This window comes from Hyphobacterium sp. CCMP332 (assembly GCA_014323545.1).
In the GTDB taxonomy this organism is placed as follows: Bacteria; Bacteroidota; Bacteroidia; order Cytophagales; family CCMP332; genus CCMP332.
This window is the reverse complement of record CP058647.1, coordinates 1,453,015-1,568,357: the sequence shown is the minus strand read 5'-3', so window position 1 is coordinate 1,568,357 and position 115,343 is coordinate 1,453,015. Positions and strand designations below refer to the sequence as shown.

The window sequence follows — 115,343 nt, the reverse complement described above, 5'->3', positions numbered from 1 at the left end:
TTTCCATAAAAGGTAATTCCTTCATCGTTGTTTTGAACTACATTTTGGTTCAAACGGCCATTTGACGCTCCAACAACACCTAATATTCCGGATTCATGCATTACATTTACTTCTAAGAATGGTTCAGTTGTGAAAGCATCCATAATATAATTTCCAACAAATGGATTGAAGATTGTTCTTGCATTATCAGATCTTCTGAAATGCACATCACCGTAGTTGATTTCATCCATACCAACTTTAATGAAAGCCATATCCATAAATCCTGATAAGAAATCTTCTTTGATGAAGTCCAGTTTATCAATTCTTATATATCCGCCCTTTACCCATGCTTCTTCATGGTGTCTTGAAGAAAGATAGGTACGTAAATGTAAGCGCACACCATCATACAGCTGAGCATCAATGTTCAAATTGGCGGTAGGTAGATTGAAATTACTTCCCAGCTCTAATAGCGTATCACCTGCAAAATTTGAAGATTGGCTTATACCTTGATATTGCAATGCAAAATCTCCTCCTATTCTCAATCCAAATCCTCTATATGGCGTATCGTCCTTTGGTGCTTCAAATACGTTCAGACCTCTTTGGTCATTGTATCTGAAGTTTTGTAACTCTGCTCTGGAGTCCTCATTTTCATACATGTCAGCCGACTCTTCCTGAGCCAGCGCGTTCAGCCCTAAAAAAAGGGTGAAAATAAACGTTAATTGAAATACAAATAGCTTTTTCATATCGATAAAATTTAGATACATATTAAGTTTTAGTTTAGAATTAAATCGTATTCAATGCTTACTACTTCCCCAACCACGATTGTTCCAAACATGGCTGTTGGAGGTTCGATATTGAATTCAGTCATATTAATGTCCTTTTTACCGGAGATTTTTAATTTGTTACCCGATAAGCTGTAATTGCCTTTGACACTAATATTTTTTGTTACACCGGCGATGGTAAGCTTGCCTGAAGCAATTATGTCACCGGATTGAATGCTTTTAATATCATTTAACTGAAAAGAAATAAAGGGATGCTCTTCTGATTTGAGTGCTTCGTATGTAAGATCATTCATTTTACCCTTACCACTTTCTATTGATTCTACTTTAATTTTCGTAGTTAGTGACTTGATATCTTTCAACTCACCATCCATATCTACTTCTGCAGTTGCCGTCATTTCTTCAACTATACTTGTCCAGTCGTGAAGTGTAGAAGTTCCGTGGACGTACATTACGGAGGATTCATTCAAACGGAGTGTTTTTTGTGCAAAACCAATCTGAATTGCTGCCAGAAAAAAGATGAGTAGGAAAAGTCTTCGTTTCGAAATCATAATTGGAATAGTCTTTAAATCTACGATTCGAAAGTAGAAAGCTTTTTAGGCTGAAAACTTAGCGATAATCAATTTTCAAAATGATTTAAATCATCTAAATTTACTTAGTTAAAGAAAATCAAGGTATTTACTTAATAAAAGCTGATTCTGGAAAATACGGGTTTAATCTTCTGAATGGATAAGTTTTGAAGATTGTTGCGTTCCGATCATGATTATGGCGAAACCTGTTCCGAACATAATCAGACTGTAAATGGCTGCCGGAATGGCTAATACGGAACTTCCCAGTGCGATAGTGGCCACTCCAATGGCCATGGTGCCATTCTGAATGCCGGTCTCAATCGATATAGTAATCGTTTGGGGCAAACTAAGACGCAATATTTTGGCAGTTATAAAACCAATTAACATGGTTGTAAGATTTAAGGCTAGTGCTAGAATTCCTGCCTGTTCAAAATAATCTATGATATTGTTTTTCTCTTTTACGATAATGCCAAGAATAACAAGGGCCAATACAATCGCGGAAGCAATTTTTACTGATTTTTCCATTTTATCAGCAAAATCCGGCTTTTTAGCCCGGATCCACATTCCCAATGATACGGGAATGACCGTAATAATGAGAAGCTGGGCAAAAACTTTCGGAATATTTATTTCCACCGTTCTATCCATGCCCATAAAGTAATTCAGCGAAAATGAAACGATGAGTGGAATTGAAATTATCGTAATCAGCGAACTGATGGCGGTTAGTGTTACGCTCAATGCCGTATCACCCTTTGAAAGATGCGTAATCAAATTGGATGTGGCACCCCCTGGACAAGCTGCAAGGATCATAATGCCCACCGCCAATTCCGGAGTTACATTCAGTAAAATAGCGATCGAGAATGCAATGAGAGGTAATATAATTAGCTGATTTATCAGTCCGGTAAGAACAGCTTTTGGGAATTTTAAAACTCTTTTAAAATCTGCCATGGTCAGGGTAAGCCCCATACCAAACATAATAATGAATAGAGCAGCGATCAGAATGATTGTTCCGGTTTGGTTCATTTCATTTTATTTAAAAAGAGAATACAATGATAACAGTATAGCTTGAATTTTGAGGTCTTAAGATTCCTTATAGTAATTATTCAGTATCGAATCCATCTCCCTTTCTCCGTTGATTACCTGATTCACCAATTCCCAAAGATCTTTATTGATAAGTGAAGAGAGGGGTTGGTTGAGTTCGTTTATTTTTGGAAAAACCTTTAAAATCTTCTTATCCCAATGCTTATAGTATTTCAATAAATCATCGGGATAAACACTTTTTCTTTTGGTTTTTTCATCAGCAGCCCGGAAAGGCCGGGGAATATTTAAATAGCCGTAATCATCTGTCAATTGCTCTCCTATTTGAATATCCCGAATTGCGATTTCAAAATCATAAGCTGTTGTAAGACAATTTGAATTGAAACTGTGGTTAACAAATCTTCCATTATCCCAACATAGCACAAAATTTCCTTTATTATTTCTAAAGGTATAAGTATCCAGAATATCCTGATAGATTGCATCCATTTGCTGAAACTCTATTGGACTAAATTCTCTATCGAGTTTATCCAATACCCAGGTAATCGTACCGGCAGGAATTAATTCTGTGGCAACTACACCATAGCCAATCTCACGGTTGATGAATTTCAATTCAGTATTAGGGTGGATCATTTAAAATTTTTATTTAGTTACCCGAATTAATCAGATAATACGTATAAGCCAGAAAAACAATTAGAAGAATGGCAGCTTCCCAGCGATCCAGTTTTTTCTTACCTCCTGTAAACATGGCGATAAACAGAAATGCAGTTCCTCCTGCAATCAAATATAGATCGCGGTTAAATATTGTATCATATTGAATGGGCCTTATGATCGCACTTATGGCGAAGATTAAAAGGAAATTGAAAATGTTGGAACCTATTATATTCCCTACAGCAATGTCGGTTTTCTTTTTAATGGCGGCAACAACTGAAGTAGCCAATTCGGGCAGTGAAGTTCCCGCAGCTACTACCGTTAAACCAATGATTCTTTCACTGACACCAAATACATGAGCGATGGAAACCGCATTTACCAAAACTACTTTGCCTCCTATGACCAAACCTGCCAATCCCGCAAAGATGAATACGGTAACCATAAGGGAGCTCATATTTTTCTCCTCTAGCTGTATTTCTGCAGGATCAGATTTTAACTGAGAATAGACATAATAAAGAAAAATAAAAAACAGCCCCAGAAGTATAAAACCATCAGCTCTTGAAATAATGCTGTGCTGATCTACGAAGAAATTATTGCCAAATGCCAATACAAGAACAATAGCCAAAAGCGAAAATGGGATTTCCTTCCATACCGTACTCGATTGTACAGTAAGAGGAATAATAATTCCGGCAACTCCCAGGATTAAGAATAAATTGAAAAAATTACTCCCGATTACATTGCCCAATACCATTTGATGATGACCTTCTGCGGCGGCAAAAGAATTTACTACCAGTTCGGGTGCAGAAGTACCAAAGGCCACAATGGTTAAACCAATTGCAAGGTCAGAGACTTTATATTTCTTTGCCAGAGCAGCGGCTCCATCCACCAGCCAATCTGCTCCCTTTATAAGGAGAACCATTCCTAATGCAAGAAATAATAGATTTAAGACCATTTAATTCGGTATGAACCAAATTTATGAAATACTTGAATCAATTTACAAATTTTGATTTTGAACTCAATTTCTCTAAAGAAATCTTTAAGTTGTCAAGCGTATCGTATAAATATGACATGGATTCAACGGAATAATAAAGATTCTGAATTTCACTTGTAACTATTTCTTTTTCAAGGATTTCATCCAGGTCAAATTGTTTTACCGTCACATTTTTATTCTCATAAATATGTTTTGATTCACCAAAGGAGGATATAATACCTGCTCCGTAAATCTGTGGATTTTCCCGGCTTCCCATGAGTCCAAATTCAATGGTAAACCAATACAAACTTCTAAGGCCTTTTATTACTTCAGGATGATCCTTGTAATTAACACCTAGCTGGCCCAATGCCTGCATATAATTGGCATATTCGGAATCCATGAGCAAGGGGATATGCCCGAAAATGTCATGAAACATATCCGGTTCCTCAAGATAATCCAATTGAATTTTTTCTCTGATCCATGTGGAAGAACAAAATTTCCTTTTGGAAAGCAGTTCAAAAAACCGCTCCACCGGAATCAAACCCGGCACCACCTCAATGGACCAATTGGTCTTTTCCATAAGCGCATTATTTAATTCCGGGAATCTCGGTATGAAATCGGCGTTTAAGCTTTTGTTCAATTCATTTAAATAATGATTATACTCCTTACTCGCTTTAAGGCTTAATTCTTTTTTTTGTCTTTCGAATAGTATTTTCCATACCTCAAAGTCCTCATTTGAGTATTCTTCGTAATGCTGTTTCATAAATTGATATAAGGTCTCCGCGTATCCTGCCTTTGATGTTTAATTTTCCTTTGGAGAGAGATTAATATTATTTCTCAAACCACTTTTTGCGCAGGGCATAGATTAGTTCATCTTGGTATTCCTGATTTTTGTACAAGGTATTTTCCAAATGGGCTTCTAATTTATATCCGGCTTTTTCAAGCGCTTTTTGTGATGCAATATTAGTTCCAAATGGACGTGCAAATATACGTTCGATATCAAAGTTTTCGAAGCCGTAATCCGACATTTGTTTAATGGCCTTTGTAATTATTCCCTTACCCCAATATTGTTCGGCCAACCAATAGCCGAGCTCGCCGTTTTTTCGCATAATATCGTTTTTGGGGTGGAGTCCTATACTTCCCACTGCTTCTCCATCAATTTCTATAGCCAAAATGGTTGGGGGGACTTTTTCCGTTACAAAATCAAGAAATTTTTCCCCTTCCTTTTTTGTATAGGGATGCGGGAAATTATCCATCATGTTTTTAGCAATTTCAAAATTATTGGCATGCTTGACCAGGGAGGGCAAATCTTCTTTTTTCCAGGGCCTTAATTGAAATTTCATAATAATTGTCTCAATTCGGCTACTAATTTAATAATTCCTTGCTTGAGGTGCCGAATTTAAAAATTCATTGATAGAGGAACGGCGATTTGATATTTGCAAAAGATCAAAATCCGGATCAAATACATATAAAGGTTCGGAGCCGTTAAATGTGACTTTTATTTTTGACTTGACCATGCAATTTCTGATCCGTAGCTTTTTTAATGCCAATTGTTTTAAATATTCAGCAAACTGAACAGCCATGCGAGGATGAAGTGACATCTGCTGATACTGCGACAGATTTATTAAATTTTTAGGGTCGATTTCATGAATTTCTCTTTTGTCCAGATCAAAAAGGGCAAATTTCATCTCCACTATCTCGCGATGTTGAATTTTCATTCTCCAGGCAAAATGCTGCCCTTCACCCGTCCAATCGACATATCCTGGGTAGAGAAAATGTCGAAAGGGTAAAATGAAATGGATTATGAAATATAGGGACAGTACGATTAAAAGGGATTTTGTAAGTTTCCTTACTTGGATTTTTTGTTTTGAAATTGGCAAATTGAATCGCTTCAGATACGATTCAACTTTATCCTGATCGAGAAATAGAATCAGGGCTCCCATCATGAAAAAGGGGAAAATATTAATGTCTCGAAATATCCAGGCATTGGATAAATTAAAAAAGAGAGCGAGTATTATGGCTGGCATTCGCGTTCGTTTATACCATAATAGAAATGGAATACTCATGTCGAAAATCAAACCTCCGTACATAATGAAATTCTCGACCAGAGGAGTGCTGATAAACTCAAATCCCGAATTTTTTGCCCTGATAGCCAGAATTTCTTTTACCGGGTGCATATTCAACCAGTAGGGGTTTATTTTAGCAATACCACCAAAAAAATATACCATGGCAATGTGAATTTGAAAAATCAAATATTGCCATCGTGGTATTTGAGGAGAGGTCCTGCTTTTTTTTAAAGTCAATGAAGCATCTGCATTGCTTATGCTGAACATTAGACAAACAAGACATATAAGATATATATGATTATTGTAAAGACCTTTATCCAGCAAATGAATATAGGATAAGGACAAAAACAAGTAAAAGGAGGCCATACGAAAGTAATATCCAATTGTGATCAATACAGCACTCAGCAACATTCCTGCAAGGATTATTTGCATGGCAGGTTCACTCATAGGACTGAGCGGAAGAAAATCATAATTGAAAAGCGTGGCGGGAAGAAAAATAAATTTTTCGATGAGGCCGATGCGGTAAAAATAAATAACTTCCCAGAGCATGATTAGGCCAAATAAGATGCGAAATAGGCCCAGGCCAATTGAAGGTGAACTTTTGTTTAGATGATTTAAAATCGACTTCATTTTTTTAATCCGGCTATTTTAAAACTTCAATCCAGCCTTTGTAATTTTTAATTCCCAAGTCTTTTTCAAAACTAAGTCTATAGAAATAGGTGCCATTTTCAATATTTCTATCAGGCCAGGTATTATCGTAATTGATTTTACTATAAATTAATTTTCCCCAACGGTTGTATACGCTTAAGGTAATAGATGGGAACATTTGCAATTCGGGGATGCTAAATCGCTCATTTATACCATCGCCGTTGGGAGTAATTACATCAGGTAAAACAAGCCTAAGGGATTCATCAATGCACTGCATATTTGAGAAACTTACATATTCAGTTTCCAAATTTTTTGCCCTAATTCTAAAGCAGGACTCGAATTCCTCAAATGATTTTAAAGCATAGTTGTTAGAATTTAATTCTTCTGCCATAATACCGTTCCGAATTAAATTGTATTTGGTATTCGTTTTTGACCAGCCCAAATAATCGGTCCATTTCAAAGTTTGATTTTCAACATCCAGATAAATGGCTCTATGCGTTTTTGATCTGAGTGTATGGCTGCAATTGTTCTCGGTTTCAATATAATAGCCGGCACCGGGAGTATAATCAGGGTCTATCCATTTTGATTCGTTTTCAAGCAAAATAGTTTGATATTGTGAAATATCCTGCATGACTTTATAAAGCCGAAATGATTGATTTTGAATTTCGGGAATAGATTGTAAACTAAAATCTAGCCTTGTTAATTCCACCAGGCTATCTTCCGTCAGCCCATAGATGACAGGGTTAAGAATAATTCCGGAATCGAGCTTAATTTCCAATGATTTTTTTGCAAGCCTACAATTGCTACTGTCCTTTAAATAAACCAGAACTTGGCTAACGCTATTTTTCCAATCAATCAGAAGAGAATCACCGGATTTTTGTATCAATTCTCCATTTATAATTTGAAAATCTAATTCCAGTGATTTATCATAAATGATACGATACCAGACTTCAGAATTGTTGAGGCATAGTTTGCTTTCCCCCTCTATTTCAAGCGCATATTTTTTTGGATGAATAATGATTTCATCAAATCCAAAACATCCAAGATCATCCCATACTTCCGCAGTAAGGTGAATTGATTCTCCATCATAGATCAATGATACACTGGAATTATTTGAGATTATTTGGTCATTGAGTTTCCATGATATGTTCTGAAACGCATTCTTAAGGTTGAAATTGATTGTATCACCGATACATAAATTTTGTTTTTGCCCTTGGATTTCCAGCGGTATTTTGCAATAGCCCTCTTTACAAATACTTTGTATACCCAAATTGAGATTACTAAGCTGAATCGCTATTGGCAAGACAGATAGATTTACATTATCAATCGATAATAAGGAAGTGCTCATGCCCGGTGAAAAAGTACCCGTATCCAAAATGGCGTTTTGAAACTCACAAAACGATAAGGAATCTGAATCTATCAGACCGTAAGCAATCCCATTATTCGCCGTATTGTCATTTCTTATGCCGAAAAAGCCCAATCGTTTCCTATTTGGCTTGACAATAGCATGCAATTCAGAACTAAAATTATTCTGAAGGACAGTGGAATTTAATAGGTTGAGATTTGAATCCAATTGTAATAAAATACCATTGTAAATGCCATTTCCGTAATATTCTGCTTTACCAACGTTTGTGATGATTGAATTTGAATCAATTACAGAATTGTAAATCTCAAAATCATTTGCGACACCTATATGCATGAATCTTGCATTCTGAGATTGATCTGTAGTCCATTTGCAAATTATCGCATCGCCCGCGATGCTGCTGTGAGCATCGCTGTATCCTGAAATATAAAATGTATTTAAGTCTCGCCGAACAATTTGCCTCAGAGAGTTTATATTGCCTGAAGAATTAAAAAGATAGGTTTTAATGCTGTCGCTTTTGAAAGAATAATGAAATACAGAAGCTTCTTTTTCAACTGATCCAACAATAATAAAGCCATTGCTGTAAATGGATATGTCATTAAAAGTACTGGAGTTTGAGCTGTTTAATTTGAGAGAGGAAATAAGACTTCCGGTTTCTGAAACATTTATAAGTAAGCCGTTATTTTCTGTAAGATTTGTACCACAGATTAGCAGGGAATTTTCATATTTGACTGCAGAATGGATGGAAATCTCCCCTGTAGAAAAATAGGAATTGGCCCATTGAATCCGGCCTTTAGAATCAAATTTTAAAATGGCCACAGAGCTATTACTGACTGAATCAATCAGGCTTCCAAGTAGAAAAACCGAATTGCTGTCTGAAACAATCAATTCTTTTATTTGAAGAATGGAATGATTTGGTAATTCAATTTTATTTGAGCTTAAAAGATTTCCTATGCTGTCTTGAATAAGAAGCCCACTAAATTCATTCGCAGATGAATCCGTATAATTAATTTCGGAATATATTAAATTCTTATTGGGGCAGGCTTTTGAAATAATTGATTTTAAATCACCATTGAGAATTAACTTTTTGCTAAATTTCAAGTTTGGAATTGGATTCTGACCGGGCAGTCCGGTGGAGATCAGGCAGAAAACCAGGATGATATAGACACTTAATTGTTTTATATGCTTAAAAATTTACTCTTAAATGTAAGTAATAGCCATTACTTGAAAATATTTTTATCTCTGATATTTATCTATTCAATTGGGAATGTCACTAATGCGCAGACAATAAGTACATTTCCATATATCGAAGATTTTGAGAGTGGAAACGGCGGATGGACTACCGGTGGATCGGGAACCTGGTCCCTGGGCACACCAACAAAACAGGTGATTAACAGCGCAGCTTCCGGGGCCAATTGTTTCGTAACCGGTACTCTAGGTGGACAATACGGCCCAAATGAAAACTCATTCGTTGAATCCCCTGAATTTAATTTCTCAACCTTACAACAGCCCGTGATTCAAATGAATGTTTGGTGGAACAGTGAATTTTCATGGGATGGAGCGGTACTTCAGTCCAGTATAAATAACGGTTCCAGCTGGCAAAATGTTGGAAACTTCAATGATCCCAACAATTGGTATAATGACAATACCATTAACGGAAACCCGGGTGGACAACAAATTGGTTGGACCGGCCGAAATTCGACCGGAAATGGTTCGGGAGGCTGGGTATTAGCTAAAAACGGAATGAACAGCCTTATCGGTCAAAGCAGTGTTAAATTAAGAGTGGCCTTTGGTTCTGACGGGAGTGTACAAGATGAAGGATTTGCCTTTGATGATATTTTAATTTTTGATCTTAAAGCCCTTGATATTGGACTATTGAATGTATCCTCTCCAACGCAAGATTGCGGATTGGGTCTGGAAGATGTAACAGTCAGAATAAGAAATTTTGGTTTTCAAACACAAAGCAATTTCAACATTTCATATCAGTTGAATAATCAGGCCATTGTAACAGAAACCTATACCGGAAGCCTTAATCAGGATCAGGAAGCCACATTTACTTTTGCTCAACAAGTGAATTTAAGCAGCAGCGATAATTATGTCATAAGCGTTTGGACCGATCTTACCGGGGATGAAAACCGGACCAACGACTCTACATTGAATATAGGTTTGAAAACTGTTTTGCCGATAATACCGGTAACTTTTCCAGGCTACACCGGCGATAATTTAGATGAAGCAGTTCCCGGCTGGTCTGAGGCGAGAGGACAAAATCCTTCGGGAGCCAATTCAAACTGGACCAGTGCGGATTCAATTCAAATGCAGTTTTTTGGTGTCAATACAGCTCGCGTAAATTTATCGGGAATAAATCAGAGAGAATGGCTGATAGGGCCTATATTCAGAGTTCCTCAGGCATCTATCATGTATTTTAATGCCGCCACCACTATTAAGGATGGCACCGCTAATTCTGCCATGGGCTCCGATGATAAATTGGAGGTAATGCTTTCCAACGATTGTGGATCTTCCTGGACCAGTATGTTGACTCTTGATGCATCTACCGGGTTGGATAACAGTCTCCGGCAATACGCCCTTCGCCTCGATAATTATATTGGTCAGGAAATAATTTTGGCATTTAAAGCCAGCGATGGGCCTACCAACGATCCCGAAGATTACGACTTGCATTTGAGCAATTTTGAGGCGCGATTTATATATCCCAATGATGCGGGAATCGTGAGTTTCAGAACCGACAACGGAACACAAACGATCAATGCAAATACAGGTACAAATGTCTATATCAGATTGAAAAATTTTGGTGCCAACACAATTAATACCATCCCAATAATTGCTAAAATGGGAAGTGTTAATTATCAATTTGTGCGCTACAATAACCTGGGGCCAAATCAGGAAGTAGAAATAAACCTGGGTGGCTATTATGCCTCGGTTCAGGGGCCTCCTCAAGTCCCGTTTTTGGCTTATACCATGTATCCTAATGACACAATCAATCAAAATGATACGCTCCGCACATTTTTGAATGTTACCGGTGCAATTGGTGTTGGATTGGACGATCAGCAAGATAAACCTGTGAAAATATATCCAAACCCATCTGCCGATGGCGTTTTTCTGCTCCATTCCGACACCAAGCTTGAAGGCATAATTACGGTTTATGATTCAAAAGGTCAAAAAGTTCATGAACTGGAATCATATGATAATAAGCTGAAAATCAACTTATCTTTATTGGACAAGGGAGTATATATCCTTAATTACAAGGCAAAAGGGAATAATTCAAGTTATAAGCTTATTTATCGTTAAAGAAATTGTCCTATAAATGAAAAGCCTTATTTTTGATTGAAATAATTTCAATCAATGAGGATATTATTATTTTTTCTAGCGCTCTCCATCAGTTCAATTTCTTTTTCCCAAATCAACACTTTTCCTTACACACAGGATTTTGAAAGTTTTAGTAATTGCAGCGGAACCTGTAGTGGTCCGTGCAATTTATCAGCGGGCTGGTCCAATGCCACAAACGATGGCGCCGAATGGTTTGTCGATTTTGGGGGGACAAGTTCTTTAAATACAGGCCCTTCTCAGGATCACAATCCGGGAACTTCCTCCGGAAATTATTTATATACGGAAACTTCCGGATGCAATAATCAAACGGCACTATTAAACAGTCCTACATTCGATTTTTCTTTGTTGAGCAATCCTACTATTGATTTTTGGTGGCACATGTTTGGTACGGCGATGGGAACCATGCACTTCGACCTGGATACTGGAACCGGCGTTTGGATTCAGGATGTAATTCCTTCCTGGACTGCTAACACAAATCAATGGCAAAACACTCAGATTAATCTTACAAATCTTGCTGCATTTAATCCAAATGTAAAATTCAGGATTCGCGGAATGACAGGGACTTCTTTTACCAGTGATATGGCAATAGATGATTTCAGAATATTTAATGACATTCCCGATGATTTAGCAATTACCGAAGTTGTAAGTCCAAAACAGGATTGTGGTGTAACCGGTGTTTTGCCGATAGAAATTGAGATCACGAATCTTGGTGCCAGCGATCAAAACAATTTTTCACTGGCCTACCAGATCAATGATAATCCCCCGGTCATCCAGCAATACATTGGATTGCTCGCCTCTGATCAAAAAGACAATTTTGTCTTTCAAAGTAGTTTTGATTTCACCCCTTTGCAGGATTTTAAAATTAAAACCTGGGTTATATTTCCACAGGATCTGAACAAAGCAAATGATACCCTTAGCGAAGGCGTAAAAGAAGCATTTCCGCTTGAAGTCGTTGATTTTAGCAATTATAATGGCGACAATCTGGTCAATGCCTTTCCGGGCTGGAGGGAAGCAAGAGGCAATAATGCGCCCGGAGCAAGTTTGAATGCCAACTGGAAAAGTTCGGATTCTCTTCAGCAATTGTTCTTTGGAACTCCCACAGCCAAAATAAATTTGTCAGGAACACAAAATTCTGAATGGATTGTAAGTCCGCCGGTGTTAATTTCAAATTCTGCACGCTTGTTTTTCAGTGTTGCACTTACTAGTAAAGACGGTACTCAAAGCGCGAATATGGGAAGCGATGATAAATTGGAAGTTTATATTTCTACCGATTGTGGAAATTCATTTAATATTCTAACAACCATAGATGCCTTCACTACCTTATCCAATTCATTAAGACAATTTGCCATCAATCTTATCAGTTATGTTGGTCAGGATGTAGTATTTGCATTTAAAGCCAAGGATGGTCCGGTCAATGACCCCGAAGACTACGATTTACATATAACGCAAATTGAAGCGCGAAGAGTATTTCCGAACGATGTGGGCATAATTGATTTCAGAACTCAAAATGGCGATAAAATCATCGCAGCCAACACAGGTGAAAACATATTTATACGCCTAAAGAATTTTGGTTCCAACACCGTTTCTAATATTCCCATTGTTTCGAAAGTGGGAGTGGTGAATTATCAAAATGTATTTACAGGTAATCTCGCTTCAAATGCGGAAACAGAAATCAATATCGGGGCCTATTTCGGTGACCCAAATGGTTCGCCATTCATTAGTGTAAAGTCCTATACCCTATTTTCAAATGATACTATAAACTCCAATGATACCTTAAAAGCCGTTCTTAATGTGGATGGAGCTACAGAATTGCATGATTTATTAGAAAAGGAAATAAGCATAAGACCCAATCCATTCAATGATCATTTCACGCTTGATTTAGGTGCTTTTTCCGAAACGGTTAAATCGATCAAGGTATTTGATTTAAATGGTAAGGAGATACGTAGCGTCCATTGGAATGGAGAAAAGTTATTTAATTTCGAAGGCAATTCACTCTCTAAGGGATTGTATATTATAAATATGGAAGGAGAGAATTTCGTACATCGATTGAAGTGTATCAAAGAATAATTTATTTAATTCCAATAAATCTAAACTTTAGCGTTTAATACAATTATAATCCTGTATTTTTGCAGCCTTTTATAAGAAAATGCTAATGAGGTTTACCCTTTTCTTTTGTATTGCCCTATTTTCAAGCAGTCTCTTTGCTCAAATTCAAACTACATTTCCATTTATCGATAATTTTGATTTAGCCACCACCAATTGGCAAACCAGTGGAAATCTCAATACCTGGAAAAGAGGGGCCCCTTCGATGACTCAGATCAATTCAGCTTATTCAGGAAATAATGCCTGGATGACGGATACTCTATTTAATTATGCCAACAACAGACTCGATGCATTAGAATCTCCCCTTTTTAACTTTTCCTCGCTTTCTCAGGCGCCCTATCTAAGATTTAAATACAACATGAAAACAGAGTCCTGTTGTGATTATGTAAAATTTCAGTACACTCTGGACGAAGTCAATTGGAATAGTATCGGAAAATACAATACAGGGCAAAACTGGCATAATGACAGTACCGTAGATTACTGGAGTGGGAATTCCAATGGCTGGAAAATTGCCTCTCATATCTTAGACACCATTCCTTTGACGCAAAATGTGCGATTTAGATTTTTGTTTTTCTCAGACTACAGTCAGAACAACGAAGGTTTTGCTATTGATGATTTTGAGATTTTACAAAATTATACAGATGTCGGCCTGCGGCAATTGATTCAGCCGATTAGTGATGCCTGTGACTATCCGAGCGCTTCCCCGGTTACTGTTGAAGTTGAAAATTTGGGACAGACCGCTTTAAATAATATCAGTATTTCTTACCAGCTTGACTCAAACGCTATTGTAACTGAAACGATTGTTCAAATTGCTGCGGATACCAGCATACAATATGTGTTCAGTCAGGGTGTTGATTTATCCGCCAATGCAGAATACGAATTAAAAATTTGGATTGATTCAGCGAGCGACAATTACAGCATCAATAATACATTGACCAGCACAATAATAAACCTGAATGAGATCAACCAATTTCCATATTTTACAGACTTTGAATCGGGTCAGGAAGAATGGATTGAGGGAGGAGAAAACAGCACCTGGTCTTTTGGAGAACCCATGAAATCTAAAATCAGAGGGGCAAATTCAGGTCAGAATGCGTGGGTTACGGGAAATACCGGATTCGGGCTTTATAACAATAATGAAAACTCTTATGTATTGAGCCCTTGTTTTAATAGCACTTCATTAAATAATGCGGAATTGAGGATGGCTGTTTGGTGGGAATCAGAAAGCGATTACGATGGCGCTAATATTCAGTATACTTTAAATGATGGAATTAGTTGGCAGAATATCGACAATAGTAATTCTATAAACTGGTATAACAATTCACAGATTGATGGCTTGCAGTTTTCAGGTGGTACCGCCGGTTGGAGTGGAAATGAAAGCTTTAATGAGGGAAGTGGTGGATTTCTTTCTTCGAAGATCAATGAAAATTTGCTGGCCGGAAAATCAACATTGCGATTCAGAGTTAATTTTGGTTCTGATATAAATACCCGGGATGAGGGCTTTGCCTTTGACGATTTTTATTTTGGTGAATCTATTAATAATGATTTGGCGCTCCTCGCTTCGAACAAAACGAGATTTGATTTTTGCCAGGGAGAATCAGATTCACTCATAGTTGATATTCTAAATTTAGGGACAGCGGCACAAAGCAATTTTTACATTATCTATAATTACGCTAACATAAGCGACTCAAGCTTGTATTCCGGTACTTTAAGTTCTGGTATGCAGGATCAGGTTTTTCTTGGATTGGTTCAAGCCATTGATACCGGGAATTTTGAACTCAAAGTATATTCCAATTTACCATCCGATGGTTTTAATCAAAATGATAGCTTAAGTATTCCTTTAAGCATATATGCCGACAAAGCGCAGGCAAGTTCGAGCAATGTTCAAATCTGTGATAGTGCAAGGGCTCTTTTAACAGCCAGTGGTGACAATTTGATAAAATGGTATTCAGATATGAGCAGAAACGATCTTGTGTTTGTTGGCGATACATTTCTCACCGGTTCCATTACCACCGATACTACTTTTTATATTAGCAATACAATTGGCTTAATCGATACCTTAGGACCTGAGGATAATTCTATAGGCAATGGATCCTATACTAATATCGATTCCCGAACAAGAATTCAGGTCAGCAATTATACCTCAATCCTTTCTGCCGCAATTTATGCCAACCTTTCCGGATCATTTGATATAAGTATTGAGGATGAACAGGGAAATACCCTTCAGAGTAAAACCTTTACAACGAATTCAGGAAAAAATAGAATTTACCCGGGTTTTGATCTTGTTCCCGGCGATTACATCATTCGGGTGCACAATTTTAGCGGCACAAGCTTATATAGAAATACTTCGGGCGCAGAATACGGTACCTATTCAAATGCATATCTTGCCATTCTTGGAAATAATTTTGATCCGGAATTTTATTATTACCTCTATGATCTGAGAGTTTCAAATTCACAACCTTGCGAAGGAGAATCCAGTGTAAATGTAACAAGGGGGAATGTCAGTCCAATGGCGAATTATAGCTTTGACCGTGAAAAAAACAGGTTCATTCTTAATAACCGGTCTCAATCGGCTCAAACATTTACCTGGTTATTTGAAAACCTTAGCACAGGTACTTTGGACTCTAGTAATACTATCCATCCGATTGTATTTCTCGATACGGGGACTTACAAAATTACCTTAATCGCGAGAAGCAATTGTGGAAGTGATACGCTAAGTCGCAATTTTGTAATCGATGAAATTAGCGCGATAGAAATATTTAAGCCTAGAGAAAAATATGAATTGCAATTGTATCCCAACCCTGTCCGGGATCAGTTTTCATGGGCTACAGAAGCCACTTCAAATACATTTGAAGTTATAATTCACGATATCTTTGGCCGGGAAATGTACCGGGAAAATTCCAATGAAAACAGAGGGACAATATTTACAAATAATTGGAAGCCGGGATATTATATCATTCAGATTTCTGCAGAAGACCTTTTATTAAGAAGCAAATTTATTAAGATTGGTCATCGCTAAGGTAGCTTCGGAAAGCCCGAAATAATTCGGAAAAATTTTCAGACACAAGCCCTTTTTTGCGATTGTAAACTGCAATCCTGTGCATGTATTTCCAGTGTTGAAACAAAGTTTTATAGGCTTTCAATATGGAAGAATTGGGATTATAAATATGGGCCGGTTCAGAGTTGGCTCCGTTTATTTCAAGAACTTTGAAATTTCTTCCCGCTTTTAATTCCTCCCAGGATTTAGTACGTATATCAAGTCTGCCATAATTAAAGCCAGTAACAGGAATTAATAATTGATTCATAACATCCACTAAATGGACATCAATTTTATCCATAGCATTTAAAAATATTGTTCCGCGGCTGTGATTTCCGATGGGCTCAATTAAAAATTGCTCTCCATTTTTTGGAATATAATCCGATTTCTGAGGATACCGTTCTTTTATTTTCTTAATGTAAGGTCGATATCTGTTATTTTTATGAAGCAGTTTTTCCACACTGTCCAGGCCATTTCCTGTTATGGTTAATAGTGACCTCTCCATGAGGGATGAAATAAAGCCTATATTGTGCGACATGTCTCTGATCCAGAGCACACCAATCTCCAGAGGCCAGTTTATAAATTCTTGCACAATGACTTCAACCTTTCCCCATAAACTGTATTCATAGAAAGCACTTTCATTTTCTATGAAAGCCACCTGTTTTCCTCTTTCACCCTTGTCGGGTTTCAAAATCAGGGGAAATGCAATTCCTTTTTTATGAAGCATTGCCAATGCCTCAGCCGGACTCGTTGTTGGAGAAATCAACAATTGCAAAGGAATACGATGCTCAGGCAAAGCATCCAGAATTTTAAATTTGGAATAGGCGAAGAGTCCTCCCCATTTCATGACTGGGTTGGATAGTGAAAAAAATGTAGTATTTCGCGCTTTAAGGACAAGCCATGAAGCATAAATATAAACAGGGATGTAGAATAGCCATGCCGGCCAGAATTCCCATTTTGGTATTATACTTTTAACCGCCATTATTAAAAAGAATACCGATATAGGCGGAAACCACCTGATGATAACGGTCGATGGAATTGTTGATTGTGGAGATGCTTCGTTGATATCTCAAACCACCCTGCAGACCTTCCTGCTTAAAAAAATTCAATTCCACGGCATAACCCAATTCTAATCTTCTCAAATCGTTTTCCTGAAACTGAATTGGAACCGTAGTTCCGCCAAATTGGGATTCAAGCTGTGAATCGATGAGATAAGCCCCATATAGTCCACCCCCAATTCCAACCCCCTTGGTAAATTCAAAACATCCTAAAACCGGTATTTCAAGAGTATGATAGGTTTGTAAAATGGCCGTTTGCTGACCAATTCCTGCTGAAATGCGAGCGCCTTTTTGGTTGTAAAGCAATTCACTTCGAAAATAAAACTGATTAACTGCAGTTGATTCCAATGAAAAACCTGCTCTCAGGCCAAATTTAGGTTCATTTCCGATTTGCACGCTTCTTCCTACGATATCAGAAAAATTACCACCTACTACAATACCCCAGCCATCGCGGGTACTAAAAGCCTGTGAAAAAGATGGACTCTTTAATAAGAAAAGCAAAAGGCTTAATAGAATTATTTTTGATGTTTTCATAGACATTGCTTACCAAAGAATTTTTGTATATTCGAAAGCTCTCGGACCAATTTCAATACGATTTACAATTATATAACAGTCCATTAATTAAAAATTGTTGGCCTTAAATTAATTTCGCCAATTTAACATTTATGATAGAGATAATACCAGCCATAGCCGTAATGAACAATAAAGTAGTAAAAGTAGCACAAGGCAACTTTGAAAACGTGGTTGTTTATGAGGATGCGCCAATCGATGTGGCCCAAAAATTTCAAGATGCGGGAATCAAGCGAATTTTATTAATTGATCTTGACGGGGCAAAAAAGGGTGTTATCGTTAATTATACCACGCTTGAAATGATTTCGCGTTATACCAAGCTGACAATCGATTTCACCGGAGGTGTGACCAATGACGGGGATATCAGACTGGCCTTTGAGTCCGGGGCTCAAAGAATTGCCGCTTCCCGAATAGCCGCAAATTATCGTGAGCTTTTTAATCAATGGATCATCACATACGGAAGGGAAAAAATAATTCTCGCTGCCGATTCAAGAGGCGGGAAAATCACTACAGGTGACTGGACATCAACAACCGAACTCGATGTAATTGATATGATCGGCTATTATCATGAAAGAGGAATACTACATGTTAAATCCACTGATTTATCAAAAGATGGCCAGCTCAAAGGGCCCGCTGTAAAGTTTTACAAGGAAATACTGGAAAAGCATCCCGATGTAAAACTGATCGCCAGTGGTGGAGTTAGGTCTGCCGAGGATATCCGCACGTTAGAAAAAATAGGAGTCAGCTCTGTTGTGATAGGCAAAGCCATGCATGAAAATCTGATTGACCTCAGCGAACTTTCTGAGATCATGGCATAAAAAAACGGAGCTCGAAAGAATCAGGCTCCGTTTTTCTATAATCCTAAATTTCGGATTTATTTAATATCCAATAATTCAACTTCAAAAATCAAAACTGAATTTGCCGGAATAGCCGGACTAGGACTTTGTGCTCCATAAGCCAAGTAAGAGGGAATATACAATACTCCTGATCCTCCTTTACTTAGCAAAGGAATACCTTCCTGCCATCCTCTTACAACGCCTGATAAAGGAAAAGTAACGGGCTCGCCACTCATACCTTGTCTTTCAGGCATGTTTTCAGGAATGGATGAGTCAAAAACGTTTCCATTTAATAATTTACCGGTGTAATGAACAGTGACCTGATTTTGAATGGTAGGATGTGTTCCGTCTCCTTCATCGGTAATCGTATAATAAATTCCCGACTCGGTTTTTTCAGCCTCAATTCCATTTGCACTTAAATAGTCCTGAATCAGGTTATCATCGGTTTGTTTTTGCTCCGCTTGTGCTGCTTCTTTTTCAGCCTGAACTTCTTCCTGTGTTTGGATATTTTCCATTTTAATGGTGTAGCTCAAATATTTTGCACCTTGTAAGAAAGGGGGCATATTGTTCATTCTTCCTTTGAAAAGAGAATCAATCGGCACTTTGAAAAAAGCGCTGTCACCAACACTCATAAGGGCAAAACCCTCTGAAACATCGCCGTTGAAACCGGGCTCTTGTAATGGAGTTTTAATCGGATTGCCGGTTTCCCAAGTGCTGGTAATAACGGAATCTTCGTTTTTGTAAAGCACCATATTGAAGGTCAGCATGTCTCCAATATTTGCTACAGGCCCTTCGGCGTCGTTTAATAATTTGTATTCAAGGCCTTTTTCCGTGACCGTGAATTTATCTTTTCCTCCACCATTTGCGAGGTTATCACATCCGAAGCCGCTCAAAACGATTAGGACAAATAAAATTTTACTTGTGATTTTTAACATAATGTATTTTCTAATTCTGATTGTTTAACTAATTCTTCTTTGTATTCCTTGAGGCTATTTTCAAATTTGCTTAGCGCATTTTCCAGGCTGCCTTCAATTCTTCCTCCTGCTGCGTTTTTATGGCCGCCGCCATTAAAATGTTTGCTGGCATATTCATTCACATTGAATTCTCCCACAGATCTGAAACTGAATTTTACTCCATCATCTTTTTCTGTGATTAATGCAGCAAAAACAACGCCTTTCAGTGATAAAGCATAATTCACAAGCCCCTCACTGTCACCGGTTTGGTAATTAAATTCTTCAAGATCCTTTTCAGATAAACTAATGTAGGCCGTATTGTATTCGGGTAAAAATTTAAGTTTTTGACTCAAGGCATAACCCAATAATTGAAGTTTTTTCAATCGGTTATTATCGTAAACCAAACGGTGAATCTTGGCATGATCGATATCGTATTCCATAAGGTCTGCAATAATTAAATGCACCTTTCTGGAAGTAGCCGGGAATCGAAATGAGCCTGTATCTGTCATGATCCCTGCGTAGATTGCTTCTGCTTCGTGTTTGCCCATTTTATCGGACAAATCCATAAGATGGATAAAATCATAAATCAATTCCGCAGTGGAAGAAGCCTTGGAAGACCAGAGTTCATAATCGGCGAAATCTTCTTTTCCGATATGATGATCAATCAATACCTTTTCCGCCTTGCTTTCTCTAACCATTGCTTCGAGTTTGTCCACTCTTTTCAAGGCACAAAAATCCAGGGCAAAAATGATATCCGATTCGGAGATCAGGGTTTTGATTTCGTCAGATTTTGCTTCTGAATATTGAATTACCTCATCCTGACCGTGTATCCAGTTTAAAAAAGCAGGATAATCGGTAGGGGAAATAATATTTACCTTATGACCCATTTTCTTCAATATCGACATGAGCGCAAGACTCGAACCCAGTGCATCAGCATCGGGTTTTGTGTGCGGTAGAACTACAATGGACTTAGGATTTTGAAGTTTATGTTTTAACTCTTCTAAAGATCTCATATTTCAGAATCCGCTTAGGATTCTTTTTTAAAGCCTGCAAATTTGGAATTTTTTTAACTGATAACCAATCTTATTAGTTCAGAGTGTAATAAATTAAATAAAAGTTTAGTTTTGCGCTCAAATTCAAAACAACAATAAAAATGGCTGGGAATATCACATTTTCAATGATTAAGCCGGATGCAGTGGAAGCCGGTAATGCAGGAGCAATATTTAAAATAATCGAAGAAGCGGGCTTTAGAATCGTGGCTTTGAAAAAAACAAAATTAAGTGCAGAAAGAGCAGGAGCTTTTTACGAAGTACATAAGGAAAGACCATTCTATAAAGATCTTTGTGCATACATGTCCGGAGGGCCTATTTATGCTTTTGTCGTGGAAAAAGACAATGCAGTTGCAGATTTCCGAAAAATTATTGGAGCCACAAATCCTGCTGAAGCAGCTGAGGGAACGATCAGAAAACTATTTGCAACATCTATTGAAGCCAATGCGATCCACGGATCTGATTCTGATGAAAATGCCCAGATTGAGGCAAGTTTCTTTTTCTCTAAAATGGAAATGTTTTAAAAAAGACTGAAGACGAAGGGACGGAAGACGACAATAGATAAATTTCGTCCTCCGTCCTCCTTCATCGTACTATTTAAGAAGCGCCATGTCTCTTACAAGAATTCTTCTTCTGTCAAAATTGATGACATTCTTTTCTTTCAACTCGTTCAGAACTGTGGTCACAGTTTGACGGGAAGTTCCAGTAAGATTCGCCATATCCTGATGCGTGAGCGGATTGCGGATTAGGGTTTCAAAACCTACTTTTTGTCCACGCTCTTCACCCATTTCCTTTATAAAATCGACTATTCTGGTTCTGGCATCTTTGAATACCAGTGATTCAAGACGTCTTTCAATTTTTCTTAGCCTCAATCCAATAATTTTTGTCAGTTTTATGCTCAGCTCCTTGTTATCGAGAAGAATGGATTCCATTTCTGCCAGCGAAAGCGGGCAAAGTTGAGTTTCGTTTTCTATGGCTTGTGCAAAGTCATTGCGTTTTTCCTCACCGATAAGCGCCATTTCGCCAAAGAGTTCTCCCGGTGTGAGCACAGCTTTTAGGATCTCCTTTCCGTCTTCGGAATAAGAGCCGATTTTTACTTTTCCCTGATGGATAAAATAAATGGTATCCGAAGCATCATTGGGGAAATAGATGAATTCGTTTTTTTTATAGGATTTTGGTTTATACGCTTCAGACTCACCCGATTTTTTAGGACAAAAAACGTTGAAGAGGTTGACATTCTCTAGAAACCAAAGTGAAGACTGATCCTGCATAATATTAGATTAGTTCAAATTTATGTAAAAATTCTGCTAAAATTATTATTTGAAAAAAGAATGCTTTAATGATTCAGCTATTGAATTTAATGAACTCTAATGAATTGAAAATAATTCAAAAGAATCAGGTCTGCTTAAAGTCAGACAATTGAATAAATTGGTTTATCGAGTTTTAATCTTTGATAATATAATTCACATAAGCATTAATAGGACGGGTTTCAGAACCACCATTCGTATTGAGAATGTTTCCACTAAAAGAAAAACCATCAACTGTTGAAAATGGATTGGTGTTGTTCGTGTTTGTATGGATTGAACCAACACCGCCATTTGAACTTCCTGAGACACCCCTTATAGTATGTGTATGATTTCCACCACCATGGTTATGATTTAGAAATTCATCATTTTGATAACTCCCTACATTATCCCCCGTAGATCCTAATGGAAATAAGCTTGTCCTGGTAGATGCGTCCGGATCATTTCCAGAGCCAAAATCTTTTCCTCTTAAAAACCTTCCTCTTAAATCAGGTACATTGAAAGTTGTAGTTCCATTTCCTCCGCCCCAGATAACTCCAAGCGTGTTAAACAAATCAGGATAAGTGCTACGATCTATTGCCTGACCATGGCAAACCAGCCAACCATTTGGAATTTGTGATGTGTCTCCGGCAAATGGCATTATCATACCGGTTGGAAATATTTCTGAAAGATTAATGGATATTTCATTACTACCCGAGACATTAATGCCATTCCCACCGGTATATACATTTACATCATCATTAAAACTACCTCCTCCATTGCTTAATGTCACTGTACTTCCGGTCTTCGAAAGTGATTGCAACTCATTCGTTATGGATCCATCAACTTCACTATCCAGTTTGGAATTCCATGACGCTGTATCTGAAGAAGAAATTCCTGATGCCACGGAAGAAGAGAATATTGGGTCATTTTCTGAACCCCAGTTTGTGGTGTCAGAGGCACTAATGCCTGCGGCAATGGAAGAACTAAATAGAGGATCGCTTTCATTGGCTGAACTTGCTCGGATGGCATAAGGAACACTTAAGAGTTGAGATGTGCCACTAATTGTATAGGTGCTTCCGCCGGTTGGGTCTACTTCTGATTGTATGAAATAGGGGCCCTGTGTCCAATCGATTGTTGAGATATTTCCACTAACAACGTTTCCTCCACCTATAGCAATTGAAATAAGTCCATTATCATTGGTAGAGACACTATGCGTTTCGACATATTCAGCAGTACCAGTCGATGAACCTTGGAGAATGCTCATACGAAGTGAAACAGCTGAGTTGGTTACCAAATCATTATTGGCATCTCTTATGACAGCCTGATAGCTAAAATTTTCCGGTGCTTGTGCAAACAATGAACTATAAGTCAAAAGAATGCTGAGTATTATGACAAGATTTTTCATGACTTAATAATTTTTAAGGTTTTAATACTTTCTTCAGATTCAAACACCTCGAGGAAGTAAATCCCGCTAGAGATATTTGAAATATTAATCTGTTCAATGAAAGCTGTAAAATTTCCAGATGCAATGATTGTAGACTTTGCATTACGCAACTCATAACTCAAGTTATTATATGAGATCTTCGAAATGCTAATATTTAAATAATCACCTGCCGGATTTGGAAATACTTCAATTGAATTTTCTGGCAAAATCGTCCGAATTGAAAGAACGTAAAATTCAAATGGATGCTGGACTCCTTCATTTAATTCACCACTGGCACTTGAGTATGAATTATATGAATTTTGACCAATCGAATAGCTTATACTTCCATTTGAAACCGTAATTGTATTTCCAGAGCTTAAAATGGATTCCTGGGCTTTTATGTAGCTGGATAGGAGCAAACAAATGCTAAGGAGAGTTAATCGTAGGTTTCTCATAGCCAAACTGTTATGGGGATTACGAATATAATAAATTTATATATTATAATATATATGTTGGTATAGAAAGTCTATTGTCAATGTGGAAGTGAAAAAAAATCAAAATTGGTTAGGAAGTTGTGCGATTGCACAAATATGGGAGCCAATTCTGAATCGAAGAATTAAAAAATTTAGGCCTTTATTCTTTAATTATTTTAATTTCTTTCCGTTCTGCAATTTCTTTGTGACACTTGCTAATATTATCTTGCCTGACTCATCCTCAAACCCAGTCACCAATACCTCCGACATGAAATCCGCTATTTGTTTTGGCCTAAAGTTGCAAACACAGATGACCTGTTTTCCCCGAAGCTCATCCAAGGTATAATTTTCAGTTATCTGTGCGCTTGATTTTTTAATGCCCAGCTCACCCAAATCAACCCATAATTTGTAGGCAGGCTTGCGCGCTTTTTCAAATGGCTCGGCTTTGGTAATCGTCCCGACCCTTATATCGACTTTTTCAAAATCCTTCCATTCTATGTAATTCATGCGCTTTATTTATTGTTATATTTCCGATATAAATTTAACAGAAATGAGATTTCATCGCGACAATACTTTGGCAGTTTTAATAGATGTTCAGGAACGCTTATTTCCGCATATTTTCAAACATGAGGAAATGGCAAAAAGGACGGGCATTTTAATTCAGGGCCTGAAGGCTTTAAATGTTCCGATTATGGTGACAGAACAATATGTGAAAGGCCTTGGAAGCACTATTCCTGAACTGAGCCCTTACATTACTGACTTAAAGCGCCATGAAAAAATGAGCTTTTCATGTTGTGGAAGCGAATCATTTTTGGACGAGCTCATTCATTCCAAAAAGAAAGAGATTATTTTATTCGGAATTGAAGCGCATGTCTGTGTTCTGCAAACTTTTCTCGATATGCAAAACCGGGGATTGAATGTTGTTATAATTGAAGATTGTGTCTCTTCGAGAAAACAATCGGACAAGGAAATTGCTATACATAGGATGAGACAGGAAGGGGCCAGAATTAGCAGTTCCGAATCAATTCTGTTTGAACTTTGTAAAGAAGCTGGCAGCGATACCTTTAAAGAAATATCAAGATTGGTTAAATAGAATAATTTGAAAGGATTTCAGTTTTCTAAATTTATTCCTCCACAAAAAGCGGCTAATGCGAGCTTTGAAAGTCTGAATAATATCTTTCAGCAATTGGTGGTCATGACAGGTGGCGATGTAAGTGAAGCCCTGAACTGGCTGACTCAGCTCGACAAACAATACAATCTGACAGATGATAATTATGGCATCGGAGATTTCATTGAAGATCTTAGAAAGAAAGGTTATATAGAAGACAATGAAGAGGCTGGCGGTTTGAGAATAACTGCGAAAACAGAATTGGAAATTCGGCGTTCTGCCCTGGAAGAAATCTTTGGAAAACTTAAAAAATCGGGAAAAGGCGATCACCGCACCAATGATACGGGACCAACGGGTGAGATCACTCCGGATTTGAGAGATTATAAATTTGGCGATTCAATGGATCAGATCTCCATGACCGATTCCATAAGAAATGCTCAGATCAATCACGGTATTGGGGATTTCATGATCACAGAAAATGATCTTCAGGTGGCCGAAAAAGAATATAAGACCATCACTTCAACGGTCCTGATGATAGATATTTCGCATTCCATGGTGCTTTACGGTGAAGACAGGATCACACCGGCAAAAAAAGTGGCCATGGCCCTGGCTGAATTGATGAAACAGAAATACCCTAAGGATACCCTTGATATCATCGTTTTTGGCAATGATGCCTGGCAAATCCAGGTCAGGGATTTACCCTATTTACAGGTAGGGCCCTATCATACCAATACGGTGGCAGGTTTGGAATTGGCCATGGATATTTTACGAAGACGAAAAACCAGCAATAAACAAATATTTATGATTACCGATGGTAAACCAACTTGTATAAAAGAAGGTCTGAGGTATTATAAAAACAGTTTTGGGCTTGATCAAAAAATCCTGAATAAAACTTTTAACCTTGCAAGGCAATGCCGAAAATTGAAAATTCCGATCACTACATTTATGATTGCTTCAGACCCGTATTTGAAACAATTTGTCGAAGAATTTTCAACGGTTAATGGAGGCAAGGCCTATTATTCAAGTCTGAAAGGTTTGGGTCATATGATCTTTCAGGACTATCAAAAAAACAGAAGAAAGAAATTTTAATCAAAAATTATAATGCAGATTGATAATATTCCGGTAAAGGAATTGACCGCAATACATACGCTCGGAGACTTAAAAGCCATTGGCTACGAAAGTGTATCTATAAAAAACGAACTGAGAAATAACCTGATCAAGAAACTTCAAAAAAAGGAGACGGTTTTCGAAGGCATTTACGGTTATGATGACACAGTTATACCCGATCTGCAAAGGGCAATTCTGGCAAGACATAATATCAATTTACTGGGATTGCGAGGGCAGGCCAAAACAAAAATGGCAAGATTAATGATTGCTTTGCTCGATGAATATATCCCTGCAATAAAGGGGACTGAAATTCACGATGACCCTTTACATCCTATTTCAAGACAGGGAAGAGATATGGTGTCGGAGCATGGAGATCATACGCCGATCGTATGGATTCACAGAAATGAGAGATATACGGAAAAGCTCGCCACCCCGGATGTAACAGTTGCCGACCTGATTGGAGATGTAGACCCTATAAAAGCGGCTACATTAAAATTGCCCTATTCAGATGAGCGCGTTATTCATTACGGATTAATCCCGAGATCGCACAGAGGTATTTTTGTAATCAATGAGCTGCCGGATTTACAGGCGAGAATTCAGGTGGCCCTATTCAATATCTTGCAGGAAGGAGATATTCAGATTCGAGGATTTAAATTGCGTCTGCCGCTCGATATCCAGTTTGTATTTACAGCCAATCCCGAAGATTATACGAATCGCGGAAGTATTGTAACGCCTTTGAAGGATAGAATTGACTCTCAGATCATCACACATTATCCCGAAGACATAGAAGTCGGAAAAAAGATAACAAGCCAGGAGGCCAGGATTCCTGAAATGATTAGTGAAAACATAAGAATACCCGAACTTGCCAAGGACATGATAGAGCAATTGGCCTTTGAAGCACGTCAAAGCGAGTATATTGATGAAAAATCCGGAGTTTCCGCCCGACTTACCATTTCTGCCTATGAAAATCTAATGGCAACAGCCGAAAGAAGAATGTTGATTAACGGTGAAAAAAATTCTCAGATAAGAGTGGGCGATTTCATTGGAGTGATCCCGGCGATTACAGGGAAAGTTGAATTGGTTTACGAAGGTGAGCAGGAAGGTGCCGGAGATGTAGCCTACAATATCATAGGCAAAACTATAAGAAAGTTATTTGTTCAGATTTTTCCCGACCCCGAACAATTTAGAAAAAGGAAAAGCGACCGGCCAAATCCATATGCCAAAGTGGTGGCCTGGTTTGGGGAAGGAAATACGCTTGAAATGCTTACCGATACTTCGGACAAAGACTATGAAAAAGCACTTCATGCCGTTCCTGAATTAAAAAAATTAGTGGCGCAATACGCCAAAAAAACGGATAAATCAGAATTGAATTTTTATATGGAGTTCGCCTTACATGGATTGGCTGAATTCTCTCTGGTGAGTAAAAAGCAATTGGGTAAAGGCCTACAGTTTAAGGATCTCTTAAGCTCTATGCTCGGAGGACAGCAGTTCGGTGAATTGGATGAGGATTTAGAATAATGGCTTCTTATTGCTTAATAAATTTACCCGTTATTTTTTCAGAACCTCTTTCAAAAATATAATAATAGATACCAGATTCCATTTGACTTAAATCCAATTCAATGTTTGATTGGCTTGTATTTTTTCGGAGAATTTCCTTCCCATCCGCTGATACGATGCGAATATTTTTGGATCCCGACTCTGCAGATTTATCATAAAAAAATAAAGTATTTTTAACGGGATTGGGATATACATCCAGTAATTCATTGTCAGGTTTTGATTTATTCCCAAGAAAATCAATAAAGGAGGGAAAAAAACTTATATCGTCAATTGCCCAGCCCAACTGTTCTGCTGCCCCGGTATCGCTCCAAAATACAAAGCGAAAATCGATGACTTCACTTTTAGCAAATAGACTCGCCGTATCGCTCATACTCCAGCATATACCTTCATAAGACCATTGATTATTTTGTGTTGTAGGCGATATAAAACCATCACTTTTTCCCCAAAAAAATGTTTTTTCTCCATTTTTCAGAGTATCCAGAATGTGGCTGCCCATGTATTCAGCATGCGAATTCGTATCTGAAATAACATTGTACCAGGAAGAACCGGAATCGTAAGAGATTTCAATCCAGCCGCCGGCATTTAATGAGTCAAACTGAAATAAATTGACCCAATTCATGATCACAAATGGCCAGTTGTAAAAATTTGAAATCGAATCAATTCTAAAAGTGGCATAGGATGTATCGCCCTTTGGATAATTATTCACTGAGTCCGTAACAAGTGAATAATTTCCGCATGATACGAAATCATGAAATTTTGCCGCATCGGCTATCTGCCAAATATTTATAGAGTCGCTATAATCTATAACAACCTGAAAATCCTGTGAATTATCGAAATTGTTATAAAGTTGCGCCTGGCTTTTAGGACTTAAAAAGAGAAATGTTATAGAAAACAGAAAATACTTAATTGCAGTCTTCATGTCAAAAAATTAAATCTTAAGTCTCACTAATTTAATTAATTTTATACTCATTGCATTTTTTCGAAAAACAAAATTTCTGATTGTGACAATAATTTTGATTGCATTGAAATCAAACAAATAATTGAAAGTACAAAGTAAACATACCTTTAAATATCATTCGGACGGCGTTGACGAGAAGCCCGATCTGCTCGCTATTGAAGAGCCTTTGGAAATCAGGATAAGCTTTTTGCAAGGTGCCAAACGGGTGGAAAAATCTTTGTCTGTAACCATGCGAACACCCGGCAATGATGAGGAGCTAACCATGGGATTCCTTTTAACCGAAAACATTATTAACAATCCCGGAGAAGTCATATCCATAAAACATTGCTTGCAAGTCGCTCTTGAAGAAGAGGGCAATGTAATAAGGGCCATACTTAAAGATGAGGTCAATATTGAATGGGAGAAATTACAAAGGCATTTTTACAGTTCATCAAGTTGTGGTGTTTGCGGGAAAAGTGCTTTGGAAAATATTGCCTGTCAAATTCCCAAACGCAGTTTAAACAAAGTCGCTATAGAGAAATCCTTCATCGATGCCTTAAGTGACAAAGTAAAAAATGCTCAGGAAGTATTTAATTATACCGGCGGATTGCATGCCGCAGCCATATTTTCAAAAAATGGTGAATTGCTGGCATTACGCGAAGACATCGGAAGACATAATGCCGTCGATAAAATCATAGGAATTGCGGCTGCGCAAAATTTCAATTCAGAACAAAAGCATTTGTTATGGGTGAGCGGAAGGGCGGGCTTTGAACTTGTTCAGAAAGCCCTGATGGCCGGTTTTAGATTGATGGTGGCTGTTGGAGCACCTTCGAGCCTGGCTGTGGATTTGGCAAAAGAAAATAAATTAATCCTGATTGGATTTTCCAGAAATGATCGATTCAATGTATATTCAGGAACGGAATACCTGGAAATCTTATGAAACTGCGATTATTGGGTAATAAAATACGATTGCGATTAAGCGAACCTGAGGTTTACGCATTAGCTGAAGTTCATCAAGTGCAATCTGTTTTGCCTTTAAACCCCTTTGAAAAAGACAATTTTCATTATTCAATTCATAGTGACGCCAATACCTTAATTCCCAAGGCCAGTTTTGTAAAAAATGAACTGCGTATTGATCTTCCCCTGACCGATGTCAAACAATGGGCTGGATCAGATCGGGTGGGAATAGAAAATACCATTGTCTGTAATTCGGGTGAAGAAATAATTATACTGGTTGAAAAAGACTTCAAGTGTTTGACGGATCGCAATGAGGATGAATCTCAACTTTTTGACAATCCGGATAAAAATGAGAATTGCTAAAACTTAGATTCCCTATTGATTTACCAAGCGCAATTCATGGGGTGAGGTTTTTGGAATTCGCTCTATCAGTTTTCTGGCTTCAAGATCCAATTTGACGGTGACCATGTACCACAGTATTTTACCGTCAAAATCAGGTGCAATTTCTTGTTCGGCCTTATCGCAAAGCGCCTCAAAACTTATTACCTTTTCATTTCTAATGGTTTTGAGAATGTATTCGGCTATAAAATCATATCTTCTTTTCAAGATATTGACCCCTTTTTTTCCTTTTGGGTGAAGGCAAAGAATGGTTTCTTCTTTTCTCATATTTTGAAATATTTAAATAAAACTATCCGCGTTTCGATTTCTTTTGCACAAATAATAGTGCCACAAATAAAAACTGGCCAGGCTTCTATAGGGTTTCCATTTTTCGGTGTATTCCAGGATTTCTTCCTGACTTTCCAATCCCTTCAATTCCTTTATAGTATTGACTATGGCCACATCACCAATTGGCATTATGTCCTTAAACTGAAGACAAAACATCAGATAAACCTCTGAGGTCCAATTTCCGATTCCTTTAATTGCCGTGAGCTTCTCTCTGATCTCTTTTTCGGAATTAAATTTCAATTCACCGAGGTCCAGAGTTTTTTCCAGAATGGCATTCGAAAGATTTTTAAGATAGGAGGCTTTTTGTCGACTGATCTGTGCATTTCTCATTTCTTTATCACTCAGGGAAATAATATGTTCAGGGGAGAATTCAGATACTATGGATTCCAATTTATTAAAATGAGCTCTTGCGGATTCCAGACTGACCTGTTGTTCGAGGATAATTTGACATAATGTTTTAAAACCGGTTGTTCTTTGCCAATTCGGTGGGGAAGCGTATCTCATTTGAATGCTTATAAACAGGGGATCAATTTTTTGCAAAGCGGCTTGGTCAATATCATTTACAATGCTTTTTGGCATATAGACTTATAAACAGAATGGCCTTTTAAAACCATAAATAAAACATTTCATCTCTTTAAATAAAGTAATAATTATAGAATTGAATTGGAATGATAATTCTAAATGAATTAACTTTATAAACGCTTCGAAAATAAAAATGCCAAGATCTAAAGCTTTTGATAAGAATAAAGTCCTGAAAAAGGCCGAATTACTTTTTTGGAAAAAAGGATATCACGCAACATCCATGCAGGATTTGGTTGATCATTTGGGCATAAACCGCGCGAGCATATACGATACTTTTGGCAATAAATGGGGCTTGTTCAAAATGGCTTTTGAGCTTTATATTTTTGAATACACCGAAAAATTAAACGATAGCCTGGATACTGAACTGGACCCGAAAGATTCCTTGGGCCGATTTTTTGAGAATGCCATCGATGAGTCAGTAAAGGATAAGGATAAAAAAGGCTGTTTTATTGTAAATACTATTGCTGAGTTGATACCGGGAGAAAAAGAACTTGAGCAATTATTGGATGATACAAGAGCATTGATACAAAATCACTTTCAGGAATTTATCAAAAGAGGACAGGAGCATGGCAAAATCCCAAAAGAAAAGGACCCCAAAGCCATTGCATTTATTTTATATTCCTATTACAATGGCCTTAAAGTCCTGGTTAAAACTAATCCTGCAAATGCGCTTTTAAAAAAATCTTTAAAAGAGTTTCTGAATATTCTGGATTAGCAACAGCCCGATCCGGGTTCACAACAGGCCTCTTGGGCAATTTCTTCGCTTTTTATATTTGATTTGGATTTTTCACCCGGTTTTTCTGCATATACACTAATGCTAAAAATACCGCTACCGCCACGATTGAATTCGGCCATTTCAGTTTCACTCAAATACTTGCTTAGAATATCATTGGGAATTTCAATCGAACTTTCCTTTTGGATAATGATATTTTTGAATCCGGCCTGTTCAATGAATTGTATATAATCATCTTTCTGAATGGCACCTGCCACGCAACCCGCATACATTTCCGCATCTTCTTTTAATGCTTCAGGCAATTCACCGACCAATACAATATCCGAAATGCTAAAATGCCCTCCCGGTTTTAGGGTTCTAAAAATTTCTGCGATCACCTTTTTCTTATTGGGAACGAGGTTCAAAACACAATTGCTTACGATAACATCGGCGACATTATCATTTACCGGCATATTGTCGATATCACCTTCTCTGAATTCAACATTGTTAAAATTCAGTTTTTCGGCATTTTGCCTGGCTCGGTCTATCATTTCTCTTGTAAAGTCGATACCAATGACTTTGCCTTCCGATCCGCATTCATGACGCGCCACAAAACAGTCGTTTCCCGCACCTGAACCCAGATCGATCACGGTATCACCTTTATTTATTTTTGCAAATTGGGTGGGTAATCCACATCCGAGACCCAAATCGGCTTCAGAAGCATAGCCCTCCAATTGATTATAGTCTTCGGACATTATGTTATAAACCTCTTTTGAAGTTACCGTTGCACCACAACAGGAAGCTTTATTGACTTCAATCTCCTGTGTCGCAATTTTGGAGTATTTGTCTTTTACGATTTGCTTAAGTTCCTCTGAGTTTTTCATATTATTTGATTTATTGCAATATAGCGATGATTAATAGTAAATTTTTTTAGCAACAATTGGGTATATCACATTCAAATCGTTCAAAAATTTGATTGAACTGATTTTTGATCTCCTTCCATCTTGCGTGATTGATACAATAATTCATTTTCACTCCTTCAACTGTGCCCTGAATAATTCCAATGTCTTTAAGTTCTCTCAGGTGTTGAGAGATGGTGGCTTGCGCCAGACCTAGTTCATTGACCAGATCTCCATTGATACAGGCATTGGTCTTTAAAAGATATTCGATAATCGCCACTCTTGCAGGATGGGAAAATGCCTTGGCCGCCAGTGCTATATCATTCTGAGATTCGGTAAATAATTGTGCTTTTGTAATTCCCATTGTTAAAAGTTACATCGCAATATTACGATTAAATATTTAGAAATAAAAATTCGACTTATTTCAATGCCGCGAAAAGTTCGGGGACATACGGAATCTTGGAATGTCGGTTATTTTTTAGCATTTAACCCCATTTTGCCGTCACTCCAAGACGGAAGCGTAGCGAGAGTTCTTGGAGTCTATTCAACATTAGAGTAGATCTCAATAATTATGAGACCGAACTCCAATAATTATCGGAATCTTGGAATGACGATTATATTTTAGCATTAAACCCTATTATACCATCACTCCAGGACGGAAGCGCAGCGAGAGTTCCTGGAGTCTATTTAACAATAAGGGAGATCTCAATAATTTTGAGACCGAACTCCAATATTTATCGGAATCTTGGAATGACGGTTATTTTTTAGCATTAAACTCTATTATACCGTCACTCCAAGACTGAAGCGCAGCGAGAGTTCCTGGAGTCTATTTAACAATAAGGGAGATCTCAATAACTTTGAGACCGAACTCCAATATTTATCGGAATCTTGGAAAGACGGAAATTTTTTAGCATTTAACCCCATTAGACCGTCACTCCAAGAGGGAAGCGCAGCGAGAGATCTTGGAGTCTATTTAACAACAAAGTAGATCTCAATGAATTATAATCCTGTTTTTTCTATAATAGCCCATGCCTTATCAATTTGTTTGTCAAAGAGGACTTGATATATTTCCGGAGATGATTGAATGTCGTTTAACCACTTTTTCTGCATGGGACTCAAATATATTTCAGCATTAACCTTTCTTCCCAAAGCCGAATTGATTTTGGTCTTTTGCAAATCGCTCAGTGGCAAATATTTATAATTCGAATGTTGCAAATAATAGTGCAAATCACCGGTAGCTAATTTAAAGCCATCGTTTTCTCCGACTTCTTCCATGGCATTTTTATTTGCAAATGCCTGCAATGTCTGTTCATCTACTTTTTGCGGATTGTATGTCACTTTTACTATTTCTGCAGAACCAATAAAACCGGATTCTGTATTGAGTACGCCCGTAACGGATCCCAATTGCTTTTCTCCCGACCAAAAGCAATACATTTTATAATAGGCTTCCTTTTTATTGCTTAGTAAATCAGCGCTGAGTTCTTCATCTAAGAGGTTCAGATAGGCGGGTATGGATTTCCCTGATTTTTTTAATGCTGTGATCATGCCGGAACACAAACCTTTAGCTGAATAATCACTGGCGATTCGATTTATAATGGATTCGCCCTTCTCATTTACGATTCTCACCACGGGATTATTCCAGCTGGGTTCATTGTATTTTTTTAAGACCTCTGCATCTTTTCCGGCTTTATTATTATAAATAGCCAATGGAATAAATTCATTTTCGATGGCCTCTACCATTAGCGGATGACTGAGAACATTATGGCCATAATTTCTGCATGTCGCACAACCGGGTACTTCCTGAAATAGTATTAATACCGGTTTATTGACCGCTTTTGATTTGGAAATAGCAAGATCATAATTTCGCAACCATTCGACCTTACCCAGTTCTTCAGGATTTCCGGCAAAAACCATCAATGAATTATAAAGAAAGATGCTCAGTAAGATTATTGAATTTCGCATAAAAGAAAATTATGGAAATGAACTGTGTAAGATTGTCATCTTAACGCCATTTTAAAATTTCAAATGCTTTACCGTCTCAGCGCGATGAATCAATTTATTTAGCGACTCAATGCCTATTTCCAAATGAGTTCTGACATATTGCTCGCTCACTTTTTTATCACTTTCATCGGTTTTAACACCCTCGGGGATCATTGGGATATCCGATACTAAAAGCAGTGCACCAACCGGAATTTCATTGGAAAATGCAACGGTAAATATGGTGGCTGTTTCCATGTCGATGGCCATAGCACGCAGTTTTTTGAGGTATTTTTTAAAGACCTTATCGTGTTCCCAAATGCGTCGATTGGTGGTATATACCGTTCCGGTCCAGTAATCGTGGCCATATTCTCTAATGGCTGTTGAAATTACTTTTTGCAAGGCAAAAGCGGGGAGAGCCGGCACCTCACTAGGCATATAATCATTACTCGTTCCCTCGCCTCTTATGGCTGCAATTGGCAAAATGAGATCACCGACCTGGTTTTTCTTTTTCAGGCCTCCGCATTTTCCCAGAAATAAAACGGCTTTAGGATTGATGGCTTTTAAAAGGTCAATGACCGTGGCCGCATTGGCACTTCCCATTCCAAAATTGATAATGCTTATTTCTCCTGCCGTGGCACATTGCATGCTATTGCTGCTGCCTTTGAGTTCAACCTTGTGTATTTCACAAAAGAGTTCTACATAATTTAAAAAGTTGGTCAGCAATATATAATGGCCAAAAAATTCAAGCGGCTGGCCGGTGTATCTGGGCAACCAATTGGTAATTATTTCATTTTTTGTTTTCATACACGATTATATTCTTTATCACAATTATCAAAAATAGTATTTCAGAAACTAAGATGTATAAATTGTACATCATTGATGTATTTATTACAGTCAGGCCCACAAATAATACATTTAATATACATCAACTCCTCGTATTGCAATTCAAGAGATAAATTTTGGTCTACCTTACATCTTCTAAAAATTTAACCAACAATTATGAGAAAAATTTACATTACAATTTTAAGTCTATTTCCTGCTCTGCTTTTAAATGCACAAAACATTCCAATTGATTTTGAAACAGGCGGTCATGGCGCCAACTGGAATTGGGCCGTTTTTGAAAACACCGATAATCCACCTTTGGAGATAGTAGCCAATCCGGATCCATCAGGAATAAATACCTCGGCAACAGTAGCCAAATTTACCGCAAGACAAACGGGAAACCCATGGGCGGGATGTGAATCTTTGCACGGTGCGGGAATAGGGTCCTGGACCATTAATCCGAGCAATTCAACAATACGAATTATGGTATGGAAAGATGTGATTAGCGATGTCGGTATTAAACTGGTAAGAGTGGATAGCTGGTCATTAGGTGAGATCAAAATTGCCAATACATTAACGAATCAGTGGGAACAACTCACTTTTGATTTTTCTTCTCACATGGACACGACCTACGATCAGATCGTAATTTTCCCCGATTTTGATTTGGGAGGCAGAAGTTCTGATAACATTATTTATTTTGATAATGTATACGGTGCTGCGGCAAGCCCCGTTGCTTTGGAAGCAATTACAGAAAATGCCTTTTCCATATACCCCAATCCTGTAAAAGATCAGTTGAGTATTTCTTCGGCAATTGAAATTGATCAGGTATCTATTTTTAATACCAACGGACAATTGCTAATGGATGTAGAAATCAAGGCTACAAATGCCAATTTGAATACAAGTGATTTTCAACAAGGTGTTTACATATTGAAAACACTCAGTTCCGGACAGGTCCATGTTCAGAAGTTTATAAAAGACTAAAAAAACCCCCTGCCAAGCACTGCAGGGGTTTAACCCTAAAATTTATTTAGGGGTACACACCAAATGAAAAATCAACTACCACAAGCTTCGCATTCATCAGGGTTGTCTAGTGAACAAGACATGTCCGCCTGATTTTGCGCGATCACTTCCTCTTTTGTAGCCATGGGCTTGGCAAGAGATTTTTTGTCTACCGTAAATTTGATGGCATCCGTTGCGGCTTTGGTTCTCAGATAATACATACCTGTTTTCAAACCTTTCTGCCATGCATAGAAATGCATTGAGGTCAGCTTTCCGAAATTCGGGTTCTGCATATGGATGTTCAAACTCTGGCTTTGGCAGATATAAGCACCTCTATCTGCGGCCATGTCGATGATGGTTTTCTGACTGATTTCCCAAACGGTTTTGTACAGATCTTTTATTTCCTGAGGAATACTGGAGATCTTTTGAACAGAACCATTCTCTGAAATGAGTTCATTTTTCATTTCTTCATTCCACAAACCCGCTTTTATAAGGTCTCTCATCAAATGTTTGTTGACCACAACAAATTCACCCGAAAGTACTCTTCTTAAATACAGGTTGCTGGTATAGGGCTCAAAGGCCTCACAATTGCCCAATATTTGTGCTGTACTGGCCGTTGGCATAGGAGCTAAAAGAAGGGAATTTCTAACACCGTGTTTTTTCACTTCTCTTTTCAGACTTTCCCAATTCCATCTTCCGGAATCAGGTGTAACTCCCCACATATCAAATTGGAAAATTCCTTTTGAAACAGGAGAGCCTTTAAAGGTTTCATATGGGCCTTCCTTGATAGCCAAATCTTTGGAAGAAGTCATGGCAGCGAAATAAATGGTTTCAAATATTTCCCTATTTAGTTTTTTCGCTTCTTCACTTTCAAATGGATAATTCATCAAAATGAAAGTATCAGCTAAACCCTGAACACCCAATCCTATTGGACGGTGACGCATATTGGAATTGCGCGCCTCTTCCACAGGATAATAATTGACATCGATGACTTTATTGAGATTTTTTGTCACGGTATAAACGACCTCATAAAGTTTTTCATGATCAAAATTGCCATCTTCTTTGATGTATTTCGGAAGGGCAATGGAAGCCAAATTACAAACAGCCACCTCATCCGGGGCGGTATATTCAATAATTTCTGTACATAGGTTGGAAGAGCGAATGGTACCCAAGTTCTTTTGATTTGACTTGTTATTCGCAGCATCTTTAAAAAGCATATAAGGCGTACCGGTTTCCGTTTGCGATTCGAGGATGGCAAACCACAATTCCTGCGCTCTTATTTGCTTTCTGTATTTTCCTTCGCGTTCGTATTTTTCAAAAAGCTTCTCAAATTCTTCCCCATAGGTATCGGCAAGTCCTGGAGCCTCATTAGGATCAAACAAAGACCATACATCATCGTCCTGAACACGCTTCATAAACAAATCAGGAACCCAAAGTGCGTAGAAGAGATCTCTTGCTCTCATTTCTTCTTTCCCGTGATTCTTTTTTAGCTCGAGAAATTCGAAAACATCAGAATGCCATGGCTCGAGATAAATGGCAAAACTGCCTTTTCTCTTTCCTCCGCCCTGATCCACATAACGCGCTGTCATATCAAAATTTCTGAGCATCGGCACAATGCCGTTTGAGGTTCCGTTTGTTCCTCTGATATAACTTCCTTTTCCTCTTACATGGTGAATGCTCAGACCTATACCACCGGCCGATTGTGATATTTTTGCACATTGCTTTAATGTGTCATAAATACCATCAATGCTGTCATCCTTCATGGTTAGAAGAAAACAGCTCGACAATTGTGGTTTAGGTGTACCAGCATTAAACAAAGTCGGAGTAGCGTGTGTAAACCACTTCTCCGATAACAAATTATAGGTTTCGATAGCAGCATCCAGATCATCGCCGTGGATACCAATAGAAACTCTCATGAGCATGTGTTGTGGTCTTTCCACAATGGCTCCGTCGAGTTTCATAAGGTAGGATCTTTCCAGTGTTTTAAAGCCGAAAAAATCGTAAGTAAAATCTCTCTCGTAATCAATGGCTGCGTCGAGTTTTGCAGCATTGTCTTTGATTACTTTATAAGTTTCTTTTGAAAGAAGAGGTGCATTGTCCCCGGTTTTCGGGTCAACATAAGAATACATTCTCTTCATGGTATTGGAAAAGGAAGAAGAAGTTCTTTTATGCAAATTAGACACTTCAATTCTCGCAGCAAGTTTGGCATAATCGGGATGCCTAACGGTCATTGAAGCGGCTGTTTCTGCAGCCAATCGGTCCAATTGTTCGGTCGTTACGCCATCGTATAATCCGTCGATTACTTTTTTGGCGATTTCAATGGGTTTGATATAATCCATATCAAGACCATTGCAAAGTTTTTCAATTCGGGTGGTGATTTTGTCGAATCGGACAGACTCTCGTCTCCCGTCTCTTTTGATTACTAACATGTTATACTTTTAATAATTTTCTCAAAAATTCTTTAAAAATCTTCATCCATGGTGAAGTTGAAGCCTTTCTTGTCATTGTCCATGACCCCGGCCTTCTGATATTCTGCAACCCTTTTCTCGAAGAAATTGGTTTTACCCTGAAGCGAAATCATTTCCATAAAATCAAATGGATTTTTTGAATTAAATTCTTTTTCGCAATTCAGTTCCAATAGCAACCTATCGGCAACAAACTCTATGTATTGTTTCATCAATTTGGAGTTCATACCTATCAAATCCACCGGCAGTGAATCTGTAATAAATTCTTTTTCAATTTCCACTGCGTCGAGAATGATTTGCCTCAATTTCTCTTCGGGCATTTTATTTTCGATGTAGTTGTTGTAAAGCAGACAAGCAAAATCGCAGTGCAGGCCTTCATCTCTTGAGATGAGTTCATTAGAAAAACTCAAACCTGGCATTAAGCCTCTTTTTTTCATCCAGAAAATCGAGCAAAAGCTTCCGGAAAAGAATATTCCCTCAACGGCGGCAAATGCGATTAGTCTTTCTTTAAAATCACCATTATCGATCCATCGCAAAGCCCAGTCTGCTTTTTTCTTAACGGCCGGCACAGTTTCGATTGCGTTTAAAAGGTGGTCCTTTTCTTTGGGGTCCTTTATATAGGTATCAATTAATAAAGAATAGGTCTCAGAGTGAATATTTTCCATCATGATCTGAAAACCATAAAAGCATTTAGCTTCTGGAAACTGAACTTCGTGGAGAAAGTGCTCCGCAAGATTTTCATTGACAATGCCATCGCTGGCGGCGAAGAAAGCAAGAACATGAGAAAGGAAGTGTCTTTCGCCATCGTTGAGGTTGTTCCAGTCAACAAGATCCTGGTTTAAATCAATTTCTTCAGCCGTCCAGAAACTCGCCTCCTCTTTTTTATACATTTCCCAAATGTCGTGGTACTTGATGGGAAATAATACAAATCGTTTTTTGTCTTCTTTTAGTAGGAGTTCTTCGTGCTTTTCCATTTTGGCGTTAGGGTTCTAGTTAAAAAATTTTTAAAAAAAAGGTCTCCTTCAGCCGGTTTCCTGCTTTAAGTCCCCTGCTTAATGATTCCTTAATAAAATGTGCTTGATTTTTTAATCAGGTGCCTACAAATATTGTAAAAGCCCGACATAAGTCAAAGATAATAAAGCAAAAAAACTTTTAACAACTTTTCCACATACATAAATGTGGATAACTAACTTAAAGCATTGTATATCAGTAAAATAAAAATGTTAATTAAATTTAAACTTCTTATAATACAATGTGTATAAGCTAGGTAATATTTATCCACATATCCACATCACTTATAAATCATGGCGGGTGCTTGTCTATTTATAAGTATAGGATTATCTTTGCACTCCATTTTTGAAAAAGATACCTAATGTACGCAATTGTTGATATCTCCGGTAAGCAATTCAAGGTTGAAAAAGACCAAAAGATTTACGCCCCTCTTCTGAAAGGAAAAGAAGGCGATAAAGTTGAATTCGATAAAGTAATGCTTATCGACGATAAAGGAAAAATTAAAGTCGGTGCACCCACAGTAAAGGGCGCCAAAGTTTCAGGTAAAATTCTGGAACATGTAAAAGGAGATAAAGTGATCGTCTTTAAGAAAAAGAGAAGAAAAGGATACAAAAAGAAAAACGGTCACAGACAGGATTTCACTCAGATATTAATAGAAAACATTAAATAAGATAAACCATGGCACATAAAAAAGGAGCCGGAAGTACCAGAAACGGAAGAGATTCGGAAAGTAAACGACTCGGTGTAAAAATCTACGGTGGTCAGGAAGCAATCGCTGGAAACATCATTGTACGCCAGAGAGGAACGAAACATCATCCGGGTAATAATGTCGGTTTAGGAAGAGATCATACTTTATTTGCCTTGATCGATGGAACTGTTGAGTTCAAAGTATCAGGCATTAAGAAAAAATCAGTTGTTTCTGTTCTTCCAAATGGTGCAGAAGCCAAGTAATTAGAAATTATTTATCCACAAATTGAGGGGCCCGATTGTTGAAAAACGATTGGGCTTTTTTTAATTAAGAATTAAGGTCTATTAGAAGTTTCATTCTTTGAATTGGCACTGGGTCGCAAGTCTTTGCTTTTTTTATAAATAATAAAAAGTACGGAAGACGAAAGACGGATGACGAATGATGGGATTTTAATTTCTGATCCACTCAAAGCGATCGCCTTTCTCCAATCCATAGAGATCGCAAAACCCTGCGACTACTTCTATGACGTATAATGCGGGATCGTAAGACAAAACGGGATCTTCAGAATAAGGGCGGGTATTTTTTTGAATCGTAACAATATTTCCTTCCTCATCTGCAAAAATGATATCCAGAGATATATAGGTGTTTTTCATCCAGAAACTTCTGGGTTCTTCTTTTTCAAATAAGAATAACATGGCTTGCGCATCGCTCATCCTTGCTCTGTACATGAGCCCCTGTGCTCTTTTTTCTTCTGTATCGGCAATTTCCAATTCCATTTTGCGAATGGTATCTCCTTCACGGGATATAAATATTAATTCCCCTTGTTTTTTAAAAGGCACTTCATATCGCTCACCGGACGATTCGATCCTCGATTTCTTTTCTGAACAAGCAATTATCATTTGAAAAACAACAAGTATTAAAACAAGCTTTATAAAATAAGATTTCATGCTTTTTAAATTGATTTTGTAAAAATAGAAACCATTCATTAATAGATGGGTTTATTTTGCTTGATTTGATTTTATATTTTTGCGCCTTCAAAAAAACAATAATGAAATTATTCAATCTAATTCTTGCCCTATTTATAATCGCAGCCTGTTCGAATGAAAAACCCAAAAAAGAGATAGAGGACCCAGGAAAAATAGATGACAGCACGGTCATTGTGGATTTGTCTTATCCTCAGGAAAAGCATTTAAAAAATTTAAGACAACTCACTTTTGGCGGTGACAATGCAGAGGCTTATTTCAGCTTTGACAATGAAAAATTGGTCTTTCAAAGCAATTATGGTCTATGGGGCGTCTCATGTGATCAGATATTTATGATGAATGTTTCTGAAGGGGCGGAAAACAAAGCACCTATGCTGAGTACTGGACTGGGCAGAACAACATGCTCCTATTTTTATCCGGACGGGCAACACATTCTTTACGGTTCTACACATCTCGGCGGAGACTCTTGCCCGGAAGCGCCACCGTTTATGGAAGGTAAATACGTTTGGCCCATTTACGATTCCTACGATATATTTAAATCAGACCTCAATGGCAATATAGTTGAGCAATTGACCGATGAGCCCGGCTATGATGCCGAAGCCACCATTTCACCGGATGGCACAAAAATCGTTTTTACGTCTACAAGATCGGGCGATCTTGAACTTTGGACCATGAATACGGATGGAACGGATCTCATGCAGGTCACCGATGAACTCGGTTATGACGGAGGCGCATTTTTTTCTCCTGATAGTCAGAAATTGGTATTTAGAGCTTCAAGACCCAAAGAAGGCGAAGAAGCAGAAACCTATAAATCCCTATTGAGAAAAGGTTTTGTACAACCTACAAACCTGGAAATATTCACCTGCAATACCGACGGCTCAGAAATGAAGCAAATCACCAATTTGGGCAAGGCCAATTGGGCACCATTTTTTCACCCGGGAGGCGAAAAAATCATCTTTGCATCCAATCACAAATCTGAGTCGGGCAGACAATTCAATTTATTTATGACAGACCTCAGTGGCGAGAATGTAGAACAAATAACTTTTGATCCTGTATTTGATGCTTTCCCCATGTTTTCATTCGATGGGAAACATCTTGTATTTTCGTCCAATAGAAATAATGGTGGCGGCCGTGATACCAATGTATTTTTGGCAGAATGGATAGATTAATAATTATGAAAAAATATCTCGCAATAGTGCTTATTGCCAGCGCATGCAGCACCTCAGAAAATCCTAAACGAGTTATAGCCAATTTTCAAAGGCATATAGAATATCTCGCTTCCGATGAATTAAAAGGTAGGGAAACCGGCACGGAAGGCGAAGAAATGGCGGCTGAATATATAGCAAATGAATTTAAAATCGCCGGAATTGAGGCCAAAGGCAGCGAGGGTTATTATCAGGAATTCGAATTTTTGAGTGGCAAAACATTTGCTGAAAATCACTTTATGTTGAATGGCGAGGAAATTCAAAAAGATGAAGACTACTTCGTAATGAATTTTTCTGGTAATGGTGAAGTAATATCCGAACTGATAATTGCGGGTTTTGGAATCCAGGCTGAAGAATTAGGGCTTGATGAATACAAACGACTCAGAAAAGCGGAAGGAAAAGTCTTTCTAATTGATGTTTCATCACCCGATGGCATACATCCTCATTCTAAATACAAGGCTTATCACGATCTGAGAAACAGAGTGCGAACAGCAAAAGAAAATGGAGCAAAGGCCGTCATTTTCTACAACCCCGGTGAGCTGGCCAATGATCCGAGGAAAAACTACGCCAGAAAAATGGAAAGACTGGATATACCGGTTGTTTTTTATTCGGGTGAAAAAGAATTTAAAAACGGCGATTCTGTAAGTATAAAGGTGGAAATGGAAGACAAGTACAGAAGCGGCAAAAATGTCATAGCCTATATTGATAATAATGCTTCAGGTACCGTTGTCATCGGAGCGCATTACGATCATTTGGGAATGGGCGATGAGGGTTCTTTGTATCGTGGTGAAAGCGAGGCCATTCACAATGGCGCAGATGACAATGCGAGTGGAACAGCAGTGCTTCTTGAATTGGCCAGAACTATTCAGAAAACCAGAAAACTCAATCAGAATTTTCTTTTTATTGCATTTTCCGGTGAAGAAAAAGGCCTATTAGGGTCCGGGCATTTTACCGATGAGCCGACCATTGACCTGGAAGATGTTAATTATATGATCAATATGGACATGGTTGGACGTCTGGATTCAACGGGAACTCTCACTGTTTTTGGGATTGGCACTTCTACGATCTGGGATTCACTCGTCGATTCAGAGTCAATAGCCGGATCTCTCAATATTGTGGAAAAACCCGATGGTGTTGGCCCCTCAGATCATACATCTTTTTATCTTGAAGATATTCCTGTTTTACACCTTTTCACCGGAGCGCATTCCGATTATCACAAACCAAGCGATGATTTTGATAAAATCAATTACGATGGGATGTACAAAGTTTATTCTTATGTAATGAATGTGGTATCTGCTGTAAAAGATCATAAACTTGAGTTTACAAAAACCAAGGAAGGCGACAATCAACAGGCGCCCAGGTTTTCGGTTACGCTAGGCGTTGTGCCCGATTATACATTTAGCGGAAAAGGCATGCGTATTGATGGCATCACGGATGGCCGCCCTGCGGATAATGCGGGACTTCTTAAAGGAGATGTAGTTATTCGAATGGGTGAAAATGAAGTCACCGATATGATGGCTTACATGAATGCCCTGTCTATGTTTAAAAAGGGAGACACGACAAGGGTATCGGTAAAAAGAGGTTCCGAGGAAGTTAGTGTTGAAGTAGTTTTTTAGTCTGATTGGCAATTGCCAAGCGATTCCAAAACTTCCTCTTTTTCAAACAGACCGGCCTCATTAGACCAGGCATTTAAAATATAGGTACTTATCTGTGCGATATCATCTTCCAGAAGATCCGGATTAGCAGGCATTACCTGATTGTACACTACACCATTGACTTCGATTTTCCCTACCTGTCCGTTGCGGATAATACAGGCCAATAAATCTCTGTTTTCGACAAGATAATCAGAGGAATCTAGCGGAGGATAAAGTTTACCCAATCCTTGTCCCTTTTCGCCATGACAATGCTGACATCGCTGAATGTATATCTGCTTGCCGATCGACATGTATTTTCTGAATTTAATCTCTTTTTGATCCTGACAGGAAGGAATGGAAATAGCGATAATTAATACAGTTGCCGATAGTAATACGAACAAGTAAAATCGTCTAAGCACCATCGTATTCGGATAAAAGAATATCCATGTCTTTCATTAGTTGATCCACATCTTTCTCAATAGTTCCATCGTAATAACCTCGAATTCTTTTTTCCTTGTCAACGAGTATAAAAGCTCCACTGTGCAATAATCCGCCGGGAGCCAATGAATCAGGTTTGGCAGAAACCAAATACCCTTTTTGTGCCACATTAAATATAGAATCCATATCACCGGTAAGGAATGTCCAGTAATTGGTATTTATCTCCAGCCTGTCAGCATAGTCTCTGAGCACTTCCACGGTATCATGTGTTGGGTCTATACTGTGAGAAACAATATGTATTTCATCATTCCCCTTGTATTTCTCATGAATCCTAAGCATTTGTGTTTTCATGATAGGACAAATGCTCGGGCAGGTGGTAAAAAAAAAGTCGGCTACATAAATTTTACCCTTGAGGTCTTCCGGAGTAAATGAATTCCCATCCTGATTGATAAATTCAAAATCGGGAATGGTAGTATAAATTGTATCTGTATGCTCTTCACCGTTTATGATTTTTACATCATATTGCCGGGGCCCCATGATAGGGAGCCTTTTTTCCTGATGACATGCCATTGCGATGAATAGCAATGAAAGCGATAAAAACCTATTCATACTGTAATAACTTTATTGTCTGAATTGTTTAAATACTGTCTAATTCTGAAAGTTTGTCTTCGGCTTCAGGCATTATTGTGAAGGTTTGATTTTTAACCTTTTCCATGATGTCTATCTGTAATTCGTAATATTCAATAATATTTTTAAGACTTACACTGTCAGCCGGTTTTTCAAAATTGTACATCCAATCGCGCATACCGATAATGGCTGTGTCCATAGAGTTTACGGTATTTTGAATGCCAAGAACCATGCCTGAATCGAGTTCCAGTGAATCCATTTTTAAATTTAATTTCTTTTTGAGTTTTTCAAGGACCAGCGTTTGAGGCATGACTTCATCGTGTATTCTCATGACCTCTTTTAGCAGTGAATCTGCTTTTGGTTTGAGGTCTTTCTCGGAACCGGATTGTCCTGTGTTTTCACAAGAAAAAATTACAATACTTAGAACTAGTAATAAAATCGTGTTTTTCATGGTAATAATTAAAGATTATTAATAATATAATTGCGCATGAGCGTGTGAATATGGACATTGGCTCCTCCGGTATTAATGCTGTGATTGCTGCCCGGATAATAAAATGAATCAAATTGTTTTCCCAATTTGATGAGCCTTTCCTGGAGTTCAACAGCATTTTGAAAATGGACATTATCATCGGCGGTACCGTGTATCAGAAGATATTTTCCTTTGAGGCTGTCGGCAAAATTTATGGGAGAATTATCATCGTATCCCGAGGCATTGTCTTTTGGCCTTTGCATGTACCTCTCTGTATAAATATTGTCATAAAATCGCCAATTAGTTACCGGAGCTACAGCAATGGCCAATTTGAACACATCATTGCCTTTAAACAAACAGGAAGTTGACATAAATCCACCGTAACTCCAGCCCCAGATACCGATTCTTTTTTCATCGATATAGGATTTTTCACCCAATTTTCTGGCAATCTCAACCTGATCTATTGTTTCGTATTTTCCTAATTCCTTATAGGTTACTTTTTTAAATTTTGTTCCTCTGCCTCCGGTTCCGCGGTTGTCAAAACAAGCAACTACATATCCATTTTGAACGAGCATTTTATTATAGAGTTCCCTTGAGCTTCCATCCCAGGTCTTGGTCACTTTCTGATCACCCGGACCACCGTACAGAAACATCATCAGCGGATATTTTTTAGAAGAATCAAAATTGCTCGGTTTCATTAGGTATCCGTACAATTCAACCGAATCGAAGATGTTCATGCTGATAAATTCTTTATCAATCCAATCAAATGAATCCATCGTTTTTTTGACCTCTGAATTGTCTTCCAATACCTTGACTATTTTACCTGCGGAATTGTATAAACTGATTTTTGGGGGCATTCCCGGTTTTGAATATTTGTCAATATAAAATGCACAATCATCGCTCATATCTATACTGTGCCAGCCCTCTCCATTGCTAAGTTTTGTTTTACCTTTTCCATTAAAGCCAATAACATAGAATTGTCTCTCAAGGTGGCTGTCTTCGGTAGAAGTGAAGTACAATTTTTTCGATTTTTCATCAATTCCTATGAGCTCATCCACTTCCCATTTGCCTTTGGTGATGGCATCCAAAGATTTATTTTCGGTATTGTAAATCCAAAAATGTTTGTAGCCGCTTTGTTCTGAAGAATAGATAAACTCCTTACCGTTTTCCAGATAATAAAGATCATCACAGAAATTAATGTCAAAATACTGCTTATGTCTTTCCAGCAGTTCTATTTGCGACATGCCGCTGTTGGCACCGATATGAACAATTTCAAAGATTTGTTGTAATCTATCAAGCCGAATCAGTGATAGAATATCGTTATTCGCTGTCCATTGCATTCTGGGGATATAAAAATCCACACGACCATCCATACTGGCTTTTACTTTCGACTTATTTTTTAAATGATAGATATAAATGGAAATATCGGAATTCTTCTCTCCGGCCTTTGGATATTTATAAACATAATCACTCGGGTAAAGGCTGTCCCATAATTGCATATTGTATCTGGGGACATTGGTTTCATCAAACTCATAATATGCAATTTTATCCCCCTTTGGCGACCATTCAAATGCCTTTACAAAGGCAAATTCCTCCTCATAAACCCAATCGGTGGTACCATTTATAATTTTATTTATTACACCATTGGTAGTAATTTGTATTTCCTCATTTGCTGCCAGGTCTTTGTAAAAAAGATTGTTGTTTCTGGCAAATGCTACCTTGCTTCCATCAGGTGAAAATGTGGCATATTGCTGTGGCCCCTGATCCGAGAGTTTGGTGAGGTTTTTCTGTTCTAAATCGTAGATGTAGTATTCAGCCGTATACGATCTGCGATAGATTTTCTTCTTATTTGTTTCAAGAAGTATTTGACTTTCATCGGCACTCAAGGAATAATCATTGATTCTGATTTTGTGCTCGTCTCCGTCGAAAAGCGTTACTACTTCTTCACCTGAGCTGGTATTGTATTGAATGACTTTGTTATTGGACTTTGAAGTGTAATTCTTTCCGTCTTTCATCCAATTGATAGATGTGACTGTTTTTACTCTTATGGCAGGGTTGACAAAAATATTCCCGGGATCAAATTTCTTTTTTTGAGCTTCGGAAGGTAGGGTGAAGCATGTGATTATTGTAATTAGAAAATATATCGGCTTGGTATATCGCATTTTTGAATGAATTGAAGGCGCAAATTTAAGAAATAGATTATTGCAAAAAGAGACATCTAAAAATCAATTAAATATTCTTTAAAAATAGTCTCAGATTGCTAAAACATCTTAAAAAGTTTATATTTGCAGCCCTTTTGAATTGAAACAAAATTAAATTTAATATCAATATGAAAAAGTTAATGAATTACATGTTATCTATGCTTGCGATCGCAGGTGTATTGTTTTTATCTTCTTGTGGTGATGACGAAGAAGATCCGGCACCAAAAGGCGCTGTGGTTGGCCTAATCGCTACTGATTCTTCAGTTTCCGGTGATGTAACCCTTACTGTTGGTTCTTCATTTGGAATTTTAGTATCTGCTTCTAAAGGCGACAGAAATATGGATACATGGTCAATCTTAAGAGACGGTATTGCTCTATCTAATTTTGATGGTCTTGATGTACCTGACAACTCAGCATTTACTGTACCTGTTTCTGATATACCGGTACCTAGTACTGCAGGTGCATACGAATATACTTTCCAGATAACTGACAATGGCGGAGCAACAGGTTCTGTATCTTGGGTAGTTACAGCGGAAGATGCTGCGGCATTTACTGAAATTGATAATGTTCAGTTAGGTGGACAGTCAAGTACTGCTTTTGGAAGTTTCCTTAAAGCTGATGACGGAACCGTATTGTTCCTTGCTCAGGCTAACTCTTCTAATGGAGCAGATGTAGATTTATTCTACTACAATGGAGCGACTAACGGACCAACTTTATTTAGCCCAACTGATCCTGATGCAGGATCTTTATTCGGTGGTGCTGTAGGTTCATGGTCAACTCAAAACGACACTAAAATTGAAAAGTCTACAACTTTGGACTTTGACAATGCTACACCTAATGATGTTGCTACAGTAAGCGTTTCAGGTACAAAAGCCAATCAATTGGCTGCTGATGATGTTTTCGTTTTCGAAACAGAAGCAGGTATCAAAGGAATGGGTAAAGTGATCTCACTTGCTACAGGAAATGACGGTAGCATTACTGTCGACCTTAAAGTAGTTAACTAATTTTATTTTTTCAGATAGAAAACCCCGGAGAGTAATCCTCGGGGTTTTTTTATTTTTATGCTATGAGAAATTTTCCAATTAAACTTTTTGCTTTAATTGCCCTTCTTTTTATAGCTTGTTCCGATGATAACAGTGGTCCTTCAGGTCCTGTCAGTTTAGTACCCACTCTAAATATAATTTTGACAGATAGTACGGTATCTTACAGTGATACAGTTAAATTAGGTAGTCATTTCAATATCGCATTTTCAGGTAGAAAAGGTGATTTTGAATTGATTTCATGGTCATTGTCATTAAATGAATCATTATTACCTGACTTTATAGATGTACCAGTGAGCGACCCCTCAAATTTTACCGAAGTAATTAGCGACATTGAAACACCGCCAACTGTAGGGAATTATTTATACACCATTAGTCTAAAAGACAAAAACAATATAGTTGTTGAGAATAGTGTGTTGATCGTTGTAGAAGAAGATAATTCAATTCCAATTGGTCCTGTAGTTAGTTTGATCGCTACGGACTCCACTATTTCTTCTGATTTTACTCTTAATACAGGCACTACCTTTGGTATTTTAGTGTCTGCTTCTAAAGGAAATAGGGATATGCAAACATGGTCAATTCTAAGAAATGGTATTTCACTTTCTGCTTTTGATGAACTTGATGTCCCTGATGAATATAATTTTACAATTCCTATTACAAATATAAAAGTGCCTAATAACGCGGGAGTTTACCAATTCACATTTCAAGTAAAAAGTTTTGATGGAGTTATGGGTTCTGTATCTTGGTTAATCACTGCCGAGGCCCCAAACAGTTTCATAGAATTCAATAATATTCAATTAGGAGCCCAGTCTAGCACTTCATTTGGAAGTTTCCTTAAAATCGATGATGGAACGGTATATTTCCTATCCGAAGCCAATTCTTCTAATGGTGCAGATGTAGATCTTTTCTACTACAATGGAGCAACTAATGGTCCTACTTTGTTCAGCCCAACTGATCCTGATGCTGGTTCTTTTTTCGGTGGTGCTGTAGGTGCATGGTCAACTCAAAATGACACCAAAATAGAAAAGTCTTCTTCTTTAGATTTTGACAATGCCACGCCTAATGATGTTGCTACTGCAAGCGTTTCAGGAACAAAAGCCAATCAATTGGCTGCTGATGATGTATTCGTTTTTGAAACTGAAGCAGGTATCAAAAGAATGGGTAAAGTGATCTCATTTGCCACAGGAAATGATGGTAGTATTACATTCGACCTTAAAGTGGTTTACTAATTTTATTTTAATGCTATGATGATAAGACAAATTTTCCTTTTTTTTAGCCTGGTACTCATAATTTTCGCTTGTTCCGATGACGATAGCCCCTCCGGAAATATGGCCAACAGCAACCCAAGTATTAGCCTCCTTATTACCGACTCGACCATTTATGGAAAAGATACATTAATGGGTGGTGCGAGTTTTGATATTCTTTTTTCAGCAAGCAAAGGAAAGTCAGTACTGGCTTCCTGGTCGCTCAGTTTGGATAACAATATAATCGACAATTATTCAAATGTCCCGGTATCCGATTTTAACAATTTCACTGAATCCGTTAAAAATATTGAAGTTCCTTTTTCTGCCGGCGATTACAATTACATCCTGAGTATAAAAGACATTGATGGGGTTTCTGTTGAAACAAGCTGGACGATTACAGTTTTGGAAGATGTCATTCCGGATAATGCTGACTTAAGCTTAAATATCACGGATTCTACGGTGTATATGGACACAATTTTAGCCATAGGAACCACTTTTGATATTTCCATTACAGCAACAAAAGGGTTTTACAAATTAGATACTTGGTCAATATTAAACGATGGCCTGGCCTTGAATGGCTTTAATGAAAATGACGTTCCCAATGATTCATTTTTTACCGCACATATTTCCGGCGTACCCGTTCCAAATATTGAAGGTGATTATAGTTATTCATTTCAGATCAGTGATGAAAAAGGTACAATTGTAAACGTAGATTGGCAGGTCACAGCAGCAGATATCCCTGTTTTTACAGAATACAAAGGAATTACTCTCGGAGCCCAAAGCAATTCCAATATTGGTGGGTTTTTTCTAGCAAGACAAGTACAGGTATCGACTTTATCAGAAGCCAATGCCTCCAATGGTGAAGCTGTAGAAATCTTCTATTATAATGGTGCAACCAATGGACCTACATTGTTTAGCCCGGTTGACCCGGATACCGATGGTCTTTTTGGAGGCGCTCTGAACAACTGGTTTATCAGGTTTAACACAAAAATTCAAAAAAGCGCAAAAGACTATTCAACAATTACAGCCCAGGAGATAGATGAAAGTTTGGTTTCAGGAACAAAAGCCAATCAATTGGCGGTAGGAGATGTGGTGCTTATTGAAACAGCCCTGGGCTTAAAAGCGATATTGATAATTAGAAACCTTGTAACGGGGAATAACGGTAGTATCGAATTTGATATTAAGATAGTAGATTAAATTCATATATAATCAATTTAAAATTCAATGATTAAAATTTGAAAAATTTAATTGTGTTCATATCATTTTCATTTGTATTTTATTCTTGCAAAGACACAAATGATATGGACCTCGGTCCCAATATTCGTCTTGATTCAAGTCCAGACCAGGAATATTTTGTAAAAGATGACAGTATTTTTTTTCAGCTTACCTTAAGCGCAATCAATGGCCTCAATACGCTTGAAGTAGATCACGTTACTGGAAATTTTCCCGTTCTTAGGATAGGTGAGACTACCTTTAAAAATGCCAGCAGCCAGTTTATAGGTTTTTATTATGTAATAGACAGCACAGAGAATTCGGGCGATACGGCAATCTTGTCTTTTAGAATACTTGACAATAACCTTTTGTCGGATGAGGCCATGTACGAATACAAAGTAGCCGAAAAAATTGACACGGTCACAAGCATATTTGGAGATCAGAACAATTCTAATTTTGGCAATTGTATTTCTCTCGAAGATTTGAAAGTTTATACGATTCAGGAAGCCTTACAAAACCCTGAAATGATAGATTTTATTCTGTATCGTGATTCTATTTTGAGTTGGGCCCTATTAAGCCCGAATGTTGGTTCCGGCAACGATAGCCTGATTGCTGAACTGTCCTCCTTTTCAACAAGAAAAAACACCAGGTTTGATCGCGGAATATTTAGCGAGAGTTTTAGTACCCTTAATAATGACGGGCCACTTGTAGCGATCGACAGTATCCCAACAAGACGTTACATTGATTCCATAAGTAGTATTAGTACCTTTTATTTTTTAAGTGAAGAAAATAAAAGAGGTCTTATACAGTTGAGAAACTTTAGCGATACGCTGGGTAATTTTGGCACCTTAGAAATAAAGGTTCAGAGATAGGGTCTGAATGATGACTGCATGCTTATTTGGGCATCCGTGCTATCCCAAATAATGATATCTTCTTTAGGATATTCTAACTTATTGAGTTGCTTTTTATACTTTTTTTGAATCTTTTTAAATGACTCCATATTTGATTCCGCAACGGGTTTTGATGGGGGTATTTTTTGTCTGAATGGATCGACCTGATGTCCGTTTTTCCAAAATCGGAAACAACAATGTGGCCCTGTAGCCAGACCAGTACTGCCCACATATCCGATCACATCACCCTGCCTAACTGTTTTGCCCGGTTTAATACCCGATTTGATCTTGTACATGTGTAAATACTGAGTGGAATACACACTGTTGTGGCGGATTTTAACATAATTACCATTGTATTTTTTGTAACGGGCTTCCGCTATTACACCATCTCCAACGGCATATATGGGAGTGCCCTGTGGTGCAGCATAATCGGTTCCCAAATGAGCCTTATATCTTTTCTGTACCGGGTGATATCGCCTCATGGTGTACTTTGAACTAATTCTAGAATACTTTAATGGAGCTTTCAAAAATGCCTTTCTCAGGCTTTCGCCATTGTCATCAAAATAGTCGTGCTCTGCGTCCTGGTGAAAATAATAAGCGCTGAAATTATCGTTAAAATGTTCAAATTGTGCGGCCAGAATTTTGTGGAGACCTACAGATTCACCGTCCACAAATAATTCATCGTAAATGACTTTAAACTTGTCGTTTTTCTGGATTCGAAAGAAATCAATTTGCCATGCATACATTTCGGCAAGGGCATTTACCAATTGAATATTGCCCCCATTTTCCAAAATGGTCATATAAAGCGAATTGTAAATCACACCGGTAAAGCTTTTTCGAATGGTGTCTACCGGTTTTTTCGATTCGTAAATAGTAATGGAATCCCTTAAATCAAATACCACGTATTCAATTGGGTTTTTCTCATAAATCATAAATTTTGCTGATGCACCCGAGTCTCTATCGCATAGGAGCGTATATGGATTGCCGGTTTTAATTTTCCGGACATCAAATATTTTTCTTGACTTTCTGGCCAACTGATCTATGGTTTTATAGTCAACGTTTCTGGGATTGAGTATTTCAGATAAATTTTGATTTCGTTTGACCTTGTCTTTTTTAACTTCAAAAGAATCGATCTGAATTCCATATAAATATTGCGGCTCGGGCACCTGTTCGGCTATAATTTCTTCTTCTATAGTACCAGAAAGCTCTTTTTTTGGTGCTTTATTACAGGCATTTATAAAAAGGAAGGTTAAAACCAGTATGGAAAACTGAATGAATGGTTTACGATAGTTCATTGGAAGCCAGGACCTAATTACATGCAAAATAAAGTCAAAAGCATGAATTCTACTAATTCATGCTTATTTTGATCAATTAATCAAATTTTCCAAACTTCATAGATACATTCGCTGTCCAGCCCGAAAGATCACTGTCTTGTAAGTTTTGGAGATCTGTTCCATAGATATAACGATAGCCTCCTCCCAGACCGAGTTTGAAAAATCTCGCCATATTAATTTCAATATTCAAACCGGGTTCAGCCACAAAGAAGGCCGAACTTTCAATACTCGGCTTAAGCGTAAAGTCATTGTCGGAAATTGTAATGTTATCATCGGTAAGGTCTACTCCACCTGCACCGATCAGCACCGGTATATCGATATGAATCAGACTATTGGGACTTACGGTATAGCCAAAAAGAAGACCGCCATAGCCAAAACCCGACATGTCAATTCTAATATCCCGATTGGGGTCATTTTCAGGTAATCTGGCATCAATGCCATTGAACTTTTCCCTGGTTGACAGGCCATAACCCGCAACGCCAATATAGGCATGTTCATTAAAGATTACGGCCGCCTGCCCTCCTAAAAGAAGATTTATTTCATCATTTACAGGGCTGACTTTTAAATCAAAAGCGCCATAGGCACCACTCAGCCTTCCATTTCCAAAAAGCGTTTGCATTTCACCATCCTGTGCTCTCACTACATCGGTAAGAATCAGGGCAATCAATAAAACAATGTAATTTTTCATATTATTTTTTTAAAATATGTATTTAGCCGAAACTCCAAAATCAAAAACCCTCGAACGTAAATAGCGCATTCCAACCAACTCAAGGGCCGGTTTAATATCCAATGCAAAAGCCATCGGAACCGAATAAATATGATATTCGATTCCAACAATGGCATCTACACCCATTGTGAAAAATGTTTTTCTTCTTATATCGAGCAGGCGATATTGGTATTGACCCGATGAATCTGACCTCAACAACACAGGTTCGGATTGCAGATAGCCTATATGTCCTCCAAATCCGTAATAACCATAAAAATTATCTCCCAGACTGAAGGCCATGGGTTTGTGTTTTTCATAAAGAGCTGTCAATTGAATGCCTCTTTCGCGTCCGCTCATCATGATTTCAAATGCCTCAAGATTGGAAAACATCTTCTTATAAGTGAGGGCTGTGGTGCCCCCCAAACGCAAGCCTGCCATGCTTTCGATATTTTGAGCGTGGCCAACATTAAATGTTGAAAGGATTATTGTGGTGCTTATGACAATGAGGTATTTCATAAATTTTACTTTTCAAATATGTTTAAAGATCCTCCCTGATTATCGATATTGATCTGGACAGGATTTTCTCCTTCCACCTGACCTGAAATTCTAATGTATTTGTTTTTCGAGTCGGTATAATACTTGTTCAGGGATTTCCAGTTGAGAGGAATTTCAAGATTGTCTTCTTTTGCTATAAGGTCGATATTATAAGCTTTTTCCGGGTTCAGCCATAGTTTCATATCGGTAGCTTTAGAATTAATATTGATCAATCGGGCATCATCATTTAAGGATTCAATATTCACATCTGAATAATTGGTACTTCCAACGATTTCCTCTTTTAAGTCGCCGATATTGATGGTGCTAAAGGTCGCTTCTCCACTGAGTGAGCTTATATGACGCAAAAAGTATTTATCATTTCTCGCATTAATTTTTAAGCGTTCCACTTCATTGATATTAATGGTGGACGAAGAGGAGCTAATATCGAGCTTTTCTGCTTTGGCGATGGTAATATCAGCAATCTGCAGTTTCAAATAAGCCAATTTGACATTTTGAATGCTGGCATTTCCGAATTTAAGATCGAGGTTCAACTGCCCGCTTTGATTGCTAATTTTTACATCACCCTGGGATAAAACAATTTTACTTCTGCCGGAGTATTCATTGATGTATATGTCACCGAATTTGTTTTCGATATACATATTGGATTTCTCAGGAAGGTATATTTCAAAATCAATATTGAGATTGTTTTTATTAATGAGGACCTTTGAATAATCGCCCAGGCTATTCCAGAATTCCTTAAACGATCCTGACTGTCGATCAAAAATAGTCTCGAACTTCAAAAATCTTCCCGAATTGGTATGGTCAAAACTCACACGTTCCAGAAGTTTGTCTACGGCTTCGTCGCTTTTGCCGTAGGCAGTGATTTTGATTTTAAATTTTACCGAATCTTTGTTCCAGGTATTGACAATTATATCGCCGTATTTATTGCTGAGATCCACCTGAACATTTGGAGATACCTTATAAGACCGCACGTATCGCTTTGAGAGTTCAATATCTTCGCTCGGTTTGGCGATGGCCCATTGAAAGACAGCAATGAGCACAAATAGGATTGATGGTTTAAGATTCAATCTTTTCATTTTCATTTTGCTCTAGCTCTCTTTGAATATGTTCAAGTATTTCTAGTTTAATCCGATAATTTTTAATCATCGCATTAATCACCTCTTCATTATCAATATTGTCGCGAAGATCGTTTTCCAGTTCTAATAACACATCATCCAATGCCTCCAGATCTTCGAATATTTGCGGATCAATTTCTTCTCTGTAAAAATTGATTTGCTCCATTTTTGCATCGATCAAACTTGAATAGTAGCCTTCAGCCTCTGCCAATTCGGGTGAAAAGGAATACATATCTCTGAATTGTTTTTTATTTTGGCTGATCGGCCGGACGATTAAAAGCCAGGCCAGACCAAAAAACACAAGCATAATTGCAGCAATGCGCCATACATCCCTCCTCCAGAAATTGTCTTTCTTTTGTTGTTTCTGAACTCTGGATGAAATATTTAGCCAAAGGCCATCGAGCGAATCATTATCTAATTCAAACTCTTCCCGATTATTATCGACGTATTTTTTTAATTCATCCTTCATATCGCTCCGGATTCAATTAAGTCTCTAATTTTCTTTTTCGCCTTTGAATACTGGGCCTTTGAGGTTGACTCGCTGATTTCCAGTATTTCGGCGATTTCCTTGTGGTCATAACCTTCAAAAAGATAAAGGTTCAAAACCGTCTTGCAGCCTTCGCTGATTTTATCGATAGCTTTTAAAATATTCTGAGCTCCCTGTTTGAGGTAATCGGGGTCATGGCCCTCATCTGCCTGTGCAAGTTCCGTTTGATCATTGATTTCTTCGAAATACAATTTCTTTTTGTTGAGGGCATTAAGACAATGATTGATGACGATCCGTTTTAGCCAGGCACCGAAGGTAGAATTTCTGTTAAAACTGCTCAGTTTGGTAAATGCAGACACAAAAGCATCCTGAAGCACATCCCTGGCTTCATCATCATTTCCCATCATACGTCTGCAAATGTTATACATGGCTTTTGAATACAACTTATACAATTCGAACTGAGCCTTGCGATCTCCTTCTATACATTGATCCACCAAATACAGATGTACGCTATGCTGGCTCGATTCCAATTCCGGTTGCTAATTCATGGGAAAGACAATGTAAAAATGAGAAGGTTGCTGCTGATTATAAAAATATATTATTGAAGCGTGATTAAATCGGTTTGAAAGGTAAATCTATAGGCAAAACCTTTTTCTTGACAATTTCGTAAGTATAATATATATTTGATATCAAAATAATATCATTTTAAATTTTTGATTATGAATGAAAAAGTAGTAAAACCGGTATCAGGGTATCCGATGGTGATTCTTTGTGCCATAATAATATTAGGTTCGATAGGAGGACTGATTGCATTAAAAATGCCTTGGCTTTTGTTTTTAACGGCATTGGGAGCTTTTCTTATTATAGGATTTATGATTGTCAATCCCAATGAATCCAAAGTGCTGGTGCTTTTTGGAGACTATATGGGAACGGTTAAGGCCAATGGCTTTTTTTGGGTTAATCCTTTTTATATCAAAAGAAAAATTTCACTGCGCGCCAGAAACTTTGATTCCGAAAAAGTTAAAGTCAACGATAAGCTGGGCAACCCGATTTTAATAAGCATTATTCTTGTATGGCAAGTGAAAGAGACATTTAAAGCTGCATTTGAAGTTGATGATTATGCCAATTTCGTAAGAGTGCAATCGGATGCTGCAGTAAGAAAACTGGCGGGCTCTTACCCTTATGATAATTTTGACGATGAGGAAAAAGAAATCACTTTGCGTTCCGGTCTGGAAGAGGTTAATCACGCTTTAGAAGAGGAATTAAAGGAGCGATTAAATATAGCGGGAATCCATGTCATAGAAGCGCGAATCGGTTATTTGGCCTATGCTTCTGAAATTGCAGGTGCCATGCTCCGAAGACAACAGGCAACGGCCATAGTTGCTGCAAGATTGAAAATTGTAGAGGGCGCTGTGGGAATGGTGGATATTGCACTTGAAGAACTCAGTAAGAAAGAAATTATCGATTTGGATGAAGAAAAAAAGGCTGCTATGGTGAGCAATCTGATGGTTGTATTATGCGCTGATAAAGATGTGAGCCCGGTCGTGAATTCAGGTACACTATATCATTAATTATGCAGGCATTTTATAAGGAAGAGAGTAAACTTGGTCAGGGATTTATCTGGATTTTTATACTTTTTGGTTTTGTACCCTCTATTGCCGGCTATTATTATATGTCTGTAAATGATGATTTTAACACTGAATTGCCCTATTATATTCAAATAATAATGTGGTTTATTCTTATCCTTGTTTTTGTAGTTATGTTAAATGTAAAGTTGGAATTCGAAATTCGCGAAGGCAAAATCAGATACAAAATGTTTCCTTTCAATCTAAAATGGCAGGAGGTGAATCCTTCAGATGTTGTGAACTGGTCGGTGCGAAAAATTAATCCAATTTTTTATGCAGGTGGCTGGGGATATCGAAGGCGTTTATTTCAAAAGAAAAAAGCCATGATTACACGAGGCAATATGGGGCTAGAACTCAAAATGAAAAATGGCAAGACTTTATTTCTCAGTTCGACAAAACCAAATGAACTGGAAATAGAAATGCAAAAATTAATGGAGGCATAAAATGGCCAAGAAGAAAGCATTTGTATTAAGGCTGGACCCCGAAACCTTCAAAGCGCTTGAAAAATGGGCCGCCGATGAATTTCGAAGCACCAATGGTCAGATTGAATTTATCATTGATAAAGCTTTGAAAGATTCAAAAAGGAAGAAATAGTAAATTGACCAAAAAAAAGCCCCTTTTGTTAAAAGAGGCCTTAATCCATTTTGTCTCGCTAGAATCACTTATTATTCAATGTGAATCTCAAATTTCTCAATCATCGTATTGCCATCGGAATCACCTGAAACAAATTTGATATAATAATTACCGTCTTCCATGTCAGCAGGAATTGTCAATTGACCGGCTTCTGCAAGATCAAATGAAAGGACATTGTCTCCAAAATCATCTTTATCAAACAATAAAATGGCTTCTTCGCCTGTTTTTCCATGGTCGTGGTCGTCGTGCCCTTCCTCTTCCATGTAAATCTCAAAACTTTTAATTCCAGTATCATCGGTAAGTGTACCTTCCATAGTAAAAGTCATTCCTTTATCCATATGCTCTGTATTTGCCAGATCAGGACTAATTAGCTCCAATTGTGGTTCTGTACCATTTGACAATATAAAAATCACTTCAGCAAAATCGGCACTATTACCCGCGGCATCTGTGGCATTGATGATACAGTGATACTCACCCGCAGTAGCCTCAGAAGGAATTTCTCCCAAATCAACTTCAATTTCCTGCATTGTTCCACCAGTATTTCCGGAGAGAATTATTGAATAATTTGCGAATACTTTTCCATGCCCATGGCCATCAAAAGCATCGTGGATATCAATTTTCCAGCTCCCCAGTTCTCTGTTGTCCATCAGCTGAAAATGCACTTCGCCTTCTTCACCTGCCATGACTTTTTCATCATCACCTGATCCAATTTTACCTCCGGGATCATGATTTTCTACATGTACATCCGAGATTATAGGTTTTGATGTATCCTGTGGTTCTGAATCATCATCACCGCATGCTGTAATTAAAAATACAGTCATTACTGCAATTAATATTGATTTTATTAAATGTTTCATTTTTGTTCTATTTAAAAATTGTATAATAAGTTTATAATTATGTCTCTTCCCTGTTCAGGCAGATTAAGTAATCTGTACCTGCTCAGGTGATTAAAATATTTTCTGTCAAAAAGATTGCGTACCTGCGTATAAAGACTAATCGAATTTTTGCCAATCTTTCGATTGATGTTGGCCGAAAGTCCAAATAGCTGAAATCCGGGTGTTGGCATTTCATTTCTGTCCACATTGTTTTGATCAAAGTAATTCTTCACATTTCCACCGATTGAAAAGCTTGTTTTTTGCCATTTCCAATCGTAATCCATACCCAGATGAATGGAAGGTGGTGGCGTAAAAGGCAATGGAATTTCTGTATCTAAATTGTATTTGTATACATATTCAGTACCGAGTTCCACATGCCAATGACTTACGAAATGATAGTCGGCCAGAACTTCAAATCCAGTAATAAGCGCGTTATTCTGTTTATATTGAAAAGTCTGTCCGGCCTCGGGAAGTAATACCAAATTCCCGGTCTGATCGGTGTAGCCAAAACTACTGGTCGGACTGAGATAGATATAATCTCTGAAATAATTCAGATAAGGACTAAAAGAAAACTGTATGGTTTTTTTATTGTAAACAATTCCCAAATCAGCCTGATAGCCTATTTCTGAATTCAGATCCTTATTGCCTAGTTCATGTCGAAAAGTTCCGTGATGAACACCATTGATCGATAATTCCGCAGCCGTTGGAATTCTGAAGCTTCTCCCAAGATTAACTTTCAGATTCAAATCGGGATCCGGAAACCAGGAGAAACCGGCTGATGCAGAATAGTTAAAAAAGGATTTGTCAATTTCAGGATTTCTCTGGCTGTAATAATCTACACTCTCAGCGTTGATCCAAACAGGAGAAAAGAACTCTTCTATTTTTATTTCTCCATAGTCTAATCTTAAACCACCACTTAAAATAAATGATGGAGAAAGCTCGTATTGACGCATTGCATAAATTCCGGTTTGAAGCGCTGTGAATGGTGATAACAAATGCTCATAACCCGACTCTTTATTTAGCTGATATTGAGCCGAAATGCCATAAACGTCTTTTGTTTTTCCATTCACCCTTCTGCGCAGTCTGGAATTAAATGTGAAAGTTTGCAGATTCAGATTTAAAGCAAGATTACCTTCGGGAACTGGTCCTACGCCATGGGCATGAGGAAGTGTACGTTCCTCCCGATGGTTGTTTTGATATCCCATTTGTGTTTCAAGCCAGTTATTGCCCAATTTCACCAATGAATTCAAAACAATCTTATCATGGACCGTTTGTTGCCGCGGCAAATCTATATTTCTGATATCACCATCATCATTAAGATCATAGGCTCTGGGAATACCGACCGCACCGGCAAATAAGCCTGCTTTCTGATCAAAACGGGTATAAGTAATATTTGCAGAACCCCAGGATTTTCTCAAACCAAGAGTCAAGGCAGAATTTCTTTCTCTACCCGCCGTGTTTTTCAGTCTTTCATTTTCGATATTAAGACGGTAGGTATTGTAAACAAATTCTGATGCCGGCACTCTATAATCCGCAAAATCCAATGTTGAAAAACGAGCTCTTGCATAAATCGAATTTTTGGCTCCTTCTACCATAAATGATGTTCCATAAGCCGCATTATTGCTTCGGTACAAACCTCTTATTTCACCGGTTACTTCTCCTGAAGCGGGTATTCTATTGGGTAAAATGTTGATAGCTCCACCCAATGCATCTGAGCCATACATTAAGGTGGCAGGCCCTTTAACAATTTCCACTCTTCCAACATTAAATTGATCGATTTCCAGCCCGTGATCCGAACCCCATTGTTGGCCCTCCTGCTTTATTCCGTTGTCATTGACCAATACACGGTTGAAACTCATTCCTCTTATTACAGGTTTGGCAATACCTACGCCCGTATTAATCGCCGAAATGCCCGGAATTTCTTCCAAAGAATTAACAAATGAGCCACCACCGGATTTGATTAAACGCTCCTTATTCACATTCTGAATACTCTGTGAGGCATCAGCAACATCACTATTCATAAAGCTGGATTCCACTACTACCTCGTCAAGTTCTTTATAGGCTTCCTTAAGCTCTATTTTGAGATATAAACTTTCATTGAGGTCTATATCCAGAATCTGCTCTTGGAAACCGATGAAATTGACATGCAAATGATAATAGCCCGGTTTTAAGTTATTAAAACTGAAACGTCCTGCATTATCACTTGCGATATTGATATCGGGTTCGTGAAGATGAAGTAAAGCACCGGGCAGAGCTTCGCCATCCGAGGACTGAACCAGCCCTTCCAATGTCAAAGTCTGTGCATACAGCCAATGAGAATACAATAACATCAAGGCCAAAAAAGCCTTATGTCTAAGCATAACAAAATGGAATAAATTGAAAAATCGCCTTTAAAAAGGCCGGAACTAAAGCGGTTTAAGAAATGGTAGGGGGGCCGCGGTTGTTTAGTTGAAAATAAGATTCGGATAATTCTTGAACATGGTCAAAAGCGTATATGTCATTTACGAACAGAAGTACTTCAAATGTTAAGGGTAAATTTATATCGAATTGAAAAGTAGCATGAATTTCACAAATGCTACAATGTTCACTATAGCTCTGATCGTGCTCGCCATCGTGACTGCATTGATGACTTAAAACTTCCAAGGAATGCTCATGCAATTGAAAAAATCCACCTTGTGCAACCATTATTAGGCCGCAGAAAAAAATGGAGATTACATGCCGAATTGCCTTATTCATCAAATCAAAAGTACTGTTTAGCGATATCTTAAACAATAAATCGACAGAAACGTTCACCTTCCGGGCTAAATCATGTTATAATTTAAAACAACTCTTACTTTTGTCAATTATTGAATAGCTCAATTTTCAAAGTGTTTAACCCTAAAATGTTATGAGAAAACTTCAATCGATAATTTTATTTCTATTAATTACTCATTTTGCTTTTGCACAGGACAGGCTAAATCCCGAATTACTTTGGGAAATGGACAGGGTCTATGGTGTGGAAGTTTCTCCGGATCAGAAATCAATGATTTACAGTTCCAGATCTTATGACCTCGCGGCAGACAAAGGCAAAACAGTGATTTACATATACGATTTTACCTCAGGATCCAGATCCAAAATAATCGATGGAGGCGATGTCAGTATTTCCAATGCCATCTGGCGCCCTGACGGTAAAAAAATAGGCTTTATAAAGTCTGGAGTGGTGTTTGAAGCAAATCCAGATGGGAGTTCTGAAAAGCAAATTACATTTTTTGACGCAGCCGTTTCGAACTTTGCCTATGCCCCGGATTTAAAACATATTTCCTTTTCCAAGGAAGTCAAACTCGGCAAGACACTGGTTGAAAAGTACCCGGATGTACCCAGATCGGAAGCCATGATTTTTGATAATCTGATGTACAGACACTGGACTGTTTGGCAGGATGAGTATTTTTCTCATGTTCATTTTGCCCCTTATTCGGATAGTATTTCGAATTCCAGCATGGTTGATATAATGCCGGGAGAAAAATGGGATACTCCGATGCCACCTTTTGGTGGAGCGGAAGAAATCACCTGGTCACCGGATGGTAAGAATATCGTTTACGTGAGTAAAAAATTAATCGGTAAAGATTGGGCCGTAAGTACCAATAGCGATTTGTATCAATACAATCTCGCCTCAGCTAAAACTAAAAACCTAACTGAAGGAATGATGGGTTATGATAAGAGCCCAAAATTTTCAAAAGACGGTAAAAAACTGGCCTGGTTGTCGATGGCAAGAGACGGTTACGAGTCCGACCAGAATGTGGTTTATACCATGGACGTTTCGACGGGCAATAAGGTGGCTTTGACTAAGAAAATGGATGAAACGGTCGATGATTTCATATGGTCTGATGATGGCAAAACAATCTATTTTTTAGCTCCTATAAATGCAACCTATCAATATTTTGAATTGCAGGTACCAGCCAGTTTAGGCAAAAGCGAGATTTCAAAAGAAGCCATTCGTCAAATCACCAATGGGGATCACAATTACAGAAGTCTGGCTCTCGCAGGAAAAAATCTTGTGGGGATTAAGCAAACGATGTCTATGGCGAGTGAGGTTTATCAGGCTGAGATAAAATCCGGAAAAGACAAGGCACTGACCATGGCCAATATGGATATATATGAGCGTATAAAAATGGGGAAAGTTGAAAAACGCTTTGTTAAAACCAGCGATGGAAAAGACATGTTGACCTGGGTGATTTATCCGCCTGATTTTGACCCCAAAAAGAAATACCCGGCCTTATTGTACTGCCAGGGGGGACCTCAAAGTCCTGTCAGTCAGTTTTTCTCATTTCGATGGAATTTTCAATTAATGGCTGCCAATGATTATATAATCGTAGCCCCCAACCGGAGAGGTCTGCCTTCATTCGGTACGGAGTGGAACGAGCAAATCAGTGGAGACTGGGGCGGACAGGCCATGAAAGACTACCTTGCAGCTATTGACGATGTGGCAAAAGAAGATTATGTCGATGAAAACAGATTGGGAGCAATAGGAGCCAGCTACGGTGGTTATTCTGTATATTATCTGGCAGGGATTCACGAAGATCGCTTTAAAACCTTCATTTCACATTGTGGATTGTTCAATTTGGAATCATGGTATGCTAGTACTGAGGAAATGTTTTTTGCCAATTGGGACATCGGCGGCCCCTACTGGCAGGATGAGTTCAAAGAAGAGTACAAAAAACATTCACCTCATAGATATGTAGAAAACTGGAATACGCCTATAATGGTTATTCACGGTGCTCTGGATTTCAGGGTTCCGCTGAATCAGGGAATGGAAGCTTTTCAGGTGGCTCAACTCAAAGGAATTCCAAGCAAATTTTTATATTTTCCTGATGAAGGTCACTGGGTTCTCAAACCACAAAACGGACTGGTCTGGCACAGAGAATTTTTCTCATGGCTGGATAAGTGGTTGAAATAATTAAAGCGATAAGGCCTCGAATTTTCGGGGCTTTATTCTTTTAAAAATAATAATGTTCTTATTTGTTTTGGTTCAAAAAAATTAAAGAATATTGACCGAAAGGCAATCCGAAATCAAATTCTAGTATTAAGCCCGGACTCCCGATAAAAAGCAAATGAAAAATATACTTAACAGGTATTTCATTATCAAAGGTTGTGAAAAATCAATGCAATGTTTTAAATAATTTGATCGGCAGAAAGTTGTGTAGGTATTTGAAAAATATAAGAAATCAATAGTTTCATTACATGAAAAAGTTTTGTTAATAAGCGATAAAAATTACGAAATTCCACTGTTGTACTTTTGTATCATCGTGTAATTCAAAAGGATGATTACAAACTCATAAAATTAATTGCTAATATCTATGGTAAGGTTGTAAAGAGCCCTCTTTTATAAGAGGGTTTTTTATTCTACTTCTTCTCCTTCCAGCTGTTTATTATATAAATCCTTGTAAGGGCCATCGTTTTGCATAAGTTCTTCGTGGCTTCCTTCCTCAATGATTTGGCCATCGTCGAGTACCAGAATTTTATCTGCCAATTTTACTGAAGACACACGATGAGAAATGATGAGCGTAGTGATATTGTGAGAAACCTTACTTAAACTTTCCAGAATGGCATTTTCAGTTTTTGTGTCTACGGCAGAAAGACAATCATCCAGAATCAATATTTTCGGTTTTCGAATTAATGCCCTCGCAATCGAAGTTCTTTGTTTTTGCCCTCCTGAAAGGGTAATTCCTCTTTCACCTAATCGCGTATCAAATCCTTGAGGGAAATCCTTAATATTATCAAACAGATCGGCATCTCTGGCTGCTTCTTCTATCAGCTCCGGTTTTTCATTGACCGATCCAAATGCAATATTTTTTGAAATGCTGTCGCTAAATAAAAACACATCCTGAGGCACATAACCCATTTGATTGCGGAGATGTGTAAGATCCAGTTTTTTGATATCGGTATCGTCAATTTTTACCTCTCCATCAATGGGGTCGTACATGCGGGTAAGCAAGTTGGCGATGGTTGATTTTCCAGAGCCTGTATGGCCGACTATGGCAATCGTTTCACCCGATTTAGCTTTAAAGCTGATGTTTTTTAGAGCCCGAATTCCGGAATCAGGGTAGGTGAAACTAACATTGTTAAATTCAATTTCCCCCTCAATTTTTTTGGAATCATCATCTCCCGAAATAATATCTGTTTTCGTTTCGAGGAATTGATTAATTCTTCTTTGAGATGCATCTGCTCTTTGAATGATTGAACTGATCCAACCCAATGAAGTTACCGGCCAAACAAGGTAATTGACGTACATTACAAATTCTCCGATATTGCCTACCGTAATGCTTCCTCTTGCCACCTCCAATCCACCAATATAAATAGTAAAGATGGTACTCAAGCCAATCAAAGCCATGATCAGTGGAAAGAACAAAGCATTTACAAAAGCGAGATCGAGAGAACGTGTTTTATAGTCATTGCTTTCTCTGGTAAAATTATTGACTGAGTCTTTTTCCCTAACAAATGACTTTAAAACTCGAATTCCGGAAAAAGCCTCCTGGACATAAGTGGAGAGGTCGGAAAGTTTCTGTTGAATCATTTCCGATTTTTTATTGATAAGGTTATTGACAAAGTAAATACTGATAGACAGCACCGGTAAAGGGGCAAGCACATACAAGCTCAATCTTGAATTGATACTGAACATAACCGGAATACAGATCATAAAAAGAACGATCAAATTTAAGCCGTACATTATTGCAGGCCCGAGATACATTCTCACTTTACTGACATCTTCGGAAATACGCGACATCAGATCACCGGTATTATTTCTTCTATAAAAGGCGAGGGGGAGTGTTTGATAATGCCAGTAGATTTCATTTTTTAGGTCGAACTCAATTAATCGGGATACGACAATGATAGTTTGCCTGGTAAAAAAGAGGAAAATCCCTCTCAAAACTACCATCAGAAGTATGATGAGGCCGTAAAGCAATGCACTTGAAATAAAGCTGTCTTCAATTATATCGCGGACATCGGTGTCTTTATAATATTGAAGCAAATCATAGCTTTCGCTCATTAAATCCAGGGCATGCCGAACCAGGGAAGCCGGAATTATCTGTAGTATATTTGAAATAATGACAAATATTACCCCCAGGATAAGCCTAAGCCTGTATTTATATAGATATTTGTTGAGATATTGAAGTGCTTTCAATTCTTCTTAACCTTTTAAAATAATAGATTGTTCATTTGCCTGCTTAATTTTTAATTTAATCTCAATACGGTAATTTTGCAGCGGCAAATTAAAAAATTCAAATTACGATTAACATTAAGAATATTCCTATGTCAGATACAATAACGGCATCAAAAGATGAATTCTCTGTTTTTAATTCTATTACACAATACGAACACGAGCAATTGGTTTTTTGTAATGACCCACATACAGGATTAAAAGCAATTATCGGAATTCACAATACCGTACTCGGCCCGGCACTCGGTGGCACCAGAATGTGGGTTTATAAAAACGATAACGATGCCATAGTAGATGTGCTTCGATTATCAAGAGGGATGACATTTAAAGCGGCAATTTCCGGACTTAATCTTGGCGGTGGTAAGGCCGTGATCATAGGAGATTCCAAAACCATGAAAAACGAAGCGCTGCTTCGAAGATTTGGAAAGTTTGTAGATAGCCTGGGAGGAAAATACATAACGGCGGAAGATGTAGGAATGGGAGAGAAAGACATGGAATACATTGGTATGGAAACCGAACATGTTACAGGTCTTTCCGAAAACCTTGGCGGTGCGGGTGATCCATCACCAGTAACGGCATACGGTGTGTACATGGGCATGAAAGCCAGTGCAAAAAAAGCCTATGGCAAAGATAGCCTCGAAGGAAAAAAAGTATTGGTACAGGGTGCCGGCCACGTGGGCAGTTATTTGATCGACCATTTAATAAAAGACGGGGCAACAGTAATGATCTCAGATATTTTTGATGAAAAGATTGAAGAAGTCACCAAAAAATATCACAACCTCATAGTAGTAGACCCGGAATCAATTTTCGATCAGGAAATGGATATTTACGCACCTTGTGCATTGGGAGCCACCCTTAACGACGATACCATTGCCAAACTCAAATGTCAGATAGTAGCCGGGGCAGCAAATAATCAATTGGCGATTGAAGAAAGACATGGCGATATGTGTTTGGAAAAAGGGATAATTTATGCTCCGGATTTTTTAATCAATGCAGGGGGGCTTATGAATGTTTATGCCGAACTGATGGGATTTAGCAAGGCAAGCACCTTTGAAAAAGCAGAAAATATTTATGATACCACGCTATCAATTTTGAAGAAATCAGAAGATGAAGGTATCAATACTCAAAAAGCGGCACTGGCAATCGCCAAGAAGCGGATTGAAGAAGTCGGTAAAATCAAGCTAACTTTTTAAGGAAGAAAAAATAAGCTCTCCTTTTCGTTTATTTGCATATGCTTAACAGGCGAATTTTACGTTCCAAAGCCTTACAACTCGCTTATGGCTTTTATTCAAGTAGAAAAGCGAATCATCAAATGGCTCTTGATAGAATCAGGCTGCATTATGCCCCTGATTTAAACTCTCTTGAAGAACAGGATAAAGGAGAATTGAAAAAAAAGGAAAAGGAAGCAGCCGAGTTATTTAAAAGAAATGATTTTGAGGCTTCCGATAAAGACATGACCGAAGCTTTGTACGAGGCCAGGCATTTTTATGAAGAGCAGACAAAAAAAGATATCAATTCATATAGAAAACAGCTTACAAATCATGCTGAAAGCATTTTTGACCTATATCTAAAAGCACTTTTACTTTTGGTAAAGCTTTCTGATATGGTAAATATTGAAGCCATAGAAACGGTAAAAAATCGTCCGATGGCTCCAAAACCGGATGAAGAGACCTTAAAATTTTACAACAATAAGATCGTTGAGCTGATTAGGTCGGACAAAGACTTTCAAAAAGCCTGTGAAAAAAGAAAAATAAATTGGGGTGATGATCAGGATTTTATAGAAAGTCTTTTCAAAGAAGGCCTGAAGAAAAATAAGGAATACAAAAAATATATCGAACGCAATTCAAAAGACTTGCGTTTTGAAGATGAAATAGAAATTGCCAGAACGGTGCTCAATGAAATTGTTCTTAACCATCCTGCATCAATAGCACAATTTGAATCTATTGATATTTCATGGTTTCAGAATAAAAGCATTGTTAAAAGCATGCTGAAGTTTACACTTAAGTCAATTGATGAAAAAAGTGATAAATTTCCCTTTGCACCATTAGCTAAAAACTGGGAGGATGATAAATCCTTTTATGAGAAATTATTTAATTTGACAATTGAAAATGATGCGGAATATGAGGAATTGATAGCATCAAAGGCAAAAAACTGGGAATCTGAGCGAGTCAGTTTGATGGATAAAATCATCCTTAAACTCGCGATGTGTGAATTGGAACACTTTCCCAGTATTCCTGTTAAAGTAACAATCAATGAATTCATTGATTTGTCAAAACAATACAGTACGCCAAAAAGCAAAACTTTTGTAAATGGCATTTTGGATAAGGTCAAGCAGGAATGGCTTAAAAGTAAAAAAATTAAAAAATCCGGAAGAGGATTAATCGATAACAATTAATTAAAAAATTATGGCAAGAGGTAGTGGATTTTTTGCATTTCTGGTAGGTGCCGGCTTAGGTACCGCACTGGGTATATTGTTCGCACCGGATAAAGGTGAGAATACGAGAAAAAAATTAACGTATCAGTTGGATTCTTACAGAGAAAAACTCCGTAAAACAATCGATGAATTGGGAAAGGAAGAATTAAATATTGGTAAGTCGGAAGCCAAAGACAGATCGGCTAAAGTGGTATCAGATGCCAAAAACAAGGCTGAAAAACTTTTGGCTGATGTCGATCAACTGATTAATCAAATAAAAACCAAAGAATCATAAATAAATTAATAGAAATGAGAAAGTTAAGTGCAATATTGTTTTCTGCACTGGCATTGTTTTTTTATGCCTGTGATGATACACAAAATACTGATGGTTCAATTTCAGCCAACAGATTGATTGCTGTCCCTGAAACTGCAGATGAAAATGTGGATCCATCTGAAGTGGAAGTAGCAGTAATTACCTTTAATGAAAAAGAATTCAATTTCGGAGAAATCGAATCCGGTGAAGTTGTAGAGCATGTTTTTGCTTTTACCAATACAGGCGAGGCACCCCTTATTATTTCTAATGCCAAAGCCTCATGCGGATGTACTGTCCCCGATTGGCCTAAAGATCCCATTGAACCGGGAGCTGAAGGAAAAATAAAAGTGCGTTTTGATTCAAAAGGGAAATCAGGAGTTCAAAATAAAGTAGTAACAGTTACGGCCAATACTCAACCAAGTCAAACCGAAGTTTTGATCAAGGGTATGGTTAAATCACCAAAACCAAGCGCTGAACAGCCATCATAATGTCACAAAACCTATTTATATTTTTGCAAAGTTCCGGAGGAGGAAACTCCGGATTAATACAATTCCTGTTTTTTGGCGGAATAATATTGGTCTTTTATTTTTTTATGATCAGACCACAGCAAAAAAAGCAAAAAGACGCTAAAAAATTTCAGGAGGAAATTCGCAAAGGATCAAGCGTTGTAACCGTGGGAGGCATCCATGGTAAAGTATTTGAAGTTCTTGATCATGAAGTAATTCTTGATGTTGGGACCAATACTAAATTAAAAGTGGATAAAACAGCCCTTTCATTGGATGCAAGTAAAAGAATCACTGAAGGAAAATAATGGCGGAGTCCACTAGGTTTAAGGACTTTGGAGATTGGTTTTTAAAGCCATTTAAAAAAGAGAGCAAAAGCGTATGGCGCATTTTTGCTCTCTGTTTTTTTACGGCTACGGTTTTTTGGGTCTTTAATTCACTAAATAAATCCTATACTACAGTAATTAATTTTCCCTTAAATATTGTTTACGATGATGAAAATTTCATTCCTGTAAACGATTTGCCTAATTCTACTAAAATTGAAGTAAGCGGCTTTGGTTGGGATTTGTTGACCTGGTCATTTGGATTTGGTTTGGAACCTATGACCCTAATCCCGGATAACTACGAAAATAATTCCTTGAGCCTCAATAATTACAGAAATTCAATTTCCGAAAAACTTGGACAGGTAAAACTCAATAAGTTTATAAATGATTCTCTATATCTAGATTTTGACAGAAAAATAGAAAAAAAGCTTTCCTTGAGTGTTGACGAGTCGAGTTTGAAATTTGCGGAGGGCCACAGATTAAAAGACAGTATAATAATTGTTCCCGATTCGGTTAGTCTGACCGGACCTAAATCAATTTTAGAAAACTTAAGAGATAATTTTAAAATTAGTCTTCCCGATCGGGAAATTGCTGAAGATTTTGATGAGCAAATAGAACTTGATTTTATTTCAAACCCTCTTGTGAGTTTGACCAGGGAAACGGTGAATGTTTATTTCAAGGTGGAGAGAATCATCGATAAGCAAATGATTATTTCTATTGAAGGGATAAATTTTCCGAAGGGTGACTATAAAATTATTCCGGAAAGCATTGACTTTCGTTTCAAGGTAAGCGAGCAAAATTTTGAGGCCATTATGTTAGATAGCTTCATAGTGATAGCAGATTACAATAAATTGAACAGCCGGGATTCAAGCATTAAGCTGGAGTTAAAAAATATTCCGGAACTGTTGGAGGAAACGGTGCTTTCACAGGATTCTGTAATAATATCCCTTCAATAATGCTAAAAATTGGGATCACCGGTGGAATAGGTTCGGGCAAATCGACCATCTCCAGGGTATTTGCCACATTGGGAACAGGTATTTACGATGCAGATTCCAGAGCTAAATGGCTAATGTGCAATGATTCTGTCTTAAAATCTCAGATAATTGAAAATTTTGGAGAGCAATCCTATTCTTTCGATGGAGAATTAAATCGTGTTTATTTGGGATCTGTGGTATTTTCCAATCCCGAAAAGACGAAATTGATCAACGGGCTTGTTCATCCTCGGGTAGGTCTCGATTTTGAAACCTGGATTAAAAAACAATCGGGAAATTATATAATTAAAGAGGCCGCCTTACTGATTGATTCGGGTTCATACAAACAATTGGATAAAATTATCCTTGTAAAAGCTCCCGAAACACTCAGAATTCAGAGAGTACTGGAAAGGGATCCCCAGAGAAGTAAGGAAACCGTTCGTTCCATAATTGATAAACAGATGAGCGAAGAAGATATGGAGAAATACACTGATTATGTTATTGATAATTCCGGAAACAAAAGCATATTGAAGGACTTATTGCAATTGCATCAATCTTTTAGCCTTAAAAATTAATTTTAATTGATTTTATGCCTTTCGCTGATTAATACAGAAATTAGCAATGGGACTAAAAATATATTTTTAGCCCTAATTTTTTTACTATGAGCCTTACAGAAAAAGATTCTTATTACGATGACCTTGAAAATAAATCTCCTCTTGAGATTATCTCAATGATCAATACGGAAGATAAAAAGGTTGCCCATGAGGTTGAAAAGATTTTACCGGAAATTGAATCACTTTTAAAGGTTCTTATCCCAAAAATGAAATCCGGTGGAAGGCTGTTTTATATCGGTGCAGGAACAAGCGGAAGACTGGGAATTCTCGACGCTTCCGAATGCCCACCAACCTTTGGAGTAAGCGATGATATGGTAATAGGTCTGATTGCCGGTGGAGATTCTGCGATTCGAAAAGCGGTAGAATTTGCGGAAGACGACACCTCTCAGGCCTGGAAAGACCTTTCAGTATATAAAATCTCCAGCCTTGATGTTTTGATTGGAATCGCGGCTTCAGGGAAAACGCCTTATGTTTTGGGTGGCCTCAAGGAAGCTCAGGCAAATGGCATTTGTACTGCCTGCATTACATGTAATCCGGGATCAGAAGTTTCACTTTATTCTGACTTTCCAATCGAAATACCGGTAGGCCCGGAAGTAGTGACAGGTTCTACACGAATGAAATCGGGCACGGCTCAGAAAATGGTTCTGAATATGATAAGCACAGGAGCCATGATAGGTTTGGGTAGAATAAAAGGGAATAAAATGATCGATATGCAATTGGCCAACAACAAGCTATTGGAAAGAGGGAAAAAGATGATTATGAATGCATTAAACGTGCAGGAAACAGAAGCGGAAAAATTATTGGCAGAAAGCGGTTCTGTCAGAAGGGTTTTAGAAAAGTACAATGCATAATATAGAACCCCACTATAGATGGTTGTCGCTATACGACTCCTCCTTTGACCCATTATCACCATTTAATGGGAAGGAGTACAATTACGACCTTTATTCAGATACTATCTATGGTTATTACATTGATCCTGCCTGGGATTATATCGGATCAGATACTCTTTATATTAAAATCCTCTTTATTGATTATGAAAAAAATTATGCAATAATTGAATTTATCGGAGAATGGAATGATGCTATAGAAAATGATATTATGCAATTAAAACGAAATATCATTGACCATTTACTGCGCATGGAAATCAGTCATTTTATTCTAATTGGTGAAAACGTTTTCAATTTTCATGGATCGGATGACTGCTATTATGAAGAATGGTTTGATGAAGTAGATGAAGGCTGGATTGCTGCCATTAACTTTAGGGATTTCGTCTATCAGGAATGGAGCAATTACGGTATTGACACCTTCATCAATTTTGGAGGCAATTTAGAGATTGACAATTGGCGAACCATGCATCCAAACCAACTCTTTGAAAAAGTTGAATCTGATATTTCAAGAAGGTTGGGTGTCGCTTAAGTCAATCGCAGCAATCGAGGAAATGGTGTATTTACGCTTATCCGGAATGGAATAGCACAGATAACGCGTTCTTCGTTTCGGCCCTTTTGTATACCATTTTTTACCGATTTTAAATTCACAGCCTTCCCCAATATCTTTTAAGAATACCACATTTCCGTCATCCTGCATGGCATTGTATAAGTTGACATCGGCTGAAGTGCTTGCCTTTGGATTTTTCATATGTCTAATAACCTCTTTGTGTATACTTTCAGGAAATACATTCATTAGCACAAAGGGTTCAAGAAGTTGTTTGAACATTTCCTTCCAGGCTTTGCCATGAGGACTCTGTCTTCTTTTGTATGAAACCCTCACCCATTGATGGGCTATTTCATGGACAAGTGTAAAGAGAAACTGGTATTCGTTAAGACTTTTATTGACACTAATAAGATGTTCTTTGCTTTGAGGTAAATATCTGTAATCTCCACTCTTGGATTGTCTATGATTGCTCAGTCTTAGTTGGAAGGGATACTTTTCCCAATACGCTTTTATGATTTCAAAAGCGTTTTGAGGAATATAACTTTCTAGTTCTTGAGGTAAGTGCATAAAAAAACCACGCTTTCCACAATAATGCATCCGGCGCGGTTATTTTTTAAATGAATTGAAGATTATTCCATTGTTTCTTCTTCCATTTCTTCTTCTTCACCTTCCATGTCATCCATTTCAGTAGAATCTGATTCCATAGTTTCTTCCTCCATAGGAGCTTCTTCCATAGTTTCTTCAGTTCCTTCTTCCATAGTAGTTTCTTCAACTTCTGTAGTTTCAGCTTCACCTTCAGATGAACCTCCACCTGCACAAGCTGAGAAGAATAACATTCCAGCGATAATTAGTAAGGATAGTAAATTTTTCATAACAGAGTAATTTTTAAAAAGTAAAATTATGTAATTCCATTGTTCTATTTGAACAAATATCTATTTTTTTTTGAATATGAGACTAACGGGCACACCATTAAGTCCAAAATGATGGCGTAATTTGTTCTCTATAAAGCGTTTATAAGGATCTTTAATGTGATTTGGAAAATTACAAAAAAGTGCAAAAGCAGGAGTTTTTGAACTTAATTGTGTTATATATTTAATTTTTATGTGTTTATCGCGATAAGAGGGAGGTGGATTTCTTTCAATTTCAGGAAGTAGTTTTTCGTTGAGCTTTGAAGTTGAAATTTTACTAGCTCTGTCTTCATAAACCTGAATTGCAATTTCAATTGCTTTCATAATCCTCACTTTTTCTGTAATTGAGGTAAATACAATCGGAATGTGAGACATTCCGGACAGACGATCTCGAATTTCTCTTTCCCAATCTCTGGCCGTATTGGTCTCTTTCTTAATCAGGTCCCATTTGTTGACTAAAATCACAACGCCTTTTTTATGACTTTGCGCCAAAGCGACAATATTCATATCCTGAGACTCGAAACCCCTGCCTGCATCGATCATGACAATACATACGTCCGCATCTTCCATGGCTTTAATTGTACGGAGATTACTGTAGAATTCAATATTGTCTTTTAATCTTGACTTTCTCCTAAGCCCGGCGGTGTCGGTGAGAATGAATTCTTTTCCATAGGCATTATAATGTGTAAACACCGCATCTCTGGTAGTTCCCGGGATATCTGTAACGATACTTCTTTCAGAGCCGGTAAGAAAATTCAATAAAGAAGATTTACCCGCATTGGGACGACCCAGAATGGCAATTTTAGGCAGGTGAGCATATGGATCTTCCACACCTTCTGTATCAAAATGTTTTACAATCTCTTCAAGCAGATCACCCGTGCCCAATCCATTTTCGGAGGAAACCGGGAATATTTCTTTGAAACCCAGACTGTGAAATTCGGCTGCCAGATAGATTTTATCGTGCATGTCGGTTTTATTGGCAACAACGATGACAGGTTTTTCACTTTTTCTCAGGACATTGGCAAAATCCTGATCCAATCCTGTGACTCCCGTTTTTACATCAACCATAAACAGTATCACGGAGGCCTCCTCTATTGCAACTTCTACCTTATCTCTAATCGCCTCTTCAAATACGTCTTCCGAGCCTTTGACATAACCACCTGTATCTATTACGGAAAAGAAATTGCCTTGCCACTCAGCACGGCCGTAGTGATTGTCGCGAGTGACACCACTTTGATCATCCATAATGGCATCTCTTTCGCCGACAAGTCTATTATATAAAGTTGATTTGCCCACATTGGGCCGGCCAACAATGGCCACAATATTTCCCATAATTAATTATAACCCAATCTTTCCAGTTTACTTTTATTTTTTCTCCAGTCTTTTTCCACTTTCACATAGGTCTGTAGAAACACCTGTTTGCCAAAAAAAGCTTCAAGATCTTTTCGCGATTCTATTCCTACTTTTTTTAGCATGGATCCGCCTTTTCCGATCATAATAATTCTCTGCGATGTTCTTTCAACTAAAATTGAGACGCTGAGATGTAAAATTTTAGCCTCATTGATAAATTCATCTACAATTACCTCACATGAATAAGGAATTTCCTTTTTATAGAGTTTGAATATTTTTTCCCTTATTATTTCAGACACAAAAAAACGTTCGGGTTTATCGGTAAACTCATCTTTTGGAAAATACGGAGGATGCTCCGGTAATTCATTCTTAATTTTTTGCAGGAGAGAATCGGTGTTGATCCCTTGTTTAGCAGAAATCTCAAAATATGCATTTGCCTCTACCTCTTTTTCCCATATTTCCTTTTGGACTTTAAGTTTTTCAGAATCCACTAAATCAATTTTATTCAGAAGCAGATAAACTGGCATTTCCAATCTTTTAATTTTATGCAGGAAATTATAGGTCTTCGGTTCGTCACGGATATCCACAAGAAATAATACGATATCTGCATCTTCAAGCGAAGACTCCACAAACTTCATCATGTTTTTTTGAAGCTGGTAGGCCGGATCAATAATACCCGGGGTATCCGAATAGACGATTTGAAAATCATCAGAATTGAGAATTCCCATTATTCTATGGCGAGTGGTTTGTGCCTTTGGAGTGATGATAGAAATTTTTTCTCCGAGGAAATGATTCATAAGAGTGGATTTCCCCGCGTTGGGTTTTCCGATAATATTTACAAATCCTGCTTTATGTTCTGACAATTCGAAATTTTTTGCAAAAATACCTCAATTATTGCGTTTTCTAGGTTTTTGATTGAGGAATATTGAATCAAATCAAAAATAAAGCCTCATCAATCTTGGAAAAGCATGTTAATTCTATATACCTTTGCATTCACATCGCGGGGTGGAGCAGTTGGTAGCTCGTCGGGCTCATAACCCGAAGGTCACAGGTTCGAGTCCTGTCCCCGCTACAATGAAGAAGAGCAGAGCTCTTCTGAAGAGTACCCTGACAAGCTTGCTTCGTCAGGGTATTTTTGTTTCAATCCACTACATACTCTCTTTTCATAGCAAGCTGACCCTACTCGAAATCTTACATACGAAAAATAATTGCACATACATGTGAAGACCATATTCACACAATAGCACAAAAGAATGTTACAATTATTGTCAACTTTTATCCATGCATTGGGTCTATGTACTCTATTCAAAACGAATTGACATGTTTTATAAAGGCATAACTGTCGATGTCAGAAAAAGACTTATCAAACATAATGAAAAAGGAAATTTCTCAACCAGAAAAGGTGTTCCTTGGAAATTGATTTGGTCTATTGAAAAACCAAATAAGAGAGGAGCTGCTATTCTTGAAAGGAAATTGAAAAACCTGTCAAGGCAGAAACTTATTCGAATCTTATTGAATTATCAGGAATGCATTAAGAAACTGGATTTACATAAATGGCTTTATCGCTTATTGAATGATTTGTTTGCCAGTTCGAAGACATTTTAATTTCGATAAATTTAAGAACCACAGGCGATGGAACCTTCCATTACTACTGTGATGACAGAATCCGGTTCGAAAACAATATTATCCAACAATATTTCATAGCCCTGACTTGTTGATGAAACTTCTACAGATCCGCCAATTATATCAATAAATCTACCCTGAATGGAAATATCTCCGTTAAAGGTAGACGCTGAAGGAGGAGTTGATTTGGAGACCGCATTATAGGTGCCGGGACTCGGTTCACTTTCAAAACTTAATGAGAGGAATGAAACCAATTCTGGTGCACCTATCCTTTCAAAATTATGTATGGTAATATAGTCCAAGGGGGCTTCAGAGCAAGACTCTCCGGTTATCAAATAATCATTTCCGGAAATGACTATATCTGCGGTTTTTCGTGTACCGGGTTCAATTTTATTTCCTGAGAAGCTGAAAACTATATTACCATCGGCATCAGAGCCGGAAAAAAAAATGCCGGTTTCACTCAATTGCCCTGAAAGGGATGAAAAAGATGTATTTCCACTGGAGGGCTCCCCTTGAAAAGTGTTTCCAGTAACACTAAGCTCTGCAAATTCAACTCCTTCATAATATCCTATGAAAATATTTGAACTGTCCCTCTCAAAGCTGTATAACACGGTTCCAATACCCACACTAGTTACATTAATTTTTCCCTCGTATTCTCCACTTATATCTTCATTTTTGACCGGATTTGAAGAAGAATCATTTTCGCTCTCACAAGCGATAAAGATTAAACAAAAAATTATGCAAAGGCTGAATTGAAAACTATTATTCATATGATTGGCTTTAATCTATAATCTATTATTCCGAAAGTTTCGTGAGGAAATTTAAGAAAAACTGTGTAACAAGAATTGAATAATTACTAAAGATTCAAAATTTTAGAAAAGAAAATTTCCCATTTTTTGAAATCTCAAAAATGAAAAGCCTCAATTTGTTTTGTTTTTAATTCAGTACCTCAATTTCATTTATAAGGTTTTCCGCATTTACCTGGGTCAGATCTATTTTACTGGAATTATTAAATACAGACTGATAATTAATTCCCTTTATCAACAATGTAAATCCCATTGCCAATAACCAAAGTACTTTTATGTGGAATAAAGGTTTGTAAAATTCCCAGTAATCAGGGATAAACAGAATTATGCCCATAACCACCAGACCGAGTAATGAAGTAAAAATCCCCAGCCATTTTGGAAACATATTCCACTTTAGAAAACCCGCTCCCAGTAAGACCAGACCTACACCTGAGAATATTCTTCCAAACCGCATAAAACAGGTGACATATTGATTTGTAAATAGAATTCCATCCATAAAAGCCTGAATTTCTTCAGGTGATTTTCCCATGGTCTGACCAACTCCCCAGGCACCGTAATTGTAATAGAAAGCAGCTGCTATTGCAAGGGTAAATGTGCCAACCACTACCATTCCAATTCCGGGGAGCATTACCACTCGAATGGGTTTTTTGGTTACCAATGTAGTGAAGGCAAACATGGCAATACCCATTGTGACCCAACCGAAAATATGAATGCGGTACATCCAAATCCAATACCATACATTTTCACCAATTGAAGCAAAATCTTCTGCCACAAAGTATTCGCCGACATGATGTGATGAAAGTGCCCATCCTCCCCAGAGGAGAATTGCACCAATAATAAATGCCCAACCCGTAAATTTAGCATCGAAATCCTGATTCATAATTATAGTATTAGTTTCCCCAAAAACTTTGAAAAATACTATAGCCATTTCTTTGATTCAGTAACATTTGTAACATAAGGCCTTTATATTTAGATATAACTTGTGAAGATTTATAAGTAGCAGAATAAATCAATCCAGAATTGAAGAGACGAGAATTTGTAAAAAAAGCTAGCTTGACTTCATTTGCCGCCCTTTTGGCATCGGATATTGTCTTCGGAGCCTATATGCCAGAAGGTTATATACCTCTTGCTCTTCAGGAAGCGGATCCTTTTCAATTATTTAATAAGCATAAAGAAATGGTGCTTCTCAATGACAGGCCCTTGAATATGGAAGCACAGGCTCACCTGCTGGATGAAAAAGTTACACCCAATTCAAGAATGTTTATCAGAAATAATGGATTGATCCCTGAGATCAACAATGTTAAAGACTGGACTCTGAAAATAGATGGTGAATCTGCAGCAAGCAAAAAAACATATACATTAGAACAACTTAAAAGTAAATTTCAACAACATTCTTATCAATTGACACTGGAATGTGGTGGCAATGGCCGAAGCGAGTTTGACCCTCCGGCAAAAGGGAATCAATGGACGATAGGAGCAGTACATTGTGCTAAATGGACCGGCATACGATTAAAAGATGTTTTAAATGATGTCGGAATCAAAAGTGATGCGGTTTATATTGGTTATCATTCTTCAGATGTGCATTTAAGCAAAGCTAAAGACAAGGAAGTAATTTCAAGAGGTTGCCCAATAGACAAAGCCCTACAGGATGAAACCCTTTTGGCTTTTCAACTCAATGATGAAGACATCCCAATGGTTCACGGTTACCCCATTCGCCTAGTAGTTGGAGGCTATCCCGCATCTGCATCCGGAAAATGGGTCAACAGAATTAGTATAAGAAACAAAATTCATGACGGTGCAAAAATGGGTGGAGATGCTTATCGATTACCTTGTGATCCCGTTGCTCCTGGAGAAAAAGTGGCTGATGAAAACATGTGCATAATAGAATCTATGCCGGTTAAATCTTTGATTACTTTTCCGAAGTCTGGTGCTATTCTTAGGAATAAAAAATCACTTCAAATTCGCGGACATGCCTGGGCCGGAGAATTGGAAGTAAAGCGAATGGAATATTCTGTGGATTTCGGATCTACCTGGAATGAATGTCAACTTGAAAGGCCGGCTAATCGTCTTGCCTGGCAACATTTTAATGCAAATGTACAATTCCGGGGCAAGGGCTATTATGAAATTTGGGCCAAAGCCACCGATTCAGCTGGAAAATCACAACCAATGCTCGTACCAGGCTGGAACCCAAAAGGATATTTGAATAATGCCTGCCATAGAATAGCAGTAAAAGTGATTTAATGTCTCAGGATAAGGATTTCATTTATTTATTAAACAGGACGATTTATGTTGTTCTTTTTGTATTTACCATGACGGTAGTCCTTGCTGCTATGATTGGCTACTATATTTATGACCCAAATTTGAGTGCTTTCAGATCAGAAACTGTTGTGGTTGAAGTCAATTCCAAAAATGATCCGGATAAAATTGAAAACGGAATACATCTAAGAACAGGATTGGTAGAAGCTGAAGGCCTGATGGCAGTAGTCAATAATTGTACAGGCTGCCATTCTTCAAAATTGATCATTCAAAACAGAATGAATAGAGAACGCTGGAACTCAACTATAAAATGGATGCAGGAAACTCAAAATCTATGGGATCTCGGAATGAACCAGGAAGTGATTGTCAACTATTTAGTAAACAATTACCCACCAAAAAAGAAAGGGAGAAGAGAAAATTTAAAAGATGTGGACTGGTATGTATTGGAGAATTAGCTTGGTCCTTTTAATATTTGTGGGTTTTGCTTGCAAAAAAGAAAGCAAAGTCCTAACTGAGAATTCAGGAACAAAGCTATCGGAGTACAATAGCCAATATTTAATTGAAGTTGATGAATTGCTGCTTTCAATTAAAAATTCTAATCTTAAAATTGTAGATATGCGAAAGGCTGATGAGTTTAAAAAGCATCACATTCCGGGCGCCTTGAATATCCAAAGATATGAGTTAGAGAATGACTCATTTCCATTCGAAGGCATGATGGCCAATTCCCAACAGATTGAAAAGCTGTTCAGAAAAATCGGGATAAAAAATAGCGATACTATAATAATTTATGATGATAATGGTCTATGTGAAGCAAGCAGGTTATGGTGGGTACTTCAGTATTATAATTTTAATCAGGTAAAACTTTTGCATGGAGGAATAAATGAATGGAAGGCCAAAGGTGGTCAGTTGACAGAGGAAAATAAGAATGTTGAAAAGTCTGAGTTTGCATTGCCACGGAAATTAAATAAGAAATATTTTGCTTCATATGCAGAGATCAAAGTGGCCATTTCAAAAAAATCAATTATCCTGGATACACGTTCTGCTATTGAATATTCAGGTGAAAAGCATAAGAAAGGGGCTTACAAAGCAGGAAGAATTCCAAACAGTTTAAATCTCAATTGGGCCGAAACAATAAATTTTTCGGGCAACAAGAAATTCAAATCGCGCGATTCTCTTGAACATATTTTTAAAAAATTGAATTTGGATAAAGAGGAGCAAATTATTGTGTATTGTCATAGTGGAGTTCGCTCCTCGCATACAACCTTTGTACTCTCCCAGTTGTTAGGATATAATAATGTCAAAAATTATGACGGCTCCTGGATAGAGTGGAGTTATTTCGATAGTACAAATATTTTTCAAGATTTATAAAAAATTAATATCCATGTCAAAGTACTTTGAAGCCTTTTACAATACCTTTTTAGGAACCGTGGAATGGACTTGGAAATCAATCATATTTGAAGTACCCTGGTACACAAATTATTTCTGGGGGCTTATTGTTATATCGCTTTTTGCCTGGGGTCTTGAACTGACCTTTCCCTGGCGGAAGAATCAAGCAATATTTCGCAAAGATTTTTGGTTAGATGGCTTTTATATGTTTTTCAATTTTTTCGTTTTTGCCATTGTTATTAGCGGAGTTTATAAAATTTTAGAACTGGCTTTTGCCGAAGCGAATATTACTATGGCCAGTCTGGCTATCATAAATATGGAAGCCTGGCCGGCCTGGTTGCAATTGGTGATTTTCTTTATAATACTCGATTTTGTTCAATGGTTTACCCATGTTCTTCTCCACCGTTATCCATTTTTATGGAAATTTCACAAGGTTCATCACAGTGTGAAGGAAATGGGTTTTGCTGCACATTTGAGATACCATTGGATGGAAAATATACTTTATAAACCATTAAAAACATTTGGAGTCATGATATTAGGCGGTTTTGAACCCCAACAAGCCTATATAGTTCATTTCCTGGCCATAACGATCGGCCACTTGAATCATTCCAATGTTAAAATTACCTGGGGGCCATTAAAATACATTTTTAATAATCCTGTGATGCATTTGTATCATCATGCCTATGTATTGCCTGAAGGACGCTATGGAGTGAATTACGGAATAAGTCTGAGTCTATGGGATTACATTTTTAAAACCAATTATATTCCAGAAGAAAGCGGAACAATTGAAATTGGATTTAAAGGAGATGATAAATTTCCCAAAGATTTTATTGGTCAGAATACTTATGGTTTTAAAAAGGGTCAGCTTTAATGGCCCTAAAATTTTGTTTATTTGAATTCCGGCCTCTTTCAATATTAAATTTTGAATCAAAAGAATTCATTTCTTAAATCGACAATTTTAATCATTGTTTTGGCTCATTTTATTTTCGCCTGTGACGGGGACGATAATTCAAAAGGGCCGATTCCAATTCAAGATTATGCCGATACTATCCAGTTGAACTATTATGGTGCGGATCTTTCGTATGTCAATGAAATGGAGGATTGCGGTGCCTTGTATTTTGATGAGGAAGGTGTGCCAAAAGATCCCTATCAAATATTTAGAGATAATGGTTGCAACCTGGTTCGATTGAGGCTTTGGCATGATCCTTCATGGTTTACTAATTATTCTAATTTTGAAGATGTTAAAAAATCCATAGCCAGGGCCAGAGCATTGGATATGGCTGTGCTTCTCGATTTTCATTATTCAGATGACTGGGCCGACCCCGGTCGCCAAACTATTCCCCAGGCATGGAGATCAGTAATCAATAATCTTCCAGCGCTTTCTGATTCACTCTACAATTACACCTATCAAACCTTAAAAAAATTGTCAAATGAGAATCTCCTACCTGACATGGTTCAGATTGGCAATGAAATAAATCCTGAAATACTACAAGCAGGAGAGCCCGTTCAATGGCCAATAAACTGGAATAGAAATTCTACCTTGATAAATAAAGGAATCAAGGCCGTAAGGGATATTTCCCTGGAAAGCGGAAAGAATATTGAAGTGATGTTGCATATAGCCCAACCCGAAAACGGACTCTGGTGGTTTGATGAGGCATTTGACAATGGAGTGATTGATTTTGATTGGATAGGCCTAAGTTATTACCCAATGTGGTCTGATTATGAATTAAATGACCTAAGCATTGCCTTAGAGTTATTAATTAAAAAACACAACAAAAAATTGATGATCGTTGAAACCGCTTATCCTTTTACGACTCGAAATGCCGATGCTGCCGGTAATATATTAGGAGTTGATGCTGGGGTTCCCGGAATTGACATTTCTTCTGAAGGTCAACTGGAATTCTTGATGGAACTTGAAAAAGAAGTATTTGAAGCAGGGGCTAATGGAATTGTTTATTGGGAGCCCGCCTGGGTTTCAACGGGGTGTAGCACACGATGGGGCATTGGATCACATTGGGACAACGCTACTTTATTTGATCAAGATAAAAAAGCAAATGAAGGCATGAAATTCTATAATGAAAACCTTAAATAGTCAATAAAAAGTGATTGCCAATACTCAATGCATTTAATTTTATAAATATTCAAAACAGTTTATTCTCGGTTGAATTTGTAAATGTTGATGTCATCCGGAACAAGCAATTTTTCTTATTCATTAATTTATCTGATGTTCACAATATATTTAATCAATTATCAATTTAGACTAAATGCTAAAATGAATTTTTCTACTCTTGATATTATTGTATTTGCAGCTTATGCTTTGCTGATCATCACAATCGGTTTATGGGTTTCAAGAGACAAAAAGGGACATGATAAAAGCGCTGAAGACTATTTTCTTGCAGGAAAATCCCTACCCTGGTGGGCGATCGGTGCTTCTCTAATTGCCGCAAATATTTCAGCAGAACAATTTATTGGGATGTCGGGATCGGGTTTTGCAGTGGGTCTTTCCATTGCTTCATACGAATGGATGGCAGCTATTACCTTATTAATTGTCGGAAAATATTTTCTACCTGTTTTCATCAATAAGGGGCTTTATACAATTCCGGAGTTTGTTGAAAAACGTTACAGTACACAACTCAAAACAATTCTTGCGGTGTTTTGGATTGCGCTTTACATATTTGTCAATTTGTCTTCCGTACTGTATCTCGGCTCACTGGCACTTGAAACTACACTTGGAATCCCGATGCTTTATGGAGTGATCGGATTGGCCTTATTTGCAGCAGCTTATTCCTTATATGGTGGCTTATCTGCGGTTGCATGGACCGATGTAATTCAAGTGGTATTTCTTATCCTTGGTGGGTTGATTACCACCTACCTGGCTTTAAATGTTGTCTCTGATGGGGCTGGTGTAATAAAGGGTTTTAGTCATTTAATTGATTCTGCACCTGAGAAATTTCATATGATTTTAGATAAGTCAAATCCTGAGTATCAAAATTTGCCGGGAATTTGGATATTAATCGGTGGGCTTTGGGTGGCTAATTTATATTACTGGGGCTTTAATCAATATATCATCCAAAGGACGCTTGCTGCTAAATCACTAAAAGAAGCTCAAAAGGGAATTGCCCTGGCCGGGTTTTTAAAATTGGTCATTCCTTTTATTGTAGTTATCCCGGGAATTGCCGCCTACGTAATTGTAAATGACCCGGAAATTATGCTGCGATTGGGCGAAGCAGGGCAGTCAAATATTCCGGCTGCGGGAGCTTCAGATAAAGCCTATCCGTGGTTATTACAATTATTGCCTTCCGGTTTAAAAGGGATAGCCTTTGCCGCTTTGGCGGCTGCTGTTGTGTCTTCGCTCGCCTCAATGCTCAATTCTACATCCACCATTTTTACAATGGATATTTACAAACCATATATTAATAAAAATGCGGGAAACAAGCAATTGGTACGAACAGGTAGAATTACAGCGGGGATAGCCTTAATTATTGCATCGGTGATGGCACCCTTGCTCGGTGGAATAGACCAGGCTTTTCAGTTTATTCAGGAATATACCGGTATCGTTAGCCCAGGAATTCTGGCTGTATTCTTACTGGGATTGTTCTGGAAAAAAGCCACTAATAAAGCAGCTATTTGGGGGGCACTGCTTTCAATTCCAATTGCAGTATTACTTAAGGAATTTGTTCCCGGTATGCCTTTTTTAAATCAAATGGGATTTACGGCTATCGGGACCATGATTATAATTGTGATTGTCTCTTATATCTCGGGAAAGGGTGAAGATGATCCAAAAGGAATTGATATCTCCAAAGGTTATTTTAAAACCGACTCCAAATTTAATATTTCAGCTTTTGCCATTTGCATTATAACTGCAGTACTATATGCATTATTTTGGTAATGGGTTATTTTAATACTTGCTTTTTCCGATAAATTTACCCCACCGGTAATACATACATTAATTCCTTTGGGATTTTAAAATTGCAATATCTGCTTACTAATAATTGAGGATAAATTCAGTCAAATTTTGAGAGCGTTCTAAATTTAACTTTTTCCTCAATCGATACCTTGCAATTTCTACCCCTCTCACCGAAATGTTTAAAAGATTGGCAATTTCTTTGGTTGATAAATTTAGCCTTAAATAGGTGCTCAACTTTATATCCTGTGGGCTGAGTTTTGGATATTCAGATTGAAACCTTTTTGAAAAATCACCGTGTACCTTGTCAAAATGAATTTGAAAATTGGCCCAATCATCTTCGTCCTGAACATTTTTCTCTATTTCTTTTACAATTTTCTTAATGTTTGATTTTACTTCTTCATTAGTGCTTTTTTTAACGACGGATTCGAGATTCGATTTTACACCATTGATAAATTCATTTTTATTCAGCAAATGCATGGTATTCGTAGCCAATTCAGAATTCATATAGTCAATTTCGGATTGTAATTTTTCATTTTTTAACTGCTCAATTTCACTTTCACTTTGCTTTGTTATTGTGTCTAATTGTTTTTCTTTTTCACCTATTTCTTCTAATCTTTTTCTATCCAGTTTTTGCTTTTCCTTTTCATAACGCTTATCTAAAACAACCATCAGACTAATTAATGCTGTTAAACTTAAGACAACATAAATTATATATGCCAAGGGTGATCTGAACCAGGGCGATAGCACCGTAAATTTGAATTCCTCTATTTCACTTATTTGATTGAGTGCGTTTTTAGATCTGACTTTGAATATATACTCTCCTTCCCTGAGATTCGTGTAATCTTTTGAATTGACATTGGTCCATTCACTCCATTCTTTATTAAATCCTTCCAGTTTATATTGAAACTGAGGTAAGGTGGTAGTGCTGTATGAAGTAGAAGAAAATCGGAACGTAATGTTGTTTTGCTTGTAGTTTATTTCAGGGATGGGATGTTTACCTGACCTGCCATTTAAATGCATATTTCCTGCCAAATAGGTAAACAAGGTATCGTATGAGTTATAAACATCGCGAATCAAGGTGTAGAATTTCTCTTCTGACTGTTCATAGAAATTATTTCTGTCGAATAAAACAAAGCCTTCTTTTGCTCCAAATAAGACTTGATTAGCATTTATAATATTAATATTGGGAAGGTCATCGTTCAGAAGTTTTCGCACCTTGTTAAAAGACTGGTCGTGTTTTACATAATTATTCGGGCCTATTTTTTCTAAAAACCCCAAAGAAGTATTTGTAATAAAATAAATATTACCGAATACATCGGGCTTCATTACATTGACCTGACTTCCCTTAAAATAGCTACTGAGAATGCTGTCTTGTGAAAAAGTTTTACTCTTGTATTCGTAATTTAAGATTCCCTCTTCTGATATGACTTTTATTTCACCATCAATTTTAGTGATGGTATTTTGAAGGTTGGTAGGCAGCCCCTTATCCTGGTTAAAAAATTCAATTTTTGGATCTAGTAATCGCTCTCTTGATAATGAAATTTTAAACAAACCCTTATATCCATGAGAAACCCACAAAATGCTGTCTTTATCCAAAGTCAGAATTCTTGAGGATTCATAATAAGAATTGATTTTACCTACTTTATTGTTAAGGTTATTGCGATAGACATAGATTCCATCATAGCACCCTTGAAAATAATAGTTGAACCACTTTACAAACATCCAAGAACCGGTTTCATTAAAGAAGTTTTCGGCATTGTTATCACTAATAAAAAAGGCTCCTTCGTTGTGATTTAAAATTAGATTTCCGGATACTTCCTGAAGAAAATAGGTTTGGCCTTCCGAACCCCTCACTTCTTGCGGTTCGCCATCAAATGAATAAACACCATTATTGGTACCAAGATATAAATCATTTTGACTGCTTATGGCTGAATAACCAGTTCCCGGAAGTCCAATATTTTCATTGATTTCTCTAAAAGGTGATTGAACCTCTAAAAAAGAGATGCCGTTATTTTGTCCTACCCAAATATTTTTATTTTGATCTTCAAATATGCTGAGTATGGTTCGGCTCAGCAATCCTCTTTCCTTGTTGACATTGATAAGAATATTCCCTTCAAGATCAATAATATAGATTCCGTTATTTTGAGTACCGATAGCTAGATTTCCATTGGAGAGAAGCAGGGCACAATTAATAAAGGTTTCTTCAAATAATGCATTTAGATTTCGATTAAAAGGACGAATTCCTTTTGGGCCAAGCAGCCAAATGCCATTTCTGGACGTGGTAATTAGTAAATTGTTTTCATCAATACTGGTTACAGAGGATACAATTTTATCAGAAAAGAACGTCATATGTTCTTTGGAATGAAATCTTCCATTTTCAATTACATGCAATCCTTTGCCAGGAATATGAGAATAGATTTTGTTTTTGGTTTCAAATGAAATATCAAGTATAGATTTAGGATCAATGACCGTGATTTGTTCATCTTCATATACATACACATATGAAAAGGTACAGAAATAGGCTTTCCCTTTTATGAAATAGGTTTTCCAGGTTTCATCAATTTCCCTGTATTTTTTAGGTATTTTTGATTTTAGAGAAATATAAATGAGTTGGCCTATGGAATCTGCCTCAAAGTATCCGAAATCACCCTGATAACCGGCATAAATTCTTCCGTTTTCATCGATAGCAAGGCTTCTCATTTTCGTGGCATTTGTTACGTTAAACTGATGCCAGTCGTTACCATCGAATTGCAAGAGACCAAAATTATTTGCAATATAAATTATTCCCTTGCGATCCTGGCTTATTTGCCAATTCTGTATGCCACCTGAATACTCTTCAGGATTGTAATTTCTTATGAGTGGTAATCCGGGTAATATGCTTCCGTAAATCTGAGTAAAAGAAATCAGAATTAGCAATATGATGAATTTACATTTCAATATGTTTGGGCAGGAAAAATTGATTACATCTGTTTAAATATGCTAAACAATCATAATAATACATTAATTTCTTAAATATTGATGTATTTATGATGTAGGTGTTTTAGATTATTGATGTATTTATGATGTAGTGTTTCATTTGTATTAGAAAGGCCTAATGGTCATTTTTGACAACGCTTTATACTCAATACGCAAGATATGATGAGAAACTCTACACTAAATTTAGCTTTGTGGATAATTATCCTTTTAATCCCATCAAAGCTTTTAGCCCAAGGAATAGAAATTAAAGGAAACGTCACTTCTGATGATGGCGAAGTGCCTGGTGCAAGTGTCCTTGAAAAAGGAACGGTCAATGGTACCATTACTGATTTTAATGGTGATTATACAATTACTGTTCAGGACTCAAACAGTGTGTTAGTCTTTTCTTTTATAGGGTATAAAACACAGTCTGTTAAGGTAGGAAGCAGAACCACAATTGATATTTATTTAAAAGATGATGCTGTTCAACTTGAGGAAGTTGTAGTAATTGGATATGGTGAACAAAAGAAAAGTGTTTCTACAGGTGCTATATCCAGTGTAGGCAGAGAAGAAATTGAAGGCTTGAACTTTCAAAGAGTTGAGCAAACACTGCAAGGACAGGTTAGTGGAGTTTATATTGCTCCTGCTTCAGGTCAACCGGGTGCGGCACAATCCATAGTCATCAGGGGAGTTGGTACAAATGGGAATAATAATCCATTGTATGTAGTTGATGGTTTGGTTGTAGATGATATCTCAAACCTCAACCCCAATGATGTAGAGTCGGTAGAGGTATTAAAAGATGCAGCATCTACAGCAATTTACGGAGCAAGAGGTGCGAATGGTGTAATTATACTAACAACCAGAAGAGGAGACTCCGACAAAGCCACTTTTGAGTACAATGGTTTTGGTAGTACGGCCAGCCCTTGGAGATTGCCTGAAATGATGGGCTCCGATGATTATGTCAAAGCCATTCGTGAAAAATTTGAAAACTCTAATGCACTTTCAACTTTGGATCCAACATTTCCTGAAATAGGACAGGCACCGAGGAATATTGATTGGATGGAAGAAGTGGTAAGTCCCGCAACAACTATGAATCACAACCTTTCTGTTGGAAGAACGACTGAGAAAAACTCATATTTCTTCAGCTTTGGATATTGGAATCAGGACGGAGTTATTGGTGGTGATAAGTCAAATTTTGAAAGGTATACAGCCAGACTAAATTCCAGTTCTTATGCAAATAAGTATTTGATGTTGGGTCAGAATTTATCTATTCTTCATACTGAAAGACAAACGGTACCCGAAAACAATGCTTTTGGTTCTGTATTGGCCGACGCTTTTAATTACGATCCAATTACACCTATTAATGCTGCTTATAATGACAGCACATATGGATATGCAATTTCACCTTATGTGAGAAAAGAGTACATCAATCCATTTGCAAGAACATTCATTACAAATAACAGAAATAGAACCAATCGACTTCAAGGTAATATTTACGCAGAAGTAAGCCCGGTTGAATGGTTAAAATTTAGATCTGATGTAGGAGCTGATATTTTGTATAGCTATGACAATTCATTTACGCCAACCTATTTCTTCCGTTCGGATTTTCAGAACCCAAACAATACAGCTTTTCAGGGTTATTATTCTGAAAATACCATTCGATGGGAAAACTTTCTGTCATTTTCAAAGAAGATCAAATTTCACTCAATTGATGCGATCCTTGGTATGTCTTACAGAGAAAGAAATGGTGAGTTTGCAGGAGGATCAAGACAGAATATTCCTCAATCACAGCAGTTTAACCCGAACTGGTGGTACATTGATGCCGGTGTAGACACTACAGATCAGAATTACGGTAATGCATTAGTAACTGAAGTACTTCAAAGTTATTTCGGTAGAGTACTCTATAATTTTGATGAGAAATACCTCATTACGGCTTCCCTTAGAAGAGACGGTTCTTCAAAATTCGGACCTAATAACAGATTCGGTTTATTCCCATCATTCTCTGCAGGTTGGGTTATTTCAAAAGAAAATTTCTTCGATTTCCCAACATTTGATTTTGTAAAGTTGAGAGCAAGTTGGGGTGTGAATGGTAATGACAGAATCAACAACCTCGCCTTTACTTCAATTGTGAGTGATGATAGATTCACTTATCAATTTGGAAGGCCAGGCAATGAGGCACAGTATTTTGGAGAAGCACCTGTAGCAATTTCAAACCCGGATATCAAATGGGAAGAAAGTGTCCAGTGGGATATCGGTCTTGAAGTGGATATCCTAAGTGGTAAACTCTCAACAGATATTGATGTTTATTCAAAAACTACAAAAGATTTATTAATGACAGGAGTAGTTCCCGGACTTGTTGGTAATAATGCTCCAATTCTGAATACCGGTGAAATGAGAAATCGCGGAATTGAATTTGCGATAAATTATAACAACAGATGGAACGATATTGGTTTTGCCGCTGGTATGAATTTTACCAGAAACTGGAATGAAGCACTTAAAGTTGCCGGTGAAGGTGAAAACCCCTTTATAGAAGGATATGGATGGCCGGTAAGAAATTTTACAATCACCAGGATGACTCAAGGCCTTCCGGTATCTCACTTTAGAGGATATAAAACCGATGGAATATTTAAATCTCAGAGTGAAGTATTTCAATACATCAACTCCAATGGTGATCTTATTCAACCGGATGCCGAAGCTGGAGATATTAAATTTGTTGATGTAAACGGCGATGGAGAAATCACCGAGGAGGATATAACCGATATAGGAAAACCATGGGCGGATATATTAATGGGATTCAATTTCAGTGTAGATTACAGAGGCTTTGATATTCGAATGTTATGGAACGTGAGCATCGGAAATGATGTTTATAAAGTCTATGAAAGACAGGATATTCCATACAATAATTATCAGGATACCTGGTTAGACCGATGGTCTGAATCAAATCCGGATGGAGAGTATCCAAGACTTGTTCTTAATGATGCTAATGGTAATCAAAGGCCTTCAGACTTTTATGTGGAGGATGCGAGTTTTGCCAGATTGAGAAATCTTCAGATTGGATATAATCTGCCTCAAAAAATTCTTGAGAAAGTCTTAATATCCAAAGCGAGATTTTATATATCCTTTGACAACCTTATTACCATAACAGGTTATAGCGGTTTCGATCCTGAAATTGGATCTAATAACGGCTGGATCCTGGATACAGGTATTGATAAAGGGTTTTATCCTCAGAACAGAGCAATGGGTGCGGGTTTGAATGTGACGTTTTAATTTAATTAACGATGAAGAGAATAATACGATTTAAAATTCTTATGGCATTATCGCTATTGATAATGACGGCTTGTAAGGAGGAGAAACTGGATGTTGAACCGGTGGCCTCTTATTTGGAAGCAAATTATTACAAAAATGAGCAACAGGCATTTAATGCGCTGGTTGCAGCTTATGATCCGTTGCAATGGACCATGCACGGTGGTTTTTGGGTGAGTCCGGTTATGTATGCTGAGATAAGATCAGATAATGCAAATGCTGGAGGAGATGCCACAAATGCCGATCAACCCGGATGGCAGGAGTTTGATGATTTTAACAATAACCCAAACACCAACGAAACGAATTGGATTTGGAGCAGATGCTATACCGGTATTTACAGAGCTAACCTGGTATTGCAAAATATTGAAATTGAATCTCCAACTGTAGCAATTTATAAAGCTGAGGCCAGATTTCTAAGAGCTTATTATCATTTTGATGCATTCAGACATTATGGGCCTTCTCCTATTATTGATCGCATTTTATTGCCCGATGAATACAATCAACCAAGGGCCACTATGAATGAAATGTTTGCGTTTATGGTTGGCGATCTGGAAGCAGCAATAGCTGCCTTACCTCTTACTACTTCTGAATCTTTTAAAGGTAGAGTAACAAAAGGAACTGCTCAGGCATTATTAGGTAAAATTTACTTGTACTGGGCGGATCTGGATAATGATAATACACAGAAATTTGACAAAGCAGCTGATGCACTGAGAGAAGTTGTTAACAGTGGACAGTATCAGTTATTAGATGATTTACGTGACCTATACGCCTATGGTGCTAATAATACAGCAGAAGCAGTTTTCGAAATCCAGCAATCAAATATATCACCATCCAATTGGAACTGGCCGAGCAGCTGGATTGATGGTAACGTATTTGCGCAATTATGTGGCGTAAGAAGTCTTTGTGATGATCATCCGACTTACAATGCAGGCTGGGGATTTATGCTGCCTACACAGGGTTTATACGACCATTTCTTAGCGGATGATACTATCAGAAGAAATGTTTCTATTTTATCACTGGATGAGCTTAATATGGCTGTAGACACAATTTCCGGAAATAGTTGTGGCTCATCGGCTATCGATGATGCAGATCAAAACCCAAGCGATTATACCGGATACTGGCAGGAAAAATATCCTATTTATAAAGAATATACCAATCCGAATGGTGGTGATGCGGTATTGACCATTGATGCCAATGTATTTGTAATCAGATATGCCGATGTGCTTTTAATGTTGGCAGAAGCATTGCACAGAGGTACAGGATCCGACGGTGAAGCACAAATGTTTGTAGACATGGTGAGGGAAAGAGCGGCAGGCCCTGGTGATAATACGGGAAATTTCAGAACTGTTTCGCAATTGATGAACGATCAAGGCTGGACACTACTTGATGCCATTTGGTATGAAAGACGATCAGAATTTGCCTTGGAAGGAGACAGATGGTACGATTTAGTTCGTTCCGGAAGAGCGAGCTCAGATTTGTTTACAGCAGAACCTGAAAAAGCTGCCAATTTTAGCCCGGAAGATATTTGGATTCCCGTTTCTCAGAGAGAAGCAGATGTAACTAATGGTGCTTTAACGCTTTATCCCGGACCTGCATTATTTCCTTAAGAAGAATTTTAAATAAGTATAAACAACCAATAATTATAAATTAAATATTATGAGAGTAAACAGTTTTTTTAAAGTATGGTATCTGATATTAGCAGTGCCATTTTTGATGTTGACATCATGTGGTGATGACGACAGCGGTAGTGGAACACCAAGTGGAGCCACTGTAGCCAGCTTCCAGTCTGAAGTTGATTCAGTTAATTTCCTTTTGGTGAGATTCACTAATTTTTCGCAAAATGCAACTTCATATGCATGGGATTTTGGGGATTCTGAAACTTCAACTGAAGAAAATCCGGAACACCAATATGCAGCAGCTGGCACCTATACAGTTACTTTAACTGCAACAGGTGCAAATGGTACTACATCATCCAAATCAAATGATGTTACCGTGACCGATCCTAACGCGGCTTTGACTTTATTGACTGGTCCTGATACTAAAACATGGAAACTATTTAGAGAAGGTACTTCAATGTCATTGGGAGAAAGCAAGGAAATACCAAATAATTGGTGGCCAGGTTTGGAAAATGATGGAAGCAGGGATTGCCTGTATGAGCAAACCTTTACTTTCCACAGAGATGGAACTTATACTTTTGATGATATGGGTAGTTTCTGGGGTGAGTTCGGTGTTTGGGATCCTGCAGATCCAAATTACGAAACCTGTTTCACTGCTGAAGCAGCGAACATGAGAAACCTGAATGGTGATGATGTAAGTGCTTGGTTAAGCGGAACGCATGCATTTACTTATGATGCCAACTCTTCTGAAGTTACTTTGACTGGTGATGGAGCTTGGATAGGAATTCCGAAATTAGGCCCAACAGGTGAAAGCGTAATTCCATTGAGCAGTACAACCTTTAAAATTGAGGCAATAGGTCAGGCAACCGGTTATGATACCATGGTTATAGGCTTTGACTATGGAACAGGTGGATACTGGAAATTTGTATATGTGAATTATTCTGATCCTTCATTAGAGCCAGATTTGGGTTCCGGTGGCGGAGGCGGAGGTTTTGGAGAAGACCTTCCTGATGAAACACCAACGGCGATGTTCAACACATTTGCTTCTACTGATGCTGCTGATGTACAGGAGTTGGTACCAACGAATTCGGATGTAACCATTAACATCGGTGTAACAGACCCGGATGGTGGTTCTACTGCAGTTGGAGAATATGTGAGAGGAACTGCTCCATTTGCCGACTTAAAATTCCAGTTGGATTACGATGCTCAGTTGGTCAACTTTGACAGTGTAGTTGTGGAAGTTTATTTCCCAAGTACCAATGATTACTCTGGTGATCTTTCTCAGAGAGTAGATATTTTCATTGCAGATGCCAGTGCTACAGAACAATTCTGGACTGACTGGTCATTGTACAGAGATGAGGATACTGGTTCAACGCCACAGGACACTTGGGTAAGATTTGCCTGGGCTTTATCTGATGGTATGTTTGAAGGTGTTGACCCAAAAACAAGAACAGATTATGACCTTATAGGTCTTAAAGTAGGTGGTGAAAATCACGGAATTGATGGCACCTTCTATGTGAGAAATTTCGAGTTTAAATAACCTTGTTTTTATTCATCATGATTAATTGGGAGTCGCTTGCGGCTCCCTTTTATAAATAACACCAATAAGAAATTGAATTTTACTAAACTTTTCCTTCCATTAGTATCCGTCATTTTTCTCTCATGTCAATCTGATGATGAGGGTCAAATCGACAACCTCGCAAATGTTTCAATTGGCGAAATTCCTTCCATTACAGAAACTGATGAAGATCAAACCATTCAAATACCATTTACAATCGACAGAGAGCTGTCGACCACAGCCAGCATTACGGTTTCAGCAGAAGAATACACTGCCTTTCTAGGTGAAGATTACTCTCTGGAAAATCCAAGTGAGATCGTTTTTAACCCGGGTGAAACTCAAAAAAATTTAGATATAAGAATTATCGGCGATAATATAGCCGAAGATTTCGAAGAATTTATTCTGAACATTACAAATGTCTCAGGTTTAAATGTAAGCCTTGGCACAGCCAACGTGGTCATCAAAGACGATGACGAAGAAGTCAACAATGACACCTTAATCATTCCGGGAACGGGATATACCACGCCATTAACATACCCGGGAATGTCGCTTATCTGGCAAGATGAATTTAACGATGGCAGCCTGAACAGCAATTACTGGACCCATGAAACCGGAAGAGGAGAATGGGGCTGGGGAAATAATGAATTACAATATTACCGAAGTCAAAACACTTATTTCGAAGATGGAAACTTAATAATAGAGGCGCGCAAGGAAAATATTTCCTTTGGTGGCACACCCTATACCTCTTCACGAATGATAACCAAAGGGAAATTTGAATTTCAATACGGTCGTGTGGACATAAGAGCCGCACTTCCAGAAGGCCAGGGAATTTGGCCTGCCTTGTGGATGCTCGGTGACAATATTGATCAGGTTAGCTGGCCGGGATGCGGCGAAATTGATATTATGGAGTTAGTAGGTGGCGGTATAAAGGATTCCGAGGTTCATGGAACTGCACATTGGAAAAATTCTTCAAATACACATTCTTTTCTGGGTGGTGACTATCGGCTATCGAACGGAAAATTTATTGATGAATTTCATGTATTTAGTATAGAATGGGAACCGGGATTTATCAAATGGTATGTGGATGATGAGCCTTATTTTACTTTCAGTACTTCATCATCGGACAGAACAGAATTTCAAAATGAATTCTTCTTTATTTTCAACGTAGCAGTAGGTGGAAACTGGCCTGGTAATCCGGATGCCAGTACTGTTTTTCCTCAAAGGATGATAGTTGATTATATAAGGGTATTTCAATATGATTAATAAAGTATGGAGGTATTTCCTCTTTTAGCATTACAAATAATTATAAATCTGCTGAGCCTGGATTTTTCCAAATTTCATAGTTGAGACCTGATACAAGTCTTGCATTTGGAAATATTCCATACTGAGAGGGTTTTTTGAAAAGAAAATGGGGAAAAAGAAATTTATTGTCCTTACAGCGCTAATCGTAGCCTTAGGAGGGTTTTTAATGGGTTTTGATGCATCTGTTATCTCGGGTGTAAATAAATTTGTTGAACTGGAGTTTAGCCTTACAAAACTTCAATTAGGTTGGGCGGTAAGCTCTTTAACACTCTCGGCCACACTTGCCATGTTGATGTCCGGGCCTCTAAGTGACAGATACGGCCGGAAGAATATTTTAACTATTGCTGCCATTCTTTATTTTGTTTCTGCCATTGGTTCTGCCATAGCACCGAGCTTTATCTTTTTGGTTATTGCAAGAATGATTGGAGGCTTGGGCGTTGGAGCATCCTTGATTATTGCACCAATGTACATCGCTGAAATTTCACCACCCGACATGCGTGGAAGAATGGTTTCATTTAATCAGCTCAATATTGTACTTGGAATCTCTGTGGCTTTTTTTACCAATTATTTAATTCTTCAATTGGGAGAATCTGATGCTAACTGGGCCATTGCTTTGAAATTTGATGCATATAATTGGAGATGGATGCTAGGTCTGGAAGCCCTTCCTGCGATTTTGTATTTTTTTGGATTATTTCTTGTGCCAAGCAGCCCGCGTTGGTTGGCAATGAAAGGCAGATACGAAGAGGCTTATGAAATAATGGTAAGGGCTACCTCTGAAGATGAAGCAAAAGAAATCATCGAATCCGTAAAGGCCAGCATTGAAGCCGAGAAAAAGTCCAAGCCTAAAACAGCTCCCATAAAAGATCTTTTGAAACCATCGTTAAGACTTGTTTTGACCATTGGCTTGGTCATCGGGGTCCTGCAACAAATTACCGGGATCAACTCTGTATTCTTCTATGCGCCTATGATCTTTGAGCAATCGGGAATAGGAACGGATGCTTCTTTTAGCCAGGCAATTTTAGTCGGTTTGATCAATCTGATATTTACGGTGCTTGCAATCCTGATGATCGACAAATTGGGAAGGAAACCATTATTGATTTTAGGAACCACCGGTATTGCCATTTGTATGTTTTTATTAGCCTATGGATTTAATAATGCATCCTATACTTTAACGGAAGCATCTATTAAATCGCTTCCTGAACAAGTGGATAAAGTTAAATTGGCTCCAATTATTGGAAGGACCTATGAAAACGACCTCAGCTTTAAAGAAGCTATTAGAAATACTTTGGGAGAATCTGTAGCACAGACCTATGAATCTGAATTGATTACCTCAGCAGTGACCATGAATGCCTATTTGATCCTGTTTGGAATACTAGGCTTTGTGGCTTCCTTTGCGATTTCCATAGGGCCGGTCATGTGGGTTCTTTTTTCTGAGCTGTTTCCAAATTATATACGCGGATTGGCAATTTCCTTTGTTGGCTTGATCAATTCAGGCGTAAGTTTTGGAGTTCAGCTTGTATTCCCATGGGAGCTAGCGAATTTAGGCAGCTCACTGACATTTTTGATTTATGGCCTTTTTTCTGCAGCCGGATTAATATTTATCCTTTTGGTGGTTCCGGAAACAAAAGGCAAATCACTGGAAGAATTAGAATCTCAATTAGTAAAATAAATTAAAGATGAAAAGAATTTTATATGCCATCGCATTTGGATCCTTAATAATGCTTGTTTCCTGTTCAGAAACTGATACTGAGCAAGTTGAAAATGAATCGGCCGATGCTAATAAGGTAATTTTCGAAGTAGAAAACTTTATTGCCAAATCAGAAAATATTACAAAAAATGAAAACTCTGTAGATTTTTCAAAGGTTGGCAGCAATATAGATTTTGAAATAGATATACCTACCGCCGGACGTTATAAAGTCAGTATTTATGCAAAATCAAATGCTGAGAAATCCATTCTTTGGATAGAGGATTATATTGGAAATAAGGATGACAGAACCTATAACATAACCGGGAACCTGGCTTTCGCAAATAATGGAACGGAAGACTTTGTAGAAATGTCAATTGATGGCAGCCCATTAAATAAGGGCATTCACCCCATGAGTTTGCATTTAACTGAAGGAAACGTTTCAGTCGATAAAATTGAATTTGAGCTTATTAGAAAACACCAGAGAACACCACGTGTAATGGAGCAAAATATGGAAGGTGACTCGCTGGAATTAGTCTGGTCAGATGAATTTGAGGGTACTGGTGAGCCCGATACCAGCAAATGGACTTATGATGTAGGAAATTGGGGATGGGGCAATAATGAATTGCAATATTATACCGTTAAAAAAACTGAAAATGCCAGATTGGAAAATGGCAATTTGATCATTGAAGCCAGAAAAGATGATATGGGTTATCCCTGGACTTCTGCAAGATTAACCACAAGGGGAAAAGTGACATTTTTATACGGACGAATGGAATTCAGGGCAAAAGTCCCTCCTTATAGGGGTAATTGGGCCGCCGGCTGGACCTTAGGCGATGAATATGTTGATGAAAAATCATGGCCGTATTGCGGGGAGATAGACATACTTGAAAGTGTTGGCTATGAAATGGATGATAATACCGGCAAAGGGCAAGCGCATGCTTCTATTCATTGTCGCGCCTATTATTTCAAAATTGGAAATCAGAAAACGGGTATTGTAGATGTAGATAGCATGTATCAGAATTATCATATATACGCTATCGACTGGAGCCCTGAAGGAATTGTAGCAAGCGTAGACGGCAGAGAATATCTTAAATACGAAGATACCAGTTCGCCCTTATCATGGCCTTTCGATAAACCACAAAATATTATTTTAAACCTCGCCATTGGCGGAGGATGGGGAGGCCAACAAGGCATTGATGAAACTGTTTCTTCTCAAAAAATGATATTGGATTATGTAAGAGTTTATGGTAAGAAATAAGCTCAGCCAATGAAAACGAGTTTCATTTGTATAGTCAGCGCATATGTCATTCTGTTTTTAATCTCATGTAAGCAGAATGATGTCATTGATACAGAGGAAGCCTTTATAGATTCTCTTGTCAACCAAATGACATTGGAAGAGAAGGCAGGTCAAATGTGCAATATCAGTTTGATGGCCTTGGCTCGCGGTGAATTCTGGATGCATCGCGATACCATTGAACTCGATGCGGAAAAAATGGCCGAGCTAATAATCAACAAACATGTAGGTTCGGTACAGAATCTGGGAAGCTATCCTATGGAAATGCGCGAATGGAGAAAAATAATTTCTATTCTGCACGAATACAATCAAAAGAATTCAAGATTGGTAATTCCAATAATTTATGGCATTGATGCCGTTCATGGCGCTAATTACACGGCTAAATCAACGATATTTCCACATCAGCTCGGATTGGCGGCAACCTGGAATACCGAATTAGCAAAGAAAACCGGTTCTGTAACTTCTTATGAAATTAAGGCTTCTGGAATTCCCTGGAATTATGCACCGGTTCTCGATGTAAGCAAACAACCCTTATGGGGAAGAATATTTGAAAGTTTCGGAGAAGATACCTATCTCAGCACTGAAATGGGCCTGGCATATATCAAGGGTGCACAAGGTGATGATATTTCTGATTTTGATAAATCAGCGGTTTGCCTAAAGCATTTCATTGGCTACGGAATGCCATATAACGGAAAAGACAGATCCCCGACCTATTTACCCGAAAGAATAGTGCGACAGTATTATTTGCCACCATTTCAGAAAGCCGTAGAAAATGGTGCACTGACAGTCATGTTAAATTCCGGAACCTTAAATGGAGTACCTTCTCACGCAGACAAGTATTGGATCACCGATGTACTTAAGGGAGAGCTGGGTTTTGAGGGATTTACAATTTCCGATTGGGATGATATAACAAATCTCTACAAAATGCATCGGGTGGCTAACAATGAAAAAGAAGCAATCAAAATAGCCGTAAATGCCGGAATGGACATGTGTATGGAACCTTATGATGCTAGCTTCTCAGATTACCTGGTGGAACTTGTAAAAGAGGGTGAAGTGAGCATGAGTCGTGTCAATGACGCTGTGCGAAGAATTTTAAGAGTTAAAAAAAGAATGGGTCTCTTTGATAAAACACTGGAACCTGAGGAACTTTTTGAAGATTTTGGTTCTGAAAAATTTGCTCAAGAAGCCTATAAGGGAGCCGTTGAAAGTATAACACTATTAAAGAATGAATCATCGCTGCTTCCTATTGACAAAGAGAAAAAGGTTTTTTTATGCGGAGTAGCTGCCAATTCTATCAATTACTTAAACGGGGCATGGACAAGAACCTGGAGTGGCACAGACACGGCCTATAATGATTTGGAAAAGATGACCGTTTTAGAAGCCATGCGTCAAATTGCAGGTCATGATAAGGTAACTTTTATGCAGGGGACTACTTATAATGAAGATATTAATTCATCGCAATTGCTGTCCGCGGCGCGGAATGCAGATGTCATTATTGCCTGCCTGGGCGAAATACCGGCTACCGAAAAACCAAGCGACATTACAGATTTGAAAATGCCTGAAGTTCAACTCGAGATGATAAGAAAATTAAAGAAAACAGGAAAACCGATCGTTCTGGTTTTGGTTGAAGCACGCCCAAGAGTAATTAGTGATATTGAAGCTCTGGCAGATGCAGTACTAATGGCCTATTTGCCGGGCAATGAAGGTGGAAGAGCAATTGCTGGAATCCTGTACGGAGAAGAAAACCCTAGTGGCAGGCTGCCGATCACATATCCAAAATATACCGCATCCATATGGGCTTATGACCATCTTAAATCGGATGAAAAAGACGCTGGTTTTGGATTCAATGGATTTGACCCACAGTATGAATTTGGACATGGCTTGAGTTATACTGAATTTAAATATGAAAATTTTAAAATCAATTCTGACACATTCAATGTGGATGATACGATTAGAGTTAATGTTAAAATCAGCAATACCGGTTTAAGAGATGGTAAAGAGGTTGTTCAATTGTATTCAAGTGATTTGGTAGCAAGTATTTCACCGGCTGTCAAACAACTTCGGCGGTTTCAGAAAATTTATTTGGAAGCCGGTGAGTCCTTGACCTGTACATTTGAATTGCCCGTCAGGGAATTGGCATTTGTCAATATGAACAATAAACTGGTTCTTGAAAAAGGTATATTTGAATTAAAAATCGACAGCTTGACAAATCAATTTTATTTAAACTCAGGCCTTAGATTTTGATTCCAAATGGATTCATTTATAATCCTTTGAAATACACATTGTTTGAAATATAAATACTGAGGTAAATCGCAATTTAAATGTCTCAATCATTGTTTGTCGCAAATAGTCCTATCCTTAAAGACGAAGGCAGATCGGTCAATAGTGAATACGTTGAATTAGGTGGAGAAGCCTTTTATAAAATCTCCAATTACGACCAAATGTCTCCATTCTTTATGACTGTTGTTAGTCATTCAGACCATTGGTTGTTTATTTCAAGCACAGGAGGAATAACTGCTGGAAGAAAAAACGAAAACTCCTCACTTTTTCCCTATTATACCGATGATAAAATTTCCGACTCATTTGAAACTACTGGTTCGAAAAGTATTTTCAGAGTTAAAATTGCAGACAAAACGTATTTGTGGGAGCCTTTTTCCAAACGATATCAAAATCTTTATAAGGTAAAACGAAACCTTCTTAAAAGCATTTCGGGAAATAAAATTGTTTTTGAAGAGATTAATGAGGACCTAAGGTTAAAATTCCAATATTCATGGCAATTTTCAGATAAGTACGGCTTCGTTAAGAAATCCTCAATTGAAAATTTTGGGAACGATACTGTTGAAGTCAATTTTCTTGACGGATTGCAAAATTTGATGCCCTATGGCGTAGAATTTGGTCTTCAAAATGAAAGGAGCAATCTCGTCAAAGCTTATAAAAAAAATGAACTTATAGAACAAACCGGGCTTGCATTGATATTGTTGAGCGCAATAATTGTTGACAGGGCAGAACCAAGTGAAGCATTAAAGGCCACTACCGTTTGGTCTTCGGGAATTGATCCGGAACACTATCTTTTATCGGGCAAACAATTGGATGCTTTCCGTCGGGGCGAAAATTTGAAGACCGAATCAAATGTCAAAGCCGAAGCAGGTGCTTACTTTGTCAATAAAAAAGTCAATCTTAAAAAAGAAGAAATTGTATCATGGCAATTTATTGCTGAATTGAATCAGGATAGCACCAATGTGAATGATCTCAATTACGATTTGAGATCGAAAAAGCATGAGATTTTAGAGGAGCTTGAAAGTGACATTGTAAAAGGAACTGAATATCTCCGGAAACTCGTAGCTGCAGCCGATGGTATTCAAATGACTAATGACAAACTATTGGATGGCAGGCATTATACCAATGTGCTATTCAATATAATGCGAGGTGGTATTTTCGATGATGGCTATTTGGTGAACAGTGATGATTTTAAGTCCTATTTCTCAGTAGTAAACAAACAGCTATTTAAAAGGCAGACCTCATTTTTAGAAAAGCTACCCGATAAAATTCATTATTCTGAACTTCTGGAAGCATCGAAAAAGACCGGCGATTTGGAAGTCGAAAGAATGGTCTTCGATTATCTGCCGCTTACTTTTAGCCGCAGACACGGCGATCCAAGCAGGCCCTGGAATAAATTTTCGATAGAAACCAGAAAAGAAGACGGATCAAAAAACCTAAACTATCAGGGCAATTGGCGTGATATTTTTCAAAATTGGGAAGCATTGGCGGTTTCTTTTCCGGGCTATATCAATTCCATGATCTCCAAATTTCTCAATGCCTCAACCATGGACGGCTATAATCCTTACCGCATAACGCGTGAAGGCATAGATTGGGAGGTGATTGAACCCAATGATCCCTGGTCTTATATTGGATACTGGGGCGATCATCAAATTATTTATTTGTTAAAACTGTTGGAAATTTCTTTTCGGCATTCTAAATCGGAATTAGAGGAATTGCTTGATAAACAAATGTTTGTCTATGCTAACGTACCCTATTTAATAAAATCTTACAATGACATCGTCAGAAATCCCAAAGACACCATTGTTTTTGATGATGAAAAAGAAGCCTTGATAGAAGAAAAAGTTGAAAAAATTGGCGCCGATGGCAAAATGGTTTTTGGTTCTAACAATGAACTCATAAAGGCCAATTTGGCCGAAAAAATACTGCTTACATTTCTGACAAAAATGTCAAATTTTATACCTGAAGGTGGTATTTGGCTTAATACTCAAAGACCGGAATGGAACGACGCAAACAATGCACTCGTTGGGAATGGCGTTTCCATGGTTACACTTTATTATATGAGGCGCTATGCTAAGTTTTGTATTGACTTATTCGAAAACACAGCTTCTGAAAACATTAAATTACACGAACCTATAGCTGAGTTCCTCAGAGGAATATATAGTATACTAAACCAAAACAAAGATTTATTAAAAGCTTCGATTACAGATCAAGACAGAAGGCAAATTATAGATCTTTTGGGTAATGCCGGTGAACAATACAGACAAAATGCCTATTCTGCATTTGGCGGAACAGGAATTAGTAAGGTGAAAAAAGAAGCATTGCTTGATTTCTTTAAAATCTCTGTAGAGTACATCGATCATAGCATTGCATCCAACAAAAGAAAGGACGGACTTTATCATTCTTATAACCTTCTTGATTTAAGCGGAAATAAGGCCTCAATTTCCCATTTATACGAAATGTTGGAAGGTCAGGTGGGAATATTAACTTCCGGATTTCTAAAATCAACTGAGGTCATCCAATTGTTGGATCACCTGGAAAAAAGCCAATTATTCAGAGAAGATCAAAACAGCTATTTACTTTATCCAAACCGGGAATTGCCCGGTTTTTTAGAGAAGAATAATATTCCGGATTCATTTATTAGATCCTCCGAACTTGCTCAATTGCTAATCAAAAATGATGATCGAAGTATTCTGACTTGTGATAAAAATGGGATTTGCCATTTTAACGGAAATTTCACAAATGCCATGGCATTGAAAGATGGTCTCGAAAAACTGGAAAACAAAGGATATGATGAACTACTAAAAAAGGATCTCGACGCCTTTCTGGACATCTATGAGGACTTGTTCAATCACAAAGCATTTACAGGCCGATCGGGAACATTTTTTGGCTATGAGGGCCTTGGAAGCATATACTGGCATATGGTTTCAAAATTATTATTGGCCATTCAGGAAAATTTGGATCATGCAAATTCAACAAAAGAGCCTTCGAAATTTAATAAGCTTAAAAAGCATTATTACAAAGTTCGGGAGGGCATAGGTCTGCATAAATCGCCTTCGCTTTACGGTGCTTTTCCCACCGATGCCTATTCACACACACCACTAAATAAAGGAGCTCAACAACCGGGTATGACCGGGCAGGTAAAAGAAGATATTCTCAATCGATGGGCAGAACTCGGGCTAAAAGTAAATAGTTCCAGGGTCAGATTTGAACCGGAGTTTTTAGATGAGAATGAGTTTCTGGATCATTCCGCATTGTATGAATATTTCAATGTAAAAGGGGAGATGTCAACCATCAATCTCAATGCAGGAGAATTGGTATTTACTTATTGTCAGGTGCCTGTGATATACAGCAAATCCTCTGAAAAAGATTTCATTCAATTAATCAGAGCCAATAAGGAAGAAAAAATTGATGGTCTTGAATTAAATGAATCGATCTCTGCAGAACTATTCAACCGAAGCAATCAAATAACTCAAATCAGAGTTCATTTTAAGGATTAAGCCCGATTATTAATTAATAGAGGGAGAATTAGTCCAATAAGGAAATAGACAAGCGATATCGACATTTCCATAAAAATAATTTGGACAAGAAAGGATTGCAGAAATAGAAAAACCGGGAACACAAAAATACCAATCGAAAATTTTATTGAAGCCAGCATCACTGGATCTTTGATCCTGGAGGCAATAATTTTCCATAACTGAAGTGGTAATAAATAATAGAAACGGAAGAAATAGTATAAAAATGAACCTTGCTTTTCCTTTTCAACAGAAGAAGTACCATCTGTAGAACTTAAGTTCTCCATTAAATCCCTGCATGCCAGCAAGTTTGAAAAGTCGGGATTCATCTTTATTAGCTGAGAAAATTTAATATCGTATTCGTCTTCCGGAATGTGAACGATTAGTTTTTCCATTTGAGCGCTAATTGCATTTCTTAATTTTAAAGAGGCATTGTGATCATCTGAATTGGTATAAAAAGGTTGGACATCAATGGCTTTGCCAAAATGAATTGATACCCTTGTTCGGAATTCCCGATGATTGTGATAATTTATTCCCACAGGAATTATTTTGAGATCCAAATCTGGCTGTTCAGTCAATGTGCCAAAAGCAATTCTTGTAAAGCCTTTGCTCAAGGGGCGTAAGCGTCTTTCAAAGCCATGATTACCTTCCGGGAATATCAGAAGTGCTTTTTTGCTCGCGAGAATATTATGGCAAGCCTTAAATATTTCTTCGTTATTGTTCAATGTATTCCACCCGTCGCGTATTCTGTAAATAGGCATCATATTTATCAGCGACATGAGCCATTTAAAAAAGGGCTTTTTGAAAACTTCAGCCCTAGCCAGAAAATGAGTGATTCTTTCATTTTTACCAACAATTACCAGGGCATCCAGAAAGGCATTTTGATGATTAGCTGTAAAAATAATTGCACCCTTTTTAGGAATATTTTCAGTCCCATAAACTTTATATGAGCTAAAATAAAATCGAAGCCCCAATTGTACATAGGCCCTTAATATATAATAGAGTATTCCTTTCATGTAGCTGCGCCGGCCATTATTTTAGTTCTGGACCAAACATAGCCAATTATTAATCCTGAAATAATATGCCATATGCCCCACCAGGCTGCAATAATGGCCATACCACCTAATCCGTCAAAAAATGAAAAAATAATAATCAGGCCAAGTCCGGAATTCTGGATTCCGGTTTCAATGGTTAGCGTCTTGCGATCTTCGGATGATAAAGAAAAAATGCTGGCAACGGAATAACCTGTAAAGAGGGCGATGGCATTGTGTATTAAAACAAGCCAAACGACATATTGGAAATAGTCAAGGAAGATGTCGAAATTATTGGCAAATGCAATTACAACAAAGAGTATAAATATCAACATCGAAAGGGGTTTTAATATCTTTTGCATCTTCTCTGCAATATGTGGAAAATGTGCATTGGTAAGCATTCCCAGGATGAGTGGAATTCCCAAAATCAGTGCAATGGTTTTTAGTAATTCAAAAGGGTTAAGACTGATTTCTGTCAGAAGAAATTTTGTTGGTGCGTAAAAAGAAGCCCAAAAGGAGAGATTAAAAGGAGTCATTATAAAGGCCAATAAGGTAGAAAATGCAGTAAGAGTAACCGATAAAGCGGCATTTCCCTTAGCTAAATGGGTCATGAAATTTGAAATATTGCCACCGGGGCAGGCCGCAACCAGAATCATTCCCAGAGCTATACTTGGAATGGGTTCTATCAGATAAACAAGTATAAAAGTAATTGCGGGAAGCGCTATAAATTGTGAAAATATTCCGAGCAAAGCAGATTTTGGAATGCTCGCAATGCGTTTGAAATCTGATATTTTTAAATCCAGGGCAACGCCATACATAATGATGGCCAGACAAATATTTAATGCGAGAAGAGAATCGTTGTTGAAATGAAGATTTACGCTGTCAATTTGCTTTTCCATTCGGAAATAAAAAAGCAATATATCTATTCAAAGCCTATAAGCCAATTTTTTAACTCTTACTTCTTTCTTAACTCAAACACATCCGTCCTTCGATCTCTCAAATTTCGCACGCTTCCAAATTGGTTTAATTCGCGCAAAAGGTCCAGATCTACATCAGCTATCAGAATCATTTCTGTATTTGGAGTAGCCTCAGCTTTTATGCCATTGGCCGGAAAAGCAAAATCACAAGGTGTAAAAACCATCGACTGGGCAAATTGTATATCCATGTTGTGAACTTTTGGCAAATTTCCAACACTACCTGCGATAGCCACATAACATTCGTTTTCAATAGCCCTTGCCTGTGCACAGTTTCGCACTCTTGAATAACCATTTTGTGTATCGGTGAGGAAGGGGACAAAAAGTATTTTTATTCCTTCATCTGCAAGCAGTCGGCTGAGTTCCGGAAATTCAATGTCATAACATATCAATATTCCTATTTTTCCACAGTCGGTATCAAAGGTCTTTAATTCTTTGCCGCCTTGCGTTCCCCATACTTTTGCTTCATCAGGTGTCACATGAATCTTTTCGTATTTTTCTATACTGCCATCTCTTTTACATAAATGGCCAACATTAAATAAATGGTCTTCGCGCATTTCGGGCATGCTCCCGGTGATGATATTTATGTTGTAGGAGACAGCCAATTTGGAAAAACGCTCTACGACTTCTTCTGTATAAGAAGCCAAGGCTCTTATGGCTTCTGCTTCGCTCATTTCATTATGTTCTGCCATGAGGGGTGCATTGAAAAATTCAGGAAACAAAGCAAAGTCGCAGCGGTAGCCCGAAACAGCATCCAAAAAATACTCCGCTTGTTGCATTACTTCGTCAAGGTCTTTGTATGATCTCATTTGCCATTGAATCAAACCAAGACGTACGATAGTTTTAGTGGCCGAAGGGCTTTTGGAAGGTTTCTGATAATAAATATTATCCCATTCCATAAGAACCGCATATTCATTGGAAGCATTATCATTTTCCAGATAATTCTTTAAAATTCTTGTCGGGCGGAAATCATTGGAAAGTTGAAAATTCAATACAGGATCGTGAATTTCCCGATTTCTAACTTTGTTTATATATTCTTTAGGACTTAATTCTTTGGCGTATTTATGGTAGTTAGGTATTCTTCCACCAAAGGCGATTCCTTTGAGATTCAGCTTTTCACATAATTCTTTTCTGTAATCGTAAAGTCTTCTTCCAAGTCGCAATCCCCTATATTCTTTTTTAATAAATACGTCAATTCCATAAAGGATGTCACCTTCGGGATTATGGGTATCAAATGTGTAGTTATCGGTGATTCCCACATATGTATGTGGTTCCTGAACCATGCTTTCATCAACAATAATAGACGATGCCCCCCCGGCTAATTGGCCGTTGACCGTGATTACGATTTGCCCTTCCGGAAACCTATTGATTAGTTTTATAATATCTTTTTCCTCCCAATAGGCATTGGGTTTGCTATCATAAGCATCGATCATCGCTTTTCTAAGATCCTGATAATCATTTAAACTAAGGTATTTCAGTTCTATATTTTCAATCTCATGAATCATATGAAGAAATTTATCCCGCAAAGATACGAATCGAATATGCCAGTTTAGGATTGGTCTAAATAATTATATTTGGGGATTATTATTGAGGTTGTTTTGCTAGCGGATATTTGAAATTTAATGCATTTTTAAAATGTCATTTGGCGACATTTGGAACAATTCTTGAATTTATTTTGTAAAAGTCTACAGTATCTTATTATTTTTACCAAGTGAAAACAAGCACGATAATGAAAAAATTAACAGCAATCGTTCTTTTAGCCTTATTTGTTTCAGCATGTGGATACCACACTTGCCCTACTTATGCTAAAAAAGAGCCTGTTCAAAACGAGAACCAGGACTTAAAAGTCTAAAGAGCTTTATTTATTCAAATGCTAATATCGGCCTCCATTGGAAGGCCTTTTGGTGTTATATAGCATTTCAGGTCTGAAATGATTTTATTTTAAATTTCCTTTTCATATTCTTAATGAAATACTGATTATTTCTGATGGAATGGTATTTTTGATTCTCAGATTTAAAGATTCCAAATTTTATGTCATCATATCAGGTAACAGTAATAGGTTCGGGTCCCGGAGGTTATGTTGCAGCAATAAGAGCAGCGCAACTTGGTCTTAAAACCGCAATCATTGAAAAATACTCAACATTAGGGGGCACATGTCTCAATGTAGGCTGTATTCCGTCAAAAGCACTTCTAGATTCATCGGAACACTACCACAATGCCGTTCACAGCTTTAAAGAGCATGGCATAGATATAAATGCACCTAAGGTCAATATGAAACAAATGATTGACAGAAAAGCGGATGTGGTAAAACAAACATGCGATGGGATTGAATTTTTAATGAAAAAAAATAAGATAGACGTTTACACTGGCGTCGGCTCTTTTATTGATAAAAATACAATTAACATTAAAGGCGCTGATGGCAAGGATCAAAAGATCAATACCGAAAAAACCATAATCGCTACAGGCTCAAAACCTTCTTCACTTCCGTTTATAGATATTGATAAAAAAAGGGTTATAACATCAACGGAGGCACTGGAATTAAAAGAAGTACCCAAACACATGATTGTCATCGGAGGGGGCGTAATAGGAATGGAATTGGGGTCTGTTTATCGACGACTTGGCGCTAAAGTTTCTGTGGTGGAGTTCATGGATAGAATTATTCCGGGAATGGATGGTACGCTGAGCAAGGAATTATTAAAAGTTCTCAAAAAAGATGGAATTGAATTTTACTTAAAGCACAAAGTGACCGAAGTTGGTGCTAAGGGAAAGACTGTTACTGTTAAAGCCGAGAGTGCTAAAGGAGAAAGCATCGAATTGAAAGGGGACTATTGTCTGGTTTCGGTTGGTCGTAAGCCATATACCGAAGGATTGGGACTCGATAAAATTGGTATTTCAACCAATGATAAAGGCCAGATTCCTGTCAATGAAAAACTGCAAACTTCAGTCGATGGAATCTATGCTATCGGAGATGTAATAGAAGGGGCAATGCTGGCGCATAAAGCCGAAGAGGAGGGTGTTTTTGTAGCGGAAATTATCGCAGGTCAAAGGCCGCATATCAATTATTTATTAATTCCCGGCGTGGTTTACACCTGGCCTGAAGTTTCTGGTGTAGGCTATACGGAAGATCAACTTAAAGAAAAGAAAATTGAATATAAAAGCGGATCCTTTCCAATGAAAGCACTTGGAAGGGCAAGAGCTTCTATGGACACGCAAGGTTTGATTAAAGTTTTGGCCGATAAAAATACAGATGAAATTCTGGGGGTTCACATGATCGGGCCCAGAGTGGCAGATCTAATTGCAGAAGCAGTCGTAGCCATGGAATACCGTGCCAGCGCGGAAGATATTGCAAGAATGTCACATGCACACCCAACCTATACTGAAGCCATGAAAGAAGCTTGTCTGGCCGCTACTGAAAACAGAGCATTACACGTTTAATTATTATTAATGATACAAAGAGTCCAATCTATATTTCTCGCGGTAATAGCCATATTGATGGCTGCCTGCACAGGTTTTAATTATTGGCAAAAAGCTGCTCTCGATGGATCTTCAAAAATTTATTTATCCGCCATTGGAAAAGCCGTTTTTGAACAGGGCAATGAAGCCGCCTCGCTGCAATACTTCCCTTTTACATTTGTGGCAATTTTAGCTTTGCTATCATGTGGTCTGGCCATTTATGAAATTTTCCAATACAAAAACCGATTACTACAACTCAAGTTGGGAGCACTCAATTCATTGTTTATGGGAGCCACATTGGTTTTGATGGTGGTTTTTATAAACCAAAATGAAGATTTACTGGATCCCGGGAAAAGGGTATTGCCAGGCATTGCCTTTTATATGCCCGTGATTGCAATGGTTTTAAATATTATAGCCAACAGGTTTATTCGAAAGGATGAAAAATTGGTCAGGTCTGCAGATAGAATGAGATAATATGAGAATAGTCATTCCAATATTTTTCTTTTTAATACTATCCTCTTTTAGCGGAGATCATCATAAATTGACTAAAGTTCAGGTTCGCGAAGGGATCAAGGTTAAAATCCCTGAGGCCTTTTACAAAATGCCCGAAAGGGATATTGTCGAGCGCTATCGCTCCTATAAGTTGCCGATTGCAATGTATTCTGCCGATGACAGGCTGACCGAATTTGGTGTTTCTATTTCAGATAATTTCTGGTCGGGAAACGATCTCGAACTATTGCTGGATTTTCAAAAATCAAATATTATGGCTCTGTTTGATAAGGTGGAATTTAAAAATCAGGGAATCCGAAAAGTGCATAAAAACAATATGGCCTTTTTTGAATTGGAATCGGATACGCGATTTGCCCGAAAATTTGAAAAAAAATACAGCTTACTTCATTACGCTGTAGTGGATAATCGGGTTTTGGTATTTAATTTTTCATGTCCGATTGATCAAAAAGACCAATGGGTGGATACGGCCTGGCAAATAATGGACTCGATTCGATTAAAAAAATCTATTTTTTAATGTTGAGTGTTCACAGTCCGGAACACTTCATGAAGCAAGCCTTAAATGAAGCCGAAAAGGCTTTTGAAAAAGGGGAAATCCCCGTGGGAGCAGTAGTCGTATGTAATAATAGAATAATCGCAAAAGCACACAATCAAACCGAGCTTTTAAATGATGTAACGGCTCATGCCGAAATATTGGCGATCACTACGGCAAGCACAGCATTGGGAGGGAAATACCTCAGAGATTGTACGATTTATATAACTTTGGAACCCTGCATTATGTGTGCAGGCGCTTTGGCCTGGTCGCAGGTTTCAAATATTGTTTATGGAGCAAATGACGAATTGAAAGGGTTCAGTAAATTCTTAAATTCGAACATATTTTCTTCAAAAACACTTATAAAAAAGGGCGTCATGGAAGAAGAGTCTTCCATTTTGCTCAAGGAATTTTTTAAAAAATTACGTAAAAAATAATTTTAAACTAAAACAAACAATTATGTCTTTCGAATTACCAAAATTACCATATGCATTTGACGCTTTAGAGCCTCATATCGATGCTAAAACTATGGAAATACATCATGGCAAACATCACGCAGGATATGTGAGCAAGTTAAATGCCGCAATCGAAAATACCGATATGGCCAATAAATCAATTGAGGATCTCTGCAAACAACATTCCGATGTTGGAGCGGTTCGCAACAATGGTGGTGGTCATTATAACCACTCTCTGTTCTGGACCATCATGAGCGCCAAAGGCGGTGGAAATCCCAGTGGTGCTATTGCAGCGGCTATAGATAGAGACTACGGATCTTTTGATTCTTTTAAAGATGCCTTTAGCAATGCGGCTGCCACAAGATTTGGATCGGGATGGGCATGGCTATGTGTCGTAGACGGCGGAAAATTAGAAGTGTGCAGTTCCGCAAATCAGGACAATCCACTTATGCCCGGCGTTGGTTGTGGCGGCCATCCAATATTAGGCCTGGATGTATGGGAACATGCTTATTATCTTAATTATCAAAACAGAAGACCCGATTATATTTCGGCTTTCTTTAATGTTATCAATTGGGATGAAGTGAATAGAAGATACAGCGAAGCGCAGTAAATTGTCAACTGTAAAAAATTAAACCCTGACGGACCCCGCATTTATTGCGGGGGTCAGGGTTTTTTTATTGAGTTTAAAAAACGTGCCTAACAACCCATTGTTCCGGCACCGTTTACAAATTTGAAGTCATCCGGTTCTTCTGAAATGAAAAAATCATCACCTTCAAAATCCAATTGAAGGTATTCGCCTCCAAATGTGATATTTCCCCCATTAACCTGTAATGTGCCATCAGAGGACAAAAAGAATTTTCCATTTTCCAAGTCTATAATGTAGGCATATGCAGAACCATCTAATGAAAAAGGATCATCTGTATCTTCATCGATATCGAAAAAGTTGATTACCTCATAGTTCCCGCTGGCTTCATCATCAAAAACCACATACAATACCAGCGCATTTAATCCTCCAAATGCTTCATTGGTGTCCACAGAATTAAAATCAAGATCTCCACTTACACCAATGACCAGTGAAACGCCATCCATTCCGTCTGTAAAGACATCAGCTATTTCACTTCCATCACCTTCTTCTCCTGCAGATAAACAAAAAGTTGCAGAGATATCATAGGTATATGCGCCTGCTGTAATAACTCCACCTCCTGCGTTGGCACCAAATCCGGGCGTGGTAATTACCACAACTCCCTCTTCGGTTGTATAGGTATTGCCGGAAGGATTTGAAAAATCGAATCCTTCACCACCTGAACTAAAACTAAATCCTCCGTCTTTATTGGATTTTCCATCACCCTTGCTATCAGCATGAATTATGGCCAATTGAGGAAGTCTATTAATCACCTCCGGAATTCTTTCCAGAATTTTAGCTTGTTGTTCTTCTTTAGATAAACTCGGAGAAGGATTATTTTGACTATCCTTTGAACAAGAATTTATCCCGACCAGAAGAATTAAAACAAGTCCTGCAATGAGGACTTGCTTTATTTTTTTGATTAAAGTCATAATAATCTGTTTTTAAAACAGGAATCCTAACCTTATTTGACCCAATACGTTTGGTCCGATATTTAAACTACTACCTTGTTTCTGTGGGTCTGGTGCAGTAAATCCGGGAGCATCGCTTTCAATTTTTATATCTGAATTACTTGTCATGGAGAAACCAAAACCAAGTTCTGTTCCCAGATATAATTTTTTTGCAACGTAATAATCCACACCGGCAAAACCATTGAGACCAAATCTTACAAACCCGTCCTGACCTTTTGTAGTTGTGGAAACAACATCTGCAGCGGGCTGTGTTTGAACTTCGGAACTTGAGGTTTGCATGGCAAAGTCTATTTCACCACCTATATATGGAGATAACCTTTCTGTTCCATTAAAGTGCTTCTCGTACCCTGGTCTTAAACTTATCGTAAAAGAACTTTCTGTATCCTTAAGTTCTTTTAAGCTCGCACCGGAATTTTCTTGCTGTGTAATAGTTGACTCAGAAGAGTATCCGATAAATATAGTAGCTCTATAAGCTGTTTGATCGGAAAGGAATGCTCTATATCTGATTCCGCCAATGCTAATTGGACTACCTCCCAGCGGAGCGAACTGGACTTCCAGATTTCTGTTGCCGCTTTCTTGTTTCATTACGGATGACATTTCGTCTTGTGCGCTGGCCGTAAATACGATTGCGGCTGCTGTAAAAATTGATAGTAATACCTTTTTCATGTTATGTATAAAAGTTGGTTATACCTAAAATTATCAGGATAAATACAGAAATAAAAATAATTCGATGTATTTATTGAGTTCTATCATTTCTTGATAAAGTGCAAAAAATTGAGCCTCAGATTATTATCAATATTTGATTTATATGAATTTTTAATCCATTTCTGTGAGTATTATTTTTTGAGAATGAAAAAAATCAGAATTTTCAATGGCCAGAAAATAGACGCCAAAACCCTCCTGAACTTTACCTAAATCGTAGTAATGCGCATTGTTGTTCTCTATCGTGAGATCGCTTTCATGCACGTTTTTACCATTTAATGATCGCAAATACAATATGTATTTTCCCTTGACTAAACCAGTAATTTCAATAATACCTTTCGTTGGATTGGGATAAATATTAAATGCAATTTTTTCTTCTTCAGAAGCTTTGGTCATTACAGTTCTAAAACCGGTAATTGCCCGCAATTTTGAAGGGTTTAATGGAAATGAAGGCCCGTTTGTCAATGGAATGGATGAATTTAAAAAAATCGTATCCTGACTCGAACTCATGGCAATGCCATTGGGCCGTGAAAAAGTAGCCTGGTTTAAGTTTCCGTCCGCATTCCCACGAGTACCACTG

106 protein-coding genes, 1 tRNA gene and 2 pseudogenes (2 of these 109 only partly in view) are annotated in these 115,343 nt (G+C 37.8%); 55 read left to right on the top strand and 54 right to left on the bottom strand.

The window, feature by feature from the left end:
- From HZR84_06950 to HZR84_06910, 9 genes are all read right to left on the bottom strand, one after another.
- A protein-coding gene (locus HZR84_06950) for a hypothetical protein (GenBank protein QNL21684.1) crosses the window boundary here: on the bottom strand, positions 1-722 show its 5' portion. Its footprint begins 628 nt before the window's first position; 722 of the gene's 1,350 nt are visible here — the first part of the coding sequence; it begins with the start codon at positions 720-722; its stop codon lies beyond the left edge, outside the window.
- A 29-nt stretch (positions 723-751) separates the two neighbouring features.
- Entirely contained in the window at positions 752-1,309 is a 558-nt protein-coding gene (locus HZR84_06945) for a YceI family protein (GenBank protein QNL21683.1), read from the bottom strand.
- 162 nt (positions 1,310-1,471) lie between these two features.
- On the bottom strand, positions 1,472-2,347 hold the full coding sequence (locus HZR84_06940; GenBank protein QNL21682.1) for a bile acid:sodium symporter family protein: 876 nt from the start codon (positions 2,345-2,347) through the stop codon (positions 1,472-1,474).
- Between the two features lie 57 nt (positions 2,348-2,404).
- Positions 2,405-2,992, bottom strand: a complete 588-nt coding sequence (locus HZR84_06935) for an SET domain-containing protein (GenBank protein ID QNL21681.1) — start codon at positions 2,990-2,992, stop codon at positions 2,405-2,407.
- A 13-nt stretch (positions 2,993-3,005) separates the two neighbouring features.
- The gene (locus tag HZR84_06930) at positions 3,006-3,962 is read right to left on the bottom strand and encodes a calcium/sodium antiporter (GenBank protein ID QNL21680.1); all 957 of its coding nucleotides are present in this window, start codon (positions 3,960-3,962) and stop codon (positions 3,006-3,008) included.
- A 37-nt stretch (positions 3,963-3,999) separates the two neighbouring features.
- Complete coding sequence (locus HZR84_06925) at positions 4,000-4,743, bottom strand: phenylalanine 4-monooxygenase (protein QNL21679.1); 744 nt, start codon at positions 4,741-4,743, stop codon at positions 4,000-4,002.
- Positions 4,744-4,810: 67 nt separating this feature from the next.
- Positions 4,811-5,323, bottom strand: a complete 513-nt coding sequence (locus HZR84_06920) for a GNAT family N-acetyltransferase (GenBank protein QNL21678.1) — start codon at positions 5,321-5,323, stop codon at positions 4,811-4,813.
- A gap of 27 nt (positions 5,324-5,350) precedes the next feature.
- Positions 5,351-6,676: an HTTM domain-containing protein gene (locus HZR84_06915; protein QNL21677.1), complete on the bottom strand. Its 1,326-nt coding sequence runs from the start codon at positions 6,674-6,676 to the stop codon at positions 5,351-5,353.
- A 13-nt stretch (positions 6,677-6,689) separates the two neighbouring features.
- Positions 6,690-9,158 (bottom strand): gliding motility-associated C-terminal domain-containing protein, encoded by a 2,469-nt coding sequence (locus HZR84_06910; GenBank protein ID QNL21676.1) that lies wholly within the window; start codon positions 9,156-9,158, stop codon positions 6,690-6,692.
- Between the two features lie 81 nt (positions 9,159-9,239).
- Here HZR84_06910 and HZR84_06905 point away from each other — a divergent pair, with 81 nt between their 5' ends.
- The 3 genes from HZR84_06905 to HZR84_06895 all read left to right on the top strand — a co-directional run bounded on the left by HZR84_06905 (position 9,240) and on the right by HZR84_06895 (position 16,521).
- Positions 9,240-11,360: a T9SS type A sorting domain-containing protein gene (locus HZR84_06905; protein QNL21675.1), complete on the top strand. Its 2,121-nt coding sequence runs from the start codon at positions 9,240-9,242 to the stop codon at positions 11,358-11,360.
- A 54-nt stretch (positions 11,361-11,414) separates the two neighbouring features.
- A complete protein-coding gene (locus HZR84_06900) occupies positions 11,415-13,466 on the top strand; it encodes a choice-of-anchor J domain-containing protein (protein ID QNL21674.1) in 2,052 nt (683 codons plus the stop codon).
- Between the two features lie 85 nt (positions 13,467-13,551).
- Positions 13,552-16,521, top strand: a complete 2,970-nt coding sequence (locus tag HZR84_06895; GenBank protein QNL21673.1) for a T9SS type A sorting domain-containing protein — start codon at positions 13,552-13,554, stop codon at positions 16,519-16,521.
- Here the strand turns inward: HZR84_06895 and HZR84_06890 are convergent.
- A complete protein-coding gene (locus tag HZR84_06890) occupies positions 16,502-17,521 on the bottom strand; it encodes a D-alanine--D-alanine ligase (GenBank protein QNL21672.1) in 1,020 nt (339 codons plus the stop codon). The two genes, HZR84_06895 and HZR84_06890, sit on opposite strands and share 20 nt — an antisense overlap.
- Complete coding sequence (locus tag HZR84_06885; protein QNL21671.1) at positions 17,511-18,131, bottom strand: outer membrane beta-barrel protein; 621 nt, start codon at positions 18,129-18,131, stop codon at positions 17,511-17,513. The genes HZR84_06890 and HZR84_06885 overlap by 11 nt, the downstream gene beginning before the upstream one ends.
- A gap of 134 nt (positions 18,132-18,265) precedes the next feature.
- Here HZR84_06885 and HZR84_06880 point away from each other — a divergent pair, with 134 nt between their 5' ends.
- Positions 18,266-18,985: a 1-(5-phosphoribosyl)-5-[(5-phosphoribosylamino)methylideneamino] imidazole-4-carboxamide isomerase gene (locus tag HZR84_06880; GenBank protein QNL23208.1), complete on the top strand. Its 720-nt coding sequence runs from the start codon at positions 18,266-18,268 to the stop codon at positions 18,983-18,985.
- Between the two features lie 56 nt (positions 18,986-19,041).
- On the opposite strand, the gene HZR84_06875 is transcribed toward HZR84_06880, so the two are convergent.
- Complete coding sequence (locus tag HZR84_06875) at positions 19,042-19,938, bottom strand: FKBP-type peptidyl-prolyl cis-trans isomerase (GenBank protein QNL21670.1); 897 nt, start codon at positions 19,936-19,938, stop codon at positions 19,042-19,044.
- Entirely contained in the window at positions 19,932-20,969 is a 1,038-nt protein-coding gene (locus tag HZR84_06870; GenBank protein QNL21669.1) for a bifunctional oligoribonuclease/PAP phosphatase NrnA, read from the bottom strand. Before HZR84_06870 ends, HZR84_06875 begins: the two co-directional genes overlap by 7 nt.
- Positions 20,970-21,109: 140 nt before the next feature.
- Here HZR84_06870 and HZR84_06865 point away from each other — a divergent pair, with 140 nt between their 5' ends.
- On the top strand, positions 21,110-21,529 hold the full coding sequence (locus HZR84_06865; protein QNL21668.1) for a nucleoside-diphosphate kinase: 420 nt from the start codon (positions 21,110-21,112) through the stop codon (positions 21,527-21,529).
- A gap of 69 nt (positions 21,530-21,598) precedes the next feature.
- Here HZR84_06865 and HZR84_06860 read toward each other — a convergent pair whose 3' ends face one another.
- From HZR84_06860 to HZR84_06845, 4 genes are all read right to left on the bottom strand, one after another.
- Positions 21,599-22,276, bottom strand: a complete 678-nt coding sequence (locus HZR84_06860) for a Crp/Fnr family transcriptional regulator (protein QNL21667.1) — start codon at positions 22,274-22,276, stop codon at positions 21,599-21,601.
- A 172-nt stretch (positions 22,277-22,448) separates the two neighbouring features.
- A complete protein-coding gene (locus HZR84_06855) occupies positions 22,449-23,696 on the bottom strand; it encodes a tail fiber protein (GenBank protein QNL21666.1) in 1,248 nt (415 codons plus the stop codon).
- On the bottom strand, positions 23,693-24,169 hold the full coding sequence (locus HZR84_06850) for a T9SS type A sorting domain-containing protein (GenBank protein QNL21665.1): 477 nt from the start codon (positions 24,167-24,169) through the stop codon (positions 23,693-23,695). Before HZR84_06850 ends, HZR84_06855 begins: the two co-directional genes overlap by 4 nt.
- A gap of 189 nt (positions 24,170-24,358) precedes the next feature.
- Positions 24,359-24,694, bottom strand: coding sequence for a tRNA-binding protein (locus HZR84_06845; protein ID QNL21664.1), 336 nt, complete (start codon positions 24,692-24,694; stop codon positions 24,359-24,361).
- Positions 24,695-24,737: 43 nt separating this feature from the next.
- On the opposite strand from HZR84_06845, the gene HZR84_06840 reads away from it, so the two are divergent.
- Genes HZR84_06840 through HZR84_06830 form a run of 3 tightly spaced genes read left to right on the top strand, consistent with a single transcriptional unit; the run spans position 24,738 to position 27,920 of the window.
- The gene (locus HZR84_06840) at positions 24,738-25,280 is read left to right on the top strand and encodes a hydrolase (protein QNL21663.1); all 543 of its coding nucleotides are present in this window, start codon (positions 24,738-24,740) and stop codon (positions 25,278-25,280) included.
- A gap of 6 nt (positions 25,281-25,286) precedes the next feature.
- A complete protein-coding gene (locus HZR84_06835) occupies positions 25,287-26,384 on the top strand; it encodes a hypothetical protein (GenBank protein QNL21662.1) in 1,098 nt (365 codons plus the stop codon).
- Positions 26,385-26,396: 12 nt separating this feature from the next.
- Positions 26,397-27,920 carry a sigma 54-interacting transcriptional regulator gene (locus HZR84_06830; GenBank protein ID QNL21661.1) on the top strand — a complete coding sequence of 508 codons (1,524 nt, stop codon included), beginning with the start codon at positions 26,397-26,399 and terminating at the stop codon, positions 27,918-27,920.
- A 7-nt stretch (positions 27,921-27,927) separates the two neighbouring features.
- On the opposite strand, the gene HZR84_06825 is transcribed toward HZR84_06830, so the two are convergent.
- Positions 27,928-28,878, bottom strand: a complete 951-nt coding sequence (locus tag HZR84_06825) for a T9SS type A sorting domain-containing protein (GenBank protein ID QNL21660.1) — start codon at positions 28,876-28,878, stop codon at positions 27,928-27,930.
- Between the two features lie 121 nt (positions 28,879-28,999).
- On the opposite strand from HZR84_06825, the gene fdhD reads away from it, so the two are divergent.
- Together fdhD and HZR84_06815 are read left to right on the top strand one after the other, a co-directional pair.
- On the top strand, positions 29,000-29,836 hold the full coding sequence (gene fdhD / locus HZR84_06820; GenBank protein ID QNL21659.1) for a formate dehydrogenase accessory sulfurtransferase FdhD: 837 nt from the start codon (positions 29,000-29,002) through the stop codon (positions 29,834-29,836).
- Positions 29,833-30,216 carry a hypothetical protein gene (locus HZR84_06815; protein ID QNL21658.1) on the top strand — a complete coding sequence of 128 codons (384 nt, stop codon included), beginning with the start codon at positions 29,833-29,835 and terminating at the stop codon, positions 30,214-30,216. Before fdhD ends, HZR84_06815 begins: the two co-directional genes overlap by 4 nt.
- Positions 30,217-30,228: 12 nt before the next feature.
- Here HZR84_06815 and HZR84_06810 read toward each other — a convergent pair whose 3' ends face one another.
- Together HZR84_06810 and HZR84_06805 are read right to left on the bottom strand one after the other, a co-directional pair.
- Complete coding sequence (locus HZR84_06810; protein QNL21657.1) at positions 30,229-30,519, bottom strand: hypothetical protein; 291 nt, start codon at positions 30,517-30,519, stop codon at positions 30,229-30,231.
- A gap of 12 nt (positions 30,520-30,531) precedes the next feature.
- Positions 30,532-31,158, bottom strand: a complete 627-nt coding sequence (locus HZR84_06805; protein ID QNL21656.1) for a DNA-3-methyladenine glycosylase 2 family protein — start codon at positions 31,156-31,158, stop codon at positions 30,532-30,534.
- Positions 31,159-31,294: 136 nt separating this feature from the next.
- Here HZR84_06805 and HZR84_06800 point away from each other — a divergent pair, with 136 nt between their 5' ends.
- Positions 31,295-31,876 carry a TetR/AcrR family transcriptional regulator gene (locus tag HZR84_06800; protein QNL21655.1) on the top strand — a complete coding sequence of 194 codons (582 nt, stop codon included), beginning with the start codon at positions 31,295-31,297 and terminating at the stop codon, positions 31,874-31,876.
- Here the strand turns inward: HZR84_06800 and HZR84_06795 are convergent.
- From HZR84_06795 to HZR84_06780, 4 genes are all read right to left on the bottom strand, one after another.
- Positions 31,873-32,757, bottom strand: a complete 885-nt coding sequence (locus HZR84_06795) for an arsenite methyltransferase (protein QNL21654.1) — start codon at positions 32,755-32,757, stop codon at positions 31,873-31,875. The genes HZR84_06800 and HZR84_06795 overlap by 4 nt on opposite strands.
- 46 nt (positions 32,758-32,803) lie before the next feature.
- Positions 32,804-33,136 carry a winged helix-turn-helix transcriptional regulator gene (locus tag HZR84_06790; GenBank protein ID QNL21653.1) on the bottom strand — a complete coding sequence of 111 codons (333 nt, stop codon included), beginning with the start codon at positions 33,134-33,136 and terminating at the stop codon, positions 32,804-32,806.
- A gap of 635 nt (positions 33,137-33,771) precedes the next feature.
- A complete protein-coding gene (locus HZR84_06785; GenBank protein QNL21652.1) occupies positions 33,772-34,734 on the bottom strand; it encodes a thioredoxin family protein in 963 nt (320 codons plus the stop codon).
- Between the two features lie 51 nt (positions 34,735-34,785).
- Entirely contained in the window at positions 34,786-35,556 is a 771-nt protein-coding gene (locus HZR84_06780; protein ID QNL21651.1) for an AMP nucleosidase, read from the bottom strand.
- Between the two features lie 195 nt (positions 35,557-35,751).
- Between HZR84_06780 and HZR84_06775 the strand changes: the two genes are divergently transcribed.
- On the top strand, positions 35,752-36,555 hold the full coding sequence (locus HZR84_06775; GenBank protein ID QNL21650.1) for a T9SS type A sorting domain-containing protein: 804 nt from the start codon (positions 35,752-35,754) through the stop codon (positions 36,553-36,555).
- A 71-nt stretch (positions 36,556-36,626) separates the two neighbouring features.
- On the opposite strand, the gene HZR84_06770 is transcribed toward HZR84_06775, so the two are convergent.
- Both HZR84_06770 and HZR84_06765 read right to left on the bottom strand, forming a co-directional pair.
- Complete coding sequence (locus tag HZR84_06770) at positions 36,627-39,002, bottom strand: ribonucleoside-diphosphate reductase subunit alpha (protein QNL21649.1); 2,376 nt, start codon at positions 39,000-39,002, stop codon at positions 36,627-36,629.
- Between the two features lie 32 nt (positions 39,003-39,034).
- Positions 39,035-40,012, bottom strand: a complete 978-nt coding sequence (locus HZR84_06765; protein QNL21648.1) for a ribonucleotide-diphosphate reductase subunit beta — start codon at positions 40,010-40,012, stop codon at positions 39,035-39,037.
- Between the two features lie 398 nt (positions 40,013-40,410).
- Here HZR84_06765 and rplU point away from each other — a divergent pair, with 398 nt between their 5' ends.
- On the top strand, positions 40,411-40,719 hold the full coding sequence (gene rplU, locus HZR84_06760; GenBank protein QNL21647.1) for a 50S ribosomal protein L21: 309 nt from the start codon (positions 40,411-40,413) through the stop codon (positions 40,717-40,719).
- Positions 40,720-40,727: 8 nt separating this feature from the next.
- On the top strand, positions 40,728-41,000 hold the full coding sequence (gene rpmA / locus HZR84_06755; protein ID QNL21646.1) for a 50S ribosomal protein L27: 273 nt from the start codon (positions 40,728-40,730) through the stop codon (positions 40,998-41,000).
- Between the two features lie 186 nt (positions 41,001-41,186).
- Here the strand turns inward: rpmA and HZR84_06750 are convergent, their stop codons facing one another.
- On the bottom strand, positions 41,187-41,684 hold the full coding sequence (locus tag HZR84_06750; GenBank protein ID QNL21645.1) for a DUF192 domain-containing protein: 498 nt from the start codon (positions 41,682-41,684) through the stop codon (positions 41,187-41,189).
- Between the two features lie 101 nt (positions 41,685-41,785).
- Here HZR84_06750 and HZR84_06745 point away from each other — a divergent pair, with 101 nt between their 5' ends.
- The 3 genes and pseudogenes from HZR84_06745 to HZR84_06735 all read left to right on the top strand — a co-directional run bounded on the left by HZR84_06745 (position 41,786) and on the right by HZR84_06735 (position 44,541).
- A complete protein-coding gene (locus HZR84_06745; protein QNL21644.1) occupies positions 41,786-42,889 on the top strand; it encodes a PD40 domain-containing protein in 1,104 nt (367 codons plus the stop codon).
- A pseudogene (locus HZR84_06740) lies at positions 42,877-43,542 on the top strand (hypothetical protein). Before HZR84_06745 ends, HZR84_06740 begins: the two are co-directional and overlap by 13 nt.
- Positions 43,501-44,541: a M28 family peptidase gene (locus tag HZR84_06735; GenBank protein QNL23207.1), complete on the top strand. Its 1,041-nt coding sequence runs from the start codon at positions 43,501-43,503 to the stop codon at positions 44,539-44,541. The pseudogene HZR84_06740 and the gene HZR84_06735 overlap by 42 nt, the downstream one beginning before the upstream one ends.
- Here HZR84_06735 and HZR84_06730 read toward each other — a convergent pair.
- Genes HZR84_06730 through HZR84_06715 form a run of 4 tightly spaced genes read right to left on the bottom strand, consistent with a single transcriptional unit; the run spans position 44,538 to position 48,255 of the window.
- Positions 44,538-44,960: a cytochrome c gene (locus HZR84_06730; protein QNL21643.1), complete on the bottom strand. Its 423-nt coding sequence runs from the start codon at positions 44,958-44,960 to the stop codon at positions 44,538-44,540. The two genes, HZR84_06735 and HZR84_06730, sit on opposite strands and share 4 nt — an antisense overlap.
- A 10-nt stretch (positions 44,961-44,970) precedes the next feature.
- Positions 44,971-45,606, bottom strand: coding sequence for an SCO family protein (locus HZR84_06725; protein QNL21642.1), 636 nt, complete (start codon positions 45,604-45,606; stop codon positions 44,971-44,973).
- A 28-nt stretch (positions 45,607-45,634) separates the two neighbouring features.
- Positions 45,635-46,075: a hypothetical protein gene (locus HZR84_06720; protein QNL21641.1), complete on the bottom strand. Its 441-nt coding sequence runs from the start codon at positions 46,073-46,075 to the stop codon at positions 45,635-45,637.
- 8 nt (positions 46,076-46,083) lie between these two features.
- Entirely contained in the window at positions 46,084-48,255 is a 2,172-nt protein-coding gene (locus HZR84_06715) for a S9 family peptidase (protein ID QNL21640.1), read from the bottom strand.
- A 167-nt stretch (positions 48,256-48,422) separates the two neighbouring features.
- Between HZR84_06715 and HZR84_06710 the strand changes: the two genes are divergently transcribed.
- The 4 genes from HZR84_06710 to HZR84_06695 all read left to right on the top strand — a co-directional run bounded on the left by HZR84_06710 (position 48,423) and on the right by HZR84_06695 (position 52,662).
- Complete coding sequence (locus tag HZR84_06710; protein QNL21639.1) at positions 48,423-49,298, top strand: hypothetical protein; 876 nt, start codon at positions 48,423-48,425, stop codon at positions 49,296-49,298.
- 62 nt (positions 49,299-49,360) lie between these two features.
- On the top strand, positions 49,361-50,563 hold the full coding sequence (locus tag HZR84_06705) for a hypothetical protein (protein QNL21638.1): 1,203 nt from the start codon (positions 49,361-49,363) through the stop codon (positions 50,561-50,563).
- A gap of 15 nt (positions 50,564-50,578) precedes the next feature.
- The gene (locus tag HZR84_06700) at positions 50,579-51,775 is read left to right on the top strand and encodes a hypothetical protein (GenBank protein ID QNL21637.1); all 1,197 of its coding nucleotides are present in this window, start codon (positions 50,579-50,581) and stop codon (positions 51,773-51,775) included.
- A 38-nt stretch (positions 51,776-51,813) separates the two neighbouring features.
- Entirely contained in the window at positions 51,814-52,662 is an 849-nt protein-coding gene (locus tag HZR84_06695) for a hypothetical protein (protein QNL21636.1), read from the top strand.
- Here HZR84_06695 and HZR84_06690 read toward each other — a convergent pair.
- The 6 genes from HZR84_06690 to HZR84_06665 all read right to left on the bottom strand — a co-directional run bounded on the left by HZR84_06690 (position 52,653) and on the right by HZR84_06665 (position 57,407).
- A complete protein-coding gene (locus HZR84_06690; protein ID QNL21635.1) occupies positions 52,653-53,975 on the bottom strand; it encodes a peptidoglycan DD-metalloendopeptidase family protein in 1,323 nt (440 codons plus the stop codon). The two genes, HZR84_06695 and HZR84_06690, sit on opposite strands and share 10 nt — an antisense overlap.
- 76 nt (positions 53,976-54,051) lie before the next feature.
- Positions 54,052-54,702 carry a hypothetical protein gene (locus HZR84_06685; protein QNL21634.1) on the bottom strand — a complete coding sequence of 217 codons (651 nt, stop codon included), beginning with the start codon at positions 54,700-54,702 and terminating at the stop codon, positions 54,052-54,054.
- Positions 54,703-54,711: 9 nt separating this feature from the next.
- A complete protein-coding gene (locus HZR84_06680) occupies positions 54,712-55,236 on the bottom strand; it encodes a hypothetical protein (protein ID QNL21633.1) in 525 nt (174 codons plus the stop codon).
- Positions 55,237-55,241: 5 nt separating this feature from the next.
- Positions 55,242-56,351: a hypothetical protein gene (locus HZR84_06675; protein ID QNL21632.1), complete on the bottom strand. Its 1,110-nt coding sequence runs from the start codon at positions 56,349-56,351 to the stop codon at positions 55,242-55,244.
- Positions 56,332-56,859 (bottom strand): hypothetical protein, encoded by a 528-nt coding sequence (locus HZR84_06670; protein QNL21631.1) that lies wholly within the window; start codon positions 56,857-56,859, stop codon positions 56,332-56,334. Before HZR84_06670 ends, HZR84_06675 begins: the two co-directional genes overlap by 20 nt.
- Positions 56,856-57,407: a sigma-70 family RNA polymerase sigma factor gene (locus HZR84_06665; protein ID QNL21630.1), complete on the bottom strand. Its 552-nt coding sequence runs from the start codon at positions 57,405-57,407 to the stop codon at positions 56,856-56,858. Before HZR84_06665 ends, HZR84_06670 begins: the two co-directional genes overlap by 4 nt.
- Positions 57,408-57,596: 189 nt before the next feature.
- Between HZR84_06665 and HZR84_06660 the strand changes: the two genes are divergently transcribed.
- The 3 genes from HZR84_06660 to HZR84_06650 are packed head-to-tail and all read left to right on the top strand — an operon-like array spanning position 57,597 to position 59,096.
- On the top strand, positions 57,597-58,448 hold the full coding sequence (locus tag HZR84_06660) for an SPFH domain-containing protein (GenBank protein ID QNL21629.1): 852 nt from the start codon (positions 57,597-57,599) through the stop codon (positions 58,446-58,448).
- A 2-nt stretch (positions 58,449-58,450) separates the two neighbouring features.
- The gene (locus tag HZR84_06655; GenBank protein QNL21628.1) at positions 58,451-58,945 is read left to right on the top strand and encodes a hypothetical protein; all 495 of its coding nucleotides are present in this window, start codon (positions 58,451-58,453) and stop codon (positions 58,943-58,945) included.
- Position 58,946: 1 nt separating this feature from the next.
- Positions 58,947-59,096, top strand: coding sequence for an Arc family DNA binding domain-containing protein (locus tag HZR84_06650; GenBank protein QNL21627.1), 150 nt, complete (start codon positions 58,947-58,949; stop codon positions 59,094-59,096).
- Between the two features lie 71 nt (positions 59,097-59,167).
- On the opposite strand, the gene HZR84_06645 is transcribed toward HZR84_06650, so the two are convergent.
- From HZR84_06645 to HZR84_06635, 3 genes are read right to left on the bottom strand one after another with little or no spacing between them, the layout of a single operon-like run.
- Positions 59,168-59,992: a DUF4625 domain-containing protein gene (locus HZR84_06645; protein ID QNL21626.1), complete on the bottom strand. Its 825-nt coding sequence runs from the start codon at positions 59,990-59,992 to the stop codon at positions 59,168-59,170.
- An 11-nt stretch (positions 59,993-60,003) separates the two neighbouring features.
- On the bottom strand, positions 60,004-62,370 hold the full coding sequence (locus tag HZR84_06640) for a TonB-dependent receptor (GenBank protein QNL21625.1): 2,367 nt from the start codon (positions 62,368-62,370) through the stop codon (positions 60,004-60,006).
- A gap of 55 nt (positions 62,371-62,425) precedes the next feature.
- Positions 62,426-62,695 carry a hypothetical protein gene (locus HZR84_06635; GenBank protein QNL21624.1) on the bottom strand — a complete coding sequence of 90 codons (270 nt, stop codon included), beginning with the start codon at positions 62,693-62,695 and terminating at the stop codon, positions 62,426-62,428.
- A gap of 202 nt (positions 62,696-62,897) precedes the next feature.
- Between HZR84_06635 and HZR84_06630 the strand changes: the two genes are divergently transcribed.
- Positions 62,898-64,943 carry a S9 family peptidase gene (locus tag HZR84_06630; protein QNL21623.1) on the top strand — a complete coding sequence of 682 codons (2,046 nt, stop codon included), beginning with the start codon at positions 62,898-62,900 and terminating at the stop codon, positions 64,941-64,943.
- 441 nt (positions 64,944-65,384) lie between these two features.
- Here the strand turns inward: HZR84_06630 and HZR84_06625 are convergent, their stop codons facing one another.
- The gene (locus HZR84_06625) at positions 65,385-67,169 is read right to left on the bottom strand and encodes an ABC transporter ATP-binding protein (protein ID QNL21622.1); all 1,785 of its coding nucleotides are present in this window, start codon (positions 67,167-67,169) and stop codon (positions 65,385-65,387) included.
- Between the two features lie 128 nt (positions 67,170-67,297).
- Between HZR84_06625 and HZR84_06620 the strand changes: the two genes are divergently transcribed.
- The 9 genes from HZR84_06620 (at position 67,298) to HZR84_06580 (ending at position 73,758) form a co-directional block, all read left to right on the top strand.
- Entirely contained in the window at positions 67,298-68,398 is a 1,101-nt protein-coding gene (locus HZR84_06620) for a Glu/Leu/Phe/Val dehydrogenase (protein ID QNL21621.1), read from the top strand.
- Positions 68,399-68,436: 38 nt separating this feature from the next.
- Positions 68,437-69,600, top strand: a complete 1,164-nt coding sequence (nusB, locus tag HZR84_06615; protein QNL21620.1) for a transcription antitermination factor NusB — start codon at positions 68,437-68,439, stop codon at positions 69,598-69,600.
- A gap of 10 nt (positions 69,601-69,610) precedes the next feature.
- Positions 69,611-69,913, top strand: coding sequence for a YtxH domain-containing protein (locus HZR84_06610; protein ID QNL21619.1), 303 nt, complete (start codon positions 69,611-69,613; stop codon positions 69,911-69,913).
- 14 nt (positions 69,914-69,927) lie between these two features.
- Entirely contained in the window at positions 69,928-70,419 is a 492-nt protein-coding gene (locus HZR84_06605; GenBank protein ID QNL21618.1) for a DUF1573 domain-containing protein, read from the top strand.
- Entirely contained in the window at positions 70,419-70,742 is a 324-nt protein-coding gene (gene yajC, locus HZR84_06600; GenBank protein QNL21617.1) for a preprotein translocase subunit YajC, read from the top strand. Before HZR84_06605 ends, yajC begins: the two co-directional genes overlap by 1 nt.
- Positions 70,742-71,713 (top strand): hypothetical protein, encoded by a 972-nt coding sequence (locus tag HZR84_06595; GenBank protein ID QNL21616.1) that lies wholly within the window; start codon positions 70,742-70,744, stop codon positions 71,711-71,713. The genes yajC and HZR84_06595 overlap by 1 nt, the downstream gene beginning before the upstream one ends.
- Positions 71,713-72,303 carry a dephospho-CoA kinase gene (locus HZR84_06590; GenBank protein ID QNL21615.1) on the top strand — a complete coding sequence of 197 codons (591 nt, stop codon included), beginning with the start codon at positions 71,713-71,715 and terminating at the stop codon, positions 72,301-72,303. Before HZR84_06595 ends, HZR84_06590 begins: the two co-directional genes overlap by 1 nt.
- An 86-nt stretch (positions 72,304-72,389) precedes the next feature.
- On the top strand, positions 72,390-73,193 hold the full coding sequence (murQ, locus tag HZR84_06585) for an N-acetylmuramic acid 6-phosphate etherase (protein ID QNL21614.1): 804 nt from the start codon (positions 72,390-72,392) through the stop codon (positions 73,191-73,193).
- Complete coding sequence (locus tag HZR84_06580) at positions 73,186-73,758, top strand: hypothetical protein (protein QNL21613.1); 573 nt, start codon at positions 73,186-73,188, stop codon at positions 73,756-73,758. The genes murQ and HZR84_06580 overlap by 8 nt, the downstream gene beginning before the upstream one ends.
- Here the strand turns inward: HZR84_06580 and HZR84_06575 are convergent.
- The 4 genes from HZR84_06575 to era all read right to left on the bottom strand — a co-directional run bounded on the left by HZR84_06575 (position 73,735) and on the right by era (position 76,894).
- A complete protein-coding gene (locus HZR84_06575; protein ID QNL21612.1) occupies positions 73,735-74,340 on the bottom strand; it encodes a SprT-like domain-containing protein in 606 nt (201 codons plus the stop codon). The genes HZR84_06580 and HZR84_06575 overlap by 24 nt on opposite strands.
- A 62-nt stretch (positions 74,341-74,402) precedes the next feature.
- On the bottom strand, positions 74,403-74,645 hold the full coding sequence (locus HZR84_06570) for a hypothetical protein (protein ID QNL21611.1): 243 nt from the start codon (positions 74,643-74,645) through the stop codon (positions 74,403-74,405).
- A 60-nt stretch (positions 74,646-74,705) separates the two neighbouring features.
- Positions 74,706-76,013, bottom strand: coding sequence for a ribosome biogenesis GTPase Der (gene der / locus HZR84_06565; protein QNL21610.1), 1,308 nt, complete (start codon positions 76,011-76,013; stop codon positions 74,706-74,708).
- Between the two features lie 2 nt (positions 76,014-76,015).
- Positions 76,016-76,894, bottom strand: coding sequence for a GTPase Era (gene era, locus HZR84_06560; GenBank protein QNL21609.1), 879 nt, complete (start codon positions 76,892-76,894; stop codon positions 76,016-76,018).
- Positions 76,895-77,030: 136 nt separating this feature from the next.
- Between era and HZR84_06555 the strand changes: the two genes are divergently transcribed.
- Positions 77,031-77,103: transfer RNA gene (locus HZR84_06555), tRNA-Met, on the top strand.
- Between the two features lie 209 nt (positions 77,104-77,312).
- On the top strand, positions 77,313-77,636 hold the full coding sequence (locus tag HZR84_06550) for a GIY-YIG nuclease family protein (protein ID QNL21608.1): 324 nt from the start codon (positions 77,313-77,315) through the stop codon (positions 77,634-77,636).
- A gap of 11 nt (positions 77,637-77,647) precedes the next feature.
- Here the strand turns inward: HZR84_06550 and HZR84_06545 are convergent, their stop codons facing one another.
- Together HZR84_06545 and HZR84_06540 are read right to left on the bottom strand one after the other, a co-directional pair.
- Positions 77,648-78,424 carry a hypothetical protein gene (locus HZR84_06545; protein ID QNL21607.1) on the bottom strand — a complete coding sequence of 259 codons (777 nt, stop codon included), beginning with the start codon at positions 78,422-78,424 and terminating at the stop codon, positions 77,648-77,650.
- A gap of 256 nt (positions 78,425-78,680) precedes the next feature.
- Positions 78,681-79,340, bottom strand: a pseudogene (locus HZR84_06540) (hypothetical protein).
- Positions 79,341-79,480: 140 nt separating this feature from the next.
- On the opposite strand from HZR84_06540, the gene HZR84_06535 reads away from it, so the two are divergent.
- From HZR84_06535 to HZR84_06510, 6 genes are all read left to right on the top strand, one after another.
- Positions 79,481-80,701 (top strand): sulfite oxidase, encoded by a 1,221-nt coding sequence (locus HZR84_06535; GenBank protein ID QNL21606.1) that lies wholly within the window; start codon positions 79,481-79,483, stop codon positions 80,699-80,701.
- Positions 80,701-81,171, top strand: a complete 471-nt coding sequence (locus HZR84_06530; protein QNL21605.1) for a monoheme cytochrome C — start codon at positions 80,701-80,703, stop codon at positions 81,169-81,171. The genes HZR84_06535 and HZR84_06530 overlap by 1 nt, the downstream gene beginning before the upstream one ends.
- Positions 81,155-82,084, top strand: a complete 930-nt coding sequence (locus tag HZR84_06525; protein QNL21604.1) for a sulfurtransferase — start codon at positions 81,155-81,157, stop codon at positions 82,082-82,084. The genes HZR84_06530 and HZR84_06525 overlap by 17 nt, the downstream gene beginning before the upstream one ends.
- A 13-nt stretch (positions 82,085-82,097) precedes the next feature.
- The gene (locus HZR84_06520; protein QNL21603.1) at positions 82,098-82,973 is read left to right on the top strand and encodes a sterol desaturase family protein; all 876 of its coding nucleotides are present in this window, start codon (positions 82,098-82,100) and stop codon (positions 82,971-82,973) included.
- Positions 82,974-83,195: 222 nt separating this feature from the next.
- A complete protein-coding gene (locus HZR84_06515) occupies positions 83,196-84,194 on the top strand; it encodes a glycosyl hydrolase 53 family protein (GenBank protein ID QNL23206.1) in 999 nt (332 codons plus the stop codon).
- Between the two features lie 87 nt (positions 84,195-84,281).
- On the top strand, positions 84,282-85,991 hold the full coding sequence (locus HZR84_06510; protein ID QNL21602.1) for a sodium/sugar symporter: 1,710 nt from the start codon (positions 84,282-84,284) through the stop codon (positions 85,989-85,991).
- A gap of 96 nt (positions 85,992-86,087) precedes the next feature.
- Here the strand turns inward: HZR84_06510 and HZR84_06505 are convergent, their stop codons facing one another.
- On the bottom strand, positions 86,088-88,925 hold the full coding sequence (locus HZR84_06505) for a two component regulator three y domain-containing protein (GenBank protein QNL21601.1): 2,838 nt from the start codon (positions 88,923-88,925) through the stop codon (positions 86,088-86,090).
- Positions 88,926-89,144: 219 nt separating this feature from the next.
- On the opposite strand from HZR84_06505, the gene HZR84_06500 reads away from it, so the two are divergent.
- From HZR84_06500 to HZR84_06465, 8 genes are all read left to right on the top strand, one after another.
- Positions 89,145-92,231: a TonB-dependent receptor gene (locus HZR84_06500; GenBank protein ID QNL21600.1), complete on the top strand. Its 3,087-nt coding sequence runs from the start codon at positions 89,145-89,147 to the stop codon at positions 92,229-92,231.
- A gap of 11 nt (positions 92,232-92,242) precedes the next feature.
- Entirely contained in the window at positions 92,243-93,874 is a 1,632-nt protein-coding gene (locus tag HZR84_06495) for a RagB/SusD family nutrient uptake outer membrane protein (protein QNL21599.1), read from the top strand.
- A 49-nt stretch (positions 93,875-93,923) separates the two neighbouring features.
- Positions 93,924-95,423 carry a PKD domain-containing protein gene (locus HZR84_06490; GenBank protein ID QNL21598.1) on the top strand — a complete coding sequence of 500 codons (1,500 nt, stop codon included), beginning with the start codon at positions 93,924-93,926 and terminating at the stop codon, positions 95,421-95,423.
- Between the two features lie 72 nt (positions 95,424-95,495).
- The gene (locus tag HZR84_06485; GenBank protein QNL21597.1) at positions 95,496-96,704 is read left to right on the top strand and encodes a family 16 glycosylhydrolase; all 1,209 of its coding nucleotides are present in this window, start codon (positions 95,496-95,498) and stop codon (positions 96,702-96,704) included.
- A 145-nt stretch (positions 96,705-96,849) separates the two neighbouring features.
- The gene (locus HZR84_06480; protein ID QNL21596.1) at positions 96,850-98,412 is read left to right on the top strand and encodes a sugar porter family MFS transporter; all 1,563 of its coding nucleotides are present in this window, start codon (positions 96,850-96,852) and stop codon (positions 98,410-98,412) included.
- A gap of 7 nt (positions 98,413-98,419) precedes the next feature.
- Positions 98,420-99,688 (top strand): glycoside hydrolase family 16 protein, encoded by a 1,269-nt coding sequence (locus HZR84_06475; protein ID QNL21595.1) that lies wholly within the window; start codon positions 98,420-98,422, stop codon positions 99,686-99,688.
- Positions 99,689-99,697: 9 nt separating this feature from the next.
- Positions 99,698-101,968 carry a glycoside hydrolase family 3 C-terminal domain-containing protein gene (locus HZR84_06470; GenBank protein ID QNL21594.1) on the top strand — a complete coding sequence of 757 codons (2,271 nt, stop codon included), beginning with the start codon at positions 99,698-99,700 and terminating at the stop codon, positions 101,966-101,968.
- Positions 101,969-102,045: 77 nt separating this feature from the next.
- The gene (locus HZR84_06465; protein ID QNL21593.1) at positions 102,046-105,501 is read left to right on the top strand and encodes a hypothetical protein; all 3,456 of its coding nucleotides are present in this window, start codon (positions 102,046-102,048) and stop codon (positions 105,499-105,501) included.
- Here HZR84_06465 and HZR84_06460 read toward each other — a convergent pair.
- The 3 genes from HZR84_06460 to HZR84_06450 are packed head-to-tail and all read right to left on the bottom strand — an operon-like array spanning position 105,498 to position 109,026.
- The gene (locus HZR84_06460) at positions 105,498-106,532 is read right to left on the bottom strand and encodes a 1-acyl-sn-glycerol-3-phosphate acyltransferase (GenBank protein ID QNL21592.1); all 1,035 of its coding nucleotides are present in this window, start codon (positions 106,530-106,532) and stop codon (positions 105,498-105,500) included. The two genes, HZR84_06465 and HZR84_06460, sit on opposite strands and share 4 nt — an antisense overlap.
- Positions 106,529-107,446 carry a bile acid:sodium symporter family protein gene (locus HZR84_06455; protein ID QNL21591.1) on the bottom strand — a complete coding sequence of 306 codons (918 nt, stop codon included), beginning with the start codon at positions 107,444-107,446 and terminating at the stop codon, positions 106,529-106,531. Before HZR84_06455 ends, HZR84_06460 begins: the two co-directional genes overlap by 4 nt.
- A 56-nt stretch (positions 107,447-107,502) precedes the next feature.
- On the bottom strand, positions 107,503-109,026 hold the full coding sequence (locus HZR84_06450; GenBank protein ID QNL21590.1) for a bifunctional GNAT family N-acetyltransferase/carbon-nitrogen hydrolase family protein: 1,524 nt from the start codon (positions 109,024-109,026) through the stop codon (positions 107,503-107,505).
- 526 nt (positions 109,027-109,552) lie between these two features.
- Here HZR84_06450 and lpdA point away from each other — a divergent pair.
- The 5 genes from lpdA to HZR84_06425 are packed head-to-tail and all read left to right on the top strand — an operon-like array spanning position 109,553 to position 113,078.
- A complete protein-coding gene (gene lpdA, locus HZR84_06445) occupies positions 109,553-110,956 on the top strand; it encodes a dihydrolipoyl dehydrogenase (protein QNL21589.1) in 1,404 nt (467 codons plus the stop codon).
- A 9-nt stretch (positions 110,957-110,965) separates the two neighbouring features.
- Entirely contained in the window at positions 110,966-111,448 is a 483-nt protein-coding gene (locus HZR84_06440; GenBank protein ID QNL21588.1) for a DUF4293 domain-containing protein, read from the top strand.
- Between the two features lies 1 nt (position 111,449).
- Positions 111,450-111,998: a hypothetical protein gene (locus tag HZR84_06435; GenBank protein ID QNL21587.1), complete on the top strand. Its 549-nt coding sequence runs from the start codon at positions 111,450-111,452 to the stop codon at positions 111,996-111,998.
- On the top strand, positions 111,998-112,450 hold the full coding sequence (locus HZR84_06430) for a nucleoside deaminase (protein ID QNL21586.1): 453 nt from the start codon (positions 111,998-112,000) through the stop codon (positions 112,448-112,450). The genes HZR84_06435 and HZR84_06430 overlap by 1 nt, the downstream gene beginning before the upstream one ends.
- A 19-nt stretch (positions 112,451-112,469) precedes the next feature.
- Positions 112,470-113,078 (top strand): superoxide dismutase, encoded by a 609-nt coding sequence (locus tag HZR84_06425; protein ID QNL23205.1) that lies wholly within the window; start codon positions 112,470-112,472, stop codon positions 113,076-113,078.
- 86 nt (positions 113,079-113,164) lie between these two features.
- Here HZR84_06425 and HZR84_06420 read toward each other — a convergent pair whose 3' ends face one another.
- The 3 genes from HZR84_06420 to HZR84_06410 all read right to left on the bottom strand — a co-directional run.
- Positions 113,165-114,022, bottom strand: a complete 858-nt coding sequence (locus tag HZR84_06420; GenBank protein QNL21585.1) for a hypothetical protein — start codon at positions 114,020-114,022, stop codon at positions 113,165-113,167.
- A gap of 12 nt (positions 114,023-114,034) precedes the next feature.
- Positions 114,035-114,727, bottom strand: coding sequence for a hypothetical protein (locus HZR84_06415; protein QNL21584.1), 693 nt, complete (start codon positions 114,725-114,727; stop codon positions 114,035-114,037).
- 150 nt (positions 114,728-114,877) lie between these two features.
- Positions 114,878-115,343, bottom strand: the final stretch of a protein-coding gene (locus tag HZR84_06410) for a T9SS type A sorting domain-containing protein (GenBank protein QNL21583.1). Its footprint extends 713 nt past the window's final position; the window shows 466 of its 1,179 coding nt (coding positions 714-1,179); its start codon lies off the right edge, out of view; the stop codon is at positions 114,878-114,880.

Coding starts and splice junctions, on each gene's coding strand:
- HZR84_06905 (QNL21675.1), top strand. CDS start 9,240: ATGCTTAAAAATTTACTCTTAAATGTAAGTAATAGCCATTACTTGAAA.
- HZR84_06610 (QNL21619.1), top strand. CDS start 69,611: ATGGCAAGAGGTAGTGGATTTTTTGCATTTCTGGTAGGTGCCGGCTTA.
- HZR84_06850 (QNL21665.1), bottom strand. CDS start 24,169: ATGAGAAACCTACGATTAACTCTCCTTAGCATTTGTTTGCTCCTATCC.
- HZR84_06545 (QNL21607.1), bottom strand. CDS start 78,424: ATGAATAATAGTTTTCAATTCAGCCTTTGCATAATTTTTTGTTTAATC.
- HZR84_06490 (QNL21598.1), top strand. CDS start 93,924: ATGAGAGTAAACAGTTTTTTTAAAGTATGGTATCTGATATTAGCAGTG.
- HZR84_06460 (QNL21592.1), bottom strand. CDS start 106,532: ATGAAAGGAATACTCTATTATATATTAAGGGCCTATGTACAATTGGGG.
- HZR84_06900 (QNL21674.1), top strand. CDS start 11,415: ATGAGGATATTATTATTTTTTCTAGCGCTCTCCATCAGTTCAATTTCT.
- HZR84_06500 (QNL21600.1), top strand. CDS start 89,145: ATGATGAGAAACTCTACACTAAATTTAGCTTTGTGGATAATTATCCTT.
- HZR84_06440 (QNL21588.1), top strand. CDS start 110,966: ATGATACAAAGAGTCCAATCTATATTTCTCGCGGTAATAGCCATATTG.
- HZR84_06705 (QNL21638.1), top strand. CDS start 49,361: ATGAGAAATTTTCCAATTAAACTTTTTGCTTTAATTGCCCTTCTTTTT.
- HZR84_06885 (QNL21671.1), bottom strand. CDS start 18,131: ATGAAAACATCAAAAATAATTCTATTAAGCCTTTTGCTTTTCTTATTA.
- HZR84_06635 (QNL21624.1), bottom strand. CDS start 62,695: ATGGTTGCACAAGGTGGATTTTTTCAATTGCATGAGCATTCCTTGGAA.
- HZR84_06660 (QNL21629.1), top strand. CDS start 57,597: ATGAATGAAAAAGTAGTAAAACCGGTATCAGGGTATCCGATGGTGATT.
- HZR84_06645 (QNL21626.1), bottom strand. CDS start 59,992: ATGAAACATTTAATAAAATCAATATTAATTGCAGTAATGACTGTATTT.
- HZR84_06595 (QNL21616.1), top strand. CDS start 70,742: ATGGCGGAGTCCACTAGGTTTAAGGACTTTGGAGATTGGTTTTTAAAG.
- HZR84_06670 (QNL21631.1), bottom strand. CDS start 56,859: ATGAAGGATGAATTAAAAAAATACGTCGATAATAATCGGGAAGAGTTT.
- HZR84_06895 (QNL21673.1), top strand. CDS start 13,552: ATGAGGTTTACCCTTTTCTTTTGTATTGCCCTATTTTCAAGCAGTCTC.
- HZR84_06840 (QNL21663.1), top strand. CDS start 24,738: ATGAGATTTCATCGCGACAATACTTTGGCAGTTTTAATAGATGTTCAG.
- HZR84_06800 (QNL21655.1), top strand. CDS start 31,295: ATGCCAAGATCTAAAGCTTTTGATAAGAATAAAGTCCTGAAAAAGGCC.
- HZR84_06925 (QNL21679.1), bottom strand. CDS start 4,743: ATGAAACAGCATTACGAAGAATACTCAAATGAGGACTTTGAGGTATGG.
- HZR84_06930 (QNL21680.1), bottom strand. CDS start 3,962: ATGGTCTTAAATCTATTATTTCTTGCATTAGGAATGGTTCTCCTTATA.
- HZR84_06725 (QNL21642.1), bottom strand. CDS start 45,606: ATGAATAGGTTTTTATCGCTTTCATTGCTATTCATCGCAATGGCATGT.
- HZR84_06450 (QNL21590.1), bottom strand. CDS start 109,026: ATGATTCATGAGATTGAAAATATAGAACTGAAATACCTTAGTTTAAAT.
- HZR84_06430 (QNL21586.1), top strand. CDS start 111,998: ATGTTGAGTGTTCACAGTCCGGAACACTTCATGAAGCAAGCCTTAAAT.
- HZR84_06630 (QNL21623.1), top strand. CDS start 62,898: ATGAGAAAACTTCAATCGATAATTTTATTTCTATTAATTACTCATTTT.
- HZR84_06945 (QNL21683.1), bottom strand. CDS start 1,309: ATGATTTCGAAACGAAGACTTTTCCTACTCATCTTTTTTCTGGCAGCA.
- HZR84_06770 (QNL21649.1), bottom strand. CDS start 39,002: ATGTTAGTAATCAAAAGAGACGGGAGACGAGAGTCTGTCCGATTCGAC.
- HZR84_06455 (QNL21591.1), bottom strand. CDS start 107,446: ATGGAAAAGCAAATTGACAGCGTAAATCTTCATTTCAACAACGATTCT.
- HZR84_06865 (QNL21668.1), top strand. CDS start 21,110: ATGGCTGGGAATATCACATTTTCAATGATTAAGCCGGATGCAGTGGAA.
- HZR84_06510 (QNL21602.1), top strand. CDS start 84,282: ATGTCATCCGGAACAAGCAATTTTTCTTATTCATTAATTTATCTGATG.
- HZR84_06805 (QNL21656.1), bottom strand. CDS start 31,158: ATGCCAAAAAGCATTGTAAATGATATTGACCAAGCCGCTTTGCAAAAA.
- murQ (QNL21614.1), top strand. CDS start 72,390: ATGAGCCTTACAGAAAAAGATTCTTATTACGATGACCTTGAAAATAAA.
- HZR84_06480 (QNL21596.1), top strand. CDS start 96,850: ATGGGGAAAAAGAAATTTATTGTCCTTACAGCGCTAATCGTAGCCTTA.
- HZR84_06640 (QNL21625.1), bottom strand. CDS start 62,370: ATGCTTAGACATAAGGCTTTTTTGGCCTTGATGTTATTGTATTCTCAT.
- HZR84_06890 (QNL21672.1), bottom strand. CDS start 17,521: ATGGCGGTTAAAAGTATAATACCAAAATGGGAATTCTGGCCGGCATGG.
- HZR84_06475 (QNL21595.1), top strand. CDS start 98,420: ATGAAAAGAATTTTATATGCCATCGCATTTGGATCCTTAATAATGCTT.
- HZR84_06415 (QNL21584.1), bottom strand. CDS start 114,727: ATGAAAAAGGTATTACTATCAATTTTTACAGCAGCCGCAATCGTATTT.
- HZR84_06875 (QNL21670.1), bottom strand. CDS start 19,938: ATGTTAAAAATCACAAGTAAAATTTTATTTGTCCTAATCGTTTTGAGC.
- HZR84_06935 (QNL21681.1), bottom strand. CDS start 2,992: ATGATCCACCCTAATACTGAATTGAAATTCATCAACCGTGAGATTGGC.
- HZR84_06690 (QNL21635.1), bottom strand. CDS start 53,975: ATGAACTATCGTAAACCATTCATTCAGTTTTCCATACTGGTTTTAACC.
- rpmA (QNL21646.1), top strand. CDS start 40,728: ATGGCACATAAAAAAGGAGCCGGAAGTACCAGAAACGGAAGAGATTCG.
- HZR84_06685 (QNL21634.1), bottom strand. CDS start 54,702: ATGAAAAATTACATTGTTTTATTGATTGCCCTGATTCTTACCGATGTA.
- HZR84_06515 (QNL23206.1), top strand. CDS start 83,196: ATGGAGGATTGCGGTGCCTTGTATTTTGATGAGGAAGGTGTGCCAAAA.
- HZR84_06700 (QNL21637.1), top strand. CDS start 50,579: ATGATGATAAGACAAATTTTCCTTTTTTTTAGCCTGGTACTCATAATT.
- HZR84_06795 (QNL21654.1), bottom strand. CDS start 32,757: ATGAAAAACTCAGAGGAACTTAAGCAAATCGTAAAAGACAAATACTCC.
- lpdA (QNL21589.1), top strand. CDS start 109,553: ATGTCATCATATCAGGTAACAGTAATAGGTTCGGGTCCCGGAGGTTAT.
- HZR84_06750 (QNL21645.1), bottom strand. CDS start 41,684: ATGAAATCTTATTTTATAAAGCTTGTTTTAATACTTGTTGTTTTTCAA.
- HZR84_06420 (QNL21585.1), bottom strand. CDS start 114,022: ATGACTTTAATCAAAAAAATAAAGCAAGTCCTCATTGCAGGACTTGTT.
- HZR84_06915 (QNL21677.1), bottom strand. CDS start 6,676: ATGAAGTCGATTTTAAATCATCTAAACAAAAGTTCACCTTCAATTGGC.
- HZR84_06470 (QNL21594.1), top strand. CDS start 99,698: ATGAAAACGAGTTTCATTTGTATAGTCAGCGCATATGTCATTCTGTTT.
- HZR84_06675 (QNL21632.1), bottom strand. CDS start 56,351: ATGAAAAGATTGAATCTTAAACCATCAATCCTATTTGTGCTCATTGCT.
- HZR84_06810 (QNL21657.1), bottom strand. CDS start 30,519: ATGAGAAAAGAAGAAACCATTCTTTGCCTTCACCCAAAAGGAAAAAAA.
- HZR84_06710 (QNL21639.1), top strand. CDS start 48,423: ATGAAAAAGTTAATGAATTACATGTTATCTATGCTTGCGATCGCAGGT.
- HZR84_06570 (QNL21611.1), bottom strand. CDS start 74,645: ATGAAAAATTTACTATCCTTACTAATTATCGCTGGAATGTTATTCTTC.
- HZR84_06870 (QNL21669.1), bottom strand. CDS start 20,969: ATGAGATCTTTAGAAGAGTTAAAACATAAACTTCAAAATCCTAAGTCC.
- HZR84_06825 (QNL21660.1), bottom strand. CDS start 28,878: ATGAAGACTGCAATTAAGTATTTTCTGTTTTCTATAACATTTCTCTTT.
- nusB (QNL21620.1), top strand. CDS start 68,437: ATGCTTAACAGGCGAATTTTACGTTCCAAAGCCTTACAACTCGCTTAT.
- HZR84_06765 (QNL21648.1), bottom strand. CDS start 40,012: ATGGAAAAGCACGAAGAACTCCTACTAAAAGAAGACAAAAAACGATTT.
- HZR84_06735 (QNL23207.1), top strand. CDS start 43,501: ATGGAAAGACTGGATATACCGGTTGTTTTTTATTCGGGTGAAAAAGAA.
- HZR84_06495 (QNL21599.1), top strand. CDS start 92,243: ATGAAGAGAATAATACGATTTAAAATTCTTATGGCATTATCGCTATTG.
- HZR84_06435 (QNL21587.1), top strand. CDS start 111,450: ATGAGAATAGTCATTCCAATATTTTTCTTTTTAATACTATCCTCTTTT.
- HZR84_06530 (QNL21605.1), top strand. CDS start 80,701: ATGTCTCAGGATAAGGATTTCATTTATTTATTAAACAGGACGATTTAT.
- HZR84_06745 (QNL21644.1), top strand. CDS start 41,786: ATGAAATTATTCAATCTAATTCTTGCCCTATTTATAATCGCAGCCTGT.
- yajC (QNL21617.1), top strand. CDS start 70,419: ATGTCACAAAACCTATTTATATTTTTGCAAAGTTCCGGAGGAGGAAAC.
- HZR84_06580 (QNL21613.1), top strand. CDS start 73,186: ATGCATAATATAGAACCCCACTATAGATGGTTGTCGCTATACGACTCC.
- HZR84_06775 (QNL21650.1), top strand. CDS start 35,752: ATGAGAAAAATTTACATTACAATTTTAAGTCTATTTCCTGCTCTGCTT.
- HZR84_06680 (QNL21633.1), bottom strand. CDS start 55,236: ATGAAATACCTCATTGTCATAAGCACCACAATAATCCTTTCAACATTT.
- HZR84_06550 (QNL21608.1), top strand. CDS start 77,313: ATGCATTGGGTCTATGTACTCTATTCAAAACGAATTGACATGTTTTAT.
- HZR84_06590 (QNL21615.1), top strand. CDS start 71,713: ATGCTAAAAATTGGGATCACCGGTGGAATAGGTTCGGGCAAATCGACC.
- HZR84_06855 (QNL21666.1), bottom strand. CDS start 23,696: ATGAAAAATCTTGTCATAATACTCAGCATTCTTTTGACTTATAGTTCA.
- HZR84_06860 (QNL21667.1), bottom strand. CDS start 22,276: ATGCAGGATCAGTCTTCACTTTGGTTTCTAGAGAATGTCAACCTCTTC.
- HZR84_06655 (QNL21628.1), top strand. CDS start 58,451: ATGCAGGCATTTTATAAGGAAGAGAGTAAACTTGGTCAGGGATTTATC.
- der (QNL21610.1), bottom strand. CDS start 76,013: ATGGGAAATATTGTGGCCATTGTTGGCCGGCCCAATGTGGGCAAATCA.
- HZR84_06620 (QNL21621.1), top strand. CDS start 67,298: ATGTCAGATACAATAACGGCATCAAAAGATGAATTCTCTGTTTTTAAT.
- HZR84_06605 (QNL21618.1), top strand. CDS start 69,928: ATGAGAAAGTTAAGTGCAATATTGTTTTCTGCACTGGCATTGTTTTTT.
- HZR84_06940 (QNL21682.1), bottom strand. CDS start 2,347: ATGAACCAAACCGGAACAATCATTCTGATCGCTGCTCTATTCATTATT.
- HZR84_06525 (QNL21604.1), top strand. CDS start 81,155: ATGTATTGGAGAATTAGCTTGGTCCTTTTAATATTTGTGGGTTTTGCT.
- HZR84_06830 (QNL21661.1), top strand. CDS start 26,397: ATGCAGATTGATAATATTCCGGTAAAGGAATTGACCGCAATACATACG.
- HZR84_06790 (QNL21653.1), bottom strand. CDS start 33,136: ATGGGAATTACAAAAGCACAATTATTTACCGAATCTCAGAATGATATA.
- rplU (QNL21647.1), top strand. CDS start 40,411: ATGTACGCAATTGTTGATATCTCCGGTAAGCAATTCAAGGTTGAAAAA.
- HZR84_06575 (QNL21612.1), bottom strand. CDS start 74,340: ATGCACTTACCTCAAGAACTAGAAAGTTATATTCCTCAAAACGCTTTT.
- HZR84_06650 (QNL21627.1), top strand. CDS start 58,947: ATGGCCAAGAAGAAAGCATTTGTATTAAGGCTGGACCCCGAAACCTTC.
- HZR84_06715 (QNL21640.1), bottom strand. CDS start 48,255: ATGCGATATACCAAGCCGATATATTTTCTAATTACAATAATCACATGC.
- HZR84_06845 (QNL21664.1), bottom strand. CDS start 24,694: ATGAATTACATAGAATGGAAGGATTTTGAAAAAGTCGATATAAGGGTC.
- HZR84_06520 (QNL21603.1), top strand. CDS start 82,098: ATGTCAAAGTACTTTGAAGCCTTTTACAATACCTTTTTAGGAACCGTG.
- HZR84_06785 (QNL21652.1), bottom strand. CDS start 34,734: ATGCGAAATTCAATAATCTTACTGAGCATCTTTCTTTATAATTCATTG.
- HZR84_06780 (QNL21651.1), bottom strand. CDS start 35,556: ATGAAAACAAAAAATGAAATAATTACCAATTGGTTGCCCAGATACACC.
- HZR84_06465 (QNL21593.1), top strand. CDS start 102,046: ATGTCTCAATCATTGTTTGTCGCAAATAGTCCTATCCTTAAAGACGAA.
- HZR84_06815 (QNL21658.1), top strand. CDS start 29,833: ATGAAACTGCGATTATTGGGTAATAAAATACGATTGCGATTAAGCGAA.
- HZR84_06920 (QNL21678.1), bottom strand. CDS start 5,323: ATGAAATTTCAATTAAGGCCCTGGAAAAAAGAAGATTTGCCCTCCCTG.
- HZR84_06720 (QNL21641.1), bottom strand. CDS start 46,075: ATGAAAAACACGATTTTATTACTAGTTCTAAGTATTGTAATTTTTTCT.